62 protein-coding genes, 1 tRNA gene and 1 pseudogene (1 of these 64 running past the window's edge) are annotated in these 82,435 nt (G+C 67.1%); 27 read left to right on the forward strand and 37 right to left on the reverse strand.

The genetic code is table 11. From position 1 onward, the window contains the following. The 4 genes from pgaA to HWX07_RS30055 form a co-directional block, all read right to left on the reverse strand. Window positions 1-1,916: the 5' portion of a poly-beta-1,6 N-acetyl-D-glucosamine export porin PgaA gene (gene pgaA, locus HWX07_RS30040; RefSeq protein ID WP_175878748.1), read on the reverse strand. 742 nt of this gene lie to the left of the window's left edge; the window shows 1,916 of its 2,658 coding nt (coding positions 1-1,916); its start codon is at window positions 1,914-1,916; its stop codon lies beyond the left edge, outside the window. A 104-nt stretch (window positions 1,917-2,020) separates the two neighbouring features. Further along, window positions 2,021-2,788: a hypothetical protein gene (locus tag HWX07_RS30045; RefSeq protein ID WP_175878749.1), complete on the reverse strand. Its 768-nt coding sequence runs from the start codon at window positions 2,786-2,788 to the stop codon at window positions 2,021-2,023. 62 nt (window positions 2,789-2,850) lie between these two features. Next, the gene (locus HWX07_RS30050; protein ID WP_175878750.1) at window positions 2,851-3,276 is read right to left on the reverse strand and encodes a hypothetical protein; all 426 of its coding nucleotides are present in this window, start codon (window positions 3,274-3,276) and stop codon (window positions 2,851-2,853) included. A gap of 631 nt (window positions 3,277-3,907) precedes the next feature. Next, window positions 3,908-4,903, reverse strand: a complete 996-nt coding sequence (locus HWX07_RS30055) for a LysR substrate-binding domain-containing protein (RefSeq protein WP_175878751.1) — start codon at window positions 4,901-4,903, stop codon at window positions 3,908-3,910. 588 nt (window positions 4,904-5,491) lie between these two features. Between HWX07_RS30055 and HWX07_RS30060 the strand changes: the two genes are divergently transcribed. The 7 genes from HWX07_RS30060 (at window position 5,492) to HWX07_RS30090 (ending at window position 16,816) form a co-directional block, all read left to right on the forward strand. After that, window positions 5,492-6,907, forward strand: coding sequence for a circularly permuted type 2 ATP-grasp protein (locus HWX07_RS30060; protein WP_012338365.1), 1,416 nt, complete (start codon window positions 5,492-5,494; stop codon window positions 6,905-6,907). A 64-nt stretch (window positions 6,908-6,971) separates the two neighbouring features. After that, window positions 6,972-7,913: an alpha-E domain-containing protein gene (locus HWX07_RS30065; protein WP_011547955.1), complete on the forward strand. Its 942-nt coding sequence runs from the start codon at window positions 6,972-6,974 to the stop codon at window positions 7,911-7,913. An 8-nt stretch (window positions 7,914-7,921) separates the two neighbouring features. Beyond that, complete coding sequence (locus tag HWX07_RS30070; protein ID WP_175878752.1) at window positions 7,922-8,935, forward strand: transglutaminase family protein; 1,014 nt, start codon at window positions 7,922-7,924, stop codon at window positions 8,933-8,935. 93 nt (window positions 8,936-9,028) lie between these two features. After that, on the forward strand, window positions 9,029-12,442 hold the full coding sequence (locus HWX07_RS30075) for a transglutaminase family protein (RefSeq protein WP_175878753.1): 3,414 nt from the start codon (window positions 9,029-9,031) through the stop codon (window positions 12,440-12,442). A gap of 214 nt (window positions 12,443-12,656) precedes the next feature. After that, window positions 12,657-15,263 carry a circularly permuted type 2 ATP-grasp protein gene (locus HWX07_RS30080; RefSeq protein ID WP_175878801.1) on the forward strand — a complete coding sequence of 869 codons (2,607 nt, stop codon included), beginning with the start codon at window positions 12,657-12,659 and terminating at the stop codon, window positions 15,261-15,263. After that, window positions 15,257-16,366: a transglutaminase family protein gene (locus HWX07_RS30085; protein ID WP_175878754.1), complete on the forward strand. Its 1,110-nt coding sequence runs from the start codon at window positions 15,257-15,259 to the stop codon at window positions 16,364-16,366. Before HWX07_RS30080 ends, HWX07_RS30085 begins: the two co-directional genes overlap by 7 nt. 177 nt (window positions 16,367-16,543) lie before the next feature. Next, window positions 16,544-16,816, forward strand: coding sequence for a hypothetical protein (locus HWX07_RS30090; protein ID WP_027807048.1), 273 nt, complete (start codon window positions 16,544-16,546; stop codon window positions 16,814-16,816). A gap of 69 nt (window positions 16,817-16,885) precedes the next feature. Here the strand turns inward: HWX07_RS30090 and pip are convergent, their stop codons facing one another. Further along, on the reverse strand, window positions 16,886-17,818 hold the full coding sequence (gene pip / locus HWX07_RS30095; protein ID WP_048989122.1) for a prolyl aminopeptidase: 933 nt from the start codon (window positions 17,816-17,818) through the stop codon (window positions 16,886-16,888). A 325-nt stretch (window positions 17,819-18,143) separates the two neighbouring features. Here pip and HWX07_RS30100 point away from each other — a divergent pair, with 325 nt between their 5' ends. Beyond that, complete coding sequence (locus HWX07_RS30100) at window positions 18,144-19,295, forward strand: acyltransferase (protein WP_175878755.1); 1,152 nt, start codon at window positions 18,144-18,146, stop codon at window positions 19,293-19,295. Window positions 19,296-19,324: 29 nt separating this feature from the next. Here HWX07_RS30100 and HWX07_RS30105 read toward each other — a convergent pair whose 3' ends face one another. The 10 genes from HWX07_RS30105 to HWX07_RS30150 all read right to left on the reverse strand — a co-directional run bounded on the left by HWX07_RS30105 (window position 19,325) and on the right by HWX07_RS30150 (window position 30,002). Beyond that, a complete protein-coding gene (locus HWX07_RS30105; protein ID WP_175878756.1) occupies window positions 19,325-20,143 on the reverse strand; it encodes a multidrug ABC transporter ATPase in 819 nt (272 codons plus the stop codon). A 141-nt stretch (window positions 20,144-20,284) separates the two neighbouring features. Continuing rightward, complete coding sequence (locus HWX07_RS30110; RefSeq protein ID WP_175878757.1) at window positions 20,285-22,057, reverse strand: patatin-like phospholipase family protein; 1,773 nt, start codon at window positions 22,055-22,057, stop codon at window positions 20,285-20,287. A gap of 286 nt (window positions 22,058-22,343) precedes the next feature. Further along, the gene (locus HWX07_RS30115; RefSeq protein WP_175878758.1) at window positions 22,344-23,408 is read right to left on the reverse strand and encodes a 2-aminoethylphosphonate aminotransferase; all 1,065 of its coding nucleotides are present in this window, start codon (window positions 23,406-23,408) and stop codon (window positions 22,344-22,346) included. Next, window positions 23,408-24,604, reverse strand: coding sequence for a phosphonopyruvate decarboxylase (aepY, locus tag HWX07_RS30120; protein WP_175878759.1), 1,197 nt, complete (start codon window positions 24,602-24,604; stop codon window positions 23,408-23,410). Before aepY ends, HWX07_RS30115 begins: the two co-directional genes overlap by 1 nt. After that, a complete protein-coding gene (gene aepX / locus HWX07_RS30125) occupies window positions 24,601-26,286 on the reverse strand; it encodes a phosphoenolpyruvate mutase (protein ID WP_175878760.1) in 1,686 nt (561 codons plus the stop codon). The genes aepY and aepX overlap by 4 nt, the downstream gene beginning before the upstream one ends. Further along, on the reverse strand, window positions 26,283-27,050 hold the full coding sequence (locus HWX07_RS30130; RefSeq protein WP_012338349.1) for a phosphocholine cytidylyltransferase family protein: 768 nt from the start codon (window positions 27,048-27,050) through the stop codon (window positions 26,283-26,285). Before HWX07_RS30130 ends, aepX begins: the two co-directional genes overlap by 4 nt. Window positions 27,051-27,085: 35 nt before the next feature. Further along, the gene (locus HWX07_RS30135; protein WP_175878761.1) at window positions 27,086-28,087 is read right to left on the reverse strand and encodes an HpnL family protein; all 1,002 of its coding nucleotides are present in this window, start codon (window positions 28,085-28,087) and stop codon (window positions 27,086-27,088) included. Beyond that, a complete protein-coding gene (locus HWX07_RS30140) occupies window positions 28,084-28,893 on the reverse strand; it encodes a 2OG-Fe(II) oxygenase (RefSeq protein WP_175878762.1) in 810 nt (269 codons plus the stop codon). Before HWX07_RS30140 ends, HWX07_RS30135 begins: the two co-directional genes overlap by 4 nt. Continuing rightward, window positions 28,890-29,585, reverse strand: coding sequence for a CDP-alcohol phosphatidyltransferase family protein (locus tag HWX07_RS30145; RefSeq protein WP_175878763.1), 696 nt, complete (start codon window positions 29,583-29,585; stop codon window positions 28,890-28,892). Before HWX07_RS30145 ends, HWX07_RS30140 begins: the two co-directional genes overlap by 4 nt. Window positions 29,586-29,849: 264 nt before the next feature. After that, window positions 29,850-30,002, reverse strand: coding sequence for a hypothetical protein (locus HWX07_RS30150; RefSeq protein ID WP_175878764.1), 153 nt, complete (start codon window positions 30,000-30,002; stop codon window positions 29,850-29,852). Between the two features lie 238 nt (window positions 30,003-30,240). On the opposite strand from HWX07_RS30150, the gene HWX07_RS30155 reads away from it, so the two are divergent. Beyond that, complete coding sequence (locus tag HWX07_RS30155; protein ID WP_011547938.1) at window positions 30,241-31,755, forward strand: acetyl-CoA hydrolase/transferase family protein; 1,515 nt, start codon at window positions 30,241-30,243, stop codon at window positions 31,753-31,755. A 26-nt stretch (window positions 31,756-31,781) separates the two neighbouring features. Here HWX07_RS30155 and HWX07_RS30160 read toward each other — a convergent pair whose 3' ends face one another. Continuing rightward, complete coding sequence (locus HWX07_RS30160) at window positions 31,782-33,263, reverse strand: DHA2 family efflux MFS transporter permease subunit (protein ID WP_085966502.1); 1,482 nt, start codon at window positions 33,261-33,263, stop codon at window positions 31,782-31,784. Window positions 33,264-33,454: 191 nt separating this feature from the next. On the opposite strand from HWX07_RS30160, the gene HWX07_RS30165 reads away from it, so the two are divergent. Next, on the forward strand, window positions 33,455-33,895 hold the full coding sequence (locus tag HWX07_RS30165) for a MarR family transcriptional regulator (protein WP_011547936.1): 441 nt from the start codon (window positions 33,455-33,457) through the stop codon (window positions 33,893-33,895). Between the two features lie 137 nt (window positions 33,896-34,032). On the opposite strand, the gene HWX07_RS30170 is transcribed toward HWX07_RS30165, so the two are convergent. Next, on the reverse strand, window positions 34,033-34,530 hold the full coding sequence (locus tag HWX07_RS30170) for a DUF2938 domain-containing protein (RefSeq protein WP_175878765.1): 498 nt from the start codon (window positions 34,528-34,530) through the stop codon (window positions 34,033-34,035). Window positions 34,531-34,670: 140 nt separating this feature from the next. Here HWX07_RS30170 and HWX07_RS30175 point away from each other — a divergent pair, with 140 nt between their 5' ends. Further along, window positions 34,671-35,096, forward strand: a complete 426-nt coding sequence (locus HWX07_RS30175; RefSeq protein ID WP_175878766.1) for a helix-turn-helix domain-containing protein — start codon at window positions 34,671-34,673, stop codon at window positions 35,094-35,096. Window positions 35,097-35,244: 148 nt separating this feature from the next. Here the strand turns inward: HWX07_RS30175 and HWX07_RS30180 are convergent, their stop codons facing one another. Continuing rightward, window positions 35,245-36,126, reverse strand: coding sequence for a helix-hairpin-helix domain-containing protein (locus tag HWX07_RS30180; protein ID WP_175878767.1), 882 nt, complete (start codon window positions 36,124-36,126; stop codon window positions 35,245-35,247). 182 nt (window positions 36,127-36,308) lie between these two features. Further along, window positions 36,309-37,844 carry a sigma-70 family RNA polymerase sigma factor gene (locus HWX07_RS30185; RefSeq protein WP_175878768.1) on the reverse strand — a complete coding sequence of 512 codons (1,536 nt, stop codon included), beginning with the start codon at window positions 37,842-37,844 and terminating at the stop codon, window positions 36,309-36,311. A 297-nt stretch (window positions 37,845-38,141) separates the two neighbouring features. On the opposite strand from HWX07_RS30185, the gene HWX07_RS30190 reads away from it, so the two are divergent. Both HWX07_RS30190 and HWX07_RS30195 read left to right on the forward strand, forming a co-directional pair. After that, window positions 38,142-38,567, forward strand: coding sequence for a hypothetical protein (locus HWX07_RS30190; protein ID WP_175878769.1), 426 nt, complete (start codon window positions 38,142-38,144; stop codon window positions 38,565-38,567). A 33-nt stretch (window positions 38,568-38,600) separates the two neighbouring features. Beyond that, on the forward strand, window positions 38,601-39,506 hold the full coding sequence (locus HWX07_RS30195) for an SH3 domain-containing protein (RefSeq protein WP_175878770.1): 906 nt from the start codon (window positions 38,601-38,603) through the stop codon (window positions 39,504-39,506). 67 nt (window positions 39,507-39,573) lie between these two features. Here the strand turns inward: HWX07_RS30195 and HWX07_RS30200 are convergent. Both HWX07_RS30200 and tsaD read right to left on the reverse strand, forming a co-directional pair. Continuing rightward, window positions 39,574-40,796 (reverse strand): IS3-like element ISBcen7 family transposase gene (locus HWX07_RS30200; RefSeq protein ID WP_175878771.1). Its coding sequence is split into 2 segments (ribosomal slippage): window positions 39,574-40,428 and window positions 40,431-40,796, totalling 1,221 coding nucleotides; the frame shifts between segments, so codons are not numbered across the junction. 123 nt (window positions 40,797-40,919) lie between these two features. Continuing rightward, on the reverse strand, window positions 40,920-41,960 hold the full coding sequence (gene tsaD, locus HWX07_RS30205) for a tRNA (adenosine(37)-N6)-threonylcarbamoyltransferase complex transferase subunit TsaD (protein ID WP_006479420.1): 1,041 nt from the start codon (window positions 41,958-41,960) through the stop codon (window positions 40,920-40,922). A gap of 85 nt (window positions 41,961-42,045) precedes the next feature. Here tsaD and HWX07_RS30210 point away from each other — a divergent pair, with 85 nt between their 5' ends. The 7 genes from HWX07_RS30210 to HWX07_RS30240 all read left to right on the forward strand — a co-directional run bounded on the left by HWX07_RS30210 (window position 42,046) and on the right by HWX07_RS30240 (window position 50,742). Beyond that, window positions 42,046-43,311: an NAD(P)/FAD-dependent oxidoreductase gene (locus HWX07_RS30210; protein ID WP_279612795.1), complete on the forward strand. Its 1,266-nt coding sequence runs from the start codon at window positions 42,046-42,048 to the stop codon at window positions 43,309-43,311. A gap of 104 nt (window positions 43,312-43,415) precedes the next feature. Further along, window positions 43,416-43,628 (forward strand): 30S ribosomal protein S21, encoded by a 213-nt coding sequence (gene rpsU / locus HWX07_RS30215; protein ID WP_006479415.1) that lies wholly within the window; start codon window positions 43,416-43,418, stop codon window positions 43,626-43,628. A gap of 194 nt (window positions 43,629-43,822) precedes the next feature. Continuing rightward, window positions 43,823-44,269, forward strand: coding sequence for a GatB/YqeY domain-containing protein (locus tag HWX07_RS30220; RefSeq protein ID WP_006479409.1), 447 nt, complete (start codon window positions 43,823-43,825; stop codon window positions 44,267-44,269). A 70-nt stretch (window positions 44,270-44,339) separates the two neighbouring features. After that, the gene (gene dnaG / locus HWX07_RS30225) at window positions 44,340-46,211 is read left to right on the forward strand and encodes a DNA primase (RefSeq protein WP_175878773.1); all 1,872 of its coding nucleotides are present in this window, start codon (window positions 44,340-44,342) and stop codon (window positions 46,209-46,211) included. An 88-nt stretch (window positions 46,212-46,299) separates the two neighbouring features. After that, window positions 46,300-48,717: an RNA polymerase sigma factor RpoD gene (rpoD, locus tag HWX07_RS30230; protein ID WP_074803934.1), complete on the forward strand. Its 2,418-nt coding sequence runs from the start codon at window positions 46,300-46,302 to the stop codon at window positions 48,715-48,717. A 138-nt stretch (window positions 48,718-48,855) separates the two neighbouring features. Next, window positions 48,856-48,934, forward strand: a tRNA-Ile gene (locus HWX07_RS30235). A 257-nt stretch (window positions 48,935-49,191) separates the two neighbouring features. Continuing rightward, the gene (locus tag HWX07_RS30240) at window positions 49,192-50,742 is read left to right on the forward strand and encodes a phospholipase D family protein (RefSeq protein WP_175878774.1); all 1,551 of its coding nucleotides are present in this window, start codon (window positions 49,192-49,194) and stop codon (window positions 50,740-50,742) included. A gap of 7 nt (window positions 50,743-50,749) precedes the next feature. Here HWX07_RS30240 and HWX07_RS30245 read toward each other — a convergent pair whose 3' ends face one another. Further along, complete coding sequence (locus HWX07_RS30245) at window positions 50,750-52,216, reverse strand: PLP-dependent aminotransferase family protein (RefSeq protein WP_175878775.1); 1,467 nt, start codon at window positions 52,214-52,216, stop codon at window positions 50,750-50,752. Between the two features lie 235 nt (window positions 52,217-52,451). Here HWX07_RS30245 and HWX07_RS30250 point away from each other — a divergent pair, with 235 nt between their 5' ends. After that, window positions 52,452-53,102 (forward strand): pyridoxamine 5'-phosphate oxidase family protein, encoded by a 651-nt coding sequence (locus tag HWX07_RS30250; RefSeq protein ID WP_175878776.1) that lies wholly within the window; start codon window positions 52,452-52,454, stop codon window positions 53,100-53,102. A 72-nt stretch (window positions 53,103-53,174) separates the two neighbouring features. On the opposite strand, the gene HWX07_RS30255 is transcribed toward HWX07_RS30250, so the two are convergent. The 12 genes from HWX07_RS30255 to HWX07_RS30310 all read right to left on the reverse strand — a co-directional run bounded on the left by HWX07_RS30255 (window position 53,175) and on the right by HWX07_RS30310 (window position 72,031). Then, on the reverse strand, window positions 53,175-54,854 hold the full coding sequence (locus tag HWX07_RS30255; RefSeq protein ID WP_175878777.1) for a DUF3300 domain-containing protein: 1,680 nt from the start codon (window positions 54,852-54,854) through the stop codon (window positions 53,175-53,177). 457 nt (window positions 54,855-55,311) lie between these two features. Next, window positions 55,312-57,144, reverse strand: a complete 1,833-nt coding sequence (locus HWX07_RS30260; protein WP_175878778.1) for a S53 family peptidase — start codon at window positions 57,142-57,144, stop codon at window positions 55,312-55,314. A 629-nt stretch (window positions 57,145-57,773) separates the two neighbouring features. Then, complete coding sequence (locus tag HWX07_RS30265; RefSeq protein WP_226248008.1) at window positions 57,774-58,400, reverse strand: histidine kinase; 627 nt, start codon at window positions 58,398-58,400, stop codon at window positions 57,774-57,776. Continuing rightward, window positions 58,400-59,092 (reverse strand): response regulator, encoded by a 693-nt coding sequence (locus tag HWX07_RS30270; RefSeq protein ID WP_175878780.1) that lies wholly within the window; start codon window positions 59,090-59,092, stop codon window positions 58,400-58,402. Before HWX07_RS30270 ends, HWX07_RS30265 begins: the two co-directional genes overlap by 1 nt. A 100-nt stretch (window positions 59,093-59,192) precedes the next feature. Further along, on the reverse strand, window positions 59,193-60,623 hold the full coding sequence (locus HWX07_RS30275) for an efflux transporter outer membrane subunit (protein WP_175878781.1): 1,431 nt from the start codon (window positions 60,621-60,623) through the stop codon (window positions 59,193-59,195). A 4-nt stretch (window positions 60,624-60,627) separates the two neighbouring features. Then, on the reverse strand, window positions 60,628-63,771 hold the full coding sequence (locus HWX07_RS30280) for a multidrug efflux RND transporter permease subunit (protein ID WP_175878782.1): 3,144 nt from the start codon (window positions 63,769-63,771) through the stop codon (window positions 60,628-60,630). Window positions 63,772-63,791: 20 nt separating this feature from the next. Next, window positions 63,792-64,952, reverse strand: coding sequence for an efflux RND transporter periplasmic adaptor subunit (locus HWX07_RS30285; RefSeq protein ID WP_175878783.1), 1,161 nt, complete (start codon window positions 64,950-64,952; stop codon window positions 63,792-63,794). 412 nt (window positions 64,953-65,364) lie between these two features. Then, window positions 65,365-65,976: an ankyrin repeat domain-containing protein gene (locus tag HWX07_RS30290; protein ID WP_175878784.1), complete on the reverse strand. Its 612-nt coding sequence runs from the start codon at window positions 65,974-65,976 to the stop codon at window positions 65,365-65,367. Window positions 65,977-66,055: 79 nt separating this feature from the next. After that, window positions 66,056-67,591, reverse strand: a complete 1,536-nt coding sequence (locus tag HWX07_RS30295; RefSeq protein WP_078041440.1) for a catalase — start codon at window positions 67,589-67,591, stop codon at window positions 66,056-66,058. Between the two features lie 235 nt (window positions 67,592-67,826). Beyond that, entirely contained in the window at window positions 67,827-69,314 is a 1,488-nt protein-coding gene (locus tag HWX07_RS30300) for an efflux transporter outer membrane subunit (RefSeq protein WP_175878785.1), read from the reverse strand. A gap of 13 nt (window positions 69,315-69,327) precedes the next feature. Continuing rightward, window positions 69,328-70,914: an MDR family MFS transporter gene (locus tag HWX07_RS30305; protein ID WP_175878786.1), complete on the reverse strand. Its 1,587-nt coding sequence runs from the start codon at window positions 70,912-70,914 to the stop codon at window positions 69,328-69,330. Beyond that, window positions 70,907-72,031, reverse strand: coding sequence for an HlyD family secretion protein (locus HWX07_RS30310; RefSeq protein ID WP_175878787.1), 1,125 nt, complete (start codon window positions 72,029-72,031; stop codon window positions 70,907-70,909). Before HWX07_RS30310 ends, HWX07_RS30305 begins: the two co-directional genes overlap by 8 nt. A 91-nt stretch (window positions 72,032-72,122) precedes the next feature. On the opposite strand from HWX07_RS30310, the gene HWX07_RS30315 reads away from it, so the two are divergent. After that, complete coding sequence (locus HWX07_RS30315) at window positions 72,123-72,959, forward strand: CerR family C-terminal domain-containing protein (RefSeq protein WP_175878788.1); 837 nt, start codon at window positions 72,123-72,125, stop codon at window positions 72,957-72,959. Between the two features lie 33 nt (window positions 72,960-72,992). On the opposite strand, the gene HWX07_RS30320 is transcribed toward HWX07_RS30315, so the two are convergent. Beyond that, window positions 72,993-75,455: a mechanosensitive ion channel domain-containing protein gene (locus HWX07_RS30320; protein ID WP_175878789.1), complete on the reverse strand. Its 2,463-nt coding sequence runs from the start codon at window positions 75,453-75,455 to the stop codon at window positions 72,993-72,995. Between the two features lie 270 nt (window positions 75,456-75,725). Then, window positions 75,726-76,685 carry an LLM class oxidoreductase gene (locus HWX07_RS30325; protein WP_175878790.1) on the reverse strand — a complete coding sequence of 320 codons (960 nt, stop codon included), beginning with the start codon at window positions 76,683-76,685 and terminating at the stop codon, window positions 75,726-75,728. Window positions 76,686-77,901: 1,216 nt separating this feature from the next. On the opposite strand from HWX07_RS30325, the gene HWX07_RS30330 reads away from it, so the two are divergent. The 4 genes from HWX07_RS30330 (at window position 77,902) to HWX07_RS30345 (ending at window position 81,503) form a co-directional block, all read left to right on the forward strand. After that, window positions 77,902-78,810 (forward strand): NAD-dependent protein deacetylase, encoded by a 909-nt coding sequence (locus HWX07_RS30330; RefSeq protein ID WP_175878791.1) that lies wholly within the window; start codon window positions 77,902-77,904, stop codon window positions 78,808-78,810. Beyond that, complete coding sequence (locus tag HWX07_RS30335) at window positions 78,807-79,448, forward strand: DUF938 domain-containing protein (protein WP_175878792.1); 642 nt, start codon at window positions 78,807-78,809, stop codon at window positions 79,446-79,448. The genes HWX07_RS30330 and HWX07_RS30335 overlap by 4 nt, the downstream gene beginning before the upstream one ends. Window positions 79,449-79,545: 97 nt before the next feature. After that, window positions 79,546-80,958, forward strand: a complete 1,413-nt coding sequence (gene gndA, locus HWX07_RS30340) for an NADP-dependent phosphogluconate dehydrogenase (RefSeq protein ID WP_006479382.1) — start codon at window positions 79,546-79,548, stop codon at window positions 80,956-80,958. Window positions 80,959-81,158: 200 nt separating this feature from the next. Continuing rightward, entirely contained in the window at window positions 81,159-81,503 is a 345-nt protein-coding gene (locus HWX07_RS30345) for a DUF4148 domain-containing protein (RefSeq protein WP_175807825.1), read from the forward strand. Window positions 81,504-81,612: 109 nt separating this feature from the next. Here HWX07_RS30345 and HWX07_RS30350 read toward each other — a convergent pair whose 3' ends face one another. Then, window positions 81,613-81,933 carry a hypothetical protein gene (locus HWX07_RS30350; RefSeq protein WP_011694691.1) on the reverse strand — a complete coding sequence of 107 codons (321 nt, stop codon included), beginning with the start codon at window positions 81,931-81,933 and terminating at the stop codon, window positions 81,613-81,615. A gap of 89 nt (window positions 81,934-82,022) precedes the next feature. Between HWX07_RS30350 and HWX07_RS30355 the strand changes: the two are divergent. After that, window positions 82,023-82,435, forward strand: a pseudogene (locus tag HWX07_RS30355) (RNA-guided endonuclease TnpB family protein); the annotation flags it as partial.

The raw sequence follows: 82,435 nt of genomic DNA on the forward strand, positions 1-82,435 counted from the left end.
TGCGAGAAGACCCGCCAGTTGTCGCCGAACGGTTGCGAATAGATGTAGCTGTCCGACGTGAAGCTGTTGTCGGCCAGTGCGCTGTTGCCGTGCTCGAAGCTCAGGTCGGTCGTGAACACCGGGCTGCGGTATGCGTTGTAGTCGCGCTTGAAACCGCGCACGGCGCCGCTGTCCGGGAACGTGTTGCCGAGGGTCTGGTCGACGGTCTTCGCGGTCGCGTAGTCGTCTGCCGTGAGCGATGCGCGGCCGAGGCCAGCGAGCATCTCGACGCTGTCCGGGTGATCGGTCAGCGATGCGCGATACATCGAGATCGCCTGGCGCGGATGCGACTGGCCCGACACGGCGTCGGCGTGCGCGGCACGGACCTCGGCGTTGAACGGCACCTCTTTCTCGAGCTGTTCGAGGGCGGCGATCCCCTGGTCGACGTGACCCGTGAAGATCAGGTACTGCGCGCGCAACCGGTAGTAGCGCAGATAGTCGCTTTCTCCCGGACCGACGTTGGTCACCTGCTTGACCGGCGGCAGCGACTTCTCCATGTCGTCGAGCACCTGCTTCGCTTCGGGCGCACGCGCCTGATCGACGTACGACCAGAACAGCCCTTCGCGCAGCTCGATCGGCTGCGTGCGGGCGCCATACTGGAAGCCGCGGGTCGCGCGATCGGTCGGCGACGCGGTGGCCTGCTGCAACGCACGCGCGTAGACGGCGTTCGCCTTGGCCGGCTCGCTCAGGTACAGGTACGCATCGCCGACGGCCGCCAACGCGTCGATCGAGATCTCCGCGTTGGACGGAATCGTCTCGAACGTCGTGACGGCCGTTTTCATGTCGCCGCGTGCGGCGAGGGCCACTACCCGGTCACCCGCGAGCGCCGTGCGGACCGGCGTGTACTCCGGCGTGGCCGGTATCCGCTTGTCGAGGTCGTCGGCGGCGCGCAGCGCGTTGTCGAGGCCGTCGAAGCGGTCCGAACTCGTCATCGAACGCGACTTGTCGCGTCCGCCGCGCACCTGCTGGCGAATCGACAGTTCTTCCAGTTGCGCGATGTCGACGGCGGAGAACGCATCGGGCCGGGCCTTCGCTTCGTCGAGCGCCTTGACCGCGCCGCCGCTGGCCGCGAGGCCGAACACGTCGTTGCGCACCGTCGCGACGTCGGCGGTGCGAAGATTCGGCGCCTGCGCATTCGGCGCCTGGACGTCGGGTCCTTGCGATCGCTGGATCGCGTCGCCAGGGAGCTGCGCGCCGGGTGACTGTGAATTCGGTTGCCCGGACGACGGCGGTTCGGCGCCCGGCGGCTGGGTCGCCGGGGTGGGCGAGTTCGGCATCGGCGTGCCGGACGCCTGTGCGGTGAGCGTCGGCGTAGCGGGCGTGGTGGTTGTAGTAGATGTATCCGGCGGTGCGCTGGTCGTGGTTTGGGCGAGTTGCTGAGGTGCATCCGACGTTGGCACGCGTGGCGCTGGCGTATCCGGTGGCACCGTGTCGAATGCCTGCGCCAGCAGCATCGGCGCATTCGGCGCGTGCGCGGCCGGCGCAGGTGCATTCGACGCGGTTGCGCCCGGCATCGGAGCACTCGGCTGCGCTGCATCCGGGTCCACCACGACCGTGGTCGGCATCGCGGGGTTCGCCTGCGCGATCTGCATCGACGCATCCGAGGCCTGGGCGATCGGCGTTGGCGCATGAGGGGGCTGCGTGCCCGACCCTTGGGCGGCCTGCGTCGACGGGCCGGTCGGTTGCAGGTCGGGCGGCAGCGCATCCGGCGCGCCATGGGACCCGGCGATTTCACTCGCGCCGCGCGGCTCCGCGTCGCCTTCGGCGGCAAGGCACGGGCCGGATGCGACGAGCAGGCACAGCAACGGCGCATGCAGGAGGACCCGCCGGTTCGGCGCAACGACGGTGGTGCATTGTTGTTGACGATTGTTAGCCACGGTGTCTCCTCACTTTGAAACGATCACATCGGTTGCACGCCCGACGGCGTGCGTCGCCGGCCGTCGCGTCGCCGGGCGGCGAGGCCCGGCGGCATCCGGTCGGTTCACAGGCGGTTGCGGACCGCTTGTCCGAGCAACGCGCGCGATTCGCTGTTCGTCGGATCGATGGCGAGTGCACGGCTCGCGTTCTGCTCCACGCAGCTCCATTCGTCGATCCGTGCGCACCAGCGCGCCCTGGCCAGAGCGCGGGCACCTTCCACTTCGTCGTGCGTGACGCTGGTGGCCTCCATGTGCGCCGTGCCGGCGATATACGACTGCGGTTGCAGTCTCGGCCCGGGGTCGGGATGTTTTCTCGTGCGCGCCAGCGCCTGCGAACGTGACGTCCGGTGCGCATCGCCCGGGCGCGTCGCGCGACTGCCGGTCGACGCGGCGTGCGGGGTAGCCGCGAGCCGGGTCGGCGGCACGTGTGCGGGGCGCGGGTGTTGCGTGTCCGAACCTGTCGCCGCTTGCGGCGGTACGGCCGGCACGGCCGGGTCGGCCGCGGTCGACAAGGCCGGCGTGGCCGACGCCGAGGGCGTCACCGGGCCGGCCTGCGCGACCGTCGACGTCGAGCCGGCGGGCGTGGCGGTGCCGGACGCGCCGCCGGTCGCCGCCACGATGAGCGTGCGGTAGTTGCCAACGGCGGTTCCGATCACGCCGGCGATATCGTGCGTCACGCTCGCATGGCCGATCCCCGCGTCTCGCTCGACGTACGCGAAGGCACCGAAGATCGCGGCAAATGCAGCGACGCTGAGCGCCGCATTCTTTCCCGGACCCCACGAGGATTTCGGCTGACGGGCGGGCGAGCCGTCCGGTCGTTCTGCACGGGGCATTCAAGACTCCTTGATTCGATGCGTTCTCCGAATGACGCGATCGGAGCGGGGCGGCGCGACGTTCACCATCGCAACTGCGTGGTGAGCGTGCCCGTCTCGACGATCGCGAACTGGGTGGCTCCCTGATAGGTCCCCTCGACCCGATAGCTCGCATCCGGCACGCTGAACAGGCAGCGCGATCCCGGGGCGTTGAATTCGACGAGCACGCGCCCATGCCGGCGCAGGCGCACCTGCACGTTGGAGAGGGGCTGCCCGGTGCTCCCCGACAAGAAAGACACGCCCAGGTTGTACGGGCGTCCGTCAGGGGGAAGCGGCGCGGTACCGTCGATCCGTGCGTCGCCGCAGATATACGAAATCACGTACCGGTTTGCCCCCGGACTGGACGCCGGCGGCGGGGCCGCCGGTGTCTGGGCCGTGGCGTTCATGCAGAGCGTGGAGAGCACGACGCTCAGGAAAGGGCGAGCCTGCTGTCGAAGCGAGGGTGACATTGCAATCTCCCGTCCGGAATCGATGACGCGCGTCGACGCCGAGTCGAATTTGCCAACGTTCTTTTTGCGACACGCTATTGATACACGATGGTTTTTGAACCAACAACCGCGTGTGGCCCGAATGGGACGAGAGAAAAGATCTTATCTAAATAGGATAAAGAAGGATTTATGAGGATCGCTTAATGCTGAATAAAGGCGATATTGCCGAACATGGAAATTGCTAGTCGGTAGCGATGATCGAGCACGCTTTGAATCACGTCGGAGGTATCGCCCTTCGTGCCGAAAAATAACGACTGATAAAAGAAACTATTGCGGCTGTATTCGAGGCGAATCGATGAAGAACCGGATACAGATCGCCCATCATGAAATGAGGGTGCGACGTTTTTGATGATTCCGACAGTTACAGGTAAATCGAAACTTGTGTAACAAGGTATTTCTGTCTGGAAAAGCGGGCCGATTATTCTTACTTAATACGGAAAACAGTAAAAAATACGACATGATTCGCAAACGTTTGCGTTTTATAGAAATCGATTATGAGCCGTCGAGGGATTTTACGGAGGCCGGCGGGATTATCGATTGCTATGGTGAGCGCACGTATTCGCGCCGGGAGATTCACGGCGCGAATACGCCGTCAGCGGGTGCCGCCCGCGCTTCGCCGCGCGCTGCGCATCGCCGGCGCGGCCGCCTCTTCAATACCGATCGCACCGTCGAGCGCCGTGCGCGGCCGGTTCATGATGTAGGCCCACAGCTGCTCGGCCGCGAGCCCGCGCTTGCGCGCCGATCGATACAGGCGGATTTCGAGTTCGGTGATCCAGTCGCCGGTGCCCGCGCACACGAGCGTGCCGTCGGCGAGCTCCTTCGCGACGCAACTTTCCGGCAGCCAGCCGATGCCGTGCCCGGCCACGACCATGCCTTTCAGCGCCTCGGACATGTGCGTCTCGAAACACCGGTGCAGCACGTACGGCTCGGTCGCATTCAGCAGCAGCATCTCGACGATGTTGCCGAGAAAGGCGCCCGACGAATACGCGAGCAGCGGCAGCGGGGCATCGGGCGTGCCGGGCAGCTGGAACACCGGCTTGCCGCGCGCGTCGGGCGACGACACGGGCAGGATCCGCTCGACGCCGAGGCTGACGAACGGGAAGTGGTTCGGGTCGAGCACGATCGGCAACTGCGGATGGTGATAGCCGAGCAGCAGGTCGCATTCACTTTCGACCAGCTGCTGCACGCCTTCCGGCACGTTCACCGCATTGACGCGGGCAGTGATGTGGCCGACCTCGCTGTTGAGCTGCTTGAGCCATTCGGGAAACAGCGTGAACACGAGCGTATGCGCGACGGCGAAGCGCACGACCTGGTCGCTCGCCGCGAACTGGTCGTAGCCGTTCACGAGATTGCGCGCCGCATACATGCTGCGCAGGATGTCCGCGGCGAGCCCGCGGAACATCTGGCCGGCCGGCGTCAGCGCGATCGGATTGATGCTCCGGTCCACCAGCTTCGCATCCATCCAGGTTTCGAGGGCGGCGATTCGCCTGCTGAACGCCGACTGCGTCAGGTGCCGGTGACGCGCGGCCCGGGAAAAACTCTTGGTATCCGCCAGGCTCAGGAAATCTTCCAGCCACTTTGCTTCCATTTCGATCTTCGCTTTTTATAGTCGGGCGCCTGAAAGGCGGCGCCGTCTGCTGCACCAACGTTCTAGCGTACCGCGCATCGCGCCGCTCGGGCCGATGTTTTTTTTCGATCGGTGTCAGTCGAAATATGCATGGGCGTTGTCGGCGGGATTACGGCTGCATAGCGTTGAGGGGCCGGACCGGTTAACCGGACAGTTCATCGCGTCGGACTGTCGCGGCCGCCCGGACGGCACTTCCCCCCAGGGCCGGCTGCGCCGTGTGCGTGCCGGCCCACCCGTTCATGGTCGTTTCGGGGGCGTTGGCTCGCCGCTTTTGGTGCAGTGCAGATTGCACAGCCGTGACACGTGGGAGAACTATGTTCGTCGGACGCGGCGCAGCATCGATCGTGCACGCTCGCGGCGCACCGCGAGCGGCCGGCGCGTCCGAGGTTGCACCGTTGTGGTGCGTAATGCCGCGCAGGCATGCTTGACGCGGCGCGAAAAACGGGGGGATATCGAAGGGATCGAGCAAGGCACGTTCCTTGCAAAGCATTCAGTACGCCGGTCCGGCATGCGCAATGCCGGGGAAAACGATCGATGGAGAAAAGATCGATGAAGCCATTCGATGAAATGCTGCAATCCGGCGACATGGTAAGGGCGCCTTACGCGCGCCTGAAGCAATGGCTCGACACGCAGAACCCTGCGAGCCTCGCCCAGAAGGCCCATGACGCGGAAGGCGTGTTCCGCAAGACGGGCATCACGTTCGCCGTCTACGGCGACGCGGAGGCCGCCGAGCGGCTGATTCCGTTCGACATCGTCCCGCGCATCATCTCGGGGGCGGAATGGAGCCGGCTGTCGCTCGGCATCGAGCAGCGCGTGATGGCGCTGAACGCGTTCCTCGACGACATTTACCACCGTCAGGAAATCGTGCGCGCGGGCATCGTGCCGAAGCACCTGATCGCGCACAACGAGGCGTTCATCCCCGAGATGATCGATTTCCGGCCGCCCGGCAACGTTTACACGCACATCATCGGCGTCGACATCGTGCGCACCGGCGAGAACGCGTTCTACGTGCTGGAAGACAACGCGCGCACGCCGTCCGGCGTGTCGTACATGCTGGAAAACCGCGAAACGATGATGCAGCTCTTTCCCGAGCTGTTCCAGCAGGTGAAGGTGCGCCCGGTCGAAACCTATCCGCAGATGCTGCGCCAGTCGCTCGCGGCCGTGTGCCCGCCGGGCGGCAATGCCGACAACCCGACTATCGCGGTGCTCACGCCCGGCATCCACAATTCCGCGTACTACGAACATTCGTTCCTCGCCGACCAGATGGGCGTGCACCTCGTCGAGGGCAGCGACCTGCAGGTGATCGACGGCCGCGTCGCGATGCGCACCACCGAAGGCTTCCAGCCGATCGACGTGCTGTACCGCCGCGTCGACGACGCGTTCCTCGACCCGCTCACGTTCCGGCCCGATTCGGTGCTCGGCGTGGCCGGCATCATGGACGTGTACCGCGCGGGCAACATCACGATCGCGAACGCGCCCGGCACCGGCATCGCCGACGACAAGGCGATCTACTCGTACATGCCGGAGATCGTCGAGTTCTACACGGGCCGCAAGGCGCTGCTGGAGAACGTGCCGACCTGGCGCTGCGGCGAGGCCGACAGCCTGAAGTACGTGCTCGCGCATCTCGACGAACTGGTCGTGAAGGAAGTGCACGGCTCGGGCGGCTACGGGATGCTGGTCGGGCCGTGCGCGTCGAAGGCCGAACTCGAGGCATTTTCCGCGAAGCTGCGCGCGCGTCCCGCGAACTACATCGCGCAGCCGACGCTCGCGCTGTCCACGACGCCGATCCTGACCGACGCCGGCCTCGCGCCGCGCCACGTCGACCTGCGGCCGTTCGTGCTGGTGTCGGACCGGATCCGCATCACGCCGGGCGGGCTCACGCGCGTTGCGCTGCAGGAAGGATCGCTGGTCGTCAACTCGAGCCAGGGCGGCGGCACCAAGGACACCTGGGTGCTGGCCGACTGAGCCGGGCACGACCGCGCGCGCCGGAGCCGGCGCGCGAACCGAACGAAGACGGAGTGGACACGAGATGCTTCTGGGACGTACTGCAAGCGGCCTCTACTGGATGTACCGCTATATCGAGCGCGCGGAGAACATCGCGCGCATCGTGGATGCCGGGCTGCGGATGGCGCTCACGCGCACGGCCGACGCGCCGGCCGAATGGTCGTCGGTGCTCGTCAGCTCGGGCGCCGACGACGGCTATCGGGAGAAATACGACGCGTATGCGGCCGATACCGTGACCGACTACCTGCTGCGCGACCGCGACAACCCGTCGAGCGTGCTGTCGTGCATCGAGGCCGCGCGCTCGAACGCGCGGATGGTGCGCACGGCGCTCACGCGCGAGGCGTGGGAGAGCGTGAACGGCGCGTGGCTCGCGCTGCGCCGCGCGCTGGCGCAGCCGGTGCCGGAAAGCGAGCTGCCGGCCGTGCTCGACGAAGTGAAGCGCGAAACCGCGCTGATCCTCGGCAGCTTCTACAGCACGATGCTGCGCAACGAGATCTTCGATTTCGCGCAGATCGGCGCCTTCATCGAGCGCGCGGACAACACCGCGCGGATCATCGACGTGAAGTATCACCTGCTGCTGCCGTCGGTGTCGCACGTCGGCACGATCCTCGACAACTACCAATGGGAGACGATCCTGCGCTGCGTCGCCGCGCACCGTTCGTATCGCTGGGTGTACGACGTGCAGTACAAGCCGCTGAACATCGCCGATTACCTGATCCTGAACGGCCGTATGCCGCGTTCGCTGCGCTATTGCTACGGACGCGTCGTGTCGAGCCTGAACCTGCTCGCGAAGGATTACGGCGTGACACACCCGTGTCACGACACGGCCACGAAGATTCTGCAACTGCTGTCCGATACCTCGGTCGAGCGGATCTTCAAGAGCGGCCTGCACGAGTTCCTGACCGACTTCATCGGCCGCAACAACAGCCTCGGGCTCGAAATCGCCCAGGCTTACAACTTCGACTGAGACTTGCCATGCGACTCGCCATTCGACACATTTCGCGTTATCAGTTCGACGATCAAGCCAGCCATGCGCTGCAACGGCTGCGCCTGCGCCCGCAGTCGGGCCCCGGCCAGACGGTGCGCGCGTGGCAGGTCACGATCGACGGCGTCGAGCCGACGCTGTCTTACGCCGACGGGCTCGGCAACCGGATCGATCTCGTGCGCCACGATCGCGGCGCGAAGGCCGAGATCGTCGTCGTGGCGGCCGGCGTCGTCGAGACGCAGGACCGCGCGGGCATTCAGGGGAATTCCGAAGGCTATGCGCCGCCGTGGATCTTCGAGCGCGAGACCGCGCTCACGAAGGCCGGCGACACCGTGCGCGCGCTGACCGACGCGCTGCCGATCGAGCCGCACGGTCTCGACGCATTGCACTGGCTGATGACGGAAGTGCACGGCCGCATCGCGTACGCGCCGAACGTGGCCGCCGACGCCGCCGTCGATGCGGAAACCGCGCTGCAAAGCGGCGAGGGCACGAGCCGTGACCATGCGCATGCGTTCATCGCGGCCGCGCGCGTGCTGAAGATCCCCGCGCGCTACATCTCGGGCTACGTGCTGGCCGACAGCGCGATGCAGCGCATCGCCGACGCGAAGCAGAACGCGGGCGACATCGAGGAGGAGGAAGCGCTCGCGCTGCAGAGCGGCGACGGCATGCAGCAGGTGCTCGGCGCGTCGCATGCCGCGCAATCGCAGTCCCAGTCGCAAGGGCAGTCGCAGTCGCAATCCCAGGGGCAGTCGCCGGCGGCGCTCGGCGCGCAGCCGCAAGCCACGGCGCTGGCGCAGCAGCCGGCCGGCCACGCATGGGCCGAGGCCTATGTCGAAGGGCTCGGCTGGGTCGGCTTCGACCCGTTCATGAACCGTTGCCCGGACGAACGCTACGTGCGCATCGCGGTCGGCCTCGACCATCGCGACGCGCAGCCGGTGACGGGGCTCGGCGCGACGGCCGTCGGCGTCGAGATCAGCGTCGTGCAGACGCCGGAACTCGTCTGACCCGCGGCGCGCCTTCGCCGCCTCCGCCATGCCGGGCCGCCGCGTCGCAAGCGACGCGGCGTGCGCGGCCGGCCCAACCCGACTCGAGCTCCCATGTCCATCCACGTCGCGCTGCATCACACCACCCGCTATCGCTACGACCGGCTCGTCAACCTCGGCCCGCAGGTCGTGCGGCTGCGGCCCGCGCCGCATTGCCGGACGCCGATCCTCGCGTATTCGATGACGGTCGAGCCCGCGCAGCACTTCATCAACTGGCAGCAGGACCCGTTCTCGAACTATCTCGCGCGGCTCGTGTTTCCCGAGCGCACCGAGCATTTCGAGATCACGATCGATCTCGTCGCCGAGATGTCGGTGTACAACCCGTTCGATTTCTTCCTCGAAGCGAGCGCGGAGCAATACCCGTTCAACTATGACGACGCGCTGAAGACCGAGCTCGCGCCGTATCTCGCATGCGACCCGCAGACGAGCGCCGCGCCGCTGTTTCGCGCGTATCTCGACGGCGTGGACCGCACGCCGGCGGGCACCACGAACTTCCTCGTCGCATTGAACCAGCAGCTTCAGCGCGACATCGGCTATCTCGTGCGGATGGAGCCCGGCGTGCAGACGCCCGCGCAGACGCTCGAGCTCGCGTCCGGCTCGTGCCGCGACAGCGCGTGGCTGCTGGTGCAGCTGTGCCGCCATCTCGGCATCGCCGCGCGCTTCGTGTCGGGTTACCTGATCCAGCTCACGCCCGACGTCAAATCGCTCGACGGCCCGAGCGGCACGTCGGTCGATTTCACCGACCTGCACGCGTGGTGCGAGGTCTATCTGCCGGGCGCCGGCTGGATCGGCTTCGACCCGACGTCCGGCCTGCTCGCCGGCGAAGGGCATATTCCGCTCGCGTGCACGCCGCAGCCGACCAGCGCCGCGCCGGTCGAAGGGCTGATCGACGAGTGCGAGGTGTCGTTCGAGCACGAGATGAGCGTGACGCGCGTGTACGAATCGCCGCGCGTGACGAAGCCGTATACGGAATCGCAGTGGGAAGCCGTGCTCGCGCTCGGCACGCAGGTCGACGGCGCGCTGGCCGCCGGCGACGTGCGGCTCACGCAGGGCGGCGAGCCGACCTTCGTGTCGATCGACGATCGCGACGGCGCCGAGTGGAACACCGATGCGCTCGGCCCGACCAAGCGCGGCTATGCGACCGAACTCGTGCAGCGATTGCGCGCCGAATACGGCGACGGCGGCTTCCTGCATTTCGGGCAGGGCAAGTGGTACCCGGGCGAGCAACTGCCGCGTTGGGCGCTGTCGATCTTCTGGCGCGCGGACGGCCAGCCCGTGTGGCGGGATCCGTCGCTGTTCGCCGACGAGCGCGAGCCGTCCGCGTACACGACCGGCGACGCGAAGCGCTTCATCGATGCGCTCGCCGCGCGGCTGAACCTGACCGGCGAATTCATCCAGCCCGGCTACGAGGACGTCTGGTACTACCTGTGGCGCGAGCGCCGGCTGCCGGTCAACGTCGATCCGTTCGACGCGCGCCTCGACGACGAGCTCGAGCGCGCGCGGCTGCGCAAGGTGTTCGAGCAGCAGCTCGACAGCGTGGTCGGCTATGTGCTGCCGGTCAAGCGCACGGACGACACGCCCGGCCTCGAGGGGCCGCGCTGGCAAACGGGCCCGTGGTTCTTCCGCGACGAGCGGATGTACCTCGTGCCGGGCGATTCGCCGATGGGCTATCGGCTGCCGCTCGATTCGCTGCCGTGGGCGGCCCGCGGCGACCATCCGTACCTGGTCGAGCGCGATCCGTTCGCGCCGCGCGACGCGTTGCCGGACGCCGCCGCCATGCGCGCCCGCTACGCGGGCCCGGCCGACGCGCCGCGCTATCTCGCCGGCGTGCATCGCGAAGCGTCCGCGCAGACCGTGATGCAGTGGCGCGACGATGGCACCGCCACGCGCGGCCGACCGGGCGCCGTGGACCCGCATCGCCGGCCCGAGCGCTTCGAATCGGCCGCGTGGATCACGCGCACCGCGCTGTGCGTCGAAGTGCGCAACGGCATCCTGTACCTGTTCATGCCGCCGCTTGCCGCGCTCGAGGATTATCTGGAGCTGCTCGGCGCGATCGAGCTGACCGCGCAGGCGCTCGGCGTGAAGCTCGTGCTCGAAGGCTATCCGCCGCCGCGCGACGCACGGCTGAAGCTGCTGCAGGTGACGCCCGATCCCGGCGTGATCGAGGTGAACATCCATCCGGCCGCGAGCTTCGACGAACTCGTTGACCACACCGAATTCCTGTACGACGCCGCGTGGCAGTCGCGGCTGTGCAGCGAGAAGTTCATGGTCGACGGACGGCACGTCGGCACGGGCGGCGGCAACCACTTCGTGCTCGGCGGCGCGACGCCGGCCGACAGCCCGTTCCTGCGCCGCCCCGATCTGCTCGCGAGCCTGATCGCGTACTGGCACAACCATCCGTCGCTGTCCTACCTGTTCTCGGGGCTGTTCATCGGGCCGACGAGCCAGGCGCCGCGTGTCGACGAGGCCCGCAACGACCAGCTCTACGAGCTCGACATCGCGTTCGCGGAAATCCAGCGCAACAAGCTGCTGTTCGGGCAGGACATGCCGCCGTGGCTCGTCGACCGCGTGCTGCGCAACCTGCTGATCGACGTGACGGGCAACACGCACCGCAGCGAGTTCTGCATCGACAAGCTGTATTCGCCCGATTCGTCCACCGGCCGGCTCGGCCTGCTCGAACTGCGCGCGTTCGAGATGCCGCCGCATGCGCGGATGAGCATCGTGCAGCAACTGCTGCTGCGCGCGCTGGTCGCCCGCTTCTGGGCCGCGCCGTACACGACGCCGCTCACGCGCTGGGGCACCGCGCTGCACGACCGGTTCATGCTGCCGGAATTTCTTCAGATGGATTTCGACGACGTGCTGGCCGAGTTGCGCGACGCCGGTTTCGCGTTCGATCCGGCGTGGTTCGCGCCGCACTTCGAATTCCGTTTCCCGCTGTTCGGGCAGATCGCGGTGAACGGGATGGAACTGTCGCTGCGCGGCGCGCTGGAACCGTGGCACGTGATGGGCGAGGAGGGCGCGCCTGGCGGCACGGTGCGCTACGTCGATTCGTCGGTCGAACGGCTCGAAGTGCGCGTGACGGGGCTGAACGACAACCGGCACGTCGTGACCGTCAACGGCCGCGCGCTGCCGCTGCAGCCGACCGGCACCGTCGGCGAATATGTCGCGGGCGTGCGCTACAAGGCGTGGTCGCCGCCGTCGGCGCTGCATCCGACCATCGGCGTGCACGCCCCGCTCACGTTCGACATCGTCGATACGTGGCTGCAGCGCTCGCTCGGCGGCTGCCGGTATCACGTCGCGCATCCGGGCGGGCGCAACTACGCGACGTTCCCGATCAATGCGTACGAGGCCGAGAGCCGCCGGCTCGCGCGCTTCGTCGAGATCGGGCACACGCCGGGCCGGATGGACGTCGCGGCTGCCTCACCGAGCCGCGAATTCCCGTTCACGCTCGACTTGCGGCGGCCGTGAACGATCGATGACTGGGCGGACGACGATGCGCGGTTCGCGATCTCCGGGCACACCGGCGGGTCGCGGCCCGGCCGGAATGCTAGGATGCGGGCAGATTGCGGTTCCGCACCGCGGCTTGCCGCCCGAATGGCGGCGCGCGTGCGCGGCCGCACCCTGACGACGGAACGACATCGTGCCGCCCATTGACTTCGACCATCCCGCCGCCCTCGACGCGATGCCCACGCTTTTCGATACCGGCGCGCAGCCGGACGCCGCCGAACTGGCCGCCGCGCTCGCGGCGCCGGCCGCTGCCGGCCGCTACGACGAACTGCGCGGCAGCGCGGCCGGCCTGAACGCGCCCGCGCTTGCGCCCGCGTGGCGCAGCTTCTTCACGTCGATCGGCAGCGACGGCGTGGCCGACCTCGACCGCCGTGCCGACGCGCTCCACCGGCGCATGCGCGAGAACGGCCTGTTCTACCAGTTGCACGAGCAGCGCGCCGGCGACGGCGCGGTCGGCCCGTGGTCGCTCGACCTGCTTCCGCTGATCGTCACGCCCGATGACTGGGTCGCGATCGAGCGTGGCGTGCTGCAGCGCGTGCGGCTGCTCAACGCGACGCTGGCCGACCTGTACGGGCCGCAGACGATCCTGGAGCGCGGGCTGCTGCCGCCCGCGCTCGTCACCGGCCACCCTGGCTACCTGCGCGCGATGCGCGGCGCACACGTGCCGGGCGATACGTGGCTGCACGTCGTCGCGTTCGATCTCGCGCGCGGCCCGGACGGCCAGTGGCGGATCGTCGCGCAACACACGCAGGGCGCGGCCGGGCTGGGCTACCTGCTCGAGAATCGGCTGATCGTGTCGCGGCTCTTCCCGCGCGGCTTCCGCGGGCTGCGCGTGCAGCGTCTCGCCTCCGCGTACCGTGCGCTGCTGCAAAGCATGCAGTCGCTGAGCCCTGCCGCGAAGAATTCGCGGATCGTGCTGCTGACGCCGGGGCCGCACAGCGCGACCTATTTCGAGCATGCGTATCTCGCACGCTATCTCGGCCTCACGCTCGTCGAAGGCGGCGACCTGACCGCGCGCGACAACCGCGTATTCCTGAAGACGCTGAGCGGGCTCGAACCGGTGCACGGCATCCTGCGGCGCGTCGACGACGCGTGGCTCGATCCGCTCGAACTGCGGCCCGATTCGATGCTCGGCGTGCCGGGGCTGTTGCAGGCCGTGCGCGCGGGTAACGTGCTGCTCGCGAATGCCCCGGGCTCGGGTTTCCTCGAATCGCCGGCGATGCTCGGCTTCATGCCGCGTCTCGCGGAAGGCCTGCTCGGCGAAACGCTGACGCTGCCGGCCGTGCATTCGTGGTGGTGCGGCGAGGCGGCCGCGTGCGACGACGCGCTGCCGCGGCTCGCGCGCAGCATCGTCAAGGCATCCTATCCGCCCGACGTGCAGGAGAACGGTGCATTCGAACCGGTGATCGGCGCGCGGCTCACGCAGGCACAACTGGCGGAATGGCGCGCGCGGATTCTCGCGCGGCCCGAACATTACACGGTGCAGGCGGATCTGCCGCTGTCGCAGGCGCCGACCTGGCCGCGGCCCGATGCGCCCGACGGCAACGACAGTGCGCGGATCGTGCCGAAGCCGCTGCTGCTGCGCGTGTTCGCGCTCGCCGACGGCGCGCAGCGCTGGCGGTTGCTGCCGGGCGGGCTGTCGCGGGTCGGCACGCGCGACACGCTGTTCAATGCGCCGATGCCGCATGGCGGCAGTACCGTCGATACGTGGGTGATGACCGAGGGCATCGTCGATTCGACGACGCTGCTGCAGACGCACCTCGGCCCCGACGATCTCGTCGAGCGGCCGCGCGCGATCGCGAGCCGCGCGGCCGAGAACCTGTTCTGGCTCGGCCGCTACACCGAGCGCGCGACCAACCTGATGCGTCTGGCGCGTGCCGCGCTCGAACGGCTGCGCGGCGAGGACGACGTCGACAGCCCCGCGCATCTGGAACTGATCGACACGTTGTGCCGCGACACCGGCCTGATCGCGGCCGACGCGCCGAACGCCGTCGATGCGCCGCGCGCGTTCCAGCATGAGCTGGCGACGTCGCTGACGCGCGGCGCCGACCGCACGTCGGGGATCGCGTCGTGCCTGTTCGGCATGCGCGGGGCGGCGGCGGCGATCCGCGAGCGGCTGTCGAGCGATCAATGGCGGCTGATCGACGACGCGACCCAACTGTTCGCCGACAGCGCTGGGCAGCAGGAAGCGGAGGAGCAGGTCGGCAACGACGCGCTGCAGTTGCTGGAGCGCCTCGGCCTGCTGCTCGGCGCGATCACCGGCGCGCAGACCGACAACATGACGCGCGACGACGGCTGGCGCCTGCTGTCGATCGGCCGGCAGATCGACCGGCTCGACTTCCTGTGCAGCGTGCTGAAGTTCGCGTTCGACGAAGGCGCCGTGCATCGGCAGGACGGCTTTGAACTCGTGCTGGAACTGTTCGACAGCACGATCACGTTCCGCTCGCGCTTCCAGCGCGGCTTCGACGTCGCGCCGCTGCTGTCGCTCGTCGTGCTCGATACCGACAACCCGCGCTCGCTCGGCTGGGTCGTGCAGGCGCTGCGCGGGCGGCTGACCAAAGTGGAGCGCGGCGAAGGCTATGCGCTGTCCGAGCTGGCCGAGACGGTGCCGGACATCCCCGCGTGGTCGCTGCACGAGCTGTGCGAGACCACCGAAGGCGGTCGGCACGAGAAGCTGCTCGCCGCGCTCGACACGACGGTGAAGGCGGTCTGGGAGCTGTCGAACCGGATCGGCGAGCGCTATTTCAGCCACGTGCGCGAGGCGGGCAGGACGCTATGGTGACGACGAAAGGCGCGCCGAAAACACCGGCCGGTTCCGCAAGCGCACGGCAGGCGCCGGCCTCGGCTCCCGTTCCGGCTCCAGCCCCAGCCCAGGCCCAGAGCCAAGGCCAAGGCCAAGGCCAAGGCCAGGCCGCAACGAACGCACCGGCCGCCGCCGCACCGGGCCGGTTGCTGCGCGTCACGCACGACACCGAATACCGTTACGCAGCACGCGTCGAATCCGCGCAGCACCAGGCACGCCTGCAACCGCTCGCGACGCCGCGCCAGCAGGTGCTGTCGTTCTCGCTCGACATCGAGCCCGCGCCGGAATCGGTCTGCACCGAACTCGACGCGTTCGGCAATGCACGCGCGTCGTTCGCGCTGAACCTGCCGCACGACACGCTGCTGGTGCGCAGCCGCAGCACCGTGCGCGTGACGCCGCCCGCGTGGTCGCTCGGCGCACGCGGCGAGCCGCCGCCTGCGATCGCGAACCCGGACGCCGCGCTGGCCACCGCGTGGGAGGCCGTGCGCGACCGCTTGCGGTTCCGCGCGGGGCAGCCTTACGACCCGGCGAGCGAATTCTTGTTCGCGTCGCCGCACGTGGCGTGCGACCCTGAACTTGCCGCGTACGCGGCCGCGAGCTTCACGCCGCAGCGGCCGCTGGTGCAGGCGGCGTGGGATTTGATGCGGCGCGTGCATGCCGATTTCGCGTACACGCCGAACAGCACCGACATCACGACGTCGGCACTCGACGCACTGCGGCTGCGCAAGGGCGTCTGCCAGGATTTCGCGCACGTGATGATCGGCGCGCTGCGCTCGCTCGGGCTGGCCGCGCGCTACGTCAGCGGCTATCTGCTGACGCAGCCGCCACCCGGCCAGCCGCGGCTGATCGGCGCCGATGCGTCGCATGCGTGGGTCGAGGTGTACGACCCGGCGTGGCCCGAGGATGGCGGCTGGCTGCAACTCGATCCGACCAACGATCGTGCGCCGGGCGACGACTACGTGATGCTGTCGATCGGGCGTGACTACGCGGACGTGACGCCGTTGCGCGGCGTGATCCGCGGCGGCGGGGCGGATCAGGAACTGAAGGTCGGCGTGACGGTCGAGCCGCTCGATGCGGCTTGAGGGTGCCGCCAGGCGGGCTCACCCGCTTTAAGTCTTCGTTAATTCTGCACGCCTAGCATGGTGATGCCGGCGAACGATTCGGACCCCGGTCCGACGCGCCGGCGGCACGCGCGGGTGCGTCGACGTCACGGCGCCGCGTCGTCGCGCGTCGCCATTTCCATGCAACGGCGGCAGACCATGATCAAGCACTTCGACTACACGCTCGGCAACGAGACGATCGCGCTTTGTGCGAGCTTCGGTGCGGGCCCGGCATTCCGCCGCGTGCTCGTGAGCCGCGCGGATTCGATGGAGACGCTCGTGGTGCTCGATGCGCGCGGGCTGTCAGGCTTGCTGAAGGTAGCGACCGAGGAACCGGAAGGGCTGCTCGACGACGCGATCCGCAAGGTCGGTGACGAACAGCTCGTCGAGCAGGCGATCAGCGGTCGGACGATCGTCGAAGCCGCTTTGTGATCGGGCGGCGCGTGAGCGTGCCGGCAGGCACGGCAGCACGCGCCGCATCGGTTCGCGTTGTTATGTTGCTCAGGCGGCGAACCGGTCCGTCGCCGCGACCAGCGCTTCGAGAATCCCCGGTTCGTTGTATGCGTGTCCGGCGCCGGGCACGATTTCGAACGTCGCCTCCGGCCACGCCTTCGATAGCTCCCACGCCGTGCGTGCGGGTGTCGCGATGTCGTAGCGGCCCTGCACGATCACGCCCGGAATGCCGGCGAGCCGATGCGCGTCGCGCAGCAATTGGCCTTCCTCGACGAAGCCCTTGTTCACGAAGTAGTGGTTTTCGATCCGCGCGAACGCGAGTGCGTAGTGGCCGTCCGCGAAGTGCGCGGCGAGCGCGGGATCGGGCAGCAGCGTGATCGTGCGGCCCTCCCAGATGCTCCACGCGCGCGCGGCTTCGAGCTTCGCGGCTTCGTCGTCGCCGGTCAGTCGACGATGGTAGGCGGCCATCAGGTCGCCGCGCTCGGCTTCCGGAATCGGTGCAAGGAAGTCTTCCCAGTGATCGGGGAACAGCCACGACGCGCCTTCCTGGTAGTACCACAGCAATTCCGCGCGACGCATCGTGAAGATGCCGCGCACGATCAGCGCGCTCACGCGTTCGGGGTGCGTCTCGGCGTACGCGATCGCCAGCGCGCTGCCCCACGAGCCGCCGAACACCAGCCATTGCTCGGCGCCGACCATCTCGCGCAGGCGTTCGATATCGGCGACCAGATCCCATGTCGTGTTGTTCTCGAGGCTCGCGTGCGGCGTCGAGCGCCCGCAGCCGCGCTGGTCGAACAGCAGGATGTCGTAGCGCTCGGGATCGAACAGGCGGCGATGGTCGGGGCCGCAGCCGGCGCCGGGGCCGCCGTGCAGGAACACGGCGGGCTTGCCGGCCGGGTTGCCGCAGCGCTCCCAGTAGATGCGGTGGCCGTCGCCGGTGTCGAGGTGGCCGTGGGCGTAAGGTTCGATCGGTGGGTACACAGGCAGGCTCCGGGTGAGGGTCGACAGGGGCGGACGAGGTGCGGGCCGGTGTGCGGGCGGGTACTGCGGAGAGTGCTGCGCCGCAAAATTCGTTGCGTGGGCATCGGACCGGCCGCCGCCGGACAAGGCTTGTCATTATGCCCATTCGCCGCGCCGGACGTTGGCACGTTGTGGCGGGGCGTCCGTCGCTGGCGGCATGTGCGCCGCGGATTTTTGAAGCAATTTCATTCCGATATTTTTCATACAAAATCCCGGCGGCAGGGCGGCGTGCGGATCGGGCGCCCGCCAACTCCTGTTTCTCCACCGTGCCAACGGAAACCAGCCGATGAACCATCGCGTCACGCAGTTGACCGGGTTGCGCGCCGTCGCGGTCGCGATGGTCGTCGTCGGTCATGCCGAGCATGTGCTGCCCGGCGGCTATACGGGCTGGTATGCGCCGTTGCGGCTGATCGCCGACGGCCGGCTCGGCGTGCTGATCTTCTTCGTGCTGAGCGGTTTCCTGATCACCAACGTGCTGCGGGCCGAGTTCGCGCGCACCGGCGGTATCGCGCTGACGTCGTTCTACGTGCGCCGGGCGCTGCGGATCTGGCCGGCCTGCTACGTGTATCTCGCGGCCGTCGCGATCGTGGCATTCGCTGGCGGCTTCGACGTCGATCGCCGGCAGTGGCTCTATGCGGCGCTGCATCTCTGGAATTACTCGGCATGGTTCGGGCTGACCGGCGACAACGCGTTGCATCCGGACGGCGCGTGGTACCTCGGTCATTTCTGGTCGCTCGCGCTCGAGGAGCAGTTCTACTGGTTCTGGCCGCTGCTGTTCGTGTTCGGCATGCGCCGCGCCGGCACACGGTGGCTGGCCGCGCTGATCCTGATCGTGCCGCTGGTGCGCGCCATGACGTATTTCGTTGCGCCCGCGCTGCGCGGGCAACTCGGGATGATGCTGCACACGGGTGTCGATCCGATCCTGATCGGCTGCTATGCGTCGCTCAACCGCGAACGGCTCGAAGCGTGGATCGGCACGTGGCGCGGCGAGGCGCGCATCGTGACGGCGCTCGTCTTCGTCGTGCTGCTCGGCATGCCGCTCGCCGAACACCGGCTCGGCGGCTTCTGGAATGCGACGTACGGCGTGACGCTCGAAGCCGCGCTGATCGCTATCGTGATCGTCGTGCTGAATTTCCGCGGCGAGTTCTGGTGCGCGCGCTGGCTGCGCGCCGGGCCGATGGTGTTCGTCGGCACGATTTCGTTCAGCCTCTATCTGTGGCAGCAGCCTTTTGCGAACCCGCGATTGCCGGTGCCGCATGGGTTTCCGCTCGGCATTGTGTGGGCGCTGATGGCCGCGACCGCCAGCTATTTCCTCGTCGAAAAACCGTTCCTGCGGTTGAAGGATCGCTATACGGCGCGCGAGGCGCGACGCGTGCGGGACGACGCGTTGCGGATGCCGGCGCCGACCGAGGCGATCGGGCCGAAGGTGGTGGAGTAGGCGGGCGGGGCGGCGTCGCGCCCGTGGCATTACTTGAACAATTTCATCGCGGCCGGCGAATACCAGAAGTTCCGGAACATGTCGATTCCATAGGACTTACCGTCGTAGTGGACGATCGTGCGCGCCGTGCGCTTGCCCGTATCCGAGTAATCCCCGTTCTTGCGCTGCGTCTTCGTGATGTGCGCGGTGATCGAGAGGTCGGCGAAGCCATGGCTCGACGTTTTCTCGACGGCGATCGTCATGCGGGCGTCTTCGCTGCGCGCATCGTCTGTACCCGGGCCGCAGGCGTCGCCTTCGACGCTGACCCAGCCGTACAGATTCGTACCGAACACCGGGCGGATACGGCCACCTTCGCGCACCCACAGCGTCAACTCTTCGCTGGCGTTGGCATCCGGGCAACTCGGCCCACGCGCGCTACTTGTAAACACGACGCCGAACGCGCGCACCTCGGGCGACAAACGGTAGGGCGCCGTGTCGATGCGATAGCTGTTCTCGTCGATCTCGGTCGCCGCATCCTCTTCGACCACCGACCGATCGGCCGCCACGACCTTGCCGCCCTCGACGAGCGCCACGACCTGTAGCTTGCGGCTGACGTACGGGTCCTTGCTCCTCGGCAGCGAATCGAAGGCGACGGCGGCGATCGTCGTTTCCGGCGCGTTCGGCATGGCCTTGCACGACGACGCGACGACGAGCCGGTCCGCGTCGCGCGTGGCGATGCGTGCGCTCGCGATGCCGGCCCAGCGGGCGATGGCCGTGACGGTTTCGTCGCTGCAAGACTGGCTGTCGGCGGCGTGGGCGACAGGGGCGGCGGCGAGCGCCAGCAGCGGGGCAAAACGAAGGATTCTCATTGTCGCGATCGGAAATGTTTCTTCATGAATTTTCGTGAGTGTCGCCACTGGCCCGAAGCGGCCTCTCGGGCCTAACGACGGATTCCGTGGTACAGCGGCCTCTCGCCGATATTTATCGAAAACCTAGTCGAACCGTAGGCGCTATTGCCCCTTGGCCTCTGATCCATTCCATCCATAATATTTGAGGACATTTTTCCAAAACGCCTCCCGAGCCTCGAGTGTTGGAATCGGGTCATAGCGTCGTCTTTCAATATAAGGATTGTCACCGACTTTGTGCCCCGGTGTAGCTATCCAGTCACCGAACACCTCCTCGCCACTTCTTCGACGAGTCATCTGTGCCTCTGTAAACGAGGTCGTCTCGTCACATGAATCTGAGGCTTTCTCGTAGAACCCTGACGCATGTTTAGCAGTTCCAGAAAGTATTTTCCGTAAGTGCATCAAACAAATATTTTTTGGGTTAAACAGTAGCTTCACGTACATCGATATGTCGCTTTGCTGCTCAAGCGACAAACCGAACGTCGTCGGAATTTTTTTCAAGCGGAGTCTGAGGGCTCTCTCCTCGTTGTCGTATACCCACAAATTTATTGGCGGTTCATGGCACTTTGAGTCTGGATCGCCGTATTTACCGTCGCAGTAAACGACGTTTGGCGGTTCTGCAAGCTCGCTGCTATCGAACGATAGGTGAACAAAATACAGTTTACGCTTCAGGAGGGCATTAACTTCGTCCCAATTCACGCGTACGCCGCCGCCACAGATGTCCGAAGGCAAGTCATCTTTGCGACACTGCTCGCTGTCGGCGGGAGGTGTGAACATGCGTGACTTGAACTCCGCAAGTAGGCGAGTACGATTTGCGGCCAACAATGCGTCAAAAGCAGCGAGAAGCGTATGAGTATCTAGTACCCATCCCGAAGCCGATCGCATGCTTGGCGTGTCATCTTGGTGAAACCCTTGCGCTCCAAATGCATCAACCGTCAGGACCACGATCTGGTCGCAGTTCGTTAAGAGGCGATGCGAGTCTTCAATCAATGCTCTTTTCACCGCCAGTAGACCAAGGTTGTCAACGTTTCCGCCGTCGATGAGATGGATGAACCTCGGCTTTCCCAACTCCCGCTCGGTCGAGCCTAACCGAAATCGGTTTAGAACGACGGGAGAAAGCAACCCGGGAAACGCTGCAGATGCTGCGACAGCACGGGAGAGAGGCAACGTCGAGTAATTGACACCGATGGAGTCTAGGTCCGACGGTGAAAACGTGAACAGACTCCCGAACGGTCGAGGCTGAAATGCCGTGGTGCCTTCGGCTGTGGCAACGGTAGAATTGATAATAATCTGGGGACGATTTGGATTAAAGTCGCCAAGTGTCAGTTGCCGTTTAGCTGGCGACAGTCCAAACAAAACGCTTGAGTTCAAAGCCGCAAAAAACGCGTCTGTACGATTCGTGTGACCAAAAATGTAGCCGCCAAGGAACTCAGGATTTGCTAGTTGTTCGGCCATGTCGAATTTCAAATTTTCAGCGAGCCGTGTGCGAATCAGTGAATCATTCCATACAGGCCGCCAACTGTCCCCTGTAGTCCGGTCGGTTGAAATGCCGTACAGCGCGGCAGCTAGCGATCCTCCTGACACGGACGAAACAACGTTGATGTAGTTCGTTAGATCAGTTCCGTCGACGTCCTTTAACTCTGATATTACGCGCGCGCCTAAATAGGCAGCTCGAGACCCTCCCCCTGAAACGGTCAAGAAGAATGCGGTATTTTGGCCGCTACCGTTTGCAGAACACACCTGTTTCTGGAGAATTGGTTCGGAGCGGTTTCCGACCGAGAGTGATGCTTCGGGTGATCCGGCGATATTTGGTGCGCATCCAACGGCCAATATTGCAGCGATTAGAAGCGAGGAGATCAAAGCGACTCGGTTTTGCATGTTAAATACGAAAATTATTAGGCCTGTCCCTTATTGTGATGCTCGGTGACCATTGCTTGCGCTATCTATGCACGCACACGACTTTGGCGTGGCCGGTGTCCGAAGAGTGTTGCGCTCCGAACGACAGTTTTCTAATTCGATAGCGAGATACAAGTGGCCGGCAGGCGGTGCATGCGGCCGATTATTCGTGGCCGAATGCCGACAACCTGTCCCATGTTCCCCGAAATTTGCAAAGAACAACAAAAAGGCCCTTGCGGGCCTTTCGTAGACGAGGTTCGGACAACGCTTACCGCGTCAGCGCCGTAAACCCTTCCAGCAACCAATCGACATCCGCAGCCTGAATCGCGCCCATCGTCGAGATCCGGAACAGTTCCTTCGACAGCCCGCCTTGCCCCGCATAGATCACGAAGCCGCGTGCCTTCAACCCGTCATGCAGCGTCTCGTACGTCACACCCTGCGGCAACCGATACGCACGCAGCACGACCGACGACGCGCCTTCCGGCAACACGAGCGGCATCCCGCGCGCCGCGAGCCCGGCTTGAGCCTGATCGGCGAGCGCCTTGTAATGCGCATGCCGCGCACGCCAGCCGCCGGCCTCATCAAACTCACGCAGCGCCTCGACGAGCGCGTAATACGCATGCACGGACGGCGTAAACGGCGTATTTCGCTGATCCTGCAGCTTCGCGAGACGACCGAGATCGAGGTAATACGTGCGGCTCGCCGCTTTCGCGAGCGCGCTGCGGCGCACGATCACGAACGCCGCGCCCGGCACGCCGTGCAGGCATTTGTTCGCGGTCGCGGCAACCGCGTCGATGTCGCCGCCTGCAAAATCGATCGCTTCCGCGCCGAAGCTGCTGACACCGTCCACGAGCATCTTCACGCCGCGCGCACGGCACACTTCTGCAATCGCGCCGAGATCGTTCAGCCGGCCCGTCGTCGTTTCATGATGAATCACGGCGACATGCGAATACCCACCCGCATCGAGCTTCGCAGCGATCTGCGCGAGATCGGGCGCCTGCATCCACTCATGCTTGAGCACCTCGTGCGCGATGCCGTACTGCGTGGCGATCTGCGTGATCCGCTCGCCGTACACGCCGTTCTCGATCACGAGCAGCTTGCCGTCCTGCGGCACGAGCGCCGCGATCATGCTTTCGACGGCGGCCGTGCCCGAACCCGTCATCAGCACGGCGGCCCATTCGGCCGGATCGAGTTCGTACGCGGCGACGAGGCGCGCACGCGCTTCATCCTGCAGGTCGAAGAATTCGCTTTCGCGATGGCACAGATCGGGTTGCAGCAGGCTGCGGCGCACGCGTTCGGAGAGCGTGACCGGGCCGGGGTTCAGCAGCAGCATCAATGGGCTCCTTCAACGTGGGCTTCGGTCTGCGCGGCGCCGATGTGCCGCATCAGACGGGTCTTGACCTCGACCGGCGTGACGGTCGGGCGGGGCAGGCCGTCGGGTACGCCCGTGCGGATCGCCACGCGAACGAATTGCGCACCGGATGGCCGGACCCCCTCGTCGGTTGCGGCCAGCGTCGCGTCGAGCAGGTCGAGCGTGTCGCCTTCGACCGCCGACGCGTAGCCGCAGGCGGCCGCGACACCCGCGAACGACACATGTTGCGACACCGTCGCCTGGCCGCCTGTCGATTCGTGCGCGCCGTTGTCGAGCAGCACGTGCGTGAGATTGGCCGGGCCGTAAGTGCCGAGCGTCGCGAACACGCCCATGCGCATCAGCGCGGCGCCGTCGCCGTCGACGGCCACCACGTGCAGGTCGGGGCGCGCGAGCGCGAGGCCGAGCGCGAGCGGCGTCACGCAGCCCATCGAGCCGACCATGTACAGCTGGTTCGGGCGATCGTCGAGCGCGTAGAGCTCGCGACCGCAGAAACCGGTCGACGCGAGCACGACGGTCGAATCGACCGGCGTATGCGCGATCACGCGCTGCAGCGCGTCGTGACGGGTCGGCCACGCATCGGCCGACGCCGCACGCGACGCCGATTGCGCGGCGACGTGCGCACGCGGCGTCGCGGCCGGGTTCGCCTTCAGCTCATACGGCGCGACGCTGCCTTTCTGCATCACGAGCGCGTACGGGCGGCCCGTTTCGTCCATGTGCGCGATCGCGCGGTCGAGTGCCGGGCCGACCTGCTCGGGGTCGGTCGGGAACGTCTCCCACGGGATCTCCATCGTATCGAGCATCGCGGGCGTGATCGGGCCCATCAGCGCGTGCTGCGGCTCGTCGGCCACGCCCGGCTGGCCGCGCCACGTGACGATCAGCAACTGCGGCAGGCGGAACGTCCAGGTGAGCGACGTGAGCGGGCTCACCGCGTTGCCGAGCCCCGAGTTCTGCATCATCGCGATCCCGCGCTTGCCGCCGAGCGTCGCGCCTGCGATCAGCGCGACCGCGTCGCCTTCGTTCGCGGCCGACACGTAGTGCAGCGTCGGGTCCTGCAACACGTAATTGATGAACGGCGTCAGGTACGAGCAGGGCACGCCCGCGTACCAGTCGAAGCCGCGTTCGCGCGCGGCTTCGACGAACTGGGCCGCTTCGATCATTGCGCGCCCCCGTTGCCGGTGCCCGGTTCCGACAGCGGCGTCTGGCCGTGCGCGAAGTCGCCCGCGCGGCGGAAGTCTTCCAGATCGTTGACGCCGCGCCAGTGACCGTGCACGTACTGCACCTCGATCTTCTCGCCGGCGGCGATCAGTTCGTTCAGCAGCGACGGAATGTCGAGCGTGTCGAAATCAGGACGCGCCTGCAGCGTCGCGAGCATCGCCTTCAGGCGATCGACGCCCGCACCGCGCACGTTCAGCAGGCCGATCCAGCGGCCGTGCGGGGTGCCTGCCGCGACGTCGCTCGACACGCGTTGCAGATAGGTCTTCTGGCCGAACAGGCCGCGGTCGTCGGCCGCCGAGCAGAGGGCGAAGTCACGCACGCTCTGATTGGTCTCGGTGAGCGACGAATCGACCACCACGCTGAACTCGGCCTCGCTCTCCGCGAGGTCGCGCACGATGTAGCTGCGGAACAGCAGGTCGCCGTACGAGATCACGGTGTCGCCGGTCAGGCGTTCGGCCGCGCATGCGAGCGACGCGAGCTCGCCCGTTTCCGCGTGGCGTTCGTTGACGACGAGCTTGATGCCCGACGTGTCGATCGCATCGGCGCGATAGCCGCCAACCACGGTGATGTCGTTCACGCCGTGCGTCTTGAAGCCGTCGACGAGCCAGCGCAAGAGCGGCTTGCCGGCGACCGGCAGCATGACCTTCGGCTTGTCTTCGGTCACGGCTTCGAGGCCCTTGCCGCGGCTCGCTGCGAGCACGATCGCGGCATTCGACGCGCGAGACGACGACGACAGGTAGATGCGCTCGGCCGCCGAGTACTCGTCGGCGTCCTGCAGGCGGAAGATCTCGTTGACCGATGCCACGCGGTCCTCGACGTTGATCAGCGTTTCGCTCTCGTGGATCTCGCGCGCGGTCGCCTGCATCGCGGATGCCGACGCGCGGATCAGGTGGTTCGCCCAGATCACGGTGCTGATGCCGGCCTGGCGGAACACGTCGGTCGGCGTGCTGTAGTACTTGGTCGGCACGATCACGAGCGGCGCCTTGCCGCTCCATTCGCGCGCGAACTGCAGGATCTCGTCCGGGCGCGACAGCTTGCTGTGGATCAGGATCGCGTCGGCGCCGGCTTCCGCATACGCGTTCGCGCGGCGCAGCGCCTCGTCCATTCCCCAGCCCGCGATCAGCGCCTCGACGCGCGCGACGATCGAGAAGTCGGGATCGGTCTGCGAATCCTTGCCGGCCTTGATCTTGCCGCAGAACTCGTCGATTTCCGCGAGCGGCTGGCGCTCGCCGCCGATGAAGCTGTTCGTCTTCGGGAACTGCTTGTCCTCGATGCACACGCCCGCGATGCCGCGCTGTTCGAGCTTCTTCACGAGGCGGCGCACGTTGTTGAAGTTGCCGTAGCCGGTGTCGCCGTCGAGCAGGATCGGCAGGTCGCTCGCGTCGGCCATGAACTCGAGCACGTCGACGACCTGGGTCCAGCTCGCTTCGTTGTTGTCGCGCACGCCGAACTGCGCGGAGATCGCGAGGCCCGAGGCCCAGATACCCTTGAAGCCGGCCTCGCGGACGATCCGCGCGGACAGGCCGTTATGCGCTTCCATCAGGAATTCGAGGTCGCTGCTGACGAGCATGCGGCGCAGGCGCGCGCTGCGTGATTCGGTGAAGTTGGGTTCGCGTGCGTTCATCGGGCGGCTCCGGCGGTGGTGCGTTGAATCAGGGGAAGAATGTCTTGCGTCGCGCGTGCGACGTCGTTCGGGAAATCGATCTCGATCCACGGCAAGCCGGTGACGTCGGCGACGTCGAACGAATGGCCGCCTTCGAGCAGCAGGTCGCGCACGGCTTCCTCGTGCGGCATGTTCGCGCGGCCGCTGTCGACGTAGCCCGCGACGAGGGTCGCGAGGCGGCGCGCGGTGCCTTCGGTGAAACGGAAGAAGCCGACCGATTCGCCGATCGTGTCATAGTCGAGGTCGACCGCGAGCTGCTTGCGCAGCTCGACCGGCACGCCGTTCTTCAGGCACAGCTTGACGGGTTCGTCGCCGGCCTCGAAGTCGCGGTCGATCAACAGGCGGTCGACCGTCTTGTCGGCATCGGCCACCAGCGCGTGCAGGATGTTCTCGTCGTACAGCACGTCCGCGTCCATCAGCAGCACGTCGCCGCCGCGCGTCATCGCATCGGCGACGGTATGCACGGTCAGCACGCTGCCGAGGTCGTAGCGGTCGTTGATCACGATCTCGGCGGTGCGGCCGAGGCGCTTCAGTTCCTGCTCGACCTTCTCGTGCTGGAAGCCGAGCCCGAGCACGATTTCATCGACGCCCGCGGCGTCGAGCACGCGCAGATGGCGCTCGAGCAGCGACACGTCGTCGAAGCGCAGCAGGCACTTCGGGAACTGCGCCTCGGGCGGTTGTTGCAGGCGCAAGCCGAGGCCTGCCGCAAGAATGATGGCTCGCATGGGTTCTCCAACCAAAAAGCCGGCGATCTGAACGATCAGTCGGCGAGCGGCTGCGGCGCGCGGCGCCGCTGCCAGTTTCTTTCACTGAAATGCAGATAGAGCAGGCCGGGCAGGCCGAGCGCGAGTTCGCGCGCGCGCTTCGCGAGCGACAGCGCGAGCGCCGCGTCGGGCGGCAAGCCGACCAGCGGCGCGAGCAGCAGGTAGCCGCCTTCCTGCGCGCCGAGCGAGCCCGGAATCGCGAAGGCCGCCCCGCGAATCGCCTGGCCGACGCTTTCGAGCAGCAGCGCGTCGAGCCAGCTCACCGGGTGCCCGAGGAAGTGCAGCGCGAGCCACACTTCCGCGGTGCCGACGATCCAGCCGGCGAGACTCAGGGCGAAGGTCTTCGCGACCTTCGCGCGATCGCGGTACAGCGCGCCGACCGCGTCGTCGATCGCGTCGGCGCGCGTGGCCAGCGACGACCAGTCGCGCGGGCCGAGCAGCTTCGATGCGAGGCGCAGGCCGCGGCCGAACAGCCCGCGCTGCTGCGCCGCGTAGAACGCGACGGCGAGCGCACCGAGCACGCCGGTCGCGATCAACGCGGGCGTGCGCAGATACGCGACCGATTCGTGCGTCGCATACAGGCTGAACGCGGCGATGCCGATCAGCGCGAACGCCATTTGCGCGAGCGCCTGCATCGTCGTGCTGACGGTCACGGCGGCGGCCGCGTCGGCCATCCGCGTGCCGCGCTGCGCGAGGTGGCGCACCATCAGTACCGGGCCGCCGATCTGCCCGGCGGGCAGCAGGCTGTTCACCGATTCGCCGACCCAGCGCGCACGCAGCGCGTTGCCGAATTCGGCGCCCGGCTGCCCGCGGCGGAACATCACGGAGATCGCGACCGCGTCGATCGCGAGCGGCACGACGTGGAACGCCGCGACGAGCGCGAGGCCCCAGCCGGCCGCGAGGAACGTGGACGCCACCGCGCCGACGCCCTGCCAGGCCAGCAGTGCGATGAAGAGTGCGGTCCCGAGGGACAGCAGGATGAGGCCCGCGCGTGTCATGACCCGCTCGTGCGTCGCGTGGCCAGTTGCTTGAACACCTGGCGGAAACCGAAATACGCGATCGCGTCCTTCATGTTCGAGATGAAGCGCTTCCACGGCCGCATGCCGGGGTTCGTCACGTATTCGAACGTGAGCGACACGCGCATCTCGTTCTGGCCGAGCGGCGTGATGCGGTGGCGCAGCTTGTCGCCGTCGAACAGCACGATGCCGCCGTCGGCGATCTGCACGGAGCCCGGTTCGTCGGCGACGTCCGGGTTGCGCGTATGCAGCTCGTAGTCGAGCCGGCACGACGATTCGTCGATCACGCCGATCAGCAGCGTGTAGCGCCGGCCGTCGTAGTACGACGTGTCGTAGTGCCAGCCGATGTGGTCGCCGGGCTTCGTGTAGTAATACAGCGCGTACGCGTGCGGATCGTCGGCCGGCGACAGCATCAGCTTGTCGCCGGTGATCTTCTCGAGGAAGGAGATGAGTGCCTTCGAGCGATACAGCTCGGCGATGTACGGCGCCTGCTCGTCGATCGTATGGCGGCTCACGCTGCCGCCCTGCTTGTGGCCGGGCAGGTAATTGCGGTTCAGGCCGGCCTGCATCGCACGGGCGGCGTTCGCCAGCTTCGCGTGCGCGTCGGCCGGCAGGAAGGCGTCGAGATAGAGGAACGAGCCCTGGCGCGTGTAGTCGCCGCGCAGGCGGTCGAGGTCGAGCTGGCCGACGCGGTCGGCCACGGTGCGATCGGGATCGGCCGCGGCCGCGCGCACGGGCGCGGGGCGTGCCGGGCTCAGCACGGAATCGTCGCGCGTGCTAGGAGTCATTTGGAAGCCTGGATTTCGGTTGGGTTCTGCGCGGCCGGGTTCTGCGGAAGGTTGCCGCGCCGCACGATGCGCCACCAGTCGATCACGACCCAGGCGGCGAACAGCGGGGCGCCGATCGACGCCGCGAGCAGGAACGGCTCGACGCCGTCCACGAGCGTCACGATCGGCAGCAGGTACAGCACGTCTTCGGTCTCGAAGCCGCCGGCGAACGCCTGCTTGGTGCCGGCCTTGCCGGCGATCGATTCGATCCGCATGCGCAGGAAGAAGATCAGTGCGACGGCCGCGCCCGCCACCGCGCCGAGCAGCACCGGCGACGCGACCATCTGGCCGCCCTGCGCGACGATGCCGACGCCCATGCTGACGAACAGCGCGACCGTGACGAGCGCATCCGCCGCGAGGTCGTAAAAATGACCGATCTTGCTGGACTTGCCGCTGATGCGCGCGAGCTCGCCGTCGGTGTGGTCGACGAAGTTCGACAGCACGATCAGGAACGCGCCTGCATTGCTCCAGCCGAAGCCGCCGTGCGCGAGGCACCAGGCGCCGGCGAGGCCGATCAGCAGACGAAGGGTAGTGAGGTGATTCGGGGTGACCGGCGTATCGACGAGCGGTCGGACAAGCGAGCGCGCGAGCCGCGCATCCCAGGTGCGTGGCGGGGGCGGCTCGGGTCGTGTGGCGGTTTTTCTTTGGTCCATCGGCGAAATATATACGGAATTGTAATTTGGTGCTTTTTATTCGATCAATGTCCTGACATACGGGAGTGTTACCGCGTCTTGCAGGCATCGGCCGGTTCAAAAACGCACCTGTGAACGAGGCGGCCAACCGGGCCGCCGGACCCGTCTTCCAGTGTGGTCCGCATCGCGCGGCTGTCAAGGCCGGACGGGCCTCGCAGGCCGATCCGACCGGGTTTTTCGCGCCGGTCGGCTGGTGTCGCGCAGCGCATGCGACCTTGATCTCCGTCAGGCCGGGAAAAACTGCATCGGGCGACAATCGGCCGCGCCGGACGGGTATCGGCGATTGCCGAGCCAAAGGCGGCCAATGTCGATGCAAATCGGTCGATTGACGCGCGCCGGGCGGCGATCGCGAACCGGCGATTCGCCCGATGCTTTCATGCGCCTTTCGCCTGCCTCCGGCGCGAGCGGATCGCCTGTCACAGAACGGTCGTTCGATACCCGGCAAATCCGGCAAGGATCTTTTGCATCCAGCGGACATTTCGCGGCGATGGCCTCTGCGATACTCCGGACCGTGCCCGTGGTGCCGGGCCGCCCCTCGCGGCCCCAAGGGCTTCGCGTCGCTCAGGAGACACCCCCCGCGACGTCAACGACAGACCCAAGCGTCAGATAACCAGCCATGTCTTCTTCACGCATCCTCGCTCCCGCCCTGCGTTCGCTCGTCCGCACCGCCGACGAAGCCGCCGCGCTGATCCGCCCCGGCATGACCGTCGCCATGAGCGGCTTCACCGGGTCGGGCTATCCGAAGGCCGTGCCGGCCGCGCTGGCCGCCCACATCGACGCGGCGCACGCGCGCGGCGAGGACTTCCGGATCAACGTGCTGACGGGCGCGTCGACCGCACCGGAACTCGACGGCGCGCTCGCCCGCACCAACGGCATCTCGATGCGGTTGCCGTACCAGTCCGACCCGACGTTGCGCGACAAGATCAACGGCGGCGAAGTCGATTACCAGGACGTCCACCTGAGCCACGTCGCGCAATACGCGTGGTTCGGGCTGTACGGCGACCTCGACGTCGCGATCGTCGAAGTCGCGGGCATCCGCGAGGACGGGCTGCTGATTCCGTCCGCGTCGATCGGCAACAACAAGACCTGGCTCGAGCGCGCGAAGCACGTGATCCTCGAAGTGAATGCGCGTCAGCCGCTCGGCCTCGACGGGATGCACGACATCTACTACGGCACCGCGCTGCCGCCGCACCGCAAGCCGATTCCGCTGACGAAGAGCGACGACCGGATCGGCGAGCCGTACCTGCGCTGCCCGGCCGACAAGATCGTCGCGATCGTCGAGACCGACGCGCCCGATCGCAGCAACGCGTTCAGCGCGCCGGATGCGACCTCCAAGCAGATCGCGCTGCAACTGATCGATTTCCTGCGCCACGAAGTGAAGCGCGGCCGCCTGCCGGAAAACCTGCTGCCGCTGCAGTCGGGCGTCGGCAACATCACGAACGCGGTACTCGCGGAACTCAGCTCGGCCGGCTTCTCGAACCTGACGGCCTACACCGAGGTGATCCAGGACGGCATGCTCGACCTGCTCGACGACGGCACGCTGAGCTTCGCGTCGGCCACCGCGCTGTCGCTGAGTCCGGCCGCCGTGCAGCGTTTCGCCGACGAGATCGCGACGTTCCGCGAGAAGATCGTGCTGCGCCCGCAGGAGATCAGCAACCACCCGGAGCTCGTGCGCCGGCTCGGCTGCATCGCGATGAACGGGATGATCGAGGCCGACATCTACGGCAACGTGAACTCGACGCACGTGATGGGCACGAAGATCCAGAACGGCATCGGCGGCTCGGGCGACTTCGCGCGCAACGGCTACCTGTCGTGCTTCATGTCGGCGAGTACCGCGAAGGGCGGGGCGATCTCGCGAATCGTGCCGATGGCGAGCCACGTCGACCATACCGAGCACGACGTCGCGGTGGTCGTCACCGAGCAGGGGCTGGCCGACCTGCGCGGGCTGTCGCCGAAGCAGCGCGCGCGCAAGATCATCGCGACCTGCGCGCACCCGGACTACCGCCCGATGCTCGAGGACTACTTCGAGCGGGCGTCGCGCGACAGCTTCGGCAAGCACACGCCGCATCTGCTCGCCGAGGCGCTGTCGTGGCACGAGCGCTACGTGCGGACCGGGACGATGAAGGCCTGACGGGGCCCGGGACGGGCGCATGCCCGTCAATCCATCGCCGCGTGCGCGACGTCGACGCTCGCCGCTTTCTGCGGCGGGCGGATCAGCAGCAACAGCGGGATCATCAGCAGCGTCGCGACGAACATCAGCTTGAAGTCGTTCAGGTACGCGATCATCGCGGCCTGCTGGTTGATCGTGCGGTCGAGCAGCGCGAGGTCGACGCGGCTGCCGGCCAGCGCCTGCACGGCCGGGTTGAACGGCGTGACGTGGGTCGCGAGGTCGGCATGCGCGACCTGCGTGTTGCGCGTCATCAGCGTCTGCACGATCGAGATGCCGATACTGCTGCCGATGTTGCGCATCAGGCTGTAGGTGGCCGTGCCGTCCGCGCGCAGCTCCGGCGGCAGCGTCGAGAACGACAGCGCGCTCAGCGGCACGAACACCAGCCCGAGGCCGAAGCCCTGGATCACGCCGGGCCATACGATGTCCGCTTCGGACAGCACGACGGTGTACTGCATCATCTGCCACAGCGCGAGCGCGGAAATCGCCAGCCCGGCGAGCAGCAGCATCCGCGCATCCACGTATTTCAGCAGCCTTCCGACGAACAGCATCGCGATCATCGTGCCGGCGCCGCTCGGCGCGGTGACGAGGCCCGTCGTCGCGACCGGGTAGCCCATCAGGTTCTGCAGCATCGGCGGCAGCAGCGCGCGCGTCGCGTACAGCACCGCGCCGACCACGAAGATGAACAGCGTACCCGTCGCGAAATTCGGATCGCGCAACAGTTCCGACTTGAAGAACGACGCCTTGCCGACGGTCGCCGTGTGCGCGAGGAAGAACGCGAAGCTCAGGGCCGCGACGAGCGCCTCGATGCGGATCTCGTACGAACCGAACCAGTCGAGCTGCTCGCCGCGGTCGAGCATCGCCTGGAACGCGCCGATCGCGAGCGCGAGCGTCGCGAAGCCGAATGCATCGAATTTCACGTGCGGGCGCGGCGCGCGTGCCGGCAGGAAGGTCATCACGCCGGCGAGTGCGAACGCGCCGATCGGCACGTTGATGAAGAACACCCAGCGCCAGTTGTAGCTGTCGGTGAGCCAGCCGCCGAGCGTCGGGCCGAGGATCGGGCCGACCATCACGCCCATTCCCCAGATCGCCATCGCCTGGCCCTGTTTCTCGCGCGGATTGATGTCGAGCAGGATCGATTGCGACAGCGGCACAAGCGCGGCGCCGAACACACCCTGCAGCAGCCGCGCGCCGACGATCTGCACGAGCGTCTCCGACAGCCCGCACAGCGCCGACGCCACCGTGAAGCCCGCGATCGACACGATCAGCAGCCGCTTCACGCTCAGCCGGTCGGACAGCCAGCCGGTGAGCGGCGTCGCGATCGCCGCCGCGACGATGTAGGAGGTCAGCACCCACGTGATTTCGTCCTGCGACGCGGACAGCGTGCCCTGCATGTGCGGCAGCGCGACGTTCGCGATCGTGCTGTCGAGGGTCTGGATCAGCGTGGCGAGCATGATCGACAGGGTCAGCATCGGCCGGTTCAGGGCGGGCGAGGCGGGGGTATCGGCGTCGGCGGCGGCGGGGTTCAAGCGGTGTCTCCGTGGGGCGGCCGCCGTGGTCGGCGATCCGGTATGACGTAAATTATAAGCATGCTTATTATATAGCCGCTTATCGCTGGGTCGCGAGCCACGGGCCGGTTCCGGCTTGACCCTATAATCGCCGGATGGACAAGACCTACGAGAACCGGATTGGTTACCTGATCGCCGACGTGGCCCGTCTGAACGGACGGCTGTTCGACCGGCGCGCGAAGCGCATCGGGCTGACGCGGGCGCAAAGCCGCGTGCTCGCGTACCTGACGTGGAAGGGCGAGATGAACCAGGCGCGGCTCGCCGAATGGCTCGAGATCACGCCGATCTCGCTCACGCGGCTGCTCGACCGGATGGAAAGCTATGGCTGGATCGAACGCATCGCGAACGACGACGACCGCCGCGCGTTCGTGATCCGGCTGACCGACAAGTCGCGCGAGATCTTTCCGCAGATGCTGGAGGTGGGCGATACCGTCGCCGACGACGGGCTGCGCGGCTTCACGCCCGACGAGCGCGATACGCTGGTGCGGCTGCTCGGGCGGGTGCGCCGCAACCTGATCGACTGCGGCGGCGAGTGACGCGGGCGTCCGGCCGGGCGCACCGGATGGCTTGAAAACAACGAGCGCGCAGACTGATGGCGCTCCGGCGCGATGCACTGCCGGCGATTGCCGGTTGAACGAGCGCTACCCGGCGCGCTGCATGTCAATCGCGGAGTTCAGTGCGCGAGCGCCGCGAGCATGACCGCCGCAAGATAGAGTCCCACCCCGTACGACAGATGCGTGACGAGGCTGCGCCGGCGCGCGATACCCGGCTGCGGCGTGCGTGACGCTGCGATGCCGAAGCCGAACGCCGGCTGCATCACGAAGAACGGCGCGACCACGCTCGCGAGCCCGGCGACGAGTGCGGGAAGCGGCGTCGGCGCGCCGATCCATGCCGGGCCGGCGATCAGCACGGGCAGGGCCGCGAACGCGATGCCGATCGCGTAATGCGCGACCCAGCCGAGCGCGCGTTCGCCGGCCACGGGTGCGGCGGCGACGATCGACGCATGCCGGAACCGGCCGTGCATCATGTGGCCGAGCCAGCGGCCGACCAGCGCGTAGTCGAGCGACGGAATCCCGAACGCATGCCGCCGGAACAGCGTCCACAGATCCATCAGGAGCGTGGCGCCCGCGCCGATCAACAGCAGTTTGAGGAGGATGCCGGATAGGCTCATCGCACACCTGCGCTGCGCGCGGCAATGGCGATGCGGCATGGTGGAATACGACGCGGGTTCAACGGTTTCATGGCGGTCCAGGCTTGTCTTCATGGAGTCGAGCGACTATCTTGCAACTTCAAGTTCACTTGAGGTCAAGCATGAGCCGACTGGACATTGCGGACGTGGCGCGGCGCACGGGGTTGCCCGCATCGACGCTGCGCTACTACGAGGAAAAAGGGCTGATCGTTCCGATTGGCCGGCATGGGCTGCGGCGGCAATACGACGAGGCGGTGCTGGAGCGCCTGGCGTTGATCGCGCTCGGCCGCGAGGCCGGTTTCTCGCTCGACGACATTCTCGCGATGGTCGGCGCGCAGGGGCGGCCCGCGATCGATCGCGCGAAGCTCGACGGCAAGGCGGACGAGCTCGACCGCACGATCCGCCGTCTTGGCGCGGTGCGCGATGCACTGCGGCATGCGGCTGTGTGCCCGGCGGCGAACCATCTCGAATGCCCGTCGTTCCAGAAGCTGCTGCGCATTGCCGCGCATCGTCATCCGGCGCGCCGTGCGAAGGGGGAAGGTGCGTAGACGGCGAGCCGGCGCGAGGCGGGCGGTGCGGTAGCGGTTCGGCAGGAGGGCGGCTACGTGGCGACGCCATCGGCTTGACGTGCCGGGTCGAGAAAAGGCGATGCCGACAGTGGGGCTTTCGACTTCAGCGAAGCCACCCCCGCTGGACTCACCCCGCGTAATACACGCGGCATTCCATCTCGCGCCCGCGCACGATCCGCTTGCCGACGAGCGCGCCGTACGTTTCGGTGAAGACGGTGCGCTGGTGTTCGCACTGCACGGCGTCGTAGAAGTAGAGCGAGACCCAGTCGGTCGGTCGGCCGGCTTCCGGCGTGCGCATGGCCGCATGCTGGCTCAGCGCCGTGAAATGCCAGCCGCCCTTGGTCATGTGCATCACCGGCGGCGGCACGTAGCCGTCCGCGTTCAGGCGCCGGTGCGCGAGCGTCGGCAGCACGCCCGCGGCGGCCTTGTTGCGGTACTGGCGATCGATGTAGAGCAGCAGCTCGACGGGCGGTTCCGTGCCGGGGCCGGCGCTTTGCATGTGGCCTTGCCAGCGCCGGCGGCGGCTCAGCACGTCGTCGAGCGCGGCGCGGATGCCGACCGCGCGCCGCGGGCCGACGCCCGCGATCGTTTCGAGTTGGCCGTTGCGGGCCGCGCGTTCGAGCTCCTCCAGCGTGTCGATGTGCAGCGCATCATGAATGCGCAACGCGAGCGCGTGGCCAATGCCCGGCACCGCTTCGAATGCCGACGCGCGTTCGGCGTCGCCGCGCAAGCGGTCGAGCTGGCGCCAGCGCCCCGTCACCAGCAGTTCGGCGATCGCCTGCGCGACGCCGGCGCCGACGTCGGGCAGCGCGCCGAGTGCTTCGACGCCGCCGGTTTCGAACACGGTGCGGATGTCGCGGTCAAGCGTGTCGACCGTATCGGCCGCCGCGCGGTACGCGGCGACCCGGTACGGGTTCGCACCCTGGTCGACGAGCCACTGCGCGGCCTCGCGCAGGCAGGCCGCGACAGGCCGGTTTTCCTCGTACGTCTGGCTGACGGTCGACTGCATGGCAACGGACCCGGAAAGCACAAACGGAATGGACGCGGCGAGCGGTGCGCCGGTCGGCTGTCAACCATTGTCGCGGCGCGCGATGAAGAAAACTTGATGCGCGTCAATGGCAAACGTAACACAGGCGCGCAGCGCACGGTCGTGCCGGAACACGGCATGACCGTGCGCTGCGCGTGATGCGGTTACGCGTCGAGGAACGACTGCGCGTTCTCGGCTTCGGCGGCCGTACGCAGCGCGGCGAGCGCCCGTTTTTCGATCTGCCGCACACGTTCCCGCGACATCCCGGCATCCTGCGCGATCGCGTCGTAGGTGTCGGGCTCGGCGCCGCCGAGGCCGAACCGCCGGCGCAGCACGTCGGCCTCGGTCGGCGTGACCGAGCGCAGCAGCGTCCGCACGCATTCGCGCATGCGCGTGTCGGCCAGTTGCTCGAACGGGCTGGCCGATGCCTGATCCTCGATCAGTTCCACGAGGCCCGTGTCCGCGTCGGGCAGCGGTGTGTCGAGCGACACCGGCTCGGCCGGCAGCGCGAGCACCGCGCGCAGCTTGCCTTCGTCGAGGCCGGTTTCGGCCGCGAGCTCGGCTGGCGTAGCCCGCCGGCCCGTGCGCTGGCGAAAGCGCAGCGCATGCCGCTGCACGCGCTGGTACTGATCACCGACGTGCACCGGCACGCGGATCGTGCGTGAACGATCCGCGACCGCACGCGCGATCGCCTGGCGAATCCACCAGGTCGCATAGGTCGAGAACTTGAACCCGCGTCGGTATTCGAATTTCTCGATCGCGCGCATCAGGCCGAGACAGCCGTCCTGCACGAGATCGGACAGGTCGACGCCGCGGTTCAGGTACTTGCGCGCGATCGACAGCACGAGCCGCAGATTCGCCTCGAGCATTGCCCGCGTCGCATCGCGTACCTTTTGCTGGCCGTCGCTCAACGCGGCGGCAAGTGCACGCCGTGCGACCGCGTCGAAGTACGCGGCATCGGCTGTCGAAGGATCGTCGGAGGCGGCAGCGAGCGCGCGCACCGCACGGCTCGCGTCGTCGACGGCCGGCGCGACCCACGCGAGCGAACCGAGCAGGGCGGCCACGTGGTTGCGCGCGTCGCGGTAGTTGGCCGAACGGCTGCCATGCGCATGCAGTGCATCGCGCAGCGCCGACACCGCTGCGTGCAGCGCGTCGTAGCGGGCGGGCGCGGGCGTTTCGCCATCCTCTTCGTCGGGCGATCCGTTTGCGCCGGTTGCGCTCCTCGTGCGATGACGCTCGAGCAGCACGTCGACCGCGGGCGGATAGCCGGCAATCGCGTGCAGCACCTGATGACGGCCCGTCTCGATCTCGCGGGCGAGCACGATTTCGCCTTCGCGCGTGAGCAGCGGCACCGCATGCATGCGCCGCATGTAGAGCGCGAGCGGATCGGTCGACGCGCTCGTACCGCGTGCGAGGTCGCCGAGCATGGCCCGGCCTTCGTCGAGCGCGTCGCGATCGACCTCGACCGGCGCCGCGCCGGCAAACGGTGCAGGCACGGCCGGCTCGTCGAGTACCGCGATGCCGATGTCGGCCAGCGCGGCGCGCACGACGTCGAGCGCGTCGGGGCTGTCGCTTTCGGGCGGCAGCGCGTCGACGAGGTCGGCGTGCGTCAGATAACCCTGCTCGCCGGCGAGCGCCAGCAGCTGGATGATCGGATCGAGCGGTGTGTCCGCCCGGGGAGTGGGGCGTGGCGTAGTCATGTCGATGGCGGCGCGAGCCGCGTTCCTGTCTGGGCGGGCCGAAGCTCGCCGGTTTGCGGTTGCCGGTGGGTCGCGGACGCCCGTCCGCGCCGGTCAGCCCGACATCGTTCAAGTTGAGGGCATTTGCGCCAACTTCAACGCCGGCGCCGCGGACGGGCCAGCACGCGGCGTTCCCGGCCGGCCGTGCGGCGCAGGAAACAAAAAGTAACCGATCATACGCGCGGAAATCTGCAGGGGACGTAAGCTAGAGTCAGGCGCGCGCCCGGCGGCGACGCGCGGATTCTGCCGGAGTACGAGATGAACCCGATTTCCGCCGCGAGGCCCGCCGTCGTCGCGCTGGCCGCACTGATGCTTGGCGGCTGCTACTACACGAGCCCGTACGGTTATGCACCTTATTACGCGCCGGTGCCTGCCACGGTGACGCAGCGCGAGATTCCAGCCGCACCGGCCGCGTCCGGTCCGGCGCCCTCGACCGTACCCCAGGCGCAGGTCGACGCCGGCCCGGCGGCGCCGGTGTATGTCGCCCCGGCCTACGTGCCGCCGCCGTATCCGTATTACTACCCGGCGTACTACTCCGGCTGGTACGGGCCGCCCGTGACGATCGGCTTCTGGGGCCGCTGGGGCGGCGGCGGATACTGGGGTGGCCGCGGCGGGTACTGGCATCGTCCGTGGGGCGGCGGGCATTGGGGTGGCGGCCACTGGGGCGGCGGCCATCGGCACTGACCGGCGCGCGGCGGCGCGGCGCGGGAGAGCATCATGAGGAACACGATTGTCCGAAGTCTGTGCGTCGTCCTGGCCAGCCTCGCGGCCGCACCGGGCGTTGCCGATGCGCAGAGCAGCGCTTACACGAACTCGCCGGCCGAGCTGTTTGCCGGGCCGGCGCCCGATTATCCGGTGGTCGCGCAGGTCCCGCCCGGCACCGCGCTGGATGTGTTCGGCTGCCTGAGCGACTACACGTGGTGCGATGTCGCGCTGCCGGGCGTGCGCGGCTGGATCGACGCGCAATTGCTCGATTATCCGTACCAGGGCAACTACGTGCCGTTGCTCGAATACGGCGCGATCATCGGCGTGCCGGTGACCGGTTTTGCGATCGGCGCGTACTGGGATCGCTATTACCGGCACCGCCCGTGGTATCCCGACCGTGATCGCTGGGCGCATCGTGCGGAGCCGAGGCTCGGCCCCGGCGGCATGCCGCCCGCGCAAGGGCGTCCACAACCGGGTGCGCCGATGCAGGTCGCGCCGGGCGGCCCGCCGCCCGTGCACGACACGCGGCCCTCGGCGACGCGCGGCGGCTGGAACGGCGCGAACCGCGTGGCGCCGCCGGCTGCACCGGCACCGACGCCGATGCCGGGTGGGACGGGCAATGCGCGTCCGGCCAGCCCGCCGACGCCGATGCCGGGTGGGATGGGTAATGTGCGTCCGGCCAGCCCGGCGGCGCCGACGCCGATGCCGGGTGGGGCGGGCAATACACGCCCGGCCGGCCCGCCGCCGGCCGGGCTGCGCCCGCCGCCCGCGCCGGGCGGGGAGGTCCGCACGATGCCTCAGCCCGCGCGCCAGGGAGGTGGGGGCGGCGGCGGTTATGCGCGGCCGCAAGGCGGCGGAAACGGCGGCGGCAACCACGGCGGCGGGGGAGGCGGCGGTCCCGACGAGCTCCGTCACTGATGGCGCCGGTGCCGCGGGTTCTCCGGGCGCCTGTCAAGTCCTGGAATAGGTTGACAGTATTCAGACGCTAGAACGCCCGATGCACCGCATCGGGCGTTTTGTATTTCAGCGCGGCATGCGGTCGCTCGTGGTTATAGATGCGGATGGACTGTTCGACCATCTTGGCGGCTTGCTCGAGGTCAGCGGGACGTTGCAGCAGGAACTCGCCCTTGAGAATGCCGTTGACCCGCTCGGCCAGCGCGTTCTGATAGCAGTCGTAGCCGTCCGTCATCGAACATCGCAAGCCGTGACGCCGATGGATGTCCTGATAGTAGGTCGCGCAGTACTGGACCCCGCGATCGGAGTGATGGATCAAGGGCTGGTGGGTCTGGCGCCTGCGCAACGCCTTCTTCAGCGCCTGACTGACCTGCTCGGTTTGCAGGCTCTCGTGAACGTGATGGCCGACGATCTTGCGCGAGAACGCATCCGTGACGAGGCTCAAATACACAAACGGGCCAGCCGTCGGCAGGTACGTGATGTCGGCCACCCATACCTGTTCGGGGCCGGTCGGCACGATTTGATCCGGCCCGGGTTTCAGCAGATTCGGATGACGCCGGAAGCGATGATGGCTTTGAGTCGTCTTGTGGTACGCCCGGTGCGGCACGACCAGCAGGCGCGCGGCGCGCAGCACGTCGAACAGCCGATCCCGTCCCAGCTTGATGCCGCGCTCCACCAAGGCAGGCCCGAGCAGATGATGCAGCTTTCGTGTTCCGAGCCTCGGCTGGCGAAGCCGGACGTCCCGCACCAGCGTCGCCACGGTCTCAGCTTGCGAGCAACGGCACTGCTCGCTGCGACATCGCTTGTAATACGCTTGGCGGCTGATGCCCATGTAGCGGCAGGCTCGCTCGACGCTCAGCTTTTTGATCTGCTTTTGCGCGACGACCTGCCCGAAGGCTTTTTTACGGTGATCCCGTAGTCCTTGCGCATCACGTCGAGCACCGCCTCGAATAGCGCCGCTTTCTCCTGCGCCTCTCGCAACTGCGTCTCCAACTCCTTGATGCGCTGCTCGGGTGTGAGCGGCTTTGAGTCTGGCTTTGGCATGGTGGAACCCGATTGCGCACGGCCGGATGGATCGGCCCAATCCTGCAAGCCGTGCCTGCGTAACCATACCAGCACCGTCGAGCGACCCTGGATGCCGTAGCGCCGCTGCGCCTCTTTGTACGTCAGTTCGCCTTTTTCGACCTGCGCCACCACTGACAGCTTAAAAGCCAGGCTGTAATCCCGCTGCGTCCGCTTGATCCCTTGCTCCACTTGCCACCTCTTCGTCTCGGCGAAAAAGTGTCAACCTATTTCAGGATGGGTCATGCCAATGAGAAAAGCCGCTCGAACGAGCGGCTTTTTCGCTTTCCGGCTGGCGGTGTCGCGTGGCGCGATTCAGCCCGCGAGCGACGCGAGGTCCCAGCGCGGCTTCACCGTGAACGCGTAGTCGGCATTCGCCTGTTCCGGCCAGCGGCCGAGCCGCAGCGCGCCTGCGAGCGCGATCATCGCGCCGTTGTCGGTGCAGAGCGCGAGATCGGGGTAGTGCACGTCGAAGCCGCGCTTGGCCGCGGCCGCCGACAGTGCCGCGCGCAACTGGCGATTCGCGCCGACGCCGCCCGCGACCACGAGGCGCTTGAGCTTCGTTTTCTTCAGTGCGGCGAGCGACTTCGCGACGAGTACGTCGACGGCCGCATCGACGAAGCCGCGTGCCAGGTCGGCCTTCGCGCGTTCGAGGGCTTCGCCTTCGAGCTTCGCCGCTTCGAATTTCTTCATCTGCGTGAGCACGGCCGTCTTCAGGCCGCTGAAGCTGAAGTCGAGATCGCCCGAATGCAGCATCGGGCGCGGCAGCACGACCGCGCCCGGCGTGCCCGTTTCGGCCAGCTTCGATACTTCGGGGCCGCCCGGGTAGCCGAGGCCGATCAGTTTCGCCGTCTTGTCGAACGCTTCGCCGGCCGCGTCGTCGAGCGTTTCGCCGAGCGTCTCGTACACGCCGACGTCGGTCACGCGCATCAGTTGCGTGTGGCCGCCGGAAACCAGCAGCGCGACGAACGGGAACGGCGGCGGCTCGTCGACCAGCAACGGCGACAGCAGGTGGCCTTCGAGGTGATGGATGCCGACGGTCGGCTTGTTCCACGCGAGCGCGAGTGCATTCGCGATGCTCGCGCCGACCAGTAGCGCGCCGGCGAGGCCGGGGCCCTGCGTGAACGCGATCGCGTCGATGTCGTCGCGGCGCGTGCCGCTTTGCGCCATCACTTCCTCGAGCAACGGCAGCGCGCGGCGGATGTGGTCGCGCGATGCGAGCTCGGGCACGACGCCGCCGTAGTCGCGGTGCATCGCGATCTGCGAATGGAGCGCGTGCGCGAGCAGGCCGCGCTGCGTGTCGTAGAGCGCGAGGCCGGTTTCGTCGCAGGAGCTTTCGATGCCGAGAACGAGCATGGGTGCGGGCGGGGCGCGCCGTTTCGGGCGCGCCGCAGGTAGGTCAACGTAACCGGAAAGTATAGCAGGCGGGGGCCGGCCGCCGCTGGCGGCGGCCCGGGCCGGATGCCGGGCAGGTACAATCCGCGCCATGGAAACTTATGATATCGCCGTGATCGGCGCGGGCGCCGCCGGCATGATGAGCGCCGCGGTCGCAGGCCAGCTCGGCCGCCGCGTCGTGCTGATCGATCACGCACCGCGGCTTGCCGAGAAAATCCGCATCTCGGGCGGCGGCCGCTGCAACTTCACGAACCTGTACGCCGGCCCCGACAACTACCTGTCGTCGAATCCGCATTTCGCGCGCTCGGCGCTCGCGCGCTATACGCCGCGCGACTTCCTCGGGCTGCTCAAGCGCCATCACGTGACCTGGCACGAAAAGCACAAGGGTCAGCTCTTTTGCGACCATGGCAGCGACGCGATCATCGACGTGCTGAAGCACGAGTGCGACGCGGGCGGCATCGCGTGGCGCCGGCCCGTCGTTGTCGACGCGGTGCGCCATGCGCCGTCCGACGGTTTCACGCTCGACACGCAGCAGGCCGGGCCGATCGGGGCGCGCGCACTGATCGTCGCGACCGGCGGGCTGTCGATTCCGAAGATCGGTGCGACCGACTTCGGCTACCGGCTCGCGAAGCAGTTCGGCCACAAGCTCGTCGATACGCGGCCCGCGCTCGTGCCGCTGACGTTCGCGCCGCAGGACTGGGCGCCGTTCGCGCCGCTGTCCGGCGTATCGCTCGAGGTGCGCGTATCGACCGGCGACAAAAAGCGCGGCGGCGAATTTGTCGAGGACCTGCTGCTGACGCACCGCGGACTCTCCGGTCCCGGCATCCTGCAGATTTCGAGCTACTGGCAGCCCGGCGACCCGATCCGCGTCGACCTGCTGCCGCAGCGCGACACGGTGGCCGATCTGCTCGACGCGAAACGCACGTCGAAGCGCCAGATCGGCTCACTCCTCGCCGAGTGGGTGCCGTCGCGCCTCGCGCATGCGTGGCTCGACACGCATCGCGTCGCGGCCGACGCTCGGCTCGCGGACCTGCCCGACAAGACGCTGCGCCAGATCGGCGACGCGCTGTCCGGCTGGACGCTGACGCCGAACGGCACCGAAGGCTACAAGAAGGCCGAAGTGACGAAGGGCGGGGTCGATACGCGCGAGCTGTCGTCGGCGACGATGATGAGCGCGCGCGTGCCGGGGCTGTTCTTCGTCGGCGAGGCGGTGGACGTGACGGGCTGGCTCGGCGGCTACAACTTCCAGTGGGCGTGGGCGTCCGGCACGGCGGCCGGGCAGGCCGCGGCCGAGTATGCGCGAGGCGCCTGACGCGCCGGCCGGCGCCGTGTTGGCGGGTTGGGGTCCGTGCCTTTGAACAATCGCTCTGCTATACTCGGTAGTCTTTCCTTGCAAACCTTTATTCGTGTCGGATCATGACGATCATTCGCGTTAAAGAGAACGAGCCGTTCGAAGTTGCAATGCGTCGCTTCAAGCGCACGATCGAGAAGAACGGTCTGCTGACCGAGCTTCGTGCGCGCGAGTTTTACGAGAAGCCGACCGCAGAACGCAAGCGTAAGAAGGCCGCTGCGGTGAAGCGTCATTACAAGCGTATTCGCAGCCAGACGCTGCCGAAGAAGCTGTACTGAACGATTGGGCGCCGCGCGGTTCGCTGAGCGGCGCACCGGGGACTCCGTGCGATCGAGTGCGATCGCGCAGCCGATCAGGCGGCGAGTCGCCGATGCCGGATTCGAGCAACCCGCTTGAGACACTGTCCCAAGCGGGTTTTTGTGTTGACGCCCGTTCGCGGGCGTCGGATTCACGTTTCCATCCCGGGTGAAAGATGAGTTTGAAAGAGCAGATCAGCGAAGACATGAAGGCCGCGATGCGCGCGAAGGAAAGCGAGCGCCTGGCAACGATTCGCCTGCTGATGGCCGCGATCAAGCAGCGCGAAGTCGACGATCGGGTCACGCTCGACGACGCGGGCATCACGGCCGTGATCGACAAGATGATCAAGCAGCGCAAGGATTCGATCAGTCAGTTCCAGGCCGCCGGTCGCGACGATCTGGTCGCGAAGGAGCAGGCCGAGCTGACCGTGCTGGGCGGCTACATGCCCGCGCAACTGTCGGACGCCGAAGTGGCGGCCGAGGTCCAGGCGGCCGTCGCGCAAACCGGCGCGGCCGGCCCGCAGGACATGGGCAAGGTGATGGGCGTATTGAAGGGCAAGCTCGCCGGCCGTGCCGACATGACGGCCGTTTCCGCGCAGGTCAAGGCCGCGCTCACGAAGTAAAACCCGTTCCCGGCGCGCCCAGCGATGCGTGCGCCGGGCATCGTATTGTCTTTTTTCGCTCGATCCCACGGTGATTCCGCATTCGTTCCTGCAGGATTTGCTGAACCGCGTCGATATCGTCGACGTGGTGGGCCGGTACGTGCAGCTCAAGAAGGGCGGCGCCAACTTCATGGGGCTGTGCCCGTTCCATAACGAGAAGAGCCCGTCGTTTACCGTCAGCCCGACCAAGCAGTTCTATCACTGCTTCGGCTGCGGCGCGCACGGCACCGCGATCGGCTTCCTGATGGAACATGCGGGGCTCACGTTCCCGGAAGCCGTGCAGGAACTCGCGCAATCCGTCGGGCTGACCGTGCCGCACGAACCGTCGATGCGCGGTGGGGGCGGAGGCGGTGGCGGCGACTATCCGGCGCCCGTGTCGAAATCGGTGGCGACCGCGCTGTCCGATGCGATGACCGCGGCGTGCGACTACTACCGCAAGCAGTTGCGCGGCGCGACCGTCGCGATCCAGTACCTGAAGAACCGGGGCCTGACCGGCGAGATCGCCGCGCGCTTCGGTCTCGGCTATGCGCCGGACGGCTGGCAGAACCTCGAGGCCGCGTTCCCGGACTATCGCGACGAGTCGCTCGTCGAGGCGGGGCTCGTGATCGTCAGCGAGAAGACCGACGCCCAGGGCGTCGCACGCCGCTACGACCGGTTCCGCGAGCGGATCATGTTCCCGATCCGCAACGTGAAGGGGCAGGTGATCGGTTTCGGCGGCCGCGTGCTCGGCAGCGGCGAACCGAAGTACCTGAATTCGCCGGAAACGCCGTTGTTCAACAAGGGCAGCGAGCTGTACGGGCTGTTCGAGGCGCGGCTCGCGATTCGCGAGCGCAAGTACGTGCTGGTCGTCGAAGGCTACATGGACGTCGTCGCGCTCGCGCAGCTCGGGTTTCCGAACGCGGTCGCGACGCTCGGCACCGCCTGCACGCCGATTCACGTGCAGAAGCTGCTGCGCCAGACCGACACGGTCATTTTCAGTTTCGACGGCGATTCGGCCGGACGGCGCGCGGCGCGGCGCGCGCTCGAGGCATGCCTGCCGCACGCGGGCGACAACCGCACGATCCGGTTCCTTTTTCTGCCGACCGAGCACGATCCGGACAGCTACGTGCGCGAATTCGGCGCGGAGGCGTTCTCCGAGCAGGTCGAGCGTGCGATGCCGCTGTCGCAATTTCTGTTGAACGAAGCGATTGCCGGCAAGGCGCTCGATCAGCCGGAAGGCCGCGCGAAGGCGCTGTTCGATGCGAAGCCGCTGTTGCAGGCGCTGCCGGCGAACGCGTTGCGCGCGCAGATCATGCACATGTTCGCCGACCGTCTCGATATCCCGTTCGAAGAGGTCGCGGCGCTGTCGGACGTCGATACGCGCATCGCCACGCCGCCGCGCCAGGCGCCCGCGCGCAGCGAGCGGCGCCGCGTGACGGACAGCGAAAAGCGCGCGTTGCGCACGCTGGTGATGCATCCGCGCATCGCGTCGCAGCTCGACGACGAACAGATTGTGACCCTGCGCGCGCTGCCGCGCATCGGCGAATTGTTCGCGGAAGTCGTCGATCATGCGCGTGCGCTGGGCGAAGGCGCGGAGTTCCGGCTGCTGTCGGATGTCCTCAGGACGTCCTCGAACGGGGCGACTTACGAGGAAATCTTCCGCGAAATTCTGGACTATGATGAAAACGTCCGCGATTTGCTGTTACAGAATCCGGACGACGAGACGGTGCCCGAGCGGCAGCGTGAGCAGGAACGGATCGCGGGGGAGGAGCTGCAGGCAGCGGTGCTCAAGATGCGCTATGACGCCTGCTGCGACCGGCTGGACAGGCTGGCGCGGCAATCCACCTTCACCCCCGAGGAACTGGCCGAATTGACGGAATTGAACCAGCAGCGAACCGACATGAAGCGTCGGCTCGGGCTGTAGGCGGCTGGGGCGCTTAGAGAGGGCTCCCCAGCGTGCTATAATATAAGGTTTCCAGCGGTTTGTTTTCCAAGCAGAGGCGAGAATCGCGATGGCAAAGACGACAGGCGGAAAGAAAGCAACAGGCAAGGGCTCGACGGAGCCGACCAAGAAGGTCACAGCGGCCAAGTCTGCTTCTTCCACCAGGACAACGTCTTCAGCCACGTCAGCCCCTGCAGGAAAGAAAACCGCGGCCGGCACTGCTCAGGCTGCGCCGGCGCCGGCAGCCAGAACACGGGCTGCCGCCAGACCCGACTCCGGGCCGGCCAAGCCGGCGGCGAAGCGGGCAAGTGCGAAAAGCGCAAGGGACACGACTGCCGACGCGGACGAAACGGCAGTACGTACTACTCATGCACCCACGGTTCAACCGGCTGTCGTCCAGCAGCCGCGAGTCGATATAGCCGGTACGGCGAACTCCATGACCAAAAAGCTGAACGAAGTATCCGTCGAAGACGACGCAAATCAGAGCGACGAGCAGCCCGCAGCCGCGGCTGCACCGGGCAAGTCCAAGGTGCGCGATCGTCGCGCCAAGGAAAAGGCGCTGCTGAAGGAAGCGTTCGCGACGAGCACGCCGGGCACGGCCGAGGAGCTCGAAGAGCGCCGCGTGAAACTGCGCGCGCTGATCAAGCTCGGCAAGGAGCGCGGCTTCCTCACGTACGCCGAAATCAACGACCACCTGCCGGACAACTTCACCGAGACGGAAGCCCTCGAGGGCATCATCGGCACGTTCAACGACATGGGCGTGGCGGTTTACGAGCAGGCGCCGGACGCGGAAACGCTGCTCCTGAACGACAACGCGCCCGCCGCGTCGTCGGACGATGAAGTCGAGGAGGAAGCGGAAGTCGCGCTGTCCACCGTCGATTCGGAATTCGGCCGCACGACCGATCCGGTCCGGATGTACATGCGCGAGATGGGCACGGTCGAGCTGCTCACGCGCGAAGGCGAAATCGAGATCGCGAAGCGGATCGAGGACGGCCTGCGCCACATGGTGATGGCCATCTCCGCGTGCCCGACGACGATCGCCGACATCCTCGCGATGGCCGAACGCGTCGCGAACGAAGAGATCCGCGTCGACGAGCTCGTCGACGGCCTGCTCGATCCGAATGCCGCGGACGCCGCCGATACGGACGGCTTCTCCGCGAAGGAAGCGGAAGCCATCGAGAACGAGGACGAGGAAGCCGAAGAGGAAGAGGAAGAAGAGGAAGAGGAGGAAGACGACGGTGCCGCGCAGGCATCGGCGAACGCCGCCCAGCTCGAAGCCCTCAAGCGCGCGTCGCTCGAGAAGTTCTCGCAGATCAGCGAGTGGTTCGACAAGATGCGCCGCGCGTTCGAGAAGGAAGGCTACAAGTCGAAGGCCTACCTGAAGGCGCAGGAAACGATCCAGAGCGAGCTGATGACGATCCGCTTCACCGCGCGTACCGTCGAACGCCTGTGCGACACGCTGCGTGCGCAGGTGGACGAAGTGCGTCAGGTCGAGCGTCAGATCCTGCACATCGTCGTCGACAAGTGCGGCATGCCGCGCTCGGAATTCATCGCGCGCTTCCCGGGCAGCGAGACGGATCTCGACTGGGCCGAGAAGATCACCGCGGAAGGCCATCCGTACAGCGCGGTGCTGTCGCGTAACGTCCCGGCGATCCGCGAACAGCAGCAGCGCCTGCTCGACCTGCAGGCGCGCGTCGTGCTGCCGCTGAAGGACCTGAAGGAAACCAACCGTCAGATGGCGGCCGGCGAACTGAAGGCGCGTCAGGCGAAGCGCGAAATGACCGAGGCGAACCTGCGTCTCGTGATCTCGATCGCGAAGAAGTACACGAACCGCGGCCTGCAGTTCCTCGACCTGATCCAGGAAGGCAACATCGGCCTGATGAAGGCGGTGGACAAGTTCGAATACCGTCGCGGCTACAAGTTCTCGACCTATGCGACGTGGTGGATCCGTCAGGCCATCACGCGTTCGATCGCCGACCAGGCGCGCACGATCCGTATTCCGGTTCACATGATCGAAACGATCAACAAGATGAACCGCATCTCGCGGCAGATCCTGCAGGAAACCGGTCTCGAGCCGGATCCGGCAACGCTCGCCGAGAAGATGGAGATGCCGGAAGACAAGATCCGCAAGATCATGAAGATCGCGAAGGAGCCGATCTCGATGGAAACGCCGATCGGTGACGACGACGATTCCCATCTCGGCGACTTCATCGAGGACACCAACACGGTCGCGCCGGCGGATGCCGCACTGCATGCCAGCATGCGCGACGTCGTGAAGGACGTGCTCGATTCGCTGACGCCGCGCGAGGCGAAGGTGTTGCGGATGCGTTTCGGTATCGAGATGAGCACCGATCACACGCTCGAGGAAGTCGGCAAGCAGTTCGACGTCACGCGCGAGCGGATTCGTCAGATCGAGGCCAAGGCGCTGCGCAAGCTGCGTCACCCGAGCCGTTCCGACAAGCTGAAGTCGTTCCTCGAAGGGAACTGATTTCCAGCGTCCCTTTTACGAACGCCGCCGGTATCCGCATGATGCCGGTGGCGTTTGTTCCCTTTGTCGTCTTTGTTGTTACAATGCCGGCCCGGCTTCGTTGCCGGGGTGGCGTGTAGCACGCTTTGCTTCTCGTCTGGGCCCCTAGCTCATGCTTGGTTAGAGCAGCGAACTCATAATTCGTTGGTGCCGGGTTCGACTCCCGGGGGGCCCACCAGATTTCATGCCGCGCCGCACTGTATCGCGGCATGCCGAAAACCCGCGATCGCGTCATGCGTCGCGGGTTTTTCTTTGGGCGGCCGCGCGGTGCGATCAGGAAAACAACGAGGGGCTGCCGCGCCGATGGCAATCGAAGTATGCTGTGGCGCGGCCGGCCTCGACGCAATACTCGCGCACGTCAGGACCGCCGATCAATGCCGCCTCCATTCGGCGGCCAGAACAAACGGATTTCACCCGGGAGCGGGGACGGCGATCATGATCAGGCTGCGTTCGTGGGGTGCGATTCTGTCGTTGCTGGTGCTTGCCGCATGCGCGAGCCTGCCGCCGCAGGCTGACCGCGCGCCGACGCATGCATTCACCGATACCGACGATACGCGCCTCGGCGTGGCGTTTCGTCAGCAGGCTGCCGCCCATCCGGGGCAGGACGCGTTTCATTTGTTGACCGATCCGGTCGACGCACTGGACGCGCGCGTGCTGCTCGCCGACCGCGCGGACCGCTCGCTGGATCTTCAGTACTACATCTGGCACGACGACCTGACCGGCCACGAACTGGCCGACGCGGTCATCCGCGCGGCCGATCGCGGCGTGCGCGTGCGCGCGCTGCTCGACGACCTCGGCACCAACGCGGACGACCGCAAGCTGCTGGAGATCAGCGCGCATCCGAACATCGAGATCCGGCTGTTCAATCCGGTGGCGACGCGCCGGTTCAAGAAGCTCGGCACCGTGTTCGAGTTCTCGCGCGTCAACCGGCGCATGCACAACAAGGCGATGATCGCGGACAACCAGGCGGCGATCGTCGGCGGGCGCAACATCGGCGACGAATACTTCGGCGCATCGTCGATGCTCGAGTTCGGCGATCTCGATGTCGTCGTTCACGGCCCGGTCGTGAAAGACATCTCGACCGAGTTCGATACGTTCTGGAATTCGCCGTATGCGTATCCGGTCGATACGCTGGTCGGGCACGATGCGGCGCCGGGCGGGCTCGATCACGAGCGCGAGCGGTTGCGCGACTATCTGAGGGCGATGGAAGACAATCCGTACGTGCTCCAGGCCCGCCAGCGGCTCGACCGGATCGTCCACGGGCAGGGTACGGAGCTGTCGTGGGGGCGTGCGACGGTGCTGTACGACGATCCATCGAAGATCGCGCACCCGCCGAAGGACAGCGACGGCCACCTGATGCCGCAGTTGCGTGCGCTTGCGTTGCAGCCCCGGCACGACCTGCTGATCGTGTCGCCGTATTTCGTGCCGGGCAGGGAAGTGGTCGAGCGGCTGCGTGCGCTCACGGCGCGCGGCGTGCGCGTGACGGTGCTGACCAATTCGCTCGCGTCGACCGACGTGGCGGCCGTGCATGCCGGCTACCGTCGCTATCGAAGCGATCTGGTGAACGCCGGCGTGCGGCTTTACGAGCGCCGGCCATCGGGCGACAAGAGCATTTCGAAGCAGGTCATCATCGGCTCGTCGCGCGCGTCGCTGCATGCGAAGACCTACGTGTTCGATCACACGAGCATCTTCATCGGGTCGATGAATCTCGATCCGCGCTCGCTGAACCTCAATACGGAGATCGGCGTTTACTGCGAGAGCCCGGCGATTGCATCGCAGGTGGCCAACGATCTGGAGGCGCGACTCGACCAGATCGCGTGGCGTGTCGAGGCGAGAACCGATGCGGCCGGCAGCGGGCGCCTCAAGTGGGTTCAGACGGATGCGGACGGGAAAGTCACCGAGATCGATCACGAGCCGGAAGTGTCCGCCCCGCGGCGGATGGAAGTGTGGTTTCTCGGGCTGTTTCCGATCGAATCGCAACTGTGAGCGGTACTCAGTGCCGCGCGCGGCGGTGCTGCTCGATGATGTCGGCGAACTGCATCGCCGCTGTTTCGATCGTCGCGTCGCTCAGCCCAGAATAGCCGAGCACGAAGCCGTTGTATCGCCGGCCGTCGCCGATGCAGTAGCTGCTCAGCGGTTGGAGCCGCAAGCCGCGGGCGGCGGCCGTGCGCGCGACGTCGGTATCGTGCAGCGGCACCGCGAGATCCGCGGAAAGATGCATGCCGCCGGGGCTTTCCCGCACGCTCAGCGATGTGCCGAGATGGCGGGCGAGCGCCGCTTCGAGGCTGCCGCGCCGCTCGGCGTAGAGCGCCCGCATCTTCCGCAGGTGCCGCGCAAACAGGCCGGTATCGATGAATTCGGCCATCGCCAGCTGGTCGGCCGAGTGGCCGCGATGGACGAGTTCGCGCAGCGTGCTCGTGAAGCGGTCGACCAGCACCGGCGGCACCACCATGAAGCCGAGCCGCAGGGCCGGAAACATCGTCTTGCTGAACGTGCCGAGATAGCACACCGGTGCATCGGCATGCAGGCCCTGGATCGCGGGCAGCGGCTGGCCGCCGTGACGGAACTCGCTGTCGTAGTCGTCCTCGATGATCCACGCGCCGCATGCACGGGCGTGCTCGACGAGCGCCGCGCGGCGCCGCGGGCTCATCAGTGCGCCGAGCGGGTACTGGTGCGACGGTGTCGTATAGATCAGCCGGGGCGGGTGGGTGCGCCACTGCACGTCGGTCGGCGCCATGCCCTCGCGATCGACCTCGATCGGCACGGGATTCAGGCCGGTCGACCGGAACGCGGTTCTCGCGCCGTTGTAGCAAGGGTTCTCGAGCCAGCCGTATTCCCCCGGATTCGCCAGCATGCGCGCGCAGAGTTCGAGGCTGCTCTGCGTGCCGTCGGTGATGAACACCTGGCCCGTGTCGCAGCGCACGCCGCGCGACACGCGGATGTACGCGGCCACCGCGCGCCGCAGTTCGGGCAGCCCTTCGACCGGCCCGTACGCCAGCCGGGCGGGCGTGATGGTCTTCCACGCGCGCTCGATGCAACGACGCCACTGGGCAACCGGGAATTCGTCGAGGGACGGGAGGCCGGGGACGAACGGCAGCATGCGTTCGGGCTCGGGATCGGCGTTCTCCAGCCCGTGCACGCGTGCCGACAAGTGAACCGGCGCGAGGTCTTTTTCATTGCCGACGCTCGAGCGGCCGGAGCCGTCCCATAGCGTGATCGTGCCGTTGCGCGTGGCCGCCACGAAGCCTTCCTCGGCAAGACGCTCGTACGCATAGACCGCGGAATTGCGCGCGATGCCCAGCTCGGCCGCGAGCACGCGCGTCGACGCGAGCCGCGTGCCGGGCGGGAGGTGCCCGTCCAGCAGCATGTTGCGCAGGCTCCGGTAGAGGGCCTCCTGCCGACTATGCGTTGTCGCGCCGTCCTGTCTGGCAAGCGACGAGATGAGCAGCGCGAGATCCATGGGCTGGTTCCAGAAATTTTCGTTGTGCTGGTTCTTTCGAAGAGGCCGCGCGCATCGTATCGTTCACGTTCTCGCGGGGCAGGCCGGTAACGCGCATTTTCAGCGATCGGCGCGACTTGCGGGATGCGCGTATTTTGCTCGATTCGACGAGCGACTGTCGATGGGCCGGGCAGCCACGCGCTCATGCACGGATACGGCACGATGCCGAATACAATTCATTTTGCAGTACAGATAGATGAACGAACAGATCGGTCTCTCTTCCACACCGCGTACGACCATTCGCCGCCTGCCTGAACTGGCGAGCCGCGATCGCACGATGCTCCACCGCATCGTGGACGACGCGTACGTCTGTCACATCGCATTCGGCGACGGGCAAAACACGCACTGCATCCCGACCGCGCACTGGAGAATCGGCGATGCGCTCTATATCCACGGGGCGAACGGAAGCCGGATGGTCAAGGCATTGTCGGCCGGCGTGCAGGCTTGCGTCGCGATGACGCTGCTGGACGGCCTCGTGCTGGCCCGATCCGCCTTCAACCATTCGATGAATTACCGATCCGCGGTGATCTACGGGCAGTTCGACGTGATCGAAGGCAGCGCGGAAAAACTCGCCGCGCTGGATGCGTTGATGGACAAGATCGCGCCGGGCCGCAAGCATGAAGCGCGGCCGGGCAATTCGAAGGAAATCAATGCGACCAGCGTGCTGCGGATTTCGATGGTGGAAGCGGCCGTGAAAGTCAGCGATTCGCTGCCGTCCGACAAGGAAGAGGATCTCGGGCTGGCGGTGTGGGCCGGGATCTTGCCGCTGAAGACGACGCGCGGCGTGCCGGTTCATGCAGACGGCGACGTGGCGGTGCCGGACTATGTCCGGAATTGGGCCGATTGAAGGGCGTGGCGGCGCGTGGCGTGACGGCCCGTATCGCGCCCGCGTCGCCGAGATGCCTGCGTGTCGTGCCTTTTATCCGGGCCGATGTTCGCGCGATTCGTGCGGCGGGTGCGACTCGGCCGGATGCGGCGCGTGCGCATGCTCGGGCGCTGCCTGCCGAGGCTGCGGTGCCGCGTGTTCGTGCGGCGGCGCTTCGGGGTGCGGCTGCATCTCCTTGCGTTGTTGCTGTTGCGCCGCCTCGCTCCGCTGCTGTTGCCGGGCCTCGTCACGTTGCTGCGCTTCCACGCGTTGCTGCTGTTGCGCTTCGTCACGCTGCTGCGCCTGAGCGTGTTCCTGCTGTTGGGCGGCATTGCGTTGCTGCAGCGCTTCGCGCTGCCGGGCCGCGTCGTGTCGCTGCATATCCGCGCGTTGTTGCTGCTGTTGCTGCGCCGCCGCGCGAGTCTCCTGCGCGGCAGGTTCGCGCTGCATCGCCTGCTGCCGCGTGTCGTGCGTCGCACCGGGCGGATGCGGCACGGGCACCTCGGCATGCGGCGCATTCGCGCGATGCTGCGCGAATGCTTCGGGCGCGGGTCGTGCACCGGGGCGCGCGTCGTTTGCACCGAAATGCGGGATCGTCATCGGCGCGGCACCCGGGCGCTGCTCCATGGCCTGGCCGTGCATCGGCTCCGCGCCCGGCCGGACCGTGTTGCGCTCGATCGTCGTGTTGTTGGTGGTGACGTTGCCGCCGTAGTTGTTCGTGATGCGTGTGTTGCGGATGTTCGTGATGTTGTTGATCACCGTGGTCGACTTCGTCACGTAGGTGGTGTGGTTGTACACCACGGCCGGACGCTGCCAGCCGCCGTGCCACGCCGGGCCTTCGCGGGGCGGTGCGCCCCAGTTCACGCCCCATGCGTGCCAACCCCAGTCGTGATGCCCGAAGATCGCCGCGCCGACGGCGATGCCGACGCCGAACGTGATCAGGCCGGCCGTGACGACTTCGCCGGTGCTGTAGACGGGCGGCCGATACACATAGCCGGGATAGGACGAAACCGGCTCGCCGTAGACGACGGTCGGGTTGTACGACGGCACGTACACGACATCGGGCTGCGCGGGTTCGATCTCGATCGCCTGCTCGGGCGGCGGCACGATCGCCGGCCCGCTGTAGACCACCGGCGCGTCGGTGGCCGGCGTGTAGCCCGCCGGCGCGGCCTGCGCGACTTGCGTGACCCGCATCTGACCGCTCGAGCGCAGATGGCCGGATTTCTGCGCGCGCTGGCGCATCACCTGGATCGCATTCATCACGTCGGTCGGATCGTTGTAGTACGCCTGTCCGAGCGAGGTGGTCCAGGCCGGGTTCGACGCCATTTGCGACAGCACCGCGGGGAACGCGGTCAGCGCCTTGACGGACGGGTCCCACGGCTGCGCGTCGGCGGCGCTCGCGAGCGCCTGACCCTTCAACGACGGATTTTGCGTCACCCATGTATTGGCGGCCGTTATCTGGTCCGGATACGTTGCGCCCGCGAGCACCAATGCGACCAGCTTGTCGGGGAACAGCGCGATCGGCGCGACCATCTGATAGAGCTGGTCGGCACTCGGCGGCGTGTACGCGACGGGCGTCGACGCGGGCTGTGCCGCCGAGGCGGCGCTCGCATCGCTGGCCGGCGCGGCGGCGCTGCTGTCGTCGTGCTTGCAGGCCGACAGGCCGAGCAGCGACACGATGACGGACGACGCGATCAGCGTCCTGACGGGGCGGTGTGCACGGGTGTGATTCATGTTGTTCGTTCGGTGTGGTGGCAGCGTTGGCAGGCACGCGGGCCGCGCGATCGGCTCGAACACCGTGTCGCGACCGTCCGCGCAGGTTCCGGTGGCATCGGCCGGAGCGGGCGGCTGGATCGTGTTCGCATGGTGGTTGTCCCGCGACGAATCGATACCTTTAGTTAAACGCACGATACGCGCGGAAGTTGTCGCGGCGTTGTGTAACAGTGTGTGTACCTTGCAGTCCGTAAGTGGACACGCGGGCACGCGGTAACCGACGTGAAAGTTGTTTGCGCAACGATTGCAAGGTTGGGGCGCGCGTGACGCTCGCTGCGCGCGGCGACTGGGCGCTGAATGCAGAAAACCCGCGACGGCTTCGCAGCCTTCGCGGGTTTCTTCAACGCGATGGGTCGGGTACGGCGCCTCGGCGCGCGCGATGCGTCGCGCTCCCGCACCCGGTTCGGTCAGCGATTCATCAGCGCGCGAAATCCGACGTGCTCTGGATGAACGTATTCAGCTTCGAGATGTTCACGCTGCCGAAGCCCGTCGTCGCATCCCAGCCGGCCTTCGCCTTGTAGCCGTAAGTGCCGCTGCCGTTGTTGCCGGACGTGACGTCGTGCAGCAGCGCCGCGTTGGTCGGGAAGTACTTGTAGATGCTCGACGCGGGGAACCCGAGCGCGTTGTTGTTGGCCGACTGCAGCCGCGCCCAGATGCCCGTGAAGATCGGCGCGGCGAGGCTCGTGCCGCCTTCGTTGTTCAGGTATCCCGAACCCCACAGCGTGTCCGACGTCTGGCCGTTCACGACGAGAATCGCACCCGTGCGCAGGTCGGCGTCGAAGCCGACGTCGGGCAGCGCGCGCTTGGTCGAGCCGGTGAGGGTCGACGACTGCCACGTCGGCGCGGCCTCGTACTTGCTGTACCCACCGCCCGTCGACCACACGGTGCCCGGCTGCCAGCTCGGATCGTTCCAGACGATCTCGCTGTTGTACGCATTGGTCGACGTATTGGTGAACAGCGTCGTGCCGCCCACCGCGATCACGTACGGCGACGTGGCCGGCTCGCTCACCGTGTAGGTCGAGCGCGACGGCGTGCCGCTCGCGCATTCGTACGCGCCGTGGTCGCCGGCGGAAACGGAGAAGGTTTGCCCTTGCGCGACCGCCTGCTTGAAGATGGTGTCGTCGGTTGCCTGCGAGCCGGTGCTGTTCGCGGACGATTCGCACACGCCGAGCGACACGTTGATCACCTTCGCGACGTTGTCGGTCACGGCCTTGTTGTACGCGGCCGTGATCGCGGTGAGCGTCATCGACGGCGCGACGTAGAACACGACCTGCTTCACGCTGCCGCCGGCCGTGCCGACGATCGACTGGCTGTCGAGGTTCCATTCGACGGTGCCGTCGGTGTCGGTGTACGAACTGCCGGCCGGGCCCGTCTTCACGATGCTGCTGCTGATCGTGCCGAGGCCGTTGTTCGCGGCGAACGTATTGAGGTCGCTCACCGTCTGCGACAGGTCGCCTTCGGAGATGATGCCGACCGTGGTCTGCGAGGCCGTCGGCGTGCCGTCGCCGCCGTAGATCGACGAGAACTCGGTCGGGTTGTGCGGCACCGCCGACGCGCCGGCCGGGATCGTCAGGTTGCTGGTGTTGCCTTGCGGCTTGCTGCCCGCGCCCGTATGCACGAGCTCGACGTTCTGCAGGCCGAGCACCGCGCCGACGACGTTGCCGATCGCGTTCGGCACTTGCGCGGCGTCGGTGTTCGCATAGACGCTGCGGCCGTTGCGCGTGAAGCGCTTGAGGGTCGTGCGGAACGCGGACTGGACGGTGCCCGCGGTGCCGGACGCGGAGACCAGCAGCCGGTTCGGCGCGACCACGATATTCACGAAGCCGGCCTTGCGCAGGTGGGCGACAACGGAGGCGACCTGCTGGTCGGTCGGCGCATATTGCGCGGCGAATTGCGCAGGCGTGAGGAACTGCCGGTAGTGCGGCGAGCCGGGCGTATGCAGGTCGCGCAGGTACTGGTCGAGCTGTGCTTCGTTGCGCAGGTTCAGCCCGAGCACGATGTCCACCGATTCGCCGGGCGCCATCTCGATGGCAGAGGCGGCCGCGGCTGCCGTGCTCGCCGCGGGCGCGCCGGCCGTACCGGCTTCGTTCTGCTGCACGAGAGGCAGGAAGCCCTTGGTGCGCGTTTCCGTCCAGCCGGCCGCGGGCGCGGCATGGGCGGTCGCCATGCCGAACGTCGCGGCTGCTGCGGCGGCGAATGCGAGTTTGACGATGCGAATGTGCTTTTGATTCTTGTTTGCAACCTGATTCATTTGAATTACCCCTCCGGTTGAACAACGAACGGCACGAACAACAACGGTCGACAGCGGTGCGGGTCATGCACCGCCGCTTTCTGTCGCATGCGGGCGGATGGCACGGACGCGACAGGGCCTTTCGCCCGATCCGGAAAGCGGTTTTTCTCCGGAGGCGAAATACGGAAAACGCGGTAACGGGAAAGCTGCGCCGCAGGGCGGGGCAGTCGCGCCGGAGTCGGCGCGGGCGGGATTGCTAGAGCAACAGCTTCGTTGTCCTGCTCATTTGATTCGATCCTTCGGCCCGCTGCCGGATGGCAGCCGTCCATTGAAATGCATCGGGATACTGCACGCGCCGGCGGGCGAACGCATCATTCGGCGGCGCGTACTTCGGTGCAGCGGAAGCGAAAAAACGTGGAGCGGAATCGTTTGCGTGGCGGGCAATCCGTCGGATTGCTTGCATCGGACGGTATCAAGAACGAAAGCGCGGTGTCAAACTTTTTTTGATTATATGAAATAAAATTAAATCGAATAAGCCGCAATGATTTTGAAAAGATCGGCAGTGTTTTGTAATGTTCGAAGCCGGTAACGCAGGTAATACCGAAAGCGACTCGCCGATCCTTTCCGATGCGTATTGAAACGGCCGTTCGTTATCGAGGAAATGTTCGAATCGCCGGCGCCTGTCGTTCGGTTGCCTGAAGGTCTTCGACGCACCGGAACAGCGCGTCGACATGCTGAAGCAGCGCGTCGCGCGAGGAAGCGTCCGCATCATCGGTGGCGAGCGCCTTGATGGCGTCGAGCCGGGTTTCGAGTTCGGCGAGCTGTGTGCGCGTGACGCGACTGCTGCTGGCGACGGGGGCTGTCGCATCGGAAGGATTCGTGGATTTCATTGAGTGAGTCATCGCATTGAAGTGCCCGATGAAACGCGACAGGTCGGCCGGGCAGCCGTCGCGGGAAACCGTGCGCGCCGACGGATCGCCGGCCACGATCCGGCCGGCGGTGTCCGCCATGGCGTCGAGCGTCGCGAGCATGCGGCGGAGCAGCCTGAACAGGTCGAACGCGGCGGCCAGCAGGCAGACGAACAGCGCCGTCGCTAGCACCAGGTAAGTGGACGCATTGCGGAGCATCGCGTCGGCGCTCGCGTCGTGCGGCAATGCGGCCGGCGCATGCAGTGCTGCGTGGACGACGAACGCAACGGTGCAGACGAGCAGCACGACGACGATCGCGGCGAGGCCGATCGCCTGCCCGATTTGCCGACCGGGCCTGGCCGGCAGCATCACTGCACGCCCCGCAGCCGGTAGCCGACGCCGCGCATCACTTCGGGCATGCCCGGTGCGCCGGCCTGTTCGAGTTTCTTGCGCAGCCTGCAGATGTGGCTGTCGACCGTGCGTTCCAGCGCGCTGACGTCGGCCATGCACGCGTCGAGCAATTCGCCGCGTGTGAACACGCGGCTCGGCGATCTCGCCATGTGCGCGAGCAGCCGGAACTCCGTCAGCGTCAGCGTGATCGGCACCTCGGTGCTGGCTGTGCGCACGCGGGTCAGATAGCTGTCGGTGTCGATCTCCAGGTCGCCGACGCGCAGCATGCGCGTGGTCGGCGGCGCGGCCGACCGGCGCAGGATCGCGCGCAACCGCGCGACGACCTCGGCCGGGTTGAACGGCTTGACGATGTAGTCGTCCGCGCCGGCGTGCAGTGCCTGCAGCCGGTCGAGATCGCGATCGAACGCGGTGAGGACGACGACGGGCGTGTTGTCGCGCCGTCGCAGTTCGTCGAGCACGTCCCAGCCGTTCTTCTGCGGCATTTTCACGTCGAGCAGGATCAGGTCCGGCTTCAGGTGCGGCTGCATGTCGAGCACCGCTTGCCCGTCGGCGACGCGGTAGGTGCGAAAGCCGTCGTGTTTCAGGTACGCATCGAGGATGTCCGAGATGTCGGGCTCGTCTTCTGCAATCAGTATCAGGGAATTCGTCATGGAGTGTGCCGTGCTGTGTCGAACAATCGGGGCGGCTCGTTGCCGGGCCGGAGCGCGCCGTTTCGCCACGCTGTGCGCGGGACGGAACGGCGCCGTTCGTTCAGTTCTGCATCGTGCGCTTCGACGGTGCGACGTCCTGGTCCGTCAGGCCGCCGCCGAGCGCCTTGTACAGCGCGACGGCATTGCCGAGCTCGCTGCGGCGCAGATCGAGGAGCGCCTGTCGTGCCGCATAGAGCTGGCGCTGCGAATCGAGCAACTCCAGCCGCCCCTCGACACCCGCGCGATAGCGCAGGTTCGACAGGTCGGTGCGGCGTTCGGCCGAGCCGACCACACGCGTTTGTGCTTCGATTTGACGGCCGAAGGTTTCACGTCCGGCGATGCCGTCGGCCACTTCGCGGAACGCGGCCTGGATCGCGCGTTCGTACTCGGCGACCGCGCTGGACTTGCGCACTTCCGCGAGACGCAGCTCGGCACGCAGCCGCCCGCCCTGGAAGATCGGCACCGTGACCTGCGGCGCGAAGCTCCATGCGCGCTGCCCGCCGTCGAACAGGCTGCCCATCGCCGGGCTGAGGAAGCCGATCGACGACGTCAGCGACAGGCGCGGGAAGAACGCGGCGCGCGCGGCGCCGATGTCTGCATTCGCGGCGACGAGATTTTGTTCGGCCTGCTGGATATCCGGGCGACGGAACAGCAGTTCGGACGGCAAGCCGGCCGGCAGTTGCGTCATCACCGGTTGCTGCTGAAGCGGCAGCGGCTCGGGCAGATCCTTCGGCAGCTCGGTGCCGATCAGCAGGCGCAATGCATTGCGTGCCTGCTCGACGGCGCGCGTGCGCGCTTCGAGATCGGCCGTCGCGCTCGCGACCTGGCCTTCGGCCTGCGCGATGTCGACGCCGCTCGCCTGATGCGCCTCCTTCAGGCGGCGCGCGAGATCGAGCGACTGCTGCCAGTCGGCGAGCGTGCGTTCGGACAACTGGCGTTGCTCGTGCGCGAGGCGTTCCGCGAAGTACGCGTCCGCCACGCCGCCGACGAGCGAGATCTGCACCGCGCGGCGGCCGTGATCGGTCGCGAGGTAGCGCGCGAATGCCGCATCCGACATTGATTTCACGCGGCCGAACAGGTCGATCTCGAACGCGCTGATGCCGACGTTCACGCCGTACTGGTTCTGCGTCGCGCCGAACAGCGGCGGATTCGACTGCGTGTCGTCCGACGTACGCTGGCGTGTGAAGCTCGCACCGGCGCCGATCGACGGCAGGCGCGCGGAACGCTGGATGCCGTACTGCGCTTCGGCGGCCTCGACGTTCAGCGCGGCCACGCGCAGGTCGCGATTGTGCTCGAGCGCGAGCTCGATCAGGCGTTGCAGGCGGCGGTCGCCGAACATCGTGCGCCAGCCGAGGTCGGCGGCGTTCGCGTCGGGATTGGCGGCAGCGGCGGCGGTGTAGGCCGTCGGCACCGGCATCGACGGTTTGACCAGCGTGGGCGCCAGCGAGCAGGCCGACAGCGCGAGGACGAGGGGAAGAATAAGCAATCGCATGGCATCAACCTTCCTGTTCGTGAGTCGGGGAAGCCGGCTGCTTGCGGGAAGCCCGCCACGCGCCGATACGCTCCTGGATACTCATCACGAACACAAAGAAAACAGGGACGAAGAAAATGGCCAGCACCGTGGCGGTCACCATGCCGCCGAACACGCCGGTGCCGATCGCGTGCTGCGTTTCGGCGCTGGCGCCGGTCGCGATCATCAGCGGCACGACGCCGAGGCCGAACGCGAGGGAGGTCATCAGGATCGGGCGCAGGCGCAGCTTCGAGGCCTGCACCGCCGCTTCGATCAACCCCTTGCCTTCCTCGCGCAACTGCTTCGCGAACTCGACGATCAGGATCGCGTTCTTCGCGGACAGGCCGATCACGGTGATCATCCCGACCTTGAAGAACACGTCGTTCGGCATCCCGCGCAACAGCACCGCGCCGATCGCGCCGATCAGGCCGAGCGGCACCACGAGCATCACCGACAGCGGGATCGACCAGCTTTCGTACAGCGCGGCGAGCACCAGGAACACGACGATCATCGACAGCACCATCAGCATCGGTGCCTGCGACGCCGACTGGCGTTCCTGCAGCGACTGGCCGGTCCACTCGACCGCGAAGCCCGGCGGCAGTTGCGCGGCGAGCCGTTCCATCTCGGCCATCGCCGCGCCGCTCGACTGGCCGGGCGCCGCGTTGCCGGCGATGCGCGCGGACGGATAGCCCTTGAAGCGCACCATCTGCAGCGGCGTGTCGGTCCATACGGGGCGCACCACCTCGGACAGCGGCACCATGCCGCCGGCCGCGTTGCGCACGTACAGCTTCATCACGTTGTCGATCTGCATGCGTGCCGGCGCATCGGCCTGGATGATCACCTGCTGCATGCGGCCCGCGTTCGGGAAGTCGTTCACGTAGGTCGAGCCCATCGCGGTCGACAGCGTGTCGCTGAGCGTCGTGAACGACACGCCGAGCGCCTGTGCCTTCGCGCGGTCGATCTCGAGGCGGATGCTGGTGCCGGCCGGCAGGCTGTCGGGGTACACGCCGGTCACGACCTTGCTTTGCGCGGCGAGTTCGAGCAGCTTCGCTTCGGCCGCCTTGAGCGCCGCCGCGCCCTGGTTCGCGCGGTCTTCCAGCCGCATCGAGAAGCCCGAGCTGTTGCCGAGTTCGTCGATCGCCGGCGGCAGCAGGCTCATCACCGTGCCTTCGGTCACGCCGGCCATCGCCTGCTGCGCGAGCATGCCTTCCTCGATCGTCGACGCGCCGCCACGGTTTTTCCAGTCCTTCATCACCGACCAGTTGATCGCCGCGTTCGAGCCCTGGCCCGAGAAGCCGTAACCGATCACGGAAATGCTCGACTGGATTGCCGGACGCGAAGCAAGATGCTTCTCCAGCGTCTTGACCACGTCGTGCGTACGCTCGGCGGTAGCGTCGGCGGGCAACAGAAAGCTGGTGATGAAGTAGCCCTGATCTTCATCCGGCAGGAACGACGACGGCAGGCTGCGGAAACCGAATACCAGTGCGCCCGAAATCGCGACGAACACCAGCATCACGCGGCCCGTGCGACCGACCAGGCGGCCGACGCGCGTCTCGTACCATTGCGTCAGGCGATCGAAGCGGCGGTTGAACCAGCCGAAGAAGCCGCGCTTCTCGTGATGACCCGGTGCGAGCGGCTTGAGCATCGTCGCGCACAGGGCCGGCGTGAGCGTCAGCGCCAGCAGCGCGGAGAACAGGATCGACACGGCCATCGACAGCGTGAACTGCTTGTAGATCACGCCGACCGAGCCGCTCGCCATCGCCATCGGCAGGAACACCGCGGTCAGCACCAGCGTGACGCCGATGATCGCGCCGGTGATCTCCTTCATCGCCTTCGACGTCGCGTCCTTCGGCGACAGTCCTTCCTCGGCCATCAGGCGTTCGACGTTCTCGACGACGACGATCGCGTCGTCGACGATGATGCCGATCGCGAGCACCATGCCGAACATCGTCAGCACGTTGATCGAGAAGCCGGTCAGCAGCATCACCGTGAACGTGCCGAGCATCGCGACCGGCGCGACGATGGCCGGGATCAGCGTATAGCGCACGTTCTGCAGGAACAGGTACATCACGAGGAACACGAGCACCATCGCCTCGAGCAGCGTGTGCAGCACTTTCTCGATCGAGATCTTCACGAACGGCGACGTGTCGAGCGGGATCGAGTAGCTCATGCCGGACGGCATCGACTTGCTCAGTTCGGCCATGCGCGCACGGATCGCCTCTGCCGTTTTCACCGCGTTGGCGCCCGGCGCGAGCTGTACGCCGGCGAGGGTGGCCGGCTTGTTGTTCTCGCGGCTCACGAACGTGTAGTTCTGCGAGCCGAGTTCGACGCGGGCGACGTCGCCGAGCACGACCTTCGAGCCGTCCGCGTTCGCGCGCAGCACGACCTTCGCGAACTCTTCCGGCGTCGTGAGCTGACCTTGCGCGGTGAGCGGCACGGTCACGCGCTGGCCGGCCAGCGCGGGCAGCGCACCGAGGCTGCCCGGTGCGATCTGCACGTTCTGCTGGCCGATCGCGGTCGTCAGGTCGCTCATCGACAGGCCGAAATTGATCAGCTTCTGCGGATCGACCCAGATGCGCATCGCGCGTTCCGAACCGAACTGCAGCACACGGCCGACGCCGTCGATGCGCCGCAGTTCCTCGGAGACGCTGCGCGCCATGTAGTCGGCGAGCGCGCCTTCGTCGAAGCGGCCGTTGTCGGAACGCAGGCTGACGATCATCAGGAAGCCGGACGACGCGGATTCGACGATCAGTCCGTTCTGACGCACGGCGGCGGGCAGGCGCGGCTCGACCGACTTGATCTTGTTCTGCACGTCGACCTGCGCCATCTCCGGATTGGTGCCGGGCTTGAACGTCACGGTGATCTGCGCCTGGCCCGAGGTATCGGCCGACGATTCGAAGTACAGCAGGTTCTTGACGCCGGACAATTCGCGCTCGATGAGGCTCAGCACGCCGTCGTTCATCGTCTGCGGCGTGGCGCCCGGGTAGCTCGCGGTGATCGTGACGGACGGCGGCGCGACCGACGGGTAGCGCGCGACCGGCAGTTGCGGGATCGCGATCAGCCCCGTCAGGATGATGAAGAGCGCGATCACCCACGCAAACACCGGGCGTCGGATAAAGAATTCAGCCATGGCTGTAGGCTCCTCGTGACTCAGTGCGCGGACGCGGTGGCAGCCGCGTCAGGCGACTTCCAGTCGGTCGCGGCAGCCGGCGCGCCGTCGGTCAGGCGCTCCATGCCTTCGACGACGACCTTCTGGCCGGCCTGCAGGCCCGACTTGATGCGATAGCTGCGGTTCGTCAGTTCGCCGACCTCGACCGCTTTCAGATGAGCGGTACCTTTCGCGTCGAGCACCCACACCTGCGGCTTGCCGCCGGCGCGCACGATGGCCTGTTGCGGCACCATCACGGCGTTGGCGTAGTGCGCGCGCGGAATCCGGGCACGCACGTACATGCCCGGCAGCAACTGGCGTTTCGGGTTGTCGACCAGCACGCGCAGCAGTACGTCGCCGGTGCCCGGATCGACGTTGACGCCCGAGAACAGCATGCGGCCCTTTACGTCGTAACGCGTGTCGTCGTCGCGCAGCACGTCGACCGGCAGGCCGTTGCTGGCCGACGCTTGCGGCTGCGAGGCAAGCGCGTCGCGCAGCGCCTCGAGCGAGGCGGCCGGCTGCCGCACGTCCACGTAGACCTGGTCGATCTGCTGGATGCGCGCCATCGGCTGGCTGTCGCTGCTCGACACCAGCGCGCCTTCGGTCACGAGCGCCTGGTCGATGCGGCCGGCGATCGGCGCTTCCACGGTCGCGAACTTCAGATCGAGCTGGCGGCGCGCGAGCGTCGCGCGGGCCTGCGCGACGTCGGCCGCGGCCTGGTCGCGTTGCGATACGGCGTCGTCGTACACCTGGCGGCTGATCGCGTCGGCCTCGACGAGCGGCTTGAAGCGCGCGGTCTGCACCTTCGCGCGCTCGAGCGCGGCCTGCGCGCGCTGCAGCGAAGCGGCGGCCGTGTCCATCTCCGCCTTGAACGGCGCCGGATTGATCTGGAACAGCGGCTGGCCGGCGCGCACTTCGGTGCCTTGTTCGAACAGCCGGCGTTGCACGATGCCGCTCACCTGCGGCCGGATCTCGGCCACCCGCACGGCCGCGACGCGGCCCGGCAGGTCTTCGGTCACGTCGACGCGCGTGGCGGCCACCGTCATGGCCGCGACCGGGGTGGCCGGTGCGGCGGCCTGCTGCTCGGACGGCCCGCACCCCGCCAGCATTGCCGCCACCAGCGCGCATACGGCGCCGTGGCAGCATCGTTTCTGATTCTTCATAGCGACTCCAGGAAGCGCAGGCAGCCCACTGCCTGCTTTGACGGGGCGGAGTGTGCTTGGATTAGTTTGGGGCTTTGATGCGGAAAGATGGAGATTCGATGGAGGCGGCGAAAGGCGCCGAAAGGAGGGGGTGAGCCGAAGCGGAATGCTCGGACGAACAGGGTGCGGCGCGGCGTCGGGCGAGCGGTGTTTCGGCTCGATGTGCGTGTCGGCTCGCGCCGGCTCGCGCTGGTGGTTAATGATCGAGCCGGCGGGGGGAGGCGGGGAACTGCACGACGAGGCGGTGCGTCTGCAGCTGGCTGGCCATGACGGGGCCGCTGGGCGCACACGTGCGCGACATGGCGCCGGCATCGCGCGATGGCGACGCGGATCGGATCAGCGAATGGGGCGCGCCATTTGACGCGCAGGCGCGCTACGGTTTGGCGCCGGCATCTCGCAGTGCGTCCGCCGCATACGTGTTGTCGTGCGTCAGCGCGAGTTGAAGCAGCGACTGGCCGCGCCGGTCGACGTGGTTCGGATTCGCGCCGCGCGCGACGAGCAGCGGAATCAGCTCGAAGCGGTTGAACAGCGTCGCGAACCCCAGCGCGGTTTCGCCGGCGCCGTTCGTCTGGTCGATCGGGCAGCGCGTGCCGATCAGGCGTCGCGCGATATCGGGCTCGTTCCTGAAGAGGGCGCCCATCAGCGCGGTGTTGCCGTGCCGATCGCCGGCGCACGCATCGGCGCCGACCGACAACAGGTAGTCGAGCGCCGCGGGCTGGCCGTCGTACGACGCGAGGATCACGGCCGTATAGCCGTGGCTGTCGGTTGCGTCGACCGGATAGCCGGCATCGTGCAACGCGCGCAGGATATCGACGCGGCCGACGCGCGCGGCGTCGAACCAGTCGCCGTCATAGCGGCGCAGCGCGGCAGGGTCGGCCTTGCCGTACGTCGGCTGGTCGGGCAGGTGCGCGCAGCCGGCGAGCGTGGCCAGCGCGAGCCCCGCCACGGCCGCACGGATCGTGCGGGGGAAGCGTTCGGATCGCATGAGGGTGTCCTGATGAAATGGCCGGGCCGACGTGCGCGGCGCGTGTCGCACACGTCGGCAGCGGCCGGAGCCGCGGGGATCAGTTGTCGCTCAGCTTCGCCGCGAGCGATTGCACTTGCTGGACGTTCGCGTGAACGGCCTGCGCGAGACGCGTACCGTAATCGGCGTCGGCCTTGTAGAAGTACGACAGCATCGCGTACTGGTTCTGCGCGTTCTTCACCTGACCGAGGTCGCCGGACAGCGCGGTGACGAGGTCGTCCTTGTCCTGCTGCGACAGGCTACGGTAGTACTCGCCCGCCTGACGGAACGGCAGCTTTTTGCGGATCGCTTCCTGCTGCGTCGTGCCGTTGAGCGCCATGCGGACCGACTTGTACTGCGGATCCTGAGCGAGTTCGTTCAGCGTCGACGGCTCGTAATTCACCTCGCCCTTGCGGTCGCCGGCGTTCATCTTGCCGTCCTGGTTGTTGTTGACGACCGGCACGACCGGACGATTGATCGGCAGATCCATGTAGTTCGCGCCGAGCCGGTACATCTGCGTGTCGGCGTACGCGAACAGGCGATCCTGCAGCATCCGGTCCTCGGACGGCTCGATCCCCGGTACGAGTCGCGACGGCGCGAAGGCCGATTCCTCGGTCGACTGGAAGTAGTTGTCGGGCACGCGATTGAGCGTCATCGTGCCGATCTTGCGTTCAGGCACGCCGGTCCACACCTTCGTATCGTCGAGCGCGTCGAAGTCGAAGCGGTTCAGATCCTTCGGCGTGAGCACCTGCACGTACAGGTCCCACTTCGGGAAATCGCCCTGTTTCAGCGCGCCGTACAGGTCGTTCGTCATCAGGTTCCAGTCGCGGCCGATCGACGCGGGGATTTCTTGCGGGCGCAGGCCGTGCACGCCTTGCTGGCTCTTCCAGTGGAACTTCACGTAGTGCACGTCGCCTTGCGCATTGACGAACTTGAACGCATGCACCGCGAAGCCGTCCATGCGGCGATACGAATCGGGCATGCCCTCGTCCGTGTACAGCCGCGTCAGCATATGGGTCGCTTCGGGCGTGTGCGCGAAGAAGTCGAACGCGAGGTTCGGGTCCTGCACGCCGGTCACGGCGCTCGGCTTGTTCGCGTGCACGAAGTCGGGAAACTTGATGCCGTCGCGAATGAAGAACACCGGCCAGTTGATGCCGACCATGTCCCAGTTGCCCTGCTGCGTATAAAACTTCACCGCGAAGCCGCGCGGGTCGCGCGCCTGCTCGGGCGAGCCGCGATAGCCCATCACGGTGGAAAAGCGCACGAACACCGGCGTGCGGGTGCCCGGCGTGAAGACTTTCGCTTTCGTCAGGTCGGAGATGTCGGCGCTCGGTACGAACTCGCCGAATGCGCCGGTGCCGCGCGCATGCACGACGCGCTCGGGAATGCGTTCGCGATCGAAGCGCTGCAGTTTCTCGATGAGCGCGGAATCCTGCAGCAGCACCGGGCCGGCGGGGCCGGCCGTCTGCGAATTCTGGTTGTCGCCGACGGGCGCGCCGGTGTCACGCGTGAGTTCGGCGGCATACGGAGAGGCGGAGAGTGCCACGCAGATTGCGGCGACTGCGTGCCGCAGCACGCGATGGGAAGATGAGGACATGACGATGGAACTCCTTGATCCGATCGGTGGTGGGGAAGCCGACTGAATTAGAAGAGATCGTCAGACGAATGGCTAATTGATATTCGATATGTTTTCGATAGCCGTGGGGTCGATGCGGCGCGAGCCCGTTCGTTGCGCAAGAAACGAAGCGGGATTGTTGCGCGCGCAATGAGTTATTGCCGGATTGTTTCGACGAGCATGATGCATTGGTCGTACATGATTTACGTCGGCGCGGTCAACCGGCACTCGACTGCCATCCGAGTCCGAGACTCTTCTGCACGGACACATAGTCCTTGATCAGTTCGGCTTGCCCGGCGATCACGTTCTGCTGCGCCGCGAGCGCTTCGCGTTGCGTATCGAGCAGGTCGATCATCGACGCGACGCCCGCGCGATAGCGCTGGTCCATCAGCGCGCGCGAATGAACGGCCGACGTCTGCACCTTCGTCAATGCGACGACGTGCTCGCGTTGATGCCCGTAACGCTGCAACGCGGTGTTGGCATCCTGTAATGCACCGAGCACGGCTTTCTGATAATTCGCCTCCGCTTCATCGCGCGACGCTTCGGCCGCGCGTACCGCGCCACGCGTGCGTCCGAAATCGAGAATGTTCCATTGCAGGTACGGCGCACCGACCCACGTGAAATTCTGCTTGCGGAACAGGTGGCCGGGGTCGGTCGCGCTGAAGCCGAGATCGCCGAGCAGCGTCACCTTCGGGAAATAGTCGGCGATATGCTCGCCGATCTGCGCCTGGCTCGATGCGAGCCGGCGTTCGGCCGCGCGGATGTCGGGGCGTTGCTTGAGCAGCGTGGCCGGATCGCCGATCGCGACGCTGCCGGGCAGCGTCGGCAATGCCGAGTCCGGGGTCGACAGCGCGGCGTCGAGCGCGCCCGGCGCGCGGCCCGTCAGGATCGCGAGCCGGTCGAGCGATTCGGTCACCTGGGCATCCAGCGGGATCAGCGACGCGCGCGTGTTCTCGACCTGCGTCGTCAGTCGCTCGATGTCGGCATCGGCCGCGACGCCGCGTGCGCGGCGCTGCTGCGTGAGTTCGAGCATCTGCTGCTGCAGTTGCGCGGTGCGCTTCGACAACGCAAGTCGTTGCTGCTGATCGCGCAGGTCGACATACGCATTCGCGACTTCGGCCGCGATCGACACCTGCGTGTCGGCGAGATCGGCGTCGACCGCTTCGGCCTGGGCGGATGCGGCTTCGACCGCGCGGCGCGTGCCGCCGAACAGGTCGATTTCCCAGGTCGCGTCGAAGCCCGCCGAATAGAGTTGCAGCGGCCCCGAGCCGCCGAGCGACGGCGACGTGCCGCCCGATTGCTCCGAGCCGTTCGACGGCAGCAGCGAGCCGAGCGCGCTGACGTCCGGCTCGCGCATGCGGACGGCCGCGACGGTGGCCGACGATTTCGGCATCTGCGCGGCGCGCTGTTGCGAGAGCTGCGCGCGTGCCGCGCGCAAGCGCGCCTGCGCCGCGTGCAGATCGGGGTTGTACACGAGCGCGGCAACGATCAGTTCGTCGAGCTGGCGATCGTTCAGCGCGTGCCACCACGCGCTCGGCGCGGGCGCGGCGGTGTCGACGCCGGTGGCCGGCGCACGCACGAAAGTCGGCGCATCCGGCGCGGCGGGCGCGCCGCGGTAGTCGGGGCCGACCGTGCAGCCGGCGAGCAGGCACGCGGTCGCGCACAGCGTGAGCGCGGGGCGGCGGGGCAGGGAGAGGGGTTTCATCGCGTATGACGGGTCAATGGCCGGACGACATCGGTTGCGGGCCGCGCGGCGTTCTCAGCAGCAGCGCGAGCGGCACGCAGGCGAGCAGCGCGAGGCCCAGCAGATAGAAGGTTTCGGAATAGGTCATCACGACGGCCTGGATCTGGATCTGTTGCGCGAACTGGCCGAGCGCGCGCATGTTCGAATACGCGAGATCGCCGGTGTGCGCGAACCAGTTGGCCGCATAGGCCGACAGGCGATCCTGGCCGATCAGCGAGTTCGCGGTCACCGATTCGCGCAGCGCGGCCGTATGGAAGGCCGTGCGCCGGTCGATCACGGTGCCGATGATCGCGAGCCCGATCGAGCCGCCGAGGTTGCGCGCCATGTTGTAGAGCCCGGCCGCATCGCCCGAGTCTTCGCGCGCGACGGCCGCCATCGACGCCTGGTTGAGCGGCATCATCGCGAGCATCTGCGCGAGGCCGCGGATCAGTTGCGACCACACGAAATCGTGGCCCACGCTCTGCGCGGTGAGGCTGATGTCGAGCATGCAGCTCAGGCAGAACAGCAGCAACCCCGTGATCACGAGGATGCGGAAATCGACCTTGCCGAGCAGGCGCGGCAGGATCGGCATCACGAGAAAGGCCGGCAGTCCCGACAACAGCATGATCGCGCCGGCCTGTTCCGCGTTGTAGCCGGCGACGATCGCGAGGAACTGCGGCAGCAGGTAGGACACGCCGTACAGCCCGGCACCGACCGCGGACACGATCACGATCACGCTCGCGTAGCGTGGGTTGCGCATCAGCGACAGCCGCATGATCGGCCGCTTCGCGAAGCGCTGCGACAGCGCGATCAGGACCATCCCGACGAACGACACGACGCTCAGCGTGACGATCATCTGCGATTCGAACCAGCGTTCGCGCTGGCCTTCCTCGAGCACGACGGTCAGCGAGCTCAGGCCGATCGCGAGGCCGAGGATGCCGAGCCAGTCCGCGTTGAAGAACGCGCTCCATTGCGGGCGGTCCGACGGCAGGCCGAACACCAGCAGCGCCATCAGCAGCAGGCATACGGGCAGGTTCAGGAAGAAGCACCAGCTCCAGTTCACATTTTCCGCGAGCCAGCCGCCGAGCACCGGGCCGAACAGCGGCCCGAGCAGCACGATCAGGCCGAACAGCGTCATCCCGACCGGCAACTGCGACAGCGGCAGGCGCGTGCGGATGATCGTCTGCGCGGTCGGGATCAGCGCGCCGCCGGTGAAGCCCTGTCCGATCCGGCCGGCGATCATCATCGGCAGCGAATGCGACCAGCCGCACATCATCGAGAACGCGATGAACAGCGCGGAGTTCGTCAGCAGGAAATTGCGCAGCCCGAACACGCGCGTGAGCCACGCGGCGAGCGGGATCATCACGATTTCCGACATCAGGTAGCCGGTCGAGATCCATGTGCCTTCGGTGCCGGTCGCGCCGATTTCGCCCTGGATCTGCGGCAGCGCGGAATTCGTGATCGAGATGTCGAGCGTCGCCATCAGCGCGCCGAGCGCGCCGGCCGCGACCGCGATCCAGTCGGTCACGCTCGCGCGGCCTTCATGCGGCGGCATGGGTATCGTGGCGGGCGTATCAGCCATGATGCTGCTCGTCGCGGGCCGAGCGCGTATCGACGTCGACCGTCACCGACAGCCCGGGCAGCAACATGCGTTGCGCGCGGGCGTTCGCGGCGAGACGGATGCGCACCGGTACGCGCTGGACGATCTTCGTGAAGTTGCCGGTCGCGTTCTCGGGCGGCAGCAGCGCGAACTGCGCACCGGTGCCGGGCGCGAAGCTGTCGACGACGCCGGACAGCGGGCCGTCCGGCAGCGCATCGACATGCAGCTCGACGGGCTGGCCGATGCGCATGTTGCCGATCTGCGTTTCCTTGAAGTTCGCGACGAGGTAGATCGAGTCGACCGGTACGACGGTCAGCAGGCGCGTGCCGGGCTGCACGTATTGCCCGACGCGCACCGTGCGATCGCCGACGCGGCCTGCGAGCGTGCTGCGCACGATCGTGTTGTCGAGGTCGAGTTGCGCCTGCGCGGCGCTGGCCTGCGCCGCCTCGAGCTGCGCGCGTGCCTGCTGAAGCTGGGCGGTGAACGACGCGATCTGCGTGCGAGCGGCGGCGATCGACGCGTTGTTCGCGGCGAGTGTCGCCGCCGCCTGGTCGCGCGTGCTTTTCAGATCGGCCACGCGTTCGTGCGTTTCGGCGCCGGTCGCCGCGAGCGGCGCATAGCGCGTGTACTCGTCGCTTGCATGCTGCGCGTTGATGCGCGACACCTTCGCCTGCGCGTCGGCCTGTTCGAGATTCGCGCGTTGCTGGCTGATGTCGGCTTCGGCGCGCGCGATATCGGCGCGGCGGGCATCGACGGTCGCCAGCGCTTGCGCGAGCGCCACCTGGTACTGGCGGACGTCGAGCCGCACGAGCGGATCGCCGGCCTTCACGGGCTGGTTGTCGCGTACATAGACGTCGGTCACGTAGCCGGCGACCTTCGGCGCGGCGGTCATGCTGTCCGCCTGCAGATACGCATCGTTGGTGCTTTCGATGAAGCGGCCGACCGTCCACCAGCGGCCGAGCCAGACCGCGCCGCCGACGGCCGCGAGCACGGCGACCACGAGCAGGATGCGCCGCTTCGACCCGCCGTTTCCTTTGCGCGGCATTGCTCCGTTTTCCTGACGATCTGCTTTCTGTGGCGGGTCTTGTGGCGTCGACATGCGGGATCCAATTTATTCCAAGTGGAAGAATTATTCCAGTTGATAAAATTGTGTCAAGTAGAATGTGGATCGATCGAATGACGAGGAAGGCATGAACGAAGCGAAGAAGCTGCGCCGCACGTCGGCGGGCGGCTACGCGCGCGGCGACGAGACGCGCCAGCGGATCATCGAGGCGGCGATCGAACTGTTCGGCGAACGCGGCTTCGCGGGCGCGTCGACGCGCGAGATTGCCGCGATGGCGGGCGTGAACGCGCCGGCGCTCCAGTACTACTTCGAGAACAAGGAAGGCGTGTACCGCGCGTGCGTCGAGACGATCGCCGAGCACGGCTGGCAAGTGTTCGCGCCGGCGGTCGGCCATGCGCGGGCGATGCTCGACGGCCATGCGAGCGTCGATGCGCTGATCGATGCGTTCGTCGGGCTGCTGCGCGCGCTGTCGGACCGGATGTTCACCGCGCCCAAGACGATGAACCAGCGGATGTTCTTCGCGCGCGAGCAGGGCGGCCAGGAGCCGGCGAGCGCGAGCGAAATCCTGATGAAGCGTATGCGCAAGCCGCTGAACGACGTGAGCGCGGAATTGATCGGCCGCATCACGGGGCGGCCGGTCGACGATCCCGTCACGCGGTTGCGCGCGCTGAGCCTGTTCGGGCAGATCACGGTGTTCCACATCGCGCAGCGTTCGGCGCTGCAGTTGCTCGAATGGGAGGCGTTCGAGGGCGAGCGCGCGGCGCTGGTGACCGACACGATTGCCGACCAGACCCGCGTGCTGCTCGAGCAATGGCATGCGCAGCGCGATGCGCATGCCGCCAGCGCGGAATCCGCTGCGAAGCGCGCGCAGGGTGCCGCGTCGAAACGACGTGCGGCGAAGCCGGGGGCGGTACCGCCCGCCGCGAAAAGCACGACGCGCGTGAAGAAGCCTGCCGTGCGTTGAGCGCGGCGGGTCACCGGCCGCGGGCGATCGCGATCAGCCCGGCTTGCGCTCCGCTTCGTCGGGCGATGGCGGCCGGGCTGCCGGTTCGGCGGTATTCCGCGTGTCGGGGCGCGGGTCGTTTTCCTCGCTGCCGACCGGCCGCGATCCGTCCGCATAGGCGACGACGCTGCGCTGCGGATTGGCGATCCGGATTCCGCGTTCGCGGAACGTCTCCGCGATCCGCCGGTTGAATTCGCGCTGCACGCCCCAGCGCGCCGAGTCCGTACATTGCATCTGCCCGGCCAGCGCGAGCGCCGCGCCGTCGACCTGGTCGATACCCCAGTAGCTGAAATCCGACAGGATGCCGTCGTGGTATTTCGGATCGTCGCGCAACGCGGCGCCGATTTCCTTCAGCGTCGCGATCGCGCGGTCGATGTCCTCGCCGTACGCGATGCTCACCTTGACCGCCGCGTTGCCGAGCCCGCGATTCGTGTTGTTGACGGTCGTCACCGAGCTGAACGGGATGGTGTACAGCGACCCGTCGCCGGCGCGCAGCCGCACGGTGCGGATCGACAGGTATTCGACCGTGCCCGACACGCCGGCGAGCGTGACCCAGTCGCCGACCTGCATCGCGTTTTCCATCAGCAGGAAGATCCCGGTGATGAAATCCTGCACGAGCTTCTGCGAGCCGAAACCGAGCGCGACGCCGAAGATGCTGGCGCCGGCCAGCAGCGGGCCGACGTTGACGCCGAGTTCGCTGAGGCCCGTCAGCACGACGACGAGCGCGATCATCACGAACAGCAGCGAGCGCAGCATCGGCAGCAGCGTGCGCAGGCGCGCCGCGCGCACCAGATTGCCTTCGCGCGTCCAGCGCTGCAGCCGGCGCTCGATCGCGATGTTGGCCGCCTCCCACACGACGAGCGCGACGATCGCCGCGATCGCGATCGTCACCAGCGCGGACGCGAGCCGGTGGCCGATCGTGCCCGTCTCGAACGCGCGGAAGATCGGCACGCCCCAGATCTGCAGCAGCAGCACGACGGTCACGACGCCGATCGCTCCCGACACGATCTGGCGCAGCAGCGGGTAGTAGCGGTACGCGTGCAGATGAACGAGCGTGCGGTCGTCGTCGCGGCGCTGGAACAGCCGCGCGAGCGCGCCGAACACGACGATCGACACCATCCGCATCGCGATCATCACGGCGATCGAGCGGCCGCCGAGCGTGATCAGCACGCGATAGCCGTTGTGGACGTCGAGCGCCCACACGAACCACAGTGCCATCACGATGAAGACCGAGACGGGCGCCCATGCGTCCGCGAGCGCGTTGCCGACGACCGTGAAGGCCGGACGATCCGCGCCGGCGGCACGAATCCGTGCCGCGACCGGCCGGCGACACTGCAGGATCAGCACCGAGATCATCACGTGCCCGACGAGGGCGACGGCCTTCAGCAACGCGACATGGCCGGCTTCGCTCAGGCCGAAGTTCGCGGCGATCTCGACGGCCGCCGTGCACGCGCCGACCACGATCACGATTCGCGCGATCGAGCGTTGCACGAAATCAGCCCATGCGTCGCTGATATGCAGCAGCCGCAACTGCCGCGCATCGGGCTGGAAGAACAGCCGGCTGACGATCGTGATGAGCCGGCAGATCACGTAGGTGTCGATCAACGCTTCGAGCGCGGCTTCGATCGGCGTGTCTGCTTCGACGAGCAACGACATCGTCAGGCTCGCGACGCCGACGAATACGAGCAGCGGCACCGCGCGCAGCGCGAGACTGACGAGGGCGCGCGGCATTCGGTGCAGCAGCGTGGTGTGCCGGCGTGCGTGGCCTCGGCTTTGCGACGACGAGAGGGCGGTGTCCGCGGCTGCGGTGTCGGGCGGGGTGGACATATCGGACGGCGGCGGCGCGTGGTCCTCGTCCGATGCGGCGGAATCGGATGCGGTGTGGCGCAACGTGTCGGCGCGGCGCGCGGCCACCGTGGCCAGCGCGCGTCGCAGCAGCCGCTTCGCGAGCCATTCGACGAGGAGCGCAGGCAGCAGTACCGCGACGAGGATGCCGAGCGTGCGAGTGAGATCCGCACGCTGGTCGGCGCTGACGAGCTTGTCGTGCCACCAGCTTCCCACCGAACCGATATCGAGCAGCGAGCGCAGCGATTCCTGCAGCGCGTTGCCGATCTGCGTGGCCCAGCGCGATCCTTGGCGGACCAGCATCGATGCGAGCCCGTTCGACGTGAGCGCGGCCGGCGCCGCGGCAGCCGATGCGCCGCTGGCTGCAGGCGCTGCGCTTGCCGGCACGGCGGGCGCGCTCAACGCGCCGACGGCCGCGATCGCGCGCAGCGTCGTTTCGACCTGCGCACGGTCGCGCGGGTTTTCGAGCACGTTCAGTGCCTGCCGCGCCTCTTGTGGCGTCAGTGCGGGCGCGGCGCCGGAGGCGGCCGACGCGGGAGCCGGAGCGGGAGCGGCCGCGTGGGCGGCCGAGACGACGGCGGCGAGCAGCCAGCCGAGGAGGATATGTCGCATGGAGTGGGCATGCGGGTGCGTCTCGTCACGCGGCCCGCGAGGCTGAATGATGGACGGAAGTTAACATGATTGCGATCGGGACCGAATAGTTCCGTCGCCGGCTATTCGGATCGGGCATGTGCGACGCGACGCAGGCGTCCCGTGTTCCCGATCGTAAGGCCTCTGTAACGCGTGCTTTCCGATGCCGATGGGCGAGGCGTCACCCGGTGAACGTTCATCCGGTCACGATCCACGCTGGCATCACATCATGTGAATTCGGATTCCTATGAATCATGCTGGCTCGTCGTGAAATACCGGCAAGACGTGCGCCGCGATTTCTTCGATGACGTCGCGCCCGGGCCGGTCCGATCCGGGGTTCAGCGTGACATGGTGCGTTCCCGCGGCTCGCATGTCCTGCAGGATATCGACCAACGCGCGGCGCCCGGTTGCATAACCGAGCGGCAGCGCGGTGGCGGGCGTATCCGGATGCGCGGCGAGGTCGAGCCGCATCGATACGCCGAACGCCCGAAATTGCGGCGACGCGAGCCGCTCGACCGCCGCGCGCCACATCGAATAGCGGGCGCGCTGCGTATCCGGATCGCGGTGATAGGTCATCCAGCCGATCGAATGGCGGGCAATCCAGTCGACGCTCTGTCCGCCCGAGCCGACCGCAAGCATCGGCACCGCGTCGCCGTCGCGCGGCAGCAGCGTGAATTCGGGCGCATCGGGCGGCGCCTGGTCGGGCAGCACGCGCGACGGCACGCCGAGCGCGGCCGCGACGACGTCCCAGTGCGCGCGATAGCGGTCGCGCCGGGTTTCCGCGTCGACGCCGAACGCCGCATATTCGGGCGGCCGGTCGCCGGAGCCGAGCCCGAGGATGAAGCGCCCGCCCGACAGCGTCGCGACCGACAGCGCACCTTTCGCGATATGCAGCGGATGGCGCAGCGGCAATACGATCGCGCCGCTGGCGAGCGCGATCCGGCGGGTGCGCGATGCCAGTGCGCCGAGCAGCACCCACGGGTCGAGATGGCCGACCGGGTCCGGATAGTCTGCGCTGTTCAGCGGCACGTCGCGAATCCACAGCGCGCGAAAGCCGAGCGAATCGGCCAGCGCCGCGAGTTCGAGCTGTTCGTCGAAGTCCGCGACGATGTGGCCGGTGCGAAGCAACGGAAGCGTGAGGCCGATCGACAGCCGTCCGTCAGCAAAGACACGCTGCGCGACGTCGGGGCTGGCGGGAACGGTTAGGGGCATGGCGGATCCTTGGAGGCGAGGCAGTGCGCACGTACGGTGTTCCGTGTCCGAATGCTAGCGTGTTTGCGCGATGCCCGAGCGGGACGGCGCCGCGCCCCGCTAAACGACCCGCAGCGTCGTGCCGCGCAACACGAGCCCAGGCGTGACGCCACGCGTCGCGAGGCGCGGTTGTCGCGGTCGGTGCTGTAGGACAACGTGCGTGCGAAGCGACGGCAAGCATGACCACGCGGCGAGGGCGGGTTCCGGTCGGGTGGTGGCGAGCCGCGGAAAAGGGCAAGGGCGGGCGCACGCATCCAGTCGAGGCGCGCCGCCCACTGTGAGGCGATTGTAAGGCGACCGGCGTCCCGCGCAGAGGCGACGCGATGACGCCGGCCGGGGCCGGCGGCGCGTTTCAGTTTCGAAACGTTCGCGCTTTCTGACGGGGCGCGATGGCTGCCCGCGGCCTGGCATGTGCCCGCGAGGCCTTGCGGCATGAAGCATGGTGCGCTCCTTGCATGGTTGTATGGGCCGTGAGCGCGATCGCGGGTGCTGTCGACCCGGCAATCGCTTCAGTGGGTCGGATGTATCGGAGACGGGGACAAGAGAATGAAAAAAGACCGAAACGCAACGCATCGTGTTGCAAACATGAATCGCCGACCTGCCCGGGTATTCGCGTCGCCGTTGATTACGGCGACGTGAGCGAGCGGCTTTCCGTTCCATCCGAGCAATCGGGTTCGTTCTGAACGACGACGTGCAGCCGTGACGCACGAGGCCGAGCCGTGCCGGTCGGCCGTCGGGGATGAACGCGAACGCGGGCGGATGGCCCCGGCCTCGATCCCGGACTCGTCATGCCATGGCGCAACGCACGTCGCCGCGCGGCGAATGCGTTTGCACGCCGCGCATCGTGGCGGCGTGACGAGCCAGCGGCACAGGACCGGGCCGGGACGGCCGGTGACGCGCCGATGTGCGTGGCTGCGAGGAACACGTGGAGTCCGGGGAGCGTCCGTCGATCGCGGCATGACGGACGTCGCAACTTTGTGCTGTCAGTTGATCCACTACCCCGATGGATCAATTGTTGAAGCGCCCGTCGCCGAGCGGCGACGGGCGTCTTTTTGCGTGCGACGGCTTGCCGTGGCGGCGGCCCGCCCGATCGCACGGCGTTCTGTATCATGTGCTGGCGTGCCTGGCCGCCCGTGCGGGCGCACGGCCTGCCGGCGCGACCGATCACGTTGCCAACATGAACGACAAAGCCTTGCCCGATCCCTCTCTCGCGGACGTCGATCCGGCCGCGCTCGATGCGCTGCAGACCTTCGTCGAGCGTCATCCGCGCCTGCTCGTGCTGACCGGCGCGGGCATCAGCACCGATTCCGGCATTCCCGGTTACCGCGACCGCAACGGCCAATGGATGCGCTCGCCGCCGATCCAGCTCCAGGAATTCCTCGGTTCCGATGCCGCGCGGCGCCGCTACTGGGCGCGCAGCATGATCGGCTGGCCGGTCGTCGGCCGCGCGCAGCCGAACGGGTCGCACGTCGCACTGGCACGGCTCGGCGGCGCGGGCCGGATCGAGCGCCTCGTCACGCAGAACGTCGACGGCCTGCATCAGCGCGCGGGCAGCGACGACGTGATCGAACTGCATGGCGGCATCAACGGCGTGACCTGCCTCGAATGCGGCGCGCATCATGCGCGGGCGACGATCCAGACCGTGCTCGAAGCCGACAATCCCGAACTGCTGGGCGCGCAGGCCGAGCCGGCCGCGGACGGCGACGCGCATCTGGAATGGGCCGCGCTCGATACGTTCCGCGTCCCGGCGTGCCCCGCGTGCGGCGGCCTGCTGAAGCCGGCGGTGGTGTTCTTCGGCGAGAACGTGCCGCGCGAGCGCGTGGCGCTGGCGTCGCAGGCGCTCGACGCGGCCGACGCGCTGCTCGTCGTCGGCTCGTCGCTGATGGTGTATTCCGGCTACCGCTTCTGCGTATGGGCGCAGGCGCAACACAAGCCGGTTGCCGCACTCAATCTCGGCCATACGCGCGCCGACCCGATGCTGACGCTGAAGGTCGAGGCGCACTGCGCGCCCGCGCTCGACGCACTCGTGGCGCGGCTGGGGCTGGGGCGCCCCAGCCCCAGCGCCACGACGGAGCATGCATCGTGACCGGCGCCGCTGCTTCGCCCGATCCGTCCGAGCGGCTGTCGGCGCCGGCGGCCGAACGCAATCGCGGGCCGATCCTCGACGTGCTGCGCAGTGTGTTGCCGGCGAGCGGCAGCGTGCTCGAAATCGCGAGCGGCACCGGGCAGCACGTCGTTCACTTCGCGCAAGCGTTGCCAGGCCTGCACTGGCAGCCGAGCGATCCCGATGCGCAGGCGCGGCGTTCGATCGCCGCGTGGGTCGCGCATGCGGGCCTCGCGAACGTCGCCGGGCCGCTGGCGTTCGACGTGCGCGACACGCCGTGGCCGGTCGCGGCGCTCGACGCGATCGTCTGCATCAACATGATCCATATCTCGCCGTGGGCCTGTACGGAAGCGCTGTTCGCGGGTGCGTCGCGCGTGCTGCGGCCGGGCGGCGTGCTGTTCCTGTACGGCCCGTACCGTCGCGAAGGCCGGCATACGGCGTCGTCGAACGAAGCGTTCGACCAGCAGTTGCGCAGCCGTGACCCGTCGTGGGGCGTGCGCGATCTCGAGACCGTGGTCGCGCTCGGGCTCGATCGCGGCCTCGACTGCAGCGAGGTCGTCGAGATGCCGGCGAACAACCTGAGCGTCGTGTTCCGGCGCCTGCCGCACGCGGAGCAATGACACGCAAGCGCGCAGCGCGGCCGGGTTTCCTCTATCCTTTCGCCTGTGCGCGCGGCCCGGCTCGGGTCGCGCCCCGTTTTTTCCGGAGAATTGACTAATGGGCAAACAAGCAATCGGTGTGATCGGGCTCGCGGTGATGGGCCGCAATCTCGCACTCAATATCGAGAGCCGCGGTTACGCGGTGTCGGTGTTCAACCGCAGCCGCGAGAAAACCGACGAACTGATCGCCGAATTCCCCGGCCGCAATCTGGTGCCGACCTATACGCTCGAGGAATTCGTCGCGTCGCTCGAAACGCCGCGCCGGATCCTGATGATGGTGAAGGCCGGGGAAGCGACCGATGCGACGATCGCATCGCTCAAGCCGCTGCTCGAGAAGGGCGACGTGCTGATCGACGGCGGCAACACGCATTTCACCGACACGATCCGCCGCAACCAGGAACTCGCGCAGTCGGGCCTGCATTTCATCGGCACCGGCGTGTCGGGCGGCGAAGAGGGCGCGCTGCGCGGCCCGTCGATCATGCCCGGCGGCCAGCGCGACGCGTACGATCTCGTCGAGCCGATCCTCAAGCAGATCGCCGCGAAGGCGCCGTCGGACGGCGAGCCGTGCGTCGCGTACATGGGCCCGGACGGTGCGGGCCACTACGTGAAGATGGTCCACAACGGCATCGAATACGGCGACATGCAGCTGATCGCCGAGAGCTACTCGGTGCTGAAGGACGTCGCGGGCCTGACCAACGACGAACTGGGCGCGGTGTACACGGAATGGAACCAGGGCGAGCTCGACAGCTACCTGATCGAGATCACGTCGAAGATCTTCGGCAAGAAGGACGAAGAGACCGGCAAGCACCTCGTCGACGTGATCCTCGATCGCGCCGCGCAGAAGGGCACCGGCAAGTGGACGAGCCAGAACGCGCTGGATCTCGGCGTGCCGCTGCCGCTCATCACCGAGTCGGTGTTCGCGCGCGTGCTGTCGTCGCTGAAGACCGAGCGCGTCGCGGCCAGCAAGATCCTGTCGGGCCCGGCCGCCGCGCCGTTCGACGGCGATCGCGCCGCGTTCGTCGAAGCGGTGCGCCGCGCGCTGTACCTGAGCAAGGTGATCTCGTACGCGCAGGGCTTCGCGCAACTGCGCACGGCGTCGGAAGAATACGGCTGGAACCTCGATCTCGGGACGATCGCGAAGATCTTCCGCGCGGGCTGCATCATCCGCGCGCGCTTCCTGCAGAAGATCACCGACGCATATGCGAAGGACCCGGCGCTCGCGAACCTGCTGCTCGACCCGTACTTCAAGGACATCGCCGCGAACTACCAGACGGCGCTGCGCGACGTCGTGGTGGCCGCGGTGAAGGCCGGCGTGCCGGTCCCGGCGTTCGCATCGGCGGTCGCGTACTTCGACAGCTACCGTTCCGAGCGGCTGCCGGCGAACCTCGTGCAGGCGCAGCGCGACTTCTTCGGCGCGCACACGTTCGAGCGCACCGACAAGCCGGGCAGCTTCCACGCGAACTGGTCGTAACCGACTGGGCGAGGCGGCATTGTTGCGAAAATCTATTCTTTGAATAGGGTTTTTCTATCCCGGATGCCGACATTGTTGGCTCCGGGGAAACAGTGTTTTCGTTCTTTCATGGTTTTCCCTAGGTGCTGCCGGGACTAAACTCTGTTCCATCGCTGCAGACATGGTGTGTGCGGCGGAGCAAAAAAATCCCGGAGGTAATCATGAAATCGCTGATCGCAACGTTCGCTGCTGCTGCTGTCCTCGCCGTCCCCGCCGTCTCGTTCGCCCAACAGAACGCGCCCGTCACCCGTGCCCAGGTGAAGGCCGAACTGGTCCAGCTGCAACAGGCCGGCTACAAGCTGGGCAGCGACCGGACCAACTACCCGGAAAGCATCCAGGCTGCTGAAGCCCGCGTGAACCCGCAACAGAACGTCGCTGCTGCCGATACGACCGGCTACGGTGCGCAACCGGCCGCCGGTCAGGAATCGGGCGCCCCGGCTGCGGCCAAGACCGGCTGGCAAGTCAAGCGCGTCTCGGACGGCGCACCGGTCTACAAGGGTCGTTAATGGTACGGCCGCGCTGGCGACCGCATCCGACCCCCTGTAGTACGAAGCCCGTCGTTCCGCTATGCGGAACGACGGGCTTTTTCATTGGCGGCGCGCCATGCGCCGGCGTTCAGTGCAGCGGGCGTCGGCCGCGCCCGATATCGCGGAACAGTGCTTCGGCCGGTTCCAGCACCTGGAGCCACGTTTCGTCGTAACCGCTCAGCGTGTCGAGCGCGTCGCGCAGCCGTTCGATCGCAAGGACCGGCAGCTCGACGCTGTGGCGCGTGGCGCCGGTCAGGTGCGTGACGCTTGCCAGCTGGACGAGCGCGTCGGCCGCTTCGGCGACGTCGGTCGCGAACAACAGGTGCCGGTTGAGCAATTCGACTAGACCGCTGGAACCGGCGAAATCGTCGGCGTCGAGCTGCACGGAGAGAAACGTCGCGTTGTTCATCAGTTGCTCCGAGTAACCCCGTCCTTCAGGACGGGAAGGAAAGGCGTGCTGTTGACAGGCAGCTTCTTCCACGGGTTAGGATCACCTGCATGATCCTTGTCTATCGCTACCGGGTGAAATCGCTCAACGGACTGCTCAACAAGCAGAGCCGTGCGGTGAACTACGTCTGGAACTTCTGTAACGACACGCAGAAGCACGCGCTCAAGTGGGGCAAGAAGTGGCCTACAGGATTCGACCTGAACGTGCTGACGACCGGCAGCAGCAAGGAACTCGGTATTCACTCCGGCACCGTCAACGCGACGTGCGAGCAATACGCGAAGTCGCGCAGTCAGCACCGTCGCCCGTACCTGCGCTATCGCGGCAGGAAATCGCTGGGCTGGGTGCCGCTGAAGGGCCGTGACCTGAAGCGCGAGGGCGAAGCGTTCCGTTTCGCCGGCAACACGTTTCGCGTGTTTAACAGCCGCCCGCTTCCCGAAGGCAAGATCAAGGACGGGACCAACTT

This window comes from Burkholderia sp. BCC0097, assembly GCF_902832985.1.
Lineage (GTDB): Bacteria > Pseudomonadota > Gammaproteobacteria > Burkholderiales > Burkholderiaceae > Burkholderia > Burkholderia orbicola.

Bases quoted from the DNA above. Each gene is read 5' to 3' on its own strand.
- HWX07_RS30045 (WP_175878749.1), bottom strand. From the start codon at position 2,788: ATGCCCCGTGCAGAACGACCGGACGGCTCGCCCGCCCGTCAGCCGAAA.
- HWX07_RS30050 (WP_175878750.1), bottom strand. From the start codon at position 3,276: ATGTCACCCTCGCTTCGACAGCAGGCTCGCCCTTTCCTGAGCGTCGTG.
- HWX07_RS30055 (WP_175878751.1), bottom strand. From the start codon at position 4,903: ATGGAAGCAAAGTGGCTGGAAGATTTCCTGAGCCTGGCGGATACCAAG.
- HWX07_RS30060 (WP_012338365.1), top strand. From the start codon at position 5,492: ATGAAGCCATTCGATGAAATGCTGCAATCCGGCGACATGGTAAGGGCG.
- HWX07_RS30065 (WP_011547955.1), top strand. From the start codon at position 6,972: ATGCTTCTGGGACGTACTGCAAGCGGCCTCTACTGGATGTACCGCTAT.
- HWX07_RS30070 (WP_175878752.1), top strand. From the start codon at position 7,922: ATGCGACTCGCCATTCGACACATTTCGCGTTATCAGTTCGACGATCAA.
- HWX07_RS30075 (WP_175878753.1), top strand. From the start codon at position 9,029: ATGTCCATCCACGTCGCGCTGCATCACACCACCCGCTATCGCTACGAC.
- HWX07_RS30080 (WP_175878801.1), top strand. From the start codon at position 12,657: ATGCCCACGCTTTTCGATACCGGCGCGCAGCCGGACGCCGCCGAACTG.
- HWX07_RS30085 (WP_175878754.1), top strand. From the start codon at position 15,257: ATGGTGACGACGAAAGGCGCGCCGAAAACACCGGCCGGTTCCGCAAGC.
- HWX07_RS30090 (WP_027807048.1), top strand. From the start codon at position 16,544: ATGATCAAGCACTTCGACTACACGCTCGGCAACGAGACGATCGCGCTT.
- HWX07_RS30100 (WP_175878755.1), top strand. From the start codon at position 18,144: ATGAACCATCGCGTCACGCAGTTGACCGGGTTGCGCGCCGTCGCGGTC.
- HWX07_RS30105 (WP_175878756.1), bottom strand. From the start codon at position 20,143: ATGAGAATCCTTCGTTTTGCCCCGCTGCTGGCGCTCGCCGCCGCCCCT.
- HWX07_RS30110 (WP_175878757.1), bottom strand. From the start codon at position 22,057: ATGCAAAACCGAGTCGCTTTGATCTCCTCGCTTCTAATCGCTGCAATA.
- HWX07_RS30115 (WP_175878758.1), bottom strand. From the start codon at position 23,408: ATGCTGCTGCTGAACCCCGGCCCGGTCACGCTCTCCGAACGCGTGCGC.
- aepY (WP_175878759.1), bottom strand. From the start codon at position 24,604: ATGATCGAAGCGGCCCAGTTCGTCGAAGCCGCGCGCGAACGCGGCTTC.
- aepX (WP_175878760.1), bottom strand. From the start codon at position 26,286: ATGAACGCACGCGAACCCAACTTCACCGAATCACGCAGCGCGCGCCTG.
- HWX07_RS30130 (WP_012338349.1), bottom strand. From the start codon at position 27,050: ATGCGAGCCATCATTCTTGCGGCAGGCCTCGGCTTGCGCCTGCAACAA.
- HWX07_RS30135 (WP_175878761.1), bottom strand. From the start codon at position 28,087: ATGACACGCGCGGGCCTCATCCTGCTGTCCCTCGGGACCGCACTCTTC.
- HWX07_RS30140 (WP_175878762.1), bottom strand. From the start codon at position 28,893: ATGACTCCTAGCACGCGCGACGATTCCGTGCTGAGCCCGGCACGCCCC.
- HWX07_RS30145 (WP_175878763.1), bottom strand. From the start codon at position 29,585: ATGGACCAAAGAAAAACCGCCACACGACCCGAGCCGCCCCCGCCACGC.
- HWX07_RS30150 (WP_175878764.1), bottom strand. From the start codon at position 30,002: ATGAAAGCATCGGGCGAATCGCCGGTTCGCGATCGCCGCCCGGCGCGC.
- HWX07_RS30155 (WP_011547938.1), top strand. From the start codon at position 30,241: ATGTCTTCTTCACGCATCCTCGCTCCCGCCCTGCGTTCGCTCGTCCGC.
- HWX07_RS30160 (WP_085966502.1), bottom strand. From the start codon at position 33,263: ATGCTGACCCTGTCGATCATGCTCGCCACGCTGATCCAGACCCTCGAC.
- HWX07_RS30165 (WP_011547936.1), top strand. From the start codon at position 33,455: ATGGACAAGACCTACGAGAACCGGATTGGTTACCTGATCGCCGACGTG.
- HWX07_RS30170 (WP_175878765.1), bottom strand. From the start codon at position 34,530: ATGAGCCTATCCGGCATCCTCCTCAAACTGCTGTTGATCGGCGCGGGC.
- HWX07_RS30175 (WP_175878766.1), top strand. From the start codon at position 34,671: ATGAGCCGACTGGACATTGCGGACGTGGCGCGGCGCACGGGGTTGCCC.
- HWX07_RS30180 (WP_175878767.1), bottom strand. From the start codon at position 36,126: ATGCAGTCGACCGTCAGCCAGACGTACGAGGAAAACCGGCCTGTCGCG.
- HWX07_RS30185 (WP_175878768.1), bottom strand. From the start codon at position 37,844: ATGACTACGCCACGCCCCACTCCCCGGGCGGACACACCGCTCGATCCG.
- HWX07_RS30190 (WP_175878769.1), top strand. From the start codon at position 38,142: ATGAACCCGATTTCCGCCGCGAGGCCCGCCGTCGTCGCGCTGGCCGCA.
- HWX07_RS30195 (WP_175878770.1), top strand. From the start codon at position 38,601: ATGAGGAACACGATTGTCCGAAGTCTGTGCGTCGTCCTGGCCAGCCTC.
- tsaD (WP_006479420.1), bottom strand. From the start codon at position 41,960: ATGCTCGTTCTCGGCATCGAAAGCTCCTGCGACGAAACCGGCCTCGCG.
- rpsU (WP_006479415.1), top strand. From the start codon at position 43,416: ATGACGATCATTCGCGTTAAAGAGAACGAGCCGTTCGAAGTTGCAATG.
- HWX07_RS30220 (WP_006479409.1), top strand. From the start codon at position 43,823: ATGAGTTTGAAAGAGCAGATCAGCGAAGACATGAAGGCCGCGATGCGC.
- rpoD (WP_074803934.1), top strand. From the start codon at position 46,300: ATGGCAAAGACGACAGGCGGAAAGAAAGCAACAGGCAAGGGCTCGACG.
- HWX07_RS30240 (WP_175878774.1), top strand. From the start codon at position 49,192: ATGATCAGGCTGCGTTCGTGGGGTGCGATTCTGTCGTTGCTGGTGCTT.
- HWX07_RS30245 (WP_175878775.1), bottom strand. From the start codon at position 52,216: ATGGATCTCGCGCTGCTCATCTCGTCGCTTGCCAGACAGGACGGCGCG.
- HWX07_RS30250 (WP_175878776.1), top strand. From the start codon at position 52,452: ATGAACGAACAGATCGGTCTCTCTTCCACACCGCGTACGACCATTCGC.
- HWX07_RS30255 (WP_175878777.1), bottom strand. From the start codon at position 54,854: ATGAATCACACCCGTGCACACCGCCCCGTCAGGACGCTGATCGCGTCG.
- HWX07_RS30260 (WP_175878778.1), bottom strand. From the start codon at position 57,144: ATGAATCAGGTTGCAAACAAGAATCAAAAGCACATTCGCATCGTCAAA.
- HWX07_RS30265 (WP_226248008.1), bottom strand. From the start codon at position 58,400: ATGCTGCCGGCCAGGCCCGGTCGGCAAATCGGGCAGGCGATCGGCCTC.
- HWX07_RS30270 (WP_175878780.1), bottom strand. From the start codon at position 59,092: ATGACGAATTCCCTGATACTGATTGCAGAAGACGAGCCCGACATCTCG.
- HWX07_RS30275 (WP_175878781.1), bottom strand. From the start codon at position 60,623: ATGCGATTGCTTATTCTTCCCCTCGTCCTCGCGCTGTCGGCCTGCTCG.
- HWX07_RS30280 (WP_175878782.1), bottom strand. From the start codon at position 63,771: ATGGCTGAATTCTTTATCCGACGCCCGGTGTTTGCGTGGGTGATCGCG.
- HWX07_RS30285 (WP_175878783.1), bottom strand. From the start codon at position 64,952: ATGAAGAATCAGAAACGATGCTGCCACGGCGCCGTATGCGCGCTGGTG.
- HWX07_RS30290 (WP_175878784.1), bottom strand. From the start codon at position 65,976: ATGCGATCCGAACGCTTCCCCCGCACGATCCGTGCGGCCGTGGCGGGG.
- HWX07_RS30295 (WP_078041440.1), bottom strand. From the start codon at position 67,591: ATGTCCTCATCTTCCCATCGCGTGCTGCGGCACGCAGTCGCCGCAATC.
- HWX07_RS30300 (WP_175878785.1), bottom strand. From the start codon at position 69,314: ATGAAACCCCTCTCCCTGCCCCGCCGCCCCGCGCTCACGCTGTGCGCG.
- HWX07_RS30305 (WP_175878786.1), bottom strand. From the start codon at position 70,914: ATGGCTGATACGCCCGCCACGATACCCATGCCGCCGCATGAAGGCCGC.
- HWX07_RS30310 (WP_175878787.1), bottom strand. From the start codon at position 72,031: ATGTCGACGCCACAAGACCCGCCACAGAAAGCAGATCGTCAGGAAAAC.
- HWX07_RS30315 (WP_175878788.1), top strand. From the start codon at position 72,123: ATGAACGAAGCGAAGAAGCTGCGCCGCACGTCGGCGGGCGGCTACGCG.
- HWX07_RS30320 (WP_175878789.1), bottom strand. From the start codon at position 75,455: ATGCGACATATCCTCCTCGGCTGGCTGCTCGCCGCCGTCGTCTCGGCC.
- HWX07_RS30325 (WP_175878790.1), bottom strand. From the start codon at position 76,685: ATGCCCCTAACCGTTCCCGCCAGCCCCGACGTCGCGCAGCGTGTCTTT.
- HWX07_RS30330 (WP_175878791.1), top strand. From the start codon at position 77,902: ATGAACGACAAAGCCTTGCCCGATCCCTCTCTCGCGGACGTCGATCCG.
- gndA (WP_006479382.1), top strand. From the start codon at position 79,546: ATGGGCAAACAAGCAATCGGTGTGATCGGGCTCGCGGTGATGGGCCGC.
- HWX07_RS30345 (WP_175807825.1), top strand. From the start codon at position 81,159: ATGAAATCGCTGATCGCAACGTTCGCTGCTGCTGCTGTCCTCGCCGTC.
- HWX07_RS30350 (WP_011694691.1), bottom strand. From the start codon at position 81,933: ATGAACAACGCGACGTTTCTCTCCGTGCAGCTCGACGCCGACGATTTC.